Here is a 114,804-nt window from a genome sequence, read left to right as displayed (position 1 = left end):
TTCGCCAACGGCCAGCCGGGCTGGACCGGCGTGCACGAGTGGGAAAAGGAAATGGCCAAGGCCGATGCCCGCTTCGGGCCGATCTTCGCCAAGTTCGCGGCGATGCCCATCGAGGAAGTCGCCAAAGACCCGCAGGCCCTGAAAATGGGCGCACGGCTGTTCGCTTCCAACTGCTCGGTGTGCCACGGCTCCGACGCCAAGGGCGCCTACGGCTTTCCTAACCTGACCGACAACGACTGGCGTTGGGGCGGTGAGCCGGAAACCATCAAGACCACCATCATGGGCGGTCGCCACGGCGTGATGCCGGCCTGGTCCGAGGTGATCGGCGAGCAAGGCGTTGCCGATGTGGCAGCCTTTGTGGTCAGCAAGCTCGATGGCCGCACCCTGCCGGAAGGCGCCAAGGCCGATGCCGAAAACGGGCAGAAGATCTTCGCCGCCAACTGCGTGGCCTGCCACGGGCCAGAGGGCAAGGGTACGCCGGCCATGGGTGCGCCAAACCTGACCCATCCGCAGGCGTTCATCTACGGCTCGAGCTTTGCCCAACTTCAGCAGACCATTCGCTACGGTCGCCAGGGGCAGATGCCGGCGCAGGAGCAGCTGCAGGGTAACGACAAGGTGCACCTGCTGGCAGCTTATGTGTACAGCCTGTCGCATCAGGAGCAGGAGCCTCAAAAGGCTGAGTAAGCAGGTCCGGCCTCTTCGCGGGTAAACCCGCTCCCACAGGTATCTCGCCGAGCCTGAGGGCAGCGGGGTCCCTGTGGGAGCGGGTTTACCCGCGAAGAATCCAGCACAAGCTGACCTGGATCAATTGACACCCGCCATATCACGATTCATACCACGAACCCAACGCGACTAAAGGTCGCAGTGCAACCCCTGGGTGCCATCACAGGCGTATCATGGGTCGCAGAGCGCTAGCAGATTGCGCGAGACTGCGGCCGGCATGCACTGGCCGCGGCATTTCTCCACTGCCGTGGGACTTGATGATGAGCAAGCAAATTCCGGTACATGACGTCACCCCGCCTGCCAACAAAGGGAAGGATTCCGTCGACCTCTACGCCTCCCGCGAGAAAATCTACACCCGCGCCTTCACAGGCGTGTTCCGCCGCCTGCGCATGGTGGGCGGTGCAGTACTGTTCCTGCTCTACTTCGGCACCGTGTGGCTGAACTGGGGCGGTCACCAGGCCGTCTGGTGGAACCTGCCCGAGCGCAAGTTCTACATCTTCGGCGCCACCATCTGGCCCCAGGACTTCATCCTCCTGTCAGGCATCCTCATCGTCGCCGCGTTCGGCCTGTTCTTCGTCACCGTGTATGCCGGCCGGGTGTGGTGCGGCTATACCTGCCCGCAAAGCGTGTGGACGTGGATTTTCATGTGGTGCGAAAAAGTCACCGAGGGTGACCGCAACCAGCGCATGAAGCTCGACCGCGCCCCCATGAGCGGCAACAAGTTCCTGCGCAAATTCGCCAAGCACAGCCTGTGGCTGCTGATCGGTTTCGTCACCGGCATGACCTTTGTCGGTTACTTCTCGCCGATCCGTGAGCTGGCCATCGAATTCTTCACCGGCCAAGCCGATGGCTGGGCCTACTTCTGGGTCGGTTTCTTCACCCTCGCCACCTATGGCAACGCCGGTTGGCTGCGCGAGCAGGTGTGCGTGTACATGTGCCCCTATGCACGCTTCCAGAGCGTGATGTTCGACAAGGACACGCTGATCGTGTCCTACGACCCGCGCCGTGGCGAAACCCGTGGCCCGCGTAAAAAAGACATCGACTACAAGGCCCAAGGCCTGGGCGACTGCATCGACTGCACCATGTGCGTGCAGGTCTGCCCCACCGGCATCGACATCCGCGACGGCCTGCAGATCGAGTGTATCGGCTGCGCCGCGTGCATCGACGCCTGCGACACCATCATGGACAAGATGAACTACCCCAAAGGGCTGATCAGCTACACCACCGAGCACAACTTGTCGGGGCAGAAAACCCACATGCTGCGCCCTCGGCTGATCGGCTATGCGCTGGTGCTGCTGGTCATGATCGGCGCCCTGGCCACCGCCTTCGCCACCCGCTCGCTGGTCGGCTTCGACGTCAGCAAAGACCGCGTGCTGTACCGCGAAAACGCCCAGGGCCGGATCGAGAACGTCTACAGCCTCAAGGTCATGAACAAAGACCAACGCGACCACGTCTACGTGCTCGATGCCGCCGGCCTGCCGGACCTCAAGCTCGAAGGCCAGCGCGAGATCCGCGTGGCGGCCGGTGACATCGTCAGCCTGCCCGTGCAGCTGTCGATAGCGCCCGAGAAACTGCCATCGACCACCAACGAAATCACCTTCATCCTCAAGAGCGCCGATGACAGCGACGCCCAGGTTGAAGCCAAGAGCCGCTTCATCGGCCCACAGATCCGCTGAGAGAGATTATCGACAATGCCTGCCGCCACCGCCGCCAGCCCTTGGTACAAGCACCTCTGGCCCTGGATCATCATCGGCATCCTCACCACCTCGGTGTGCCTGAGCCTGACCATGGTCAGCATTGCCGTGCGCAACCCGGACAACCTGGTCAACGACAACTACTACGAGGCTGGCAAAGGCATCAACCGCTCGCTGGACCGTGAGCTGCTGGCCCAGACCTTGAACCTCAAGGCCAGCGTGCATTTGGATGAGCTGACCGGCGAAGTCGACCTGCGCCTGACGGGCGACAGCGACCCGCAAACGCTGGAACTGAACCTGATCTCGCCCACCCAGCCGGACAAGGACCGCAAGGTGGCGCTAACCCGTGCCGAGGCTGGGCGCTATGTCGGGCAACTGGACGACAAGGTCGAAGGGCGGCGCTTCGTCGAGTTGCTGGGCAGCCAGCAAGGGCAGGTGTGGCGGTTGTTCGAGGAAGAGAAGGTGGAGCATGGTGTGACTCTGCAGCTGGGCGATGAAGCGTTGCTAGGCGCAGAACACAAATAATCGCGACACTTTCTCTACCTGTGGGAGCGGGCTTGCCCCGCGAAAGGGCCAAGCCTGCTTATGATGTCGCCCATGCCGGCCCATTCGCGGGGCAAGCCCGCTCCCACAGGACCCGTCCCTGACAGTCAATGCGTGCTCGCCTTATGACCCAACCCACCCCCTGCTACCACTGCGCCCTGCCCGTCCCCGCCGGCAACCGCTTCACCGCCGTGGTCCTCGGCGAGCCACGGCAGTTCTGCTGCCCAGGCTGCCAGGCAGTGGCCGAGTCCATCGTCGCCGGGGGCCTGGAGCACTATTACCAACACCGCAGTGACACCAGCGCCAACCCCGAAGCCTTGCCCAGGCAACTGCAGGATGAACTGGCGCTCTACGACCGCAGCGACGTGCAACAAACCTTCGTCCGCCACGCCGGCGAACTGGCCGAAGCCACCTTGCTGGTCGAGGGCATCAGTTGCGCCGCCTGCGGCTGGCTGATCGAAAAGCACCTGCGCAACCTGCCCGGGGTCACCGAAGCACGCCTGAACCTGTCCAATCACCGCCTGCTGCTGGCCTGGGACGACCACCAGCTGCCCCTCTCGCGCCTGCTCGCCGAGCTGCGCCAGATCGGCTACGCCGCCCACCCCTACCAACCCGACCAGGCCGCCGAACAGCTGGCCCGGGAGAACCGCAGCGCCTTACGGCGCCTGGGTGTCGCCGGGCTGCTGTGGTTCCAGGCGATGATGGCAACCATGGCCACCTGGCCCGAATTCAACATCGACCTGTCGCCCGAGCTGCACACCATCCTGCGCTGGGTCGCGCTGTTTCTGACCATCCCGATCGTGTTCTACAGCTGCGCGCCATTCTTCAAAGGCGCAGCGCGCGACCTGCGCACCCGTCACCTGACCATGGACGTCTCGGTATCGCTGGCCATCGCCCTGGCGTTCGGCGCCGGGATCTGGACCGCGATCAGCGGCAGCGGCGAGCTGTATTTCGATACCGTCGGCATGTTTGCCCTGTTCCTGCTGACCGGTCGCTACCTTGAGCGACGTGCCCGCGAGCGCACCGCGGCGGCCACCGCGCAACTGGTCAACCTGCTGCCCGCCTCGTGCCTGCGCCTGGACGTTATCGGCCGTGCCGAGCGCATCCTGCTCAGCGAACTGCAGCGCGGCGACACGGTGCAAGTCCTGCCCGGCGCGGTAATCCCCGCCGATGGGCGCATCGTCGAAGGCCGCTCCAGCGTCGACGAGTCACTGCTGACCGGCGAATACCTGCCGCAGCCGCGTCGCGTCGGCGAGCGGGTCACCGGTGGCACCCTGAACGTCGAGAGCACCCTGAACGTGGAAGTCGAAGCCCTCGGCCACGACTCGCGGCTGTCGGCCATCGTCCGCCTGCTGGAACGCGCGCAGACCGAAAAACCGCGCCTGGCCGAGATCGCCGACCGCGCTTCGCAGTGGTTCTTGCTGTTTACCTTGATAGCCGCCGTGGCCATCGGCCTGTGGTGGTGGCACCTGGCCCCGGACCGCGCCTTCTGGATCGTGCTGGCCATGCTGGTGGCGACCTGCCCTTGCGCCTTGTCCCTGGCCACGCCCACGGCCCTTACCGCCGCCACCGGCACCCTGCACAAACTCGGCCTGCTGGTGACCCGCGGCCACGTGCTCGAAGGCCTCAACCAGATCGACACGGTCATCTTCGACAAGACCGGCACGCTCACCGAAGGCCGCCTGACCCTGCGCAGCATTCGCCCGCTGGCCGACCTGGCCGCCGACCGTTGCCTGGCCCTGGCCGCCGCCCTGGAAAACCGCTCCGAACACCCCATCGCACGCGCTTTCGGCCGCACCGCCGCGCCCGCCGACGACGTGCAGACCGTGCCAGGCCTGGGCCTGGAGGGGCTGGTTGACGGCCAACGCCTGCGTATCGGCCAGGCCACGTTCGTGTGCGCCCTGAGTGGCGCAGAAATCCCCGGCGTGCCCGAGCCACGCGGCCAATGGCTGCTGCTGGGTGATCGCCAAGGGCCGCTGGCCTGGTTCGGCCTCGATGACCGCCTGCGCGATGATGCCCCGGCCCTGCTCGCCGCCTGCAAGGCGCGGGGCTGGCGGACGCTGCTGCTGTCGGGTGACAGCTCGCCGATGGTCGCCGAAGTGGCGGCGCAACTGGGCATCGACCAGGCCATCGGCGGCCTGCGCCCGGACGACAAGCTGGACCGGCTCAAGGCGCTGCAAGCCGCTGGCCGCAAGGTGCTGATGCTGGGTGATGGGGTCAACGACGTGCCGGTGCTGGCTGCCGCCGACATCAGCATCGCCATGGGCAGCGCCACTGACCTGGCCAAGACCAGCGCCGATGCGGTGCTGCTGTCCAACCGCCTGCAGGCGCTGGTACAGGCCTTCGACCTGGCCCGCCGCACGCGCCGCAACATCCTCGAGAACCTGCTGTGGGCGACCCTGTATAATGGCCTCATGTTGCCGTTTGCCGCGCTCGGCTGGATCACGCCCGTGTGGGCGGCCATCGGCATGTCGGTGAGCTCGCTGATCGTGGTCCTCAACGCCCTGCGCCTGACCCGGCTGCCAGGCGTGGCGGCCTCCAGCAGCCACCCGCAACCCGCCACCGCCTGATCAGGAGCCGCCCATGCCAGCCCTCTATGTCATGATCCCGGCCGCCCTGCTGCTTGTCGGCGTCGCCGTGTACATCTTCTTCTGGGCGGTGGACAGCGGCCAGTACGACGACCTCGAAGGCCCTGCCCACAGCATCCTGTTCGACGACCAGGACCCGCGCCACCAGGCAGCGGTCAAGCCGGACGACAGCCTGGCCGAAGACGACAAGGAACCCCCACCCCGTGCCTGACCTGCTGCCCCTGCTCGGCTCGGCGCTGATCCTTGGCCTGCTCGGTGGCGGCCACTGCCTGGGCATGTGCGGCGGCCTGATGGGCGCGCTGACCCTGGCCATCCCGCCCGAGCAACGCGGCCGACGCTTGCAGCTGCTGTTGGCGTACAACATCGGGCGCATTCTCAGCTATACCTGCGCCGGCCTGCTGGTGGGCCTGGCTGGCTGGGCCGTGGCCAGCAGCCCGGCCGCCCTGGCGCTGCGGGTGGTAGCCGCGTTGCTGTTGATTGCCATGGGGCTATACCTGGCCGGCTGGTGGAGCGGGTTGACCCGTATCGAGGCCCTGGGTCGAGGGCTGTGGCGGCATATCCAACCAGTCGCCTCGCGCCTGCTGCCGGTGTCGAGCCTGCCGCGCGCCTTGTTGCTGGGGGCCTTGTGGGGCTGGTTGCCGTGCGGGCTGGTGTACAGCACGTTGCTGTGGGCTGCGAGCCAGGGGAATGCGGGGTACAGCGCCGCGTTGATGCTAGCCTTCGGGCTGGGCACCTGGCCGGTATTGCTGGCCACGGGCTTGGCGGCGGAGCGGGTCAGCAGCCTGTTGCGACGGCGCAGCGTGCGCATGGCGGGTGGCTTGCTGGTCATCCTGTTTGGCCTGTGGACGCTGCCTGGGCCACACCAGCATTGGTTGATGGGGCACTGAAGCGGGCTGCTGTGCAGCCCATCGCCGGCAAGCCAGCGCCCACTGCTACAGCACAAGCCTTGAGGCAGTGAGGCCCCTGTGGGAGCTGGCTTGCCGGCGATGGGCCGCTCAGCGGCCCTAAAGGCTCTTGATACAAATCAACACAGATTCCTACAGACGGCCATAGACTCCGGACACTGCTCGCTCTATCCGGGGACCGCCCACATGCTCGACGACCTACGTTGGGACACCGACCTGATCCGCCGCTACGACCTGGCCGGACCACGCTACACCTCCTACCCGACCGCCGTGCAACTGCACAGCGAAGTGGGCTCGTTCGACCTGCTCCACGCGCTGCGCGAGAGCCGCCGGGCGGTGCGCCCGTTGTCGCTGTACGTGCACGTGCCGTTTTGCGCCAACATCTGCTACTACTGCGCCTGCAACAAAGTCATCACCAAGGACCGTGGCCGCGCTGCGCCCTACCTGCAACGCCTGGAGCAGGAAATCCAGCTGATCGCCTGCCACCTGGACCCCAAGCAACGGGTCGAGCAACTGCACTTCGGCGGCGGCACGCCCACCTTCCTCAGCCCCGTGGAATTGCGCCAGCTGATGGCCACCCTGCGTCAGCACTTCAACCTGCTGGACGATGATTCCGGCGACTACGGCATCGAAATCGACCCACGCGAAGCCGACTGGTCGACCATGGGCCTGCTCCGCGAGCTGGGCTTCAACCGTGTCAGCCTGGGCGTGCAGGACCTGGACCCGGCCGTGCAGCGGGCGGTCAACCGCCTGCAGAGCCTGGAGCAGACCCGCACCCTGATCGAGGCGGCGCGTACCTTGCAGTTCCGCTCGATCAACCTGGACTTGATCTACGGCCTGCCCAAACAGACCCCGGAAGGCTTTGCCCGCACCGTCGAAGAGGTGATCCGCCTGCAACCCGACCGCCTGTCGGTGTTCAACTACGCCCACCTGCCCGAGCGTTTCATGCCTCAGCGACGCATCGACAACAATGACCTGCCGAGCCCGTCAGCCAAGCTCGAGATGCTGCATGCCACCATCGACCAGCTGACCGCTGCCGGTTACCGCTACATCGGCATGGACCACTTCGCCCTGCCCGACGATGAGCTGGCCATGGCCCAGGAAGAAGGCACCCTGCAACGCAACTTCCAGGGCTACACCACCCATGGCCATTGCGACCTGATCGGCCTGGGGGTGTCTGCCATCAGCCAGATCGGCGACCTCTATTGCCAGAACAGCAGCGACCTCAACACCTACCAGGACAGCCTCTCCAACGCCCAACTGGCCACCCAGCGCGGCCTGCTGTGCAACCACGACGATCGCCTGCGCCGGGCAGTGATCCAGCAGTTGATCTGCCATTTCGAACTGGACTACGAGCCGATCGAACAGGCCTTCACCATCGATTTTCGCGGTTACTTCAATGACCTTTGGCCAGAACTGCTGACCTTGCAGCGTGATGGCCTGATCAGCCTGGACGACAAGGGCATCCGCATCCTGCCCGCCGGCCGCCTGTTGGCGCGCTCGGTGTGCATGGTGTTCGACGCCTACCTGGCGATGCAAAACCGCCAGCGCTTCTCACGGGTCATCTGAAAAGCGAGACGTTCAACCGCATGGACAAGTGGGCTTGTGCGGCACACTATGGGTACACGAAAGGCCTCGGCGCGCACCCGCCGCGGCTTCGCCAGCACGCTCCACAATAGCGCACGCTGGCCTACAACCTACGCCGTGAGTTACCCTTACGTCTTATGTGTGCTTTCCCACAAGGATCGATTGAAAATGTCCGAGCCAGTTAAACTGCGCCCACATACCCAGGCCCATTGCAAGGATTGCAGCCTGGCCCCCCTGTGCCTGCCTCTTTCGCTGAACCTGGAAGACATGGAAGCACTGGATGAAATCGTCAAACGTGGACGGCCGCTGAAGAAAGGCGAGTTCCTGTTCCGCCAGGGTGACAATTTCGGCTCGGTCTACGCAGTACGTTCCGGCGCCCTCAAAACCTTCAGCCTCAGCGACAGCGGCGAAGAGCAGATCACCGGCTTCCACCTGCCCAGCGAACTGGTCGGCCTGTCCGGCATGGACACCGAAGCCTACCCGGTGTCGGCCCAGGCCCAAGAGACTACGTCGGTGTGCGAAATCCCCTTCGAACGCCTCGACGAACTCTCGGTGCAATTGCCGCAGTTGCGTCGTCAGCTGATGCGTGTGATGAGCCGCGAGATCCGCGACGACCAGCAAATGATGCTGCTGCTGTCAAAGAAAACCGCCGACGAACGCATTGCCACCTTCCTGGTCAACCTGTCCGCACGCTTCCGCGCACGTGGCTACTCGGCTAACCAGTTCCGCCTGAGCATGTCGCGCAACGAAATCGGCAATTACCTGGGCCTGGCGGTGGAAACCGTGTCGCGGGTCTTCACCCGCTTCCAGCAAAACGGCCTGATTCGCGCCGAAGGCAAGGAAGTGCATATCCTCGACCCGATTCAGTTGTGCGCGCTGGCCGGCGGTGCAATGGAGGCCTGAGCCTTTGTTAACGGGTATACTGGCGCCATCGTTTTTCCAGGATACCCGCAACAATGCATAGCGAAGCCTTCGACCTCAAAGCCCTGATCCGCCCGGTAGTGGACTTCCCCAAACCGGGTGTGATCTTTCGCGACATCACCCCGCTGTTCCAATCCCCACGCGGGCTGCGCTATGTCGCCGACCAGTTCATCGAGCGTTATGTCGAGGCTGAGTTCAGCCACATCGGCGCCATGGACGCGCGCGGCTTCCTGATCGGCTCAATCATCGCCCACCAGCTGAACAAGCCGCTGATCCTGTTCCGCAAACAGGGCAAGCTGCCGGCTGACGTGCTGAGCGAGGGTTATCAGACCGAGTACGGCGAGGCCTTCCTCGAAGTGCATGCCGACAGCCTGTGCGAAGGCGACTCGGTGTTGATTTTCGATGACCTGATTGCCACTGGCGGCACCCTGCTGGCGGCAGCCAACCTGGTGCGCCGTACCGGGGCTCAGGTATTTGAAGCGGCAGCGATCATTGACCTGCCGGAGCTGGAGGGTTCGCGCCGGCTGCAGGCTGCGGGTGTGCCGACCTTCTGCCTGACCGAGTTTTCGCTGAACGAATACTGAGTCGTATTCAGGGGCGGCGTTGCCACCCATTCGCGGGACAAGCCCGCTCCTAGAGGTCTTGTGAAGGCCTTTGAGGTACCGCAGTACCTGTGGGAGCGGGCTTGTCCCGCGAATGGGCCGCACAGCGGCCCCACTGTTTCGAATCACAGCGAAATCGGCCTGCGCCCCGCAAAGGCATGCGCCAATGTCCCGCCATCCACCAGCTCCAGCTCGCCACCCAGCGGCACACCGTGGGCAATGCGCGACGCCACCAGGCCTTTCTCGTTCAGCAACTGCGCGATGTAATGCGCCGTCGCCTCCCCTTCCACCGTCGGGTTGGTCGCCAGGATCACCTCGGTAAAGGTGCCCTGCTCCTCGATTCGCGCCATCAGCTGCGGCACGCCGATCGCCTCAGGCCCCAGGCCATCGAGCGGCGACAGATGCCCCTTGAGCACGAAATAGCGGCCGCGGTAACCAGTCTGCTCCACCGCATACACATCCACCGGCCCTTCGACCACACACAACTGCGTGTCGTCACGGCGCGGGTCGGCGCACTGCGGGCAGAGTTCCTGCTCGGTCAGGGTGCGGCACTGACGGCAATGGCCAACCCCCTCCATGGCCTGGGTCAACGCCTGAGCCAACCGCAGGCCGCCGCTGCGGTCACGCTCAAGCAGCTGCAGGGCCATGCGCTGGGCGGTTTTCTGGCCGACACCCGGCAGGGTGCGCAAGGCATCGATCAGTTGGCGGATCAGGGGGCTGAAGCTCATGTAGGCAGGCCTGCAAGTCGGGGGAACAGAATGAACAAGGGAGCAACGGCCCCAAGGCCGTTGCTCCCCATTTGACGCAAAAGGTGTATCAGAACGGCATTTTGAAGCCTGGCGGCAACTGCATGCCAGCGGTCATGCCGCCCATTTTTTCCTGGCTGCTCTGCTCGACCTTACGGACCGCATCGTTCAGTGCAGCAGCGATCAGGTCTTCAAGCACTTCCTTGTCGTCTTCATCGGTCGACATCAGGCTTTGGTCGATGCTGACGCGCTTAACGTCGTGACGACCAGTCATCACCACGCTCACCAGGCCGCCACCGGATTGGCCGGTCACTTCGGCGTTGGCCAGTTCTTCTTGCATCTTGGCCATTTTTTCCTGCATCTGCTGGGCCTGCTTCATCAGGCCGGCCATGCCACCTTTCATCATGGGGGTATACCTCGATTGGGTCATGTGATGCGGCCCGGCACCGGGCCAGCCGCATGGTTATCCGTTACTGGCCCTGATTGGCCAGGGCCTCTACAGGCTCAATAGTATCCTGTCGCACCTTGGCACCGAACTGCTTGATCATCTGCTGGATCAACGGGTCCTGCTCGATCGACACCACGGCGTCCTGCTGGCGCTCGGCACGCTTGCGCGAGGCGGCCTGGGCCGGCGTTTCCTGCTCAGGGCGTATCAGCTCGATACGCAGGTTCAGGGTGCGCCCCAGGTGCTGATTGAGCGCGTCGTTCAAGCGCCGCTGCTGGGTGGCGTTGAACAGTGCGCCCTGGCCTGGGTCCAGGTGCAGCAGCCAGTCGTCGCCGTCGGCGGCAATCAGCGTACAGTTTGCGGCGATGTTGCCTGTCATACCGGAGACGGGCAACTGTGGGAATAATTCCAGCCATTGCAGGGCCAGGCCCGTAGCCGGCTGGGCGGCCGGCAGCGGTTCGGCAGCAGGCTTGCGCTGCTCTTCCTGAACATGCTCGGCCAGTTCATCGAGGTAACTGAAGCCGACGGGGTCGCTGTCACCTACGTAGTAATCTTCGTCCGCTGGCGGTTCGTCGTCGCGGTCCATGCCCGCTGCAGCATAGGCCGACGGGTCGAACGGCGGCTCGTCGTAGGCCGGCTGCTCGCGCTGCGGCTCGGCCATGGCTGGCTGGGGCGCGGGTGTTGGCTCAGGTGTTGGCTCAGCCACAGGCACCGGCGAGGCGGCAACCGGCACGGGGGGCGCTACAGGCTCTTCCCAGGGCAGGTCGATGACGTCCTCGACAGGTGCGGGTGCCGGCGCAGCAGGTTCAACTGGCGCTGGCTGGGTAACGGCAGGCGTCGGCTCTACAGCGAGTGCTACAGGGGTCGGCACCTCCACCGCTTGCGCGACAACCGGCGCCACGGGCGCTGCGGCTGGCTGATGGGCCACTCCCGCAGTTGCCACCGGTGTTGCAGGATCAGCTGTGGCTTGGCTGATCCCCACCGGCTTTAGCACCGGTTTCGGCGCGTCATCGGTGTCGGCCGGGCGGAACGCCAGCATGCGCAACAGGACCATCTCGAAGCCACCCCGCGGGTCTGGCGCCAAGGGCAGGTCGCGGCGGCCAATCAGGCCCATCTGGTAATAGAACTGCACGTCCTCGGCCGGCAATGCCGAGGCCAGCGCCAACACGCGGTCGCGGTCGCCCTGGCCGTTGTCCACCGCCTCCGGCAGAGCCTGGGCAATGGCGACACGGTGCAGCACGTTGAGCATTTCGGCCAGCACGCCGCTCCAGTCCGGCCCTTGCTCGGCAAGGTTGCGCACCGCCTCCAGCAGCGCGCGGGCATCGCCTTCTAGCAGCGCCTGCAGCACGCCATAGACCTGGCCATGGTCGAGGCTACCGAGCATTGCCCGCACATCGGCCGCCAGCACCTTGCCTTCACCAAACGCGATGGCCTGGTCAGTCAAGCTCATGGCATCGCGCATCGAACCGTCGGCGGCGCGGCCCAGCAGCCACAGGGCATCTGGCTCGAACGGCACGTTTTCGGCGGTCAGCACATGGCTGAGGTGCTCGACTACCCGCTCCGGGCTCATGTTCTTCAGCGAGAACTGCAGGCAGCGCGACAGGATGGTCGCTGGCAGCTTCTGCGGGTCGGTGGTGGCGAGGATGAACTTGACGTAGGGCGGCGGCTCTTCCAGCGTCTTGAGCAAGGCGTTGAACGAGTGGGTCGAGAGCATGTGCACTTCGTCGATCAGGTAGACCTTGAAGCGCCCACGGCTCGGGGCATATTGCACGTTATCCAGCAGCTCGCGAGTGTCTTCGACCTTGGTACGGCTGGCGGCGTCGATCTCGATCAGGTCGACGAAGCGGCCCTCGTCGATTTCCCGGCACACTGAACAGGTGCCGCAGGGCGTCGAGGTGATGCCGGTTTCGCAGTTCAGGCATTTGGCGATAATGCGGGCGATGGTAGTCTTGCCCACACCGCGGGTGCCGGTAAACAGGTAGGCATGGTGCAAGCGCTGGTTGTCCAAGGCATTGATCAAGGCCTTGAGCACATGGGCCTGGCCGACCATTTCGCGGAACGAGCGCGGACGCCATTTTCGTGCAAGAACCTGATAACTCATCGAAAAACCATCGTAGCCTGATCGAGCGGAAGATCGCTAATGCTAGCGGAGCGGGGCCGAAATTGCACCCTGCGCGACTGGTCTAAGCTATGAAACTGGCGCGCTATCCAGGGAGGATGTGCCTTGCGAAGACTGTTGCCCCTGCTATTGCTGTGGACCACCCACAGCCTGGCCGACCCACCCGTGCTGCGTTTTTCCGTCGCCGAGAGCTGGAGCATGCCGCTGATGCGTGTCGAAGGCGATCAGCCGGTGGAAGGTTTGCTGTTCGACCTGATGCAGGCCATTGCCCGGGAAGTGGGTGTACGCCCGGAGTATCACGTACTGGCACGCCTGCGCCTGCAGGAGGCCATGGAAAGCGGCGATATCGACGTGCGCTGCTATGTCAGCACCCAATGGTTTCAGGATCGGCCGGGCAATTTTGTCTGGAGCATCCCCGTGATCCACCAGCGCGACGTATTGGTTGGCGGCGCTGATGCAAGCAACCCTACCCGCCCAGAGCAACTGGCGCCGCAAGCCATCGGCACTGTGCTGGGTTATGCCTACGGCACCTTGCAACCCTTGTTCGAACAGGGCCGATTGCACCGCGAAGACAGCCGCAGCCAGCTGCTGGCCCTGCAGAAGCTGCACGCGGGGCGGTATCTGCATGCGGTGAGCAACGAATTGTCGTTGCAGTGGTTCAACCAAGGCTTGCCGGCGGGGCAACAGCTGCAAACGCTGGCAGTGCTGGAAGAGCAGGACTTGGGATGCATGGTGCGCACTGACCCTGGGGTACCGACGCAAGGGGTGCTCAGGGCACTGGTGCGCATGAAGCAGTCCGGGGAGATCGAGCGGATCAGCCAGCGGTATGGGGGTGCGGGGTATGCTGGGAATGCCGCAGCGCGGACGCCCTAAATAGAGACGTTGCGCACAATTTGGGGAGCAGGCGTGTGCTGCGAAGAGGGCGTGCACTGCGCTATTCCGTCAAGCCTCTGCCCCTCATGATCCGCTGCAGGTTGTGGGCGTTGACGAAGATCAAGATGCCCAGCAAGACGAAGCCAATCGCAATCGCTTTGGCAATGCTCATCTGCTCGCCAAAAAACAGGTAGGAAGCAACCAGCCCCGATATAGGCACGAGCAGCGAGAGCGGTGCGACCTGGGCAGCCGGGTATTTCTTCATCAAGTTGTTCCATACCAGGTAGCCTAGGATGGTTGTGATGTAGCTCTGGAACAGCACAGAGAACAAGGCTTCCCACGCTATACCACCGGCAAGCACTGCGAATGAGGCCCAGCCATTGGCTGCGACTGTCAAAACGAATATCGCCGGGACCGAAAAAAGGCTCGACCAGATAATGAACGCGACCATGTCGGCCGGGCGTTTGAGCTTGACCACCAGGTTGCACAGCGACCAGGCCAGGGCAGCGATAAGTACGAGTAGAACACCGGTAACCGTCGACGACTCACCGCCTAATGCCAAGACCATTATCAGACCGCAGGCGGCTGAGGCCATGCCGCACAGATGGATTCCACTGACTCGCTCGCCCAGAAGGAGGCTGCTGAGGAGGATAGTGAAAAAGGCACTGAACTGCAGAAACACCGAAGACATGCCGGGGGACAAGCCTTGGAACATTGCGAAGTTGACCACCCACCACAAGCCGGCGCCGAACATCACACCGTATAGGGCCAGCACCCCATATGAAATGCCTGCCGGGCGCTTGACGAAGAACACCAGAGGCATAGCGCAGAACACGAAACGCAACAGCGTCAGAAGGTAAGGATCCAGGCTTCTCAAGCCTAGTTCGATGACAGAGAAGTTACAGCCCCATAGGACTGTCACCAGAACACCGGCGACCAAATCCCGCTTGCTCATTTTCATGCCTGCTCTCCCTTGTTGCGGCATGCATTACTGTAATGACATTGATTGCGCCTGGATGCAGGAGGCGTCCTACCGACACGTGGGGCTGCTCTGAGAAATTTCGCCTGCATTAAACATCGCTGTTTAAAGCAGCCCGCTGACTGTGGGCAGACCCCGCTACTTCTGGCGTTCGACAGCCAATGTCACGGCATCAGCCTGGCCCCAGGCGATTTGCATGGCGCGCAGGCCATGCTCCAGTAGCTGTCGCGTTTCTTCGTCTTGGATGCGCTCAAGTGCTCGACGGCTGTCGCTGTAGGCGAACATTAGGTAGTGGGAGACATTCATCAGCGCGAACTCTATTGGCACGACGCCTTCGCTGATGGCGCGGGAAAGGGATTTACCGGGGGGAAGGTCGAAGGTATGGGGTGGGTCGGGGACGATTTTTTTCATTACATATCCGTACTGATTAGGCTGCCTCCTTCCGTTTCCACACATTAGGGTGGCAGCTGTAAGCGGGGTGGAAATCCAGGCGTACGGTAAACCCGGTAGGTACGAATACCTCCCGCTACAGCTGCCATAACTGACAGATGTCCCGCACAACTCAGGTTTCCACACCCGATCGCTGAACCGACAGCGACCGCAAAAGCCTATTGGGTGGGGTTTCCAAGGACAATCAGACGGGGGTCGACGGGATGCGTAGGATATTTCTGCAAGCCTTACAAATGCAGCAGGAAACCGCCTATACGAGAGTAGGATCCTTCCTTGTTGGCAATTGGACTACGAAATCTGGTGTATAGAGCGATTCCGACCTCTCGCCTGATGGCGCATAATTTTCAGCACCCCCAAAAAGACACCTCCCGATGCTCCAAGATGATCGAGACAATCTCGAACTCGACAGACTACAGATCGAGAATCGCAAGCTAGCTGCAGAAGCACTCAAATTCATGGCTGAAGAGCGCAAGCTTAGACAAGAGGCGTTCTGGCACCCCTTCGCAACCGGCTCGGTCATACTGACTGCCATTGCGGGTATCATGGCCCTGCTGGTTAAACTCTAAGCACGCTCGTTTATGGCAAGAGGAAAGATCATGCCCCGTTCCACTCAAGATAGGGTTGAACAATCCCATCGCGAAGTTGAGGCCCTGGCCGAAGAAATGCGCAAGGCAAGAGCCTTTTCTCCTTGGTCAGCGCTTTTGCCGTTCAGCCTAGGTGCGGGCTTTGCTTTGGCGTTACTTCTCGCCGGCCTCTTGATCTTGAGACTGCTGTAATCCCGAGCGCTGTCTTCAACCTGACGCAATCAAACCGGCACTCAAGAACATCCCAACCCCAAACACCGTATGGGTCACCAGACTCTTCAGGCAGTTACGCCCAGGTGTCGGCGTCCGCGAGGCAAAGAGCCCCGCCCCCATCACCGGCTGCATGAAGCACAGCGGCGCCACCACCGTCGCCATACCCCAAACCAGCGCAGGCCAAAGCGTCGGGGCACTCAGCCAGCCCTCCCCGACCATCCCCACCAGCATCACGGCAAACAGCACACCGATCACGTAGTGGATAACCCACCCCAAGGCCAGTTCGTTCGCAACCGGTTCGGCCTTGGCGATAGCGTCGTGGCGCACCCGCCCCTTCATCACATGGCCCGCCCAGCGCCCCACCATGGCGAAATTCAAGGTAGGGATACCCAAGCGCCGCAGCAACATCCCCCACAGGTCCATGATCACGGTGGCCCCAACCCCGATCAGCAAAGCGGCTTTTAGCATGGCAAGCGTCATCGATTCAGCCCTCTAAGATTGACGTTCAGCAACATGCCGCGCAGCATAGAAGTTGAAGTCAACTTCAAGTCAAGGCCTAGAATGGACATTGCCGATGTCGCCAAGCGCACAGGCGTACCCGCATCAACGCTGCGCTATTACGAAAAGAAAGGCTTGCTCAAGTCCCTCGCCGGCCGCGGCCAGCGGCGGCAGTTTGCTGCCGACGTGGCAGACCGGCTGGCACTGATTGCCCTAGGCCAGGCTGCAGGCTTTTCCCTGGATGAAGTGGGCGCGATGCTGGTGGACCTGCAGGTCGATCGGCAAATGCTGATAGCTAAAGCGGACGAAATCGATGCACGGGTCAAGCGCTTGCAAGCAATGAGCAAGGGGCTGCGGCATGCAGCGCAGTGCCCGGAGGACGATCACCTGGCCTGTCCGAAATTTCAGCGCTTGATGAAGCTTTCAGCCGCCGGGGTGTTGGGGGAAAAGCACCTACACCAGGGCGGGCCTGGAAAACCGCGAAGCCAGCCACCTCGCCGTACTTAGCCCTACAACCAAAAGCGCAACGCCCTCAATGCTCAACATCATCGCGCTGATGCCTAGCTGCGTGATCAATTGACTGGCTACGAAGGGGAACCCGAACACACCGATGAAATACGACAGGCTGAACAGCAGCAGTGCTTGCGCGGTAAGGCCTGCCGGCGCCTCGTTGGCAGCCAGCCCGTTGATTACCGAGTAGTTCAAGCCATAACCCACGCCCAACAGCATGGCCATCGCCAGATAGCGTTCGGCGCTGTGCACCCATTGATCAAAGCCCACTACAGCAGTGGCCATGATCAAGGTTAAAACCCACGAAGTTGCCAGCGGCGGTTGCTTCACAACCCAGCCGGCCAGCAAGAGCCTGCAGGCGATCGCAGCGCCCATGAAGCCAATGAAGAAGATCGAGTAATCAAGCCCGAGGCGGTCGGCATAGCGGGTCTGGAAACTGCCCATCGTGCCGAAAATCGCCCCACCCAGCCCTACCATCAAAATCGACAAGCCCGAACGTGAACGCATCACGTTGAGCGCGGACACCAAACCGATCTGCACCTTCTCAGCCGGTCGTTGCCTCAGCGAAGTCGAACCAAGCCAAGTAAAGTACAACCCCGCCAAACCTGCAGCACACGCCGCCACCCAAAAAGCGAGTTGGGTAGGCAGCGCCACGAAGGCCGCGAACTTACCCAGTAATGGCCCGGCACCTATGCCAGTCAACATGCTGCCGGAGAGCAATGCAAAACAGTGCGTGCGGCGTGATGGCTCGACCATTTGAGCAACCATGATCGGCCCTACCGTGTAGAAGAGCCCCCAACCAACCCCAAGCATCAAGCCACACGCCAACAACGCGCCGCCCAGGCCGGGCACCACGGCAAAACCCACTGACGCCACGACCAGGCAGAACGCCCCGACAGCGATAGCGCGAGCAGCACCAACGCGCTGCAACAGATGCCCCGAGCCCACCACAGACAGCAGCGTACTGAGCATCGCGACTGCAAATACCCGCCCTGCATCGCTCGCAGTGCCGCCCAACGCCTGCACCAGCATAGAGAGCAGAAACGTCGTGCCATAGCTGATGGACAGTAGGAAACAGGCGATGCAGAACACAGTAAAGTGCTGAAACCGTGGCAGGGGTACAGACGACTTCATGTAAGCAGTCCTTGCTGAAAGGTACTGCTTTCTATCACGGCACGGCACGGCACAGGCAAAGGCATGCATTTGCTGACGTTGAGATCGTCACTTCAGTACCTAAACGACCGCCACCCTTTGACGCCACTGATCGCGGCTCAACTCCCAGATCTCTTTGAGCACGGCACCACAGACGAAATGCCCCGGCTCAGTCCCGACCAGGCGCATGCCTTCGTGCAGGGAAACACTGCGCGACCTGTCATTGCTCGCCGCCTTGGGCACCTGCATGACGCAACGCCCAAGCGTCTCGAACCAATAGTCGTTGATGACAACACAGGCTTCGCGGATGTAGCCGTTTTTTTGCCATGCAGGGGCGAGCCAGAAGCCACGGTTGTTACCCGGCTGGTCATAGAGGCTGATGCTGCCGATGACCTGCGTTGGCGCGGTTTTCAGGCGGATCATCCAGTGCCATTCGCAACCAGCGTTCATGGCAGGCAATGCGATGTCTCGGACGTAGACGAGTGCGCCGTCTTCGGGATAGGGCCATGGCACGCGGCTGTCCAGGTAGCGGACAATGTCCCAGTGCGGGAACAGCTGCTGAATAGCGGGTACGTCGCCAAGCTGCAGCGGCGTGAGTATCAGGCGCGAAGTTTCGAGGGGAGGAAGGCTGTCCATGGCGCAGCGTCCGTTCTGGAGGCGGTATGGCCTTCTGGCATTCTCACAGAGCAGAGGTAGAAACGTCGAGACGTCATGCGCTTTCGCACATTGACTAAGAGGTAGTTTTGAACGAGAGATCCTTGAGAGCTCAAGGATTTAAAGAATGGAGGCAGCCCCACCAGCCACACTCCGGCACTCGATGTTCCCGCTATGGCTGCTCCCTTCCGGGCCTGACCAGGTTAACGGGTAATCAATGCGGGGGGACCGATGGGGCCACCACTGACGCAACTCGCTAAGCAGCGAGCCGCGCCATTGTACCGGTCTGAGGCGAAGTTACAACCTCTGCGGGGAGAAAAAGTCATCATTTCTCAATGACTTGTTTAAAGGTGGGTCAGATTGCAATGCCCTGCTCCGCCAAGAAGGCGATGAACGCGTCTTCGTCCAGCACCTTCACACCCAGCTCACTGGCCTTGGCCAGCTTGGAGCCCGCGCCAGGGCCGGCGACCACGCAGTGGGTCTTGCCGGAAACGGAACCTGCCACCTTGGCGCCTAGGCTTTCCAGTTTGTCTTTGGCAATGTCGCGGCTCATGCGCTCCAGGGTGCCGGTCAACACCCAGGTCTGCCCGGCCAGAGGCAGGCCTTCGGCGACTTTCTTCTCGCTGTTCCAGTGCATGCCGAACGCCAGCAACTGGGCTTCGATGTCCCGCGCCAGCGTCTGGTTCGCTTCGTCCTTGAAGAACTCGCGCACGGCCTCGGCCTGCTTGGCGGCCAGGGCCTGGCGCAGGTCGATACCGTCGGCGGCGATGATCTTGTCCAGGCTGTCGAGCTTGGCCACCAGCTTCTCAGCGCCGGTCGGGCCGACCGAGGCGATGTCGAGCTTGGCAATCATCCCGGCCAGGGTGGTGCTGGCGGCGAACTCGGCGGCCAAGTCGCCTTCGTCCTGCAACTGCATGCCGCAGGCGAGCAGTTGCTCGATGACTTTGCGGTTGTGCTCGTCTTCGAAGAAGTTGTGGATTTCGTATGCCACTTCAAGCCCGATGTCTGGCAGGTAGGTCAGCACCTGTGGCAGCGCCTGCTGCACCCGCGCCAAGCTGCCCAGCGAGCGAGCCAGGACCTTGGCGGTTTCCTCACCCACATCCGGAATGCCCAGGGCGTAGATGAAGCGCGCCAAGCTCGGGCGCTTGCTGGCTTCGATGGCATCCAGCAGCTTCTTGCTGGAAACTTCGGCAAAACCTTCCAACCCGACGACCTGGTCGAACTGAAGCTTGTACAGGTCTGCTGGCGAGCCGATCAGCCCTTCGTCCACCAACTGCTCGACGCTCTTTTCGCCCAGGCCGTCGATATCCATCGCGCGGCGCGAAACGTAATGGATGATCGCCTGTTTGAGTTGGGCGCCACAGGCCAGGCGACCGACGCACCGGTACACCGCGCCTTCACTGGTGGTTTCCTTGCCTTTGCTGCGTTTGACCAGCTGCGTGCGCTCGACCTGCGAGCCACACACCGGGCATGCGCTCGGCACTTCAACCGGGCGGGCATCTTCGGGACGGCGCTCAAGCACCACTTGCATGACTTGCGGGATCACGTCGCCGGCACGGCGGATGATCACCGTGTCGCCAATGCGCAGGCCCAGGCGGGCGATTTCGTCCATGTTGTGCAGGGTGGCGTTGGACACGGTCACGCCGGCCACTTTGACAGGCTTCAGGCGTGCCACAGGCGTCACCGCCCCGGTACGCCCTACCTGAAATTCCACATCCAGCACCTCGGTCAGCTCTTCCATGGCCGGGAACTTGTGGGCAATCGCCCAACGCGGCTCGCGGGCGCGGAAGCCCAGTTCACGCTGAGACGCCAGGCTGTTGACCTTGAATACCACGCCGTCGATCTCATACGGCAGGCTGTTACGGCGCTCGCCGATGTCGCGGTAATACGCCAGGCACTCTTCGATGCCGGCGGCATGCCGTAGCTCACGGCTGATCGGCAGGCCCCAGGCCTTGAGCTGCTCAAGGATGCCAATGTGGCTGTCGCCGATGCTTGCGGACACCTGGCCTACGCCATAGCAGCAGAACTCCAGCGGGCGGCTGGCGGTGATTTTCGAATCCAATTGGCGCAGGCTGCCGGCGGCGGCGTTGCGCGGGTTGGCGAAGGTTTTGCCACCCGCTTCTGCCTGGGCGGCATTGAGCCGATCGAAACCGGCCTTGCTCATGTACACCTCGCCACGCACCTCCAGCACCGCGGGCCAACCTTCGCCCTGCAGCTTGAGCGGGATGTTGCGCACGGTGCGCACGTTGGCACTGATGTCTTCGCCGGTGGTGCCATCGCCACGGGTGGCGCCTTGCACCAATTGACCGTCGCGGTACAACAGGCTTACCGCCAGGCCATCGAGTTTGGGTTCGCAGCTGTAGTCGACCGCACCCGGCTGATCGAGGCCATCTACCACACGGCGGCCGAATTCACGCAGGTCAGCTTCTTCGAAGGCGTTACCCAGGCTGAGCATGGGCACTTCGTGGCGCACCTGGCTGAATGCAGCCAGGGCCTGGCCGCCGACGCGCTGGGTTGGCGAGTCAGGCGTTACCAGGTGCGGGTGTTCGGCTTCCAGCGCCTTGAGCTCATTGAACAGGCGGTCGTATTCAGCATCGGGCACGCTGGGCTCATCGAGCACGTAGTAGCGGTAGTTATGCTGGTCGAGCTCGGCGCGCAGGGCGTGGATTCGGGATTCGGCGGTCATTCGTTTGTCTTCTCTTGCAAAGCAAAAGAGCAGCCTGGGGACGTTGCCTGGGGCTCTGGATCCTTTATCCCTGGTCTGGCCCCTTCGCGGGTAAACCCGCTCCCACAGGTACGCCACTGGGTTCAAAAACAGTGGGGTACCTGTGGGAGCGGGTTTACCCGCGAAGGGGCCAGATCAGACAACCTAGGAGCCCGAACCGGCCAGCACGCCCCGCAGGCTGCTCTTTCGTCTGGATCTATCAGCGCTTCTGGGTCAGCGCGCGGCGCTCGAACTCGACGATGCGCTGGCGGTAGTGCTCGATGGTCTGGGCGGTCAGCACGCTGCGCTGGTCGTCCTTGAGTTCGCCATTGAGCTCATGGGCCAATTTGCGCGCCGCCGCGACCATCACGTCGAAAGCCTGCTTAGGGTGACGCGGGCCTGGCAGCCCCAGGAAGAAGCTCACCGCACGGGTGCTGAAGTGGTCGATGTCGTCCAGGTCGAAAATACCGGGCTTCACGGCGTTGGCCATGGAGAACAGCACCTCGCCGTGGCCGGCCATGCTCTCGTGGCGGTGGAAGATGTCCATCTCGCCAAAACGCAGGCCGCTCTCGAGAATGTTCTGCAGCAGTGCCGGGCCCTTGAAACCACCCTCGTCGCGGGAGATGACGCTGATCACCAGCACCTCTTCAGCGGGAGGCAGTTCCTTGACCGTGTTGTTGCTGGACGATACACCGCTGTTGCGGTTGTTGTCGGCGGCAAAATCATCATCGGCATCGGCGAACAGATCAGGCTCGCGCGCCTCTGCGACCAGGTTCAGGTCACCTTGCGGCACTTCTGCGGCGCGCTTGCCACGCTTGCTGGCCTTGACCGGCTTGGGCTCGCGTTCGCGATCGCGCGACGACGCACTGAGCGAGGGCAGGTCGCTCTCGTCCAGTTCTGGCTCCTTGTGGTTATCCAATACCCGCGATGGGCCGAGCACTTCGGCGCCGCCCTCTTCGTCGGGGACATTGGAATAACTGCGGTCCAGACGGAATTTCAACTTGCCTTTCCCGCCGCGCATGCGGCGCCAGCCATCGAAAAGAATACCGGCAATGACAATGATGCCGATGAGGATCAGCCACTCGCGCAGACCGATTTCCATGTAATCCCGTGCCTCTATAAAAATATGCTTGAAAACAAAGGGTTCAAAGCCCTTTAACACGTGGCGCCAACTCTATGTTCTGACAGGCGTTTTACCCACGCAAAAAACGAGTGACATTAAGCTAGCACGACCAAAGACAACTTTACACCGTCTGTCGCACATGGCGGGGCCATTTCGCTACAGAATGTGCCCTATCTTCGCGCATCAGGCGTCGACCATGGCCATCGCCTCCTCCACGTCCACTGCAACGAGGCGTGAGCAGCCCGGCTCATGCATCGTCACCCCCATCAATTGATCCGCCATCTCCATGGCAATCTTGTTATGGGTGATGTAGATGAACTGCACGCTTTCACTCATTTCCTTCACCAGCCTGGCGTAACGCCCGACGTTGGCATCGTCCAGCGGCGCATCGACTTCGTCGAGCATGCAGAACGGTGCGGGGTTCAACTTGAAAATGGCGAACACCAGCGCCAGGGCGGTCAGTGCCTTCTCGCCACCGGACAGCAGATGGATGGTGCTGTTCTTCTTGCCCGGGGGGCGCGCCATGATCGTTACCCCTGTATCGAGTAGATCTTCGCCCGTCAGTTCCAGATAAGCGCTGCCACCACCGAAAACTTTTGGAAAAAGTGCCTGTAATCCGGCATTTATCTGATCAAAGGTATCTTTGAAGCGGTTGCGCGTTTCCTTGTCGATCTTGCGGATGACGTTTTCCAGCGTCTCCAAGGCCTCGACCAGGTCGGCGTTCTGGGCGTCCAGGTAGCGCTTGCGTTCGGACTGCTGCTCGTACTCTTCGATGGCCGCCAGGTTGATCGCGCCCAGGCGCTGGATACGCGCCTCGGTCTGCTCCAGCGCCTGTTCGGTGCTCTGTTCGGTGGCGTCCGCTTCAAGGGTGGCAAGCACGCCTTGCAGGTCGTAGCCGTCGGCCAGCAGTTGTTCCTGCAGGGTCTTGCGCCGCACATCCAGGCCCTGGCACTCCAGGCGTAGCTGCTCCAACTGGCCACGCAGCAGTTGGGCTTGCTGCTCGGCTTGGGTGCGGCGTTTTTCGGCGTCGCGCAGGGCGCGGTCGGCTTCGTCCATGTGCAGGCGCGCCTGGCGCATTTCTTCGTCGACGCTCATGCGCCGCTCCAGCAGCTCTTCGAGCTTGAGGCGCAGCTCTTCGAGGGGCGCTGCGCCCTCCTCCAGGTTCAGGCTCAGTTGCTCCTGGCGTTCGGTCAGGCGTGCTGCCTGCTGTTCCAGGCGCTCCAGGGCCTGATGGGTGGAGTCGTGCTGGGCACGCAGCGAGCCTAGGCGCACGGCCAACTGATGGGCGTGGTCCTTGTGCTGACGGGCCTCCTGACGGATGCGGTCAAGGCCTTCGCGCAGGGTATCGCGGCGAGCCATCAACTGTTCGCGCTGCTCGGTGTCCTGGGCCATCAGGTCCAGGGCTTCTTGCAGCACCAGCCGCGCCTCACCCAGTTGCTCGTGCTCCAGGGCGCGCTGTTCTTGCAGCTCGGTCAGCTCTTCGTGCAGGCGGCGGCGACGCAATTCGACTTGCTCGGCACGGGCCCGGCTGGCCGACAGGCTGGCCTTGAGCTCGCCGTGCTGGCGGCTTTCTTCCTGGGTGCGGCGGCGCAGTTGCTCGCGCTGTTCTTCCAGGCCCAATTGCTGCTCGCGCAAATCCTGCAGCTGTTGCTCAAGGTGCTCCAGGGCGGCTTCCTGCTCCAGCTGTTGCTGGCTCAGGCGCTCGATCTCCTGGCCACGGGCCAACACCCCGCCTTCGGCCTCGCCGCCTCGGCTGACCCGCAAAAAATGCCGGCCAACCCAATAACCATCGCGGCTAACCAGGCTTTGCCCTTCAGCCAGGGTCGCACGCAGTGCCAGCGCCTGGGCCAGGTCATCGACCGGCTTGACCTGCCCCAGCCAGGGGGTCAGGTCGGTACGCCCTTCGACTTTATCCAGCAGGCTGCCCGCCAGCCGCGCACCCTCGCCACTTGCCAGCAGCAAGCGCAACTCGCCTTGCTCCAGGTCGGCAAAAGCGAGGTTGTTGAAATCATCAACCAGCACGGCCTGCAGATCGGCGCCAAGCACCGTCTCCACGGCCAGCTCCCAGCCCGGCTCGACCCGCAGCCCTTCGGCCAGGCGCGGGCGCTGTGCCAGGCCCTGCTCGCGCAACCAGTCTGAGGCACCCACGCCCGGCTCCAGCGCGGCCTGCTGCAAGGCCTCCAGCGATGCCAACCGCCCGCCCAGGCGCTGCAGGTCACCCTGCGCCTGTTGTTGCGCCTGGGTGGCCTGCTGCAATTGCTCGCGCGTGCCTTCGAGTTGCTCGACCACTTGCTCTTCGGACAGTTGCAACGTTTCGAGCAGCATCTCGCTGCTGGCCAACTGCTCGGACAGCTCGACCAGGGCCGCGTCCTGCGGCTCGGCACCTAACAGGTCGCGCTCTTCCCCCAGCTTGCGCTGGCGCTCCGACAAGCGTTCCAGGCTGGCTTCAAGCTGCTGCAGGCGGGACTGTTGCACCTCTGCCTGACGGCGGGGCTCGGCGGACCGGGTGTTGAAGGTGTCCCATTGTTCTTGCCAGCCGTGCATGCCCAGCTCGGCTTCTTCGAGGGTGGCGGCGGCTTCTTCGGCGGCCGCCAGGGTCATTTCCTGTTCCGGCTCGAGCATGGCCAGTTCTTCGCCGAGGGTGGCCAACAAAGTGCGGTCATGGCCCAGGTGGGACTCGGTCTCCAAGCGCGTGCGCTCAGCTTCCTTGAAGTCGTCCTGCAACTGGCGAAGGCGCTGCTGGCCGTGCTGGATGCTCTGTTCGACCCGGGCAATATCGCCCGCTACTGAATAGAAGCGGCCCTGCACCTGGTTGAAGCGCTCGGACAATTCGTGGTGGCCATCGCGCAGGCGCTCGATACTCGCGTCGGCGTTGCGCTGCTCGGCCACCAAGGCCTCGTGAGACACGTCCTGATCACCGATCACCGCCTCGCGCTGGCGTACGCGTTCGTCCAGGTCGCGCCAGCGCAGGGCCGACAAGCGGGCTTTCAGCTGGCGTTCCTGGGCCTTGTACTCACGGTACTTTTCGGCTGCCTGGGCCTGACGGTGCAAGCGTTCGAGCTGGCGTTCGAGCTCGTCACGCAAGTCGGTCAGGCGCGCCAGGTTTTCCTGGGTGCGGCGGATGCGGTTCTCGGTCTCGCGGCGGCGCTCCTTGTACTTGGAGATGCCCGCCGCTTCTTCAATGAAGTTGCGCAGCTCTTCGGGCTTGGCTTCGATCAGTTTGGAGATCATGCCCTGCTCGATGATCGAGTAGCTGCGCGGCCCAAGGCCGGTGCCAAGGAAAATATCGGTGATGTCCCGGCGACGGCATTTTGCGCCGTTGAGGTAATAGCTGTTCTGCGCGTCGCGGGTCACCTTGCGGCGGATGGAGATTTCAGCGTAAGCCGCGTACTCCCCGACCAAGGTGTTGTCGCTGTTGTCGAACACCAGCTCGATACTGGCCTGGCTGACCGGTTTGCGGCTGGTAGAGCCGTTGAAGATGACGTCGGTCATCGACTCGCCACGCAGGTTCTTCGCCGAACTTTCGCCCATCACCCAGCGCACCGCGTCGATGATGTTGGATTTGCCGCAACCGTTGGGGCCTACCACGGCCGCCATGTTGCTGGGGAAGTTGACCGTGGTGGGGTCGACGAACGACTTGAACCCGGCCAGGCGAATGCACTTGAGGCGCATCGTCAGGCCCGGGCCAACGCCGCCAGCACCAGCTCACAGCTGCGCTGGCAATAGGCGGTGAGCACCTCGCGAATGCGCGGCAGGTCGCGGGCGACCACGGCCTCGAGCAGGCGCGCGAACAGCTCCAGGTAGTCGTCCGTGCTGGCCTGGCGTTGGTCCAGGGCCAGGTAGTAGGCGCGGCTCATGGCCGGCTGCAGGTTTTCGACGGTTTCCTGCAGGTACGGGTTGTCGGCGAACGGGTAGGCAGCCCGCATGACGGCGAAGCTTTCGGCGACGAAGGCCTTGATGTCTTGCTGGTCGCGGGCATGCTGCAAGCGCTGCTGGATCTCCAGAAACGGGCGCAAGTCGGCCTCCAGGCGCCATTTTTGTGCAACGGCGTTGCCCAGCAGGATGTAGAACTCACCCATCAAGTTGCACAGGCTGCGCACGCTGCGCTCGTCCAACTTGGTCACATGCGCACCGCGACGCGGCAAGATCGCTACCAAATGCCGACGCTCGAGGATCAACAGCGCTTCACGCACCGAGCCGCGGCTGACATTCAGCGCCTGGGTAACCTTCTGCTCCTGAATGCGCTCGCCCGGCGCCAGCTCGCCGCGAATAATGCGTTCGGCCAGGTAATCGGCAATCTGCTCGGAGAGGCTGTCCGGGGCCTTGAACGTCATGGTTTTCCTTCAAAATCATTGAACTGGGCACAAGGGGCGGATTGTAGCGTACTTGACCCGCACTCGCGCAGAGGGGCCTTGCGCTTTATTTGACCTGCCAGGCAGCTGCCTGCACGGCGCGATCTATGCTTGTGATATGGGCAATGTGTTCGGCCGGGTGTAGACATACGCATTTTCCTGACCTTTGAGTCAGAAAAATATTGACCAGCTCGTCAGGTCTGCTTATTGTCCGCCCAACAACAATAAAACCATTGCGAGGCCATCCCCGTGATCCAGTTTCTCGTCAACCAGGAGCTGCGTAATGAGCACGCCCTGGACCCGAACATGACGGTGCTGCAATACCTGCGCGAGCACCTGGGCAAACCCGGCACCAAGGAAGGCTGCGCCAGCGGTGACTGCGGTGCGTGTACCGTGGTGGTGGGTGAATTGACCCAGGACGACCAGGGCCAGGATACCCTGCGCTACCGTAGCCTGAATTCGTGCTTGACGTTCGTTTCGTCACTGCACGGCAAGCAGTTGATCAGCGTCGAAGGCCTCAAGCACCAGGGTGAACTGCACAGCGTGCAAAAAGCCATGGCCGACTGCCATGGCTCGCAATGCGGCTTCTGCACCCCAGGCTTTGTCATGTCGCTGTTCGCCCTGCAGAAAAACAGCCAAGGCGCCGACGTGCATCAGGCCCAGGAAGCCTTGGCCGGCAACCTGTGCCGCTGCACCGGCTACCGGCCGATCCTCGATGCCGCCGAGCAAAGCTGCCGCCAGCCTTGCCGCGATCAGTTCGACGCCCAGCAAGCCCAAACCATCAGCCGCCTCAAGGCCATTGCGCCAACCCAGACCGGCGAGCTCAACAGCGGCGACAAACGCTGCCTGGTGCCGCTGACCGTGGCCGACCTGGCCGACCTGTACAGCTCGCACCCCGAAGCACGTCTGCTGGCCGGTGGTACCGACCTGGCGCTGGAAGTGACCCAGTTCCACAAGACCCTGCCGGTGATGATCTATGTCGGCCATGTGGCCGAGCTCAAGCGCATCGACAAAACCGCCAGCCACCTGGAAATCGGCGCGGCTACCCCGCTCACTGACTGCTACGAGGCGCTCAACGCCGAGTACCCTGATTTCGGCGACCTGTTGCACCGCTTCGCCTCGCTGCAGATTCGCAACCAGGGCACCTTGGGCGGCAATATCGGCAACGCGTCGCCGATTGGTGACTCGCCGCCCCTGCTGATCGCCCTGGATGCGCAGGTGGTGCTGCGCCAAGGCGAACGTCAGCGCACCCTGGCGCTGGAGGATTACTTCATCGACTACCGCATCACCGCGCGCCAGGACAGCGAGTTCATCGAGAAGATCATCGTGCCGCGCGCCAGTGAGGATTGGGCCTTCCGCGCCTATAAAGTGTCCAAGCGCCTGGATGACGACATCTCTGCCGTGTGCGCAGCGTTCAACCTGAGCATCGAGAACGGCGTGGTCAGCGGTGTGCGTATCGCCTTCGGTGGCATGGCCGCGATCCCCAAACGCGCCCGCGCCTGCGAAGCAGCCCTGCGCGGCAAGCCATGGAACCAGGCCAGCATCGAGCGCGCCTGCCAGGCCCTGGCCGAAGACTTCACCCCGCTCAGCGACTTCCGCGCCAGCAAGGAATACCGCCTGCTGACAGCACAGAACCTGCTGCGCAAGTACTTCATCGAACAGCAAACGCCGCACATCGAAACCCGGGTGACCGCTTATGTCTAACCATCACGTAGCCAAGAGCCAGGCCGAGATGGCCGAACTGTTCAGCCAGGACCTGACCACCGGGGTCGGCCGCAGCGTCAAGCACGACAGCGCCGACAAGCACGTGGCCGGCGAAGCGGTGTACATCGATGACCGCCTCGAATTTCCCAACCAGTTGCACGTCTATGCGCGCACCGCCGACCGTGCCCATGCGCGCATCCTGCGCATCGACACTACGCCGTGCTATGCCTTCGAAGGCGTGCGCATCGCCATCACCCACGAAGACATCCCGGGCCTCAAGGACATCGGCCCAGTCGTAGCCGGTGACCCGCTGTTGGCCATCGACAAGGTCGAGTTCTTTGGTCAACCGGTGCTCGCCGTGGCCGCCCGTGACCTGGAAACCGCGCGCCGCGCCGCCATGGCGGCCATCGTCGAGTACGAAGACCTGGAGCCGGTACTGGATGTGGTCGAAGCGTTGCGCAAGAAGCACTTCGTGCTCGACAGCCACACCCACCAACGCGGCGACTCGGCCGCGGCCTTGGCCAGTGCTCCGCATCGCCTGCAAGGTACCTTGCACATTGGCGGCCAGGAGCACTTCTACCTGGAGACGCAGATTTCTTCGGTGATGCCCACCGAGGACGGCGGCATGATCGTCTACTGCTCCACGCAAAACCCCACCGAGGTGCAGAAGCTGGTGGCCGAAGTGCTGGACGTGCCGATGAACAAGGTCGTCCTCGACATGCGCCGCATGGGTGGTGGTTTCGGCGGCAAGGAAACCCAGGCCGCCAGCCCGGCCTGCCTGTGCGCGGTCATTGCGCGCCTGACCGGCCTGCCGACCAAGATGCGCCTGCCGCGCGTTGAAGACATGACCATGACCGGCAAGCGTCACCCGTTTTATGTCGAGTACGACGTCGGCTTCGATGACAACGGCCGCCTGCACGGCATCAACTTCGACCTGGCCGGCAACTGCGGCTACTCGCCCGACCTGTCCGGCTCGATCGTCGACCGCGCCATGTTCCACTCCGACAACGCCTATTACCTGGGCGATGCCACCGTGCATGGCCACCGCTGCAAGACCAACACCGCCTCCAACACCGCCTACCGCGGCTTCGGCGGCCCACAGGGCATGGTCGCCATCGAACAGGTGATGGATCACATCGCCCGCCACCTGGGCCGTGACCCGCTGGCCGTGCGCAAAGCCAACTATTACGGCAAGACCGAGCGCAACGTCACCCACTACTACCAGACCGTCGAGCACAACATGCTCGACGAGATGACCGCCGACCTGGAAGCCAGCAGCGATTACGCCGAACGCCGTGAGTCGATCCGCCGGTTCAATGCCAACAGCCCGATCCTCAAGAAGGGCCTGGCGCTGACTCCGGTCAAGTTCGGCATCTCGTTCACCGCCACCTTCCTCAACCAGGCGGGGGCGCTGATCCACATTTACACCGACGGCAGCATCCACCTGAACCACGGCGGCACCGAGATGGGCCAGGGCCTGAATACCAAAGTCGCCCAGGTGGTCGCGCAGATCTTCCAGGTCGATTTCGACCGTATCCAGATCACCGCCACCAACACCGACAAGGTGCCCAACACCTCGCCTACCGCGGCCTCCAGCGGCGCCGACCTGAACGGCAAGGCAGCGCAAAACGCCGCCGAGATCCTCAAGAAGCGCCTGACCGAATTCGCCGCGCGGCACTACCAGGTGACCGAAGAGGACGTCGAGTTCCGCAATGGCCATGTGCGCGTGCGCGACCAGATCGTCAGCTTCGAGCAACTGGTGCAGCAGGCGTACTTCGCCCAGGTGTCGCTGTCGAGCACCGGCTTCTACCGCACGCCGAAAATCTTCTACGACCGCAGCCAGGCCCGCGGCCGGCCGTTCTACTACTTCGCCTTTGGCGCGGCCTGCGTGGAAGTGATCGTCGACACCCTGACCGGCGAGTACAAGATGCTGCGCGCCGACATCCTGCATGACGTGGGCGACTCGCTAAACCCGGCCATCGACATCGGCCAGGTCGAAGGCGGCTTCATCCAGGGCATGGGGTGGCTGACCACCGAGGAACTGGTGTGGAATGCCAAGGGCAAACTGATGACCAACGGCCCGGCCAGCTACAAGATCCCGGCAGTAGCCGACATGCCGCTGGACATGCGCGTGAAACTGGTGGAAAACCGCAAGAACCCGGAGGACACGGTGTTCCATTCCAAGGCCGTGGGCGAGCCGCCGTTCATGCTCGGCATCGCCGCCTGGTGTGCGATCAAGGACGCCGTGGCGAGCCTGGCCGACTACCGCGTGCAGCCGAACATCGACGCACCGGCGACCCCGGAGCGCGTGTTGTGGGGCTGTGAGCAGATGCGCAAGGAAGTGGCTCAGCAACAATCTGCCGAACAAGAACTGGAAACCGTGACTCACTGACATCGCGTAACCCTGTGGGAGCGGGCTTGCCCCGCGAATACGAGGGTGTGGCCACTGCCGCATTCGCGGGGCAAGCCCGCTCCCACAAGGACAATGTCAGCCTTCAAGAGAGGTTGAATCATGCACCAATGGATCAACGCCCTCGCCGACCACCAGTCCCGTGGCGAACCCTGCGTACTGGTCACCATCATCGAGGAACGCGGCTCTACCCCGCGCAACGCCGGCTCGAAAATGGTCGTCAGTGCCACCGCGCTGTTCGACACCATCGGCGGCGGCCACCTGGAATACAAGGCCCTGCACATCGCCCGGCAGATGCTCGAAGCACAACGCACCACCCCGCACCTGGAGCGCTTCAGCCTCGGTGCCAGCCTCGGCCAGTGCTGCGGCGGCGTCACCGTGCTGCTGTTCGAACCGATGGCCGCGGTGCAGGCGCAGATCGCGGTGTTCGGTGCGGGCCATGTCGGCCGTGCTCTGGTACCCTTGCTCGCCGCGCTGCCCTGCCGGGTGCGCTGGATCGATTCGCGCGAACAGGAATTCCCCGAGCTCATCCCCCCTGGGGTGACCAAAGTGGTCAACGAGGAGCCGGTCGATGAAGTGGCCGAGCTGCCAGCCGGTTGCTATTGCATCGTCATGACCCATAACCACCAGCTCGACCTAGAACTGACCGCCGCCATTCTCAAGCGCAACGATTTCACCTGGTTCGGCCTGATCGGCTCGAAGACCAAACGGGCCAAGTTCGAGCACCGCCTGCGCGAGCGCGGCTACGACGCTGCCGTCATGGCCCGCATGCGCTGCCCGATGGGCATTGCCGAGGTCAAGGGCAAGCTGCCGATCGAGATCGCCGTGTCCATCGCCGCGGAAATCATTGCCACCTACAACGCCTGCTTCGGCCAGCATGACGCTGCCGCCAACGCCGGCCCCATTGCCCAGTTGCTGCCGCCCTCCCGGCGCAGCCAAGCCATTTGACGAGCGCTTTATGACCGCAACCCGCAAAGCCTACCGTGCCGCCATCCTGCACAGCATCGCCGACCCGGCCGAGGTCGGCCTGGAGGCCTCCCATGAATACTACGAAGACGGCCTGCTGGTGGTCGACGATGGCCGCATCAGCGCCATCGGCCACGCCAGCGAGCTGCTGCCGACCCTGGATGCCGGTATCGACGTGGTGCATTACCAGGATGCCCTGATCACCCCGGGCTTCATCGATACCCATATTCACTTCCCACAGACCGGCATGATCGGCTCCTACGGCGAACAGCTGCTGGACTGGCTCAACACCTACACCTTCCCGTGCGAAAAACAGTTCGCCGACAAGGGCCACGCCGACCAGGTCGCGAAAATCTTCCTCAAGGAACTGCTGCGCAACGGCACCACCACGGCCCTGGTGTTCGGCAGCGTGCACCCGGAGTCGGTCAACGCCCTGTTCGAAGAAGCCGAACGGCTCGACCTGCGGATGATCGCCGGCAAGGTGATGATGGACCGCAATGCCCCTGATTACCTGACTGACACGGCCGAGTCTGGTTACACCGAAAGCAAGGCACTGATCGAGCGCTGGCACGGCAAGGGCCGCCTGCACTATGCAGTCACCCCGCGTTTCGCACCGACCAGCACCCCAGCGCAACTGACCCTGGCCGGCCAATTGCTCAAGGAGCACCCGGGCGTGTACCTGCACACGCACTTGTCGGAGAACCTCAAGGAGATCGACTGGGTCAAGTCGCTGTTCCCCGAGCAGAAAGGCTACCTGGACGTCTATGACCACTTCGAGCTGCTGGGTGAGCGCTCGGTGTTCGCCCACGGCGTGCACCTGTGCGACGACGAGTGCCAGCGCCTGGCCGAAACCGGCTCGGCCGTGGCCTTCTGCCCGACCTCCAACCTGTTCCTGGGCAGCGGTTTGTTCAACCTGCCCCAGGCCGAGCGCTTCAAGGTCAACGTTGGCCTGGGCACCGACGTGGGCGCCGGCACCAGCTTCTCGCTGCTCAACACACTGAACGAGGCGTACAAGGTCATGCAACTGCAGGGCGCACGCCTGCACCCGTACAAGTCGCTGTACCTGGCCACCCTCGGCGGCGCCCGCGCACTGCGCCTGGACGACCGCATTGGTAGCCTGCGCGCCGGCAACGATGCCGACTTCGTGGTGCTCGACTACAAGGCCACGCCGCTGTTGGACTACCGTATTCAGCAGTCCAACAGCATCGAAGAGACCTTGTTCGTGCTCACCACACTGGGCGATGACCGCACTGTGCGCGAAACCTACGCCGCTGGGCGTTGCGTGCACCAGCGCTAAGGCTCTTTCGCCAGGCCCCGGTACAACGCGCCGCCGATCGCTGCCCCGATCAGCGGCGCCAGCCAGAACAGCCACAGCTGCTGCAGGGCCCAACCACCGACGAACAGTGCCGGCCCCGTGCTACGCGCGGGGTTGACCGAGGTATTGGTCACCGGGATCGAGATCAGGTGGATCAGGGTCAGGGCCAGGCCGATGGCAATCGGCGCAAAGCCTGCCGGGGCGCGGGCATCGGTGGCCCCCATGATCACCACCAGGAACATCGCCGTCATCACCACCTCACTGACAAACCCCGCCCCCAGCGAATAGCCGCCGGGCGAATGATCGGCGTAGCCGTTCGACGCCAACCCCGACGACAGCTCGAAACCGGCCTTGCCACTGGCGATGAAATAGATCACCGCTGCCGCAAGGATGGCGCCGATCACCTGGGCGATAACGTAAGGCAGTAGCTCTTTGGCGGGGAAGCGCCCGCCCACCACCAGCCCGAACGACACGGCGGGGTTGAGATGACAGCCAGAGATGTGACCGATGGCGAACGCCATGGTCAGGACAGTGAGGCCGAACGCGAAGGCGACACCGAGAACGCCGATGCCGAGCGGGGAACTGGCTGCGATTACCGCACTGCCACAGCCACCGAGGACCAGCCAGAAGGTGCCGATCAGTTCGGCCCCCATGCGTGTACCGAGGGACATGCTCATGAACCCTTTCCTCAAGAAGTTGAACGCAACGAATGCGCAAGCCCAACTGCTTGATGAAGGTTTGCTCACAAGAATTTAGCAGACGTTTGGTTTATGGCCAGTAACGACCAGGGGCCGCTTCGCGCCCCATTCGCAGCACAAGGCTGCTCCTACAAAGGATCGCGTAACCCCTGTAGGAGCAGCCTTGTGCTGCGAATGGGGCGCGAAGCGGCCCCCTCGTTCATACAAGCAAACGATCAACCCTTGGCAGCAACCTTAGGCTTTTTCAACAGATGCGAAAACACCGCATGCAGATCGTCCGAGGCACTTTCTTCGTCCAGGTTCAGCTTGCTGTCGATGTGGTCCATGTGATGCATCATCAGGCTCACCGCCTGCTCGGCGTCACGCGCTTCGATGGCATCGATCAGCTGCATGTGCTCGTCGTACGAGCAATGCGAGCGGTTGCCGCTTTCGTACTGGGCAATGATCAGCGAGGTCTGCGACACCAGGCTGCGCTGGAAACTGACCAACGGCGCATTACCCGCCGCCTCGGCCAGCTTCAGGTGGAATTCGCCAGACAGGCGGATGCCCGCGCCGCGGTCACCACGGGAGAAGCTGTCACGCTCCTCACGCACCATCTGACGCAGCTCGTTGAGCTGTTCGAGGGTAGCGTGCTGTACGGCCAGTTCGGTGATGGCGCGTTCGACCATGCGCCGCGAGAAGAACACTTGGCGTGCCTCTTCCACCGTCGGGCTGGCCACCACCGCACCGCGGTTGGGCCGCAGCAGCACCACGCTTTCGTGGGCCAGGCGCGACAGGGCGCGACGGATGATGGTACGGCTGACACCAAAGATCTCGCCCAGCGCTTCCTCGCTCAACTTGGTGCCCGGCGCCAGACGCTGTTCGAGGATCGCCTCGAAAATATGCGCGTAGACGATGTCGTCCTGGGTACCGCTGCGCCCGGCCTTGCCAGCGCGCACAGGTTTTTTCAGAGGTTGCAGCTGTTCGTTCATGGGCTCTCGAGGCACGAAGGAAAGTATGGCGCCATTGTACACAGGCTGAGCCGTTTCTGCAGGTGGCCTTTTACCTATATAGCCGTTGTACTGCGCATTGCGCACACAAAAGATAAAACATTATTTGCTTTCTTTGTACACAAAAGCATAATCCACCGTGCAACTTCCTGACCCATAAGTCAACAAAACGGTCAGACGTCTGCCTTCCCTCGCGGAGCCGCCAAGTGCAAGCGCAGGACAATGGCTCCAAAACAACAAGAAAGACTTGAGGAGTACCCGCTGTGGAAAGCCGCAAATCCGAAGCCCCTACGCTGGATCTCGCCCCACCGCTCGAAACGAGCTGGCTGGAGCGGATTTTCAAACTCAAGCAACATGGCAGCACTGTCAAAACCGAAATGATCGCCGGGGTGACCACCTTTATCACCATGGCGTACATCATCTTCGTCAACCCCAACATCATGGCTGACGCCGGCATCGACCACGGCGCGGCGTTCGTCGCCACCTGCATCGCCGCCGCGCTGGGCTGCCTGCTGATGGGCCTGTACGCCAATTGGCCGGTGGGCCTGGCGCCCGGCATGGGCCTGAATGCGTTCTTCACCTACACCGTGGTCGGCACCATGGGCTACAACTGGGAAACGGCACTGGGCGCGGTGTTCGTCTCGGGTGTGCTGTTCATGTTCCTGACCTTGTCAAAAGTGCGCGAATGGCTGCTCAACAGCATCCCGGTGAGCCTGCGCCATGCAATGGGGGCCGGCGTCGGATTGTTTCTCGGGCTGATCGGCCTCAAGACTGCAGGCATCATCGTCGACAGCCCGGCCACGCTGATCAAGCTCGGTTCGCTGCATGAACCCGGCCCACTGCTGGCGGCGGTGTGCTTCCTGTCGATTGCCATCCTCAGTTACAAGCGGGTGTTCGGCGCGATCCTGATCAGCATCATCGGCGTCACCCTGGCCGGCTGGGGCCTGGGCCTGGTGAAATTTGGCGGGGTGATGTCGATGCCGCCGAGCCTGGCACCGACCTGGATGGCGATGGACGTGGCCGGCGTGTTCAACGTCAGCATGATCAGCGTGGTGCTGGCGTTCCTGTTCGTGCACATGTTCGACACCGCCGGCACCCTGATGGGCGTGGCGCAACGCGCCAACCTGGTGGCAGCGGATGGCCGCATCGAAAACCTGTCGCGGGCGTTGAAGGCCGACAGTGCTTCTAGCGTGTTCGGTGCCGTGGTCGGCGTACCGCCAGTGACCAGCTACGTGGAAAGTGCTGCGGGGGTTGCGGCGGGTGGGCGTACGGGCCTGACTGCCGTCGTGGTCGGCCTTCTGTTCGTCGCCGCGATGTTCTTCGCGCCGCTGGCGGGGATGATTCCTGCCTATGCCACTGCCGGTGCGTTGATCTATGTAGCGATGCTGATGATGGGCAGCATGGCCCACATCCACTGGGACGAAGCCACCGACAGCATTCCAGCGATCGTCACGGTGATCATGATGCCGCTGACCTTCTCGGTCGCGGACGGTATTGCCTTGGGGTTCATTACCTATGTGGCGCTGAAGGCGGGGACTGGCAAGTACAAGGAAATCTCGGCCAGCCTGTGGGTGCTGTGTGCGATTTTCATTGCCAAGTTTGTGTTCCTCTGACCTTCACAACACTGGCAAAGGGCGCCTCGGCGCCCTTCGTCATGTTCTTCAACACACATTAACCGCCCCACCCTGATATTTTTGCCAGGTGCGCGGAAAATTGATATTTGATACAAAGTTACAACTACACCGTTAGCGCAACCGCTGGAGACAGCTCAGTGCACAAACGTATCTATACCCCATTTGGCCAAAGCACGTCTGGTCAAAGCCTATTGGCCTTCAATGGCGAGTTTCAAGATGGGCTTACCGGCCTTTATCCACTGGGTAACGGCCATCGTATGTACAGCCCGATCCTGATGAGATTCTTTAGCCCCGACAAGTTTAGCCCTTTCGACAAAGGTGGGTTGAACAGCTATGCGTACTGCGAATCAGACCCGGTCAATCGTACAGACCCGAGCGGCAGAATCTCCCTACCGCTCAAAACCGCTATTGAACTGCTGGCAGGAGGAGGGATTGTCGGGGGAGCAATAAAGGGCCGTGACTTCATCAGTGAAGTCATCACGACCAGCAAGCGAGCACTCACTCGCGGACCGATACCGCCTGAAAATTTCCCGGAGCACCGATATAACCTCTGGAGAAACGCGAACAAGGCTGACAAACCTTTCAACAACGCGGTGAACCAGGTGAACGAAAATCTGGGATCACACGGTGATGGCGCACTTTCAGCAACACAAGCCGCTTACTACACAGAAGGAACGTGGTCAGAGGACAGCAACACCACCCTGCATTTACATAGCACCGTCGGCTGGGCGCTGCAACTTGCGCAGACCGGAGATCCGGCAGCGGCGACCGGGTTCTTGTTCAATGCCAGCGCTACATTGATTTCAGGAGCTCTGGATCACATAGCCAACAAATCGGGAGCGATTTTCAGGGTTCCAGTCGGCGACGTACGGCAATAAAAAAGCCTGCCAGTTGTGAGAGCAGGCCGAAGGACCATAGAAGATTCTTCTAGTCTCTTTACGAAAAGAGATGTCGCAAACACCGCATGGAACTATCCAGCGGGACCATAGCAGCAAAGATTTCGCGAGTTTGTCGACGCGTATCACGATCCGGCGGTTTTCTTTTAGCCAGCCTTTGCGCTCATCGAGCACAGCGGAATGACCGGTTACATTCGATATTGGTCGAAGTAGCGGCATAGCGCTTCGGCATTGTAGCCCCTGTTATAGCCATGGACCAAAGCGACCCGGCATTTCTCGCCAGGCAGCAACCGAGCATTGCACCCGAGCATGCCATCGAACTTCAACCGGTCATTCAGGCGCCCCCGGCCACGGCTTTCGCTGAAGAGATCAGCAAACACAGCCCAAGCATCATCCGAGAGTTCGTAACGCGTTGCCATCGCAGAATTCCTCTCCGTAGATGGCTGGAAACTCCACAAAAATTCAGCCCCCGAGGGGCACTGATTGGTTTCTCGGGATTACGTGGAGAACCCAGTACGTATGAGTGTTACGTCGACTCCGAGCTTATTCAGATGTTCCTTCACGAGGTTCAGGCTTTCTAAATCAGGCTGAAAGTGGCCAGAATGATTATTAATAGATATATTACCCTCTTTGTCTCTAATGATATAACCGGCGCTGATAGCTTTCTCGCCAAGACCTTTTGTGCCGTAACCCAGCCCTGAATATTCTCCGAGACTGGCATGACTCGGCATAGTTCCGCCTACCGGACCGCTGAAAACCACGACTTTTCGCTCAGTCGTGAATACGAACTTGTGTGCTTTTGACGGATTGAGCTGGGAGAAGCTGGCTTTGCTCTCCATCTCGCGATAGGTGATGTAGCTTGCCTTTACTGCTAGCTTCGCGTACGACATCTCATCGCCAAGAAGCCAGTGCTGAAGATTCGTGAACATCCCGTCCCGAACAGAAAACTTAAGATAGCTGGCTGCCAGAGTCGCTAAACGATCAGCCCCCTGAACTGCGGTCTTAAATAAAGCCGTTTTCCCACTGGGATCCAGCCCATTGACAGGGTCGTTCAGGCAGTAAGTATAAGCGTTGATGCCGCCTTTGAGGAAAGGGCTTAAGGCATCTGGGCTGATAAATCGCATCATGCGAGGGTTGTATATCCGGTGCCCATTTCCCAGTGCATAGCACTCCAGCGCAGCATGAAAAAACTGACCATTGAAGCCTAATGCTCCGGCCGTCGCCGTTTTGTCGCTTCGGTAACCATAGGGCGAATACGCATTTCTTGTGTCCATCAGACCACATCCTCAAGTGCGACGGAAAACCCGATCATCCCTAACGCACCTGCAAGAATCTACTGACAAAAATATCAGTCGCGCGGTTGATTCCACCTGAGAAATTAAATACACCAGACGAAAAAAAGCCCGCCAGTGTGAGAGCGGGCCAAAGGACCTACGAAGATTCTTCTAGCGACCAACTAGCTTCCGCGATAGGTCGAATAGCTGTACGGCGAGATCAGCAGCGGCACGTGGTAATGCTCCTGTTTCTCGTCGATGCCAAAGCGCAGCACGACAACATCCAAAAACGCCTGGGCCGGCAGTTGCACACCGCGAGCGCGGTAGTAATCGCCAGCGCTGAACTGCAACTGGTAAACGCCCGTGCGGTAATCGTCACCCTCCAGCAACGGCGCATCAACACGGCCATCGCTGTTGGTCAGGGCGGTGTTCACCAGCTCCAGCTGTTGGCCTTCGACACGGTACAACTCGACCTTGATCGAGCTGCCCGGGCAGCCATGCGCGGCATCCAGTACGTGTGTGGTCAAACGTCCCATTGCTTGTCGCCTCTTGTTCAATCTGTGGGCAAAAAATACACGGCCATCATCACGCCAACCGGCCTGCGATGTGCGGGAATGACGTTATTAAGACATTCCATCGCCAAATTGTACACAATTTTTTGAACCCATCCGTCGCGGCCCAGGCAAACCCGCCAACAGTCGCAAATACAGGCACCGTGCCGAGGGCAACGTCATTAGCTGACCAATCAGGCAGGTTTATTGCAAGGGATTCTCAGGCGACAAAAGGGAAGAAATGCGGAAAAACAGGCTTACAAAAGATTTCAGAAGTTGTATACAATCAGCCCATCCGGTGGTGCGACATACCGACGCGGCCCGCCCACCCCGCACTAACACACAAGAAGGAAGACTGCAGTGAGCGCTGACTATCCTCGCGACCTGATCGGTTACGGCAACAACCCACCTCACCCGCAATGGCCGGGCAACGCCCGCATTGCCCTGTCTTTCGTCCTCAATTACGAAGAAGGTGGCGAGCGCAACATCCTGCACGGTGACAAAGAGTCCGAAGCCTTCCTGTCCGAGATGGTCGCCGCCCAGCCGTTGCAGGGCCAACGCAACATGAGCATGGAGTCGCTGTACGAGTATGGCAGCCGTGCTGGCGTGTGGCGCCTGCTCAAGCTGTTCAAGGACAGCGGCGTTCCGCTGACCGTGTTCGCCGTGGCCATGGCCGCCCAGCGCCACCCGGATGTGATCCGCGCCATGGTCGAAGCCGGCCACGAGATCTGCAGCCACGGCTACCGCTGGATCGACTACCAGAACATGGACGAGGCCCAAGAGCGCGAGCACATGCTCGAAGCCATCCGCATCCTCACCGAACTGACCGGCGAGCGCCCTGTGGGCTGGTACACCGGCCGCACCGGCCCGAATACCCGCCGCCTGGTGATGGAGGAAGGTGGTTTCCTCTATGACAGCGACACCTACGACGACGACCTGCCCTACTGGGAGCCGAACAACCCCACCGGCAAGCCGCACCTGGTGATCCCCTACACCCTGGACACCAACGACATGCGCTTCACCCAGGTACAAGGCTTCAACTGCGGCGAGCAGTTCTTCCAGTACCTCAAGGACGCCTTCGATGTGCTGTACGCCGAAGGCGCCGAAGCGCCGAAGATGCTCTCCATCGGCCTGCACTGCCGGCTGGTCGGCCGCCCGGCGCGCCTGGCCGCGCTCAAGCGCTTCGTCGACTACGCCAAGAGCCATGACCAGGTCTGGTTCGCCCGTCGCGCGGACATCGCCCGCCACTGGCACACCACCCACCCGTACAAGAAAGAGAACGCCTGATGACCGCTTTCAAGACCCTCACGCCATCGACCCTGGGCCGCGACGCCTTCGTCGCCGCCTTTGCCGACATCTACGAGCACTCGCCGTGGGTCGCTGAAAAAGCCTATGGCCTGGGCAACCTGAGCGAGCTGGACGAGATCGAAGTGCTGCACCAGCGCATGAGCGACATCCTGCTCAGCGCCAACCACGCCGACCAGCTGGCGCTGATCAACGCTCACCCGGACCTGGCCGGCAAAGCCGCCATCCAGGGCGAGCTGACCGAATCGAGCACCAACGAGCAGGCCGGCGCCGGTATCCACCAGTGCACCGCCGAAGAGTTCGCCCGTTTCACCGAACTCAACGACGCCTACAAGGCCAAGTTCCAGTTCCCCTTCATCATGGCCGTGAAGGGCAGCAACCGGCACCAGATTCTCGCCGCTTTCGAGAAACGCATCCACAACGACGCGGATGCCGAATTCAAGGAAGCCCTGGCGCAGATCAACCTGATCGCCCTGTTCCGTCTGCTGCAGCTGTAAGCAACAGCCGAACCTCATTCAGAAAACGAACAATAGAAGAGATAACCGCATGCGCACCCTGATGATCGAGCCCCTGACCAAAGAAGCCTTCGCCCCCTTCGGTGACGTGATCGAAACCGATGGCAGCGACCACTTCATGATCAACAACGGCTCGACCATGCGCTTTCACAAGCTCGCCACGGTCGAAACCGCCGAGCCTGAAGACAAAGCGATCATCAGCATCTTCCGCGCCGACGCGCTGGACATGCCGCTGACCGTACGCATGCTGGAACGCCATCCGCTGGGCAGCCAGGCTTTCATCCCGCTGCTCGGCAACCCCTTTCTGATCGTGGTCGCGCCCGTTGGCGATGCACCTGTATCAGGCTTGGTCCGCGCCTTCCGCAGTAACGGCAGGCAGGGCATCAATTACCATCGCGGCGTTTGGCACCACCCGGTGCTTACGATCGAAAAGCGGGATGATTTCCTGGTGGTTGATCGCAGTGGTTCTGGCAACAACTGCGATGAGCATTACTTCACCGAGGAACAGATGCTGATCCTCAATCCCCACCAATAAGAAAAGGTCGATCATCGTAAGGTGATCGGCAGAGGTACATACTGTGGAAGCACACCTTCACGAATGGCTGAACCTGAGCATTCGCTGGGTTCACATGATCACCGGTGTCGCCTGGATCGGTGCATCGTTCTACTTCGTCTGGCTGGAAAACAACCTGAACCGGAGCAATCCGCGTGACGGGCTGTCGGGTGACCTTTGGGCCATCCACGGCGGTGGTATCTACCACCTTGAAAAGTACAAGCTGGCACCCCCGAAAATGCCCGAGAACCTGCACTGGTTCAAATGGGAAGCCTACTTCACCTGGATGTCCGGTATCGCCTTGCTGTGCGTGGTGTTCTACTGGAACCCGACCCTGTACCTGCTGGCCCCTGGCAGCACCCTGAGCGGTGCCGAGGGCGTGGCCATTGGTATCGGTTCGCTGGTGGCCGGTTGGTTCATCTACGACCTGCTCTGCGACTCGCCGCTGGGCAAGCGCCCGGCATTGCTGGGTGGCGTGCTGTTCGTGCTGATCATCGCTGCGTGCTGGGGCTTCAGCCTGGTATTCAGCGGCCGTGGCGCATACCTGCACACCGGCGCGATCATCGGCACCATCATGGTCGGCAACGTGTTCCGCATCATCATGCCGGCCCAGCGCCAGCTGGTGGCAGCGATCGAGAACAACACCACGCCTGACCCACGCCTGCCGGCCAAAGGCCTGCTGCGTTCGCGTCACAACAACTACTTCACCCTGCCGGTGCTGTTCATCATGATCAGCAACCACTTCCCGAGCACCTACGGTAGCCAGTACAACTGGCTGATCCTGGCCGGCATTGCAGTGGCGGCGGTATTGATCCGTCACTACTTCAACACCCGTCATGACAGCAGCAAGTACGCCTGGACCCTGCCCGTCGGCGCCCTGGCGATGATCTGCCTGGCCTACGTCACCGGCCCCAAGCCGATGGCCGTCAGCCCAGAGCAAGCAGCCGCGAAGATCGAGTACCAGCCGCTGCCCGCCACCGCCGTCGGCGGCAAGACGGCTGCCGAGCTGCGCGCCGAGGAGGCCAGCAAGCCCGCCGAAGCCCCTGCGGCACCGGCGCCAGCCACTGCCCAGGCAAGCGGCGACAGCTTCGACAAGATCCACAATGTCATCCAGGAACGCTGCACCGTGTGCCACTCGTCCAAGCCGACCAGCCCACTGTTCAGCGCCGCCCCTGCCGGCGTGATGTTCGACACCCCGCAGCAGATCCAGGCCCAAGCCGCGCGCATCCAGGCGCAAGCGGTCGCCAGCCAGATCATGCCGCTGGGCAACATCACCCAGATGACCACCGAAGAGCGCAAGCTCGTCGGTGACTGGATCGCCAAAGGCGCCCCGGTCAACTGACCCATCGGGCACACACCGCTCCCGGTGGGAGCGGGTTTACCCGCGAAGAGGCCGGCCTGTCCGGCCTCTGTTTCAAGGCAATACGCAACTAGCAAGCATCGAGCGCCCAGGCCTGCAGCCTGGCGCTTGGATCCGAGAATAAAAACAAAACTCGAGGTGCTGCATGTCCGAGTCACGCAAGGCGTACATTCCCGTTGCGCCGCCGCGTCAGCCTCTGCCCCTGTTCCAACTGATCCTGGTAGGCCTGCAACATGTGCTGTTGATGTACGGAGGCGCGATTGCCGTGCCTTTGATCATTGGCCAAGCCGCCGGATTGTCCCGTGAAGAAGTCGCCTTCCTGATCAACGCCGACCTGCTGGTCGCAGGCGTCGCCACCATCATCCAGTCGTTCGGTATCGGCCCGGTGGGCATCCGCATGCCCGTGATGATGGGCGCCAGCTTCGCTGCCGTCGGCAGCATGGTGGCCATGGCCGGCATGCCCGGCGTCGGCCTGCAGGGGATCTTCGGCGCGACCATCGCCGCCGGGTTCTTCGGCATGCTGATCGCGCCGTTCATGTCCAAGGTCGTACGCTTCTTCCCGCCCCTGGTTACCGGTACCGTCATCACCTCGATCGGCCTGTCGCTGTTCCCGGTCGCGGTCAACTGGGCCGGTGGCGGCCATGAGGCAGAAGCCTTCGGCTCGCCCATCTACCTGATGGTCGCAGGCCTGGTACTGGCCGTGATCCTGCTTATCAATCGCTTCATGCGTGGCTTTTGGGTCAACGTTTCGGTGTTGGTCGGCATGGGCCTGGGTTACATCCTGGCCGGCTCCATCGGCATGGTCGACCTGACCGGCCTGAAAGACGCACCGTGGCTGCAAGTGGTCACCCCACTGCACTTCGGCATGCCGACCTTCAGCCTGGCACCGATCCTGTCGATGTGCCTGGTGGTGGTGATCATCTTCGTCGAGTCCACGGGCATGTTCCTCGCCCTGGGCAAGGTGACCGATCGTGAAGTCACGCCTGGCATGCTGCGTCGCGGCCTGCTGTGCGATGCCGGCGCGTCGTTTGTCGCGGGCTTCTTCAACACCTTCACCCACTCCTCGTTCGCCCAGAACATCGGCCTGGTGCAGATGACCGGGGTACGCTGCCGCTACGTCACCGTGGTGGCCGGCGCGCTGTTGATCCTGCTCAGCCTGCTGCCCAAGGCGGCCTTCCTGATTGCTTCGATCCCGCCTGCGGTACTGGGCGGCGCGTCCATCGCCATGTTCGGCATGGTCACCGCCACCGGGATCAAAATCCTTCAAGAAGCAGACATCGGCGACCGTCGCAACCAGCTGCTGGTTGCGGTGAGTGTCGGTTTCGGGCTGATCCCCGTGGTACGCCCGGAGTTCTTCGCACAGATGCCGCAGTGGATGGAACCGATCACCCACAGTGGCATCGCCATGGCCACGGTCAGCGCCCTGGTGTTGAACGTGCTGTTCAACATCCTCGGGGGTGCCGACCGCGCGGCGCATAACGACGCCTGTCACCAGCACTGAGCCAGAGGGGGCGGCGCAATGGCCGCCCCTGACTCACACCCGCAGTAACCGCTACACCGTCGGCCCGCCGGAATGGGCCGCTCGGGGCGCCCCTGCGCGCTAAAAAAACCGCCAACAAAAACAATAAGTCCGGGAATCACGACATGAAGCGCATCACCACGTCCCTGTTATTGGGCAGCAGCCTGCTGGCCACCCTCCCCTCGCATGCAGGCGAATGGCTGCAATGGCACGGCGAAAGCCTGAGCTACCTGTACGGCAAGGACTTCAAGGTCAACCCTGATATTCAGCAGACCATCACGTTCGAGCACGCCAACAAATGGAAGTACGGCGACACCTTCATGTTCGTCGACAAGATTTTCTACAACGGCAAGGCCGACCGCAGCAAAGGCGTGACCACCTACTACGGTGAGTTCAGCCCACGCCTGTCGCTTGGCAAGATGACCGGCCATAAATTCGAATTCGGCCCGATCAAAGACGTGCTCATCGCCATGACCTACGAGCGTGGCGAAGGCGACAACGAGGCTTACCTGATCGGCCCCGGCTTCGACCTGGCCGTCCCCGGCTTCAACTACTTCACCTTGAACTTCTACGTGCGCAACACCGAGGGCAGCCGCCCCGGCGACAACGTCTGGCAGATCACCCCGGCCTGGTCGTACACCATTCCCGTGGGCAGGTCCGACATCCTCATCGACGGCTACATGGACTGGGTCGTGGACAACGACCAGACCCGCCGTGGCACCTACCACGCCAACTTGCAGTTCAACCCGCAGGTCAAGTACGACCTGGGCAAGGCGCTGAACCTGGGTGCCAAGCAGTTGTACGTGGGCTTTGAATACAGCTACTGGAAGGACAAATACGGCATCGACAGCCGTGGCAATGTGGACAGTAACCAGAGCGTTGCAAGCGCCTTGATCAAAGTCCATTTCTAATAACCTGACCAAACGCACAAGTTTGATTCACACCGCTCCAGGACGGAGCACTTGAGGACCGGCGCGCAAGCCAGTAATCTGCGCGCCCCCTCGATCAGGGCAGAACGGATTCTGCCTGCGTTTACTGACCGCTCAGTCAATGAATACGGGCGGTTGGCCAACGTGTTGCCAGCCTGAAAGACCCTTTTCATCCGTTCAGAACGAAGTCGAGCAGGAAGGTTGTGCCAGCCCGGAAAAGTTGGCTCAGCTCTTGCCAAACAGCTGTGGCCTATCGAAAAAAGCTGACTCAAAAGACAAAAACAGCGCCAACACCGAGCGCTGACAACAGATCAATCAAGGGAGCGACACTCGCAATGCGTACCATCAACAGCCTGATCCTCGCCGGCGGCCTGCTGGCCTGCGGCACCACCTTCGGCGGCGACCTGCTGCAGTGGCAGAACAACAGCCTCACCTACCTGTGGGGCAAGAACTTCAAGGTCAACCCCGAGATCCAGCAAACCGTGACCTTCGAGCACGCCGATGGCTGGAAGTACGGCGACAACTTCATTTTCGTCGACAAGATCTTCTACCAAGGCAAGAAAGACGCGGGTAACGGCCCCAACACCTACTACGGTGAAATCAGCCCACGCCTGTCGTTTGGCAAGATCTTCGACCAGAAGCTGGCGTTCGGCCCGGTCAAGGACGTGCTGCTGGCGATGACCTACGAGTTCGGCGAGGGTGATACCGAGTCCTACCTGATCGGCCCGGGCTTCGACCTGGACATCCCAGGCTTCGACTACTTCCAGCTGAACTTCTACCAGCGCACCACCGACGGCAGCCGCGCGGGCGACAACGTCTGGCAGATTACCCCGGTCTGGTCCTACACCATTCCAGTGGGCTCGTCCGACATCCTCATCGACGGCTTCATGGACTGGGTCGTGGACAACGACGAGAACCGTCGCGGCACCTACCAAGCCAACCTGCACTTCAACCCACAGGTCAAATATGACCTGGGCAAGGCGTTGCACCTGGGTGAGAAGCAACTGTATGTCGGTTTTGAATACGATTACTGGAAGAACAAATACGGCATCAAGGATTCCGATGCCTTTACCACTGACCAAAACACGGCGAGCTTCTTGGTAAAAGTACACTTCTGATCGTGAGGCTGCTCTGCAGCCCATCGCCGACAAGCCGGCTCCTACAGAGATGGCGCCACGCCTGAGTTAGGCGGGGTATCTGTGGGGCCGGCTTGCTGGCGATCCGGGGCTTTGCCCCGGCCACACACATCAGGTAGCTGGCTTTACCGCCCGCCACAACTTGCCCGCCACAGCGACGACGGCAAGCACCACGGCCCCCGCGACAATCCCCACGCCCCCATTGAGCAGCGCCCCGGTCAGCGCCCCACCGCGCCCTTCACTGAACGCCTCGATCGCATGATGCAGGGGCGCGATGCCATGCACCAGAATCCCGCCGCCGACCAAAAACATTGCCGCAGTCCCGATCACCGACAGGCTCTTCATCATGTAAGGCGCGGCGCGCAGGATGCCGTTACCGACCGCCTGGGATAATTTGGATGCTTTCTGGGTCATCCACAGGCCCAGGTCATCGAGTTTGACGATGCCGCCCACCAGCCCGTAAACGCCAACCGTCATGACCACGGCGATGCCCGACAGCACGATGATCTGCTGGGGCAGCGGCGAATCCGCCACGATCCCCAAGGTGATGGCAATGATCTCGGCCGACAGGATGAAGTCGGTGCGCACCGCACCCTTGATCTTGGCCTTCTCGTAGGCGACCAGGTCGACAGTGGCGTCGGCCACGGCCTCCTTGCGGGCCTCATGCTGCGCGCTGTCCTCTTCCTTGCTGTGCAAGAACTTGTGCGCCAGCTTCTCGAACCCCTCGTAGCACAGGTACGCGCCACCGACCATCAGCAACGGCGTCACCGCCCACGGGATGAAGGCGCTGATCAGCAACGCCGCCGGCACAAGGATCGCCTTGTTGACGAACGAGCCCTTGGCCACCGCCCAGACCACGGGGATCTCGCGCTCGGCGCGCACGCCGGTCACCTGCTGGGCATTGAGCGCCAAATCGTCCCCCAGCACGCCGGCCGTCTTTTTCGCCGCGACCTTGGTCATCAACGACACGTCGTCGAGTACCGTGGCGATATCGTCGATCAGTACCAGTAGACTGCTTCCTGCCATGTGCCTGTTTCCCGTGAAATGAATGTGCCGGAGTCTAGCCGAAAGTCGCTGCCTTGAGCGCCCTTCAGCCGCGGTGCTAACATGCCCGATCCCTCTTAGAGGTGGCCAGACACGAGGAAGATCCCTGACAATGAGCACCATTCGCGAGCGCAACAAGGAATTGATCCTGCGCGCGGCCAGCGAGGAATTCGCCGACAAGGGCTTCGCCGCCACCAAGACCAGCGATATCGCGGCCAAGGCCGGCCTGCCCAAGCCGAACGTGTATTACTACTTCAAATCCAAGGACAACCTCTACCGCGAGGTCTTGGAGAGCATCATCGCGCCGATCATGCAGGCCTCGACGCCGTTCAATGCTGACGGTGACCCTAAAGAAGTGCTGAGTGCCTACATTCGCTCGAAAATCCGCATTTCCCGCGATTTGCCGCATGCCTCCAAGGTGTTTGCCAGTGAGATCATGCACGGTGCGCCGCATTTGTCGCCCAACCAGGTGGAGCAGCTCAACGAGCAGGCACGGCACAATATCGAGTGCATCCAGGGCTGGATCGAGCGCGGGCAGATCGCCAATGTGGATGCGCATCACCTGATGTTCAGCATCTGGGCGGCGACCCAGACCTATGCCGATTTCGATTGGCAGATTTCGGCGGTGACGGGCAAGGCCAAGCTGGCCGAGAGTGATTATGACGCGGCGGCCGAGACCATCATTCGGCTGGTGCTCAAGGGCTGTGAGCCTGAGGCGGCCTGACAGGGCCAGTGGGGCTGCCTTGCAGCCCATCGCGACACAAGGCCGCTCCTACAGGGGTTACGCGGTCCCTTGTAGGAGCGGCCTTGCGTCGCGATTGGGCCGTAAAGCGGCCCCAGCAATCTAAAGCCTTACGCAGCCACCCCCGCATCCGCCTTCAACCCAACTTCCTCGATCGCACTGATTGCGCATTGCTCGTCGATATCCGACGTATCCCCGCTGATCCCCACCGCACCCAGCACCTTGCCGTCCTGATCACGAATCAGCACACCCCCCGGTGCCGGCACCACCGGCCGCTCCCCCAGCCCATTCAACGCGGCAAAAAACGCCGGCCGTTGCTGCGCATCCAGCGCCAACAAGCGTGAGCCCTTGCCCAGGGCAATTGCCCCCCAGGCCTTACCGGTGGCCACTTCCGGCCGAATCAGGCTAGCGCCATCCTCGCGCTGCAGCGCCAGCAAGTGCCCGCCCGCATCCAGCACCGCCACAGTCAACGGCGCAGCGTTGATCTGGCGGCCTGCCGCCAGCGCAGCATTGACCAGGCTTACCGCGACTTTCAGGTTCAGAACGTTCATGAAAAGGTCCTCTTCTTGTTGTGAGAAGCCCTAAGGGCAGTTGAAAACCAATAGCGCAAATAGAACACAACAGAAGATATTTTTGTATACAATATTTTAAAACGATCGTACTCGATCCGACAGAACGCCGTTTTCACGGGCGCTCCGACGAAAGCCATTCTCCCCGATGAAAATCCATTGACCTAAGCCCACAGGCGTGAATACACTCTGTCGCACAGCAAGTTGTATACAATTACAAAATCGATGAGGCACAACCCATGAGCAAAATGAGAGCAATCGATGCAGCCGTTCTGGTCATGCGCCGTGAAGGTGTAGATACCGCGTTCGGCATCCCAGGGGCTGCCATCAACCCGCTGTACTCGGCCCTGAAAAAAGTCGGTGGCATCGATCACGTCCTCGCTCGCCACGTTGAAGGTGCCTCGCACATGGCCGAGGGCTACACCCGTGCCAACCCAGGCAACATCGGCGTGTGCATCGGCACTTCCGGCCCTGCCGGCACCGACATGGTCACCGGCCTGTACAGTGCGTCGGCCGACTCCATCCCAATTCTCTGCATCACTGGCCAGGCCCCGCGTGCACGCCTGCACAAAGAAGACTTCCAGGCCGTCGACATCACCAGCATCGTCAAGCCGGTGACCAAGTGGGCGACCACCGTGCTGGAGCCAGGCCAAGTGCCTTACGCGTTCCAGAAGGCCTTCTATGAAATGCGCACCGGCCGCCCAGGCCCTGTGCTGATCGACCTGCCGTTCGACGTGCAGATGGCTGAAATCGAATTCGACATCGACGCCTACGAGCCGCTGGCCGTCAACAAGCCATCCGCCACCCGCGTACAGGCCGAAAAAGCCCTGGCAATGCTTAATGACGCCGAGCGCCCACTGCTGGTTGCAGGCGGCGGCATCATCAACGCCGACGCCAGCGACAAGCTGGTCGAGTTCGCTGAACTGACCGGTGTACCGGTCATCCCGACCCTGATGGGCTGGGGCACCATCCCGGACGACCACGCCCTGATGGTCGGCATGGTCGGCCTGCAGACGTCGCACCGCTACGGCAACGCCACCCTGCTCAAATCCGACCTGGTGTTCGGCATCGGTAACCGTTGGGCCAACCGCCACACCGGCTCCGTCGACGTCTACACCGAAGGCCGCAAGTTCGTGCATGTGGACATCGAACCGACCCAGATCGGCCGCGTATTCACCCCAGACCTGGGTATCGTGTCGGACGCTGGCAAGGCGCTGGATGTGTTCCTCGAAGTGGCCCGCGAGTGGAAAGCCGCTGGCAAGCTCAAGTGCCGCAAGGCCTGGCTGGAAGACTGCCAGGAGCGCAAGGCCACCCTGCAGCGCAAGACCCACTTCGACAACGTGCCGGTCAAGCCGCAGCGCGTGTATGAAGAGATGAACCAGGTGTTCGGCAAGGACACCACCTACGTCAGCACCATCGGCCTGTCGCAGATCGCCGGCGCGCAGTTCCTGCACGTGTACAAGCCACGTCACTGGATCAACTGCGGCCAGGCCGGCCCGCTGGGCTGGACCATCCCTGCCGCACTGGGCGTGGTCAAGGCCGACCCATCGCGCAAAGTGGTCGCCCTGTCGGGTGACTATGACTTCCAGTTCATGATCGAAGAGCTGGCAGTCGGCGCGCAGTTCAACCTGCCGTACGTCCACGTGCTGGTGAACAACGCCTACCTCGGCCTGATCCGTCAGGCGCAGCGTGGCTTCGACATGGATTACTGTGTACAACTGGCGTTCGAGAACATCAACTCCAGCGACGCCGCCAGCTACGGTGTCGATCACGTCGCCGTGGTCGAAGGCCTGGGCTGCAAGGCCATCCGCGTATTCGAGCCAGGCGAGATCGCCCCTGCCCTGCTCAAGGCGCAGAAGATGGCCGAAGAGTTCCGCGTGCCGGTGGTGGTTGAAGTGATTCTCGAGCGTGTGACCAACATTTCCATGGGCACCGAGATCAACGCGGTCAACGAGTTCGAAGACCTGGCCCTGGTCGGTAACGACGCGCCAACCGCCATCTCGATGCTGGACTGATCGCCTGACGCCCCCAGGCATGCCCTGGGGGCCTTCATCGCAAGGAGACAACTCATGCCTCGCTTCGCTGCCAACCTGTCCATGCTGTTCACCGAACAGGACTTCCTGGCCCGCTTCAAGGCCGCCGCCGATGCTGGTTTCAGCGGCGTCGAATACCTCTTCCCGTACGATTTCAGCGCCGCTGAAATCAAGCAGCAGCTCGATGCGCACGGCCTGACCCAGGTGCTGTTCAACCTGCCGGCCGGCGACTGGGCCAAAGGCGAGCGTGGCATCACCTGCCACCCCGACCGCGTTGAAGAGTTCCGCGCCGGTGTCGACAAGGCCATCGAATACGCCAAGGTCCTTGGCAACACCCAGGTCAACGCCCTGGCCGGCATCCGCCCGCAAGGCCTGCAATGCGCCGACGTGCGCAAGACCTTCGTCGACAACCTGAAGTTTGCCGCCGAAAAACTGAAAGCCGCCGGCATCCGCCTGGTCATGGAAATGATCAACACCCGCGACATCCCAGGCTTCTACCTGAATACCACGAAGCAAGCCTTGGAAATCCAGGCCGAAGTCGGCAGCGACAACCTGTTCCTGCAGTACGACATCTACCACATGCAGATCATGGAAGGTGACCTGGCTCGCACGATGGAAGCCAACCTGAAACTGATCAACCACATCCAACTGGCCGACAACCCAGGCCGCAACGAGCCAGGCACCGGCGAGATCAACTACCGCTTCCTGTTCGAGCACCTGGACCGCATCGGCTACCAGGGTTGGGTGGGCGCAGAGTACAAGCCGCTGACCACCACTGAAGCGGGCCTGGGCTGGCTGAAGACCCATGTGGGAGCGGGCTTGTCCCGCGAAAGCGCCCGCAAAGACACCTCCATTGCCTGACCGACCGCATTCGCGGGGCAAGCCCGCTCCCACAGGGTTTTGTGGCAGCCCCGCGATTAGGTATCAACAACTATAAAGAGGCACATTTATCATGGCTAAAATCGGCTTTATCGGCACCGGCATCATGGGCAAGCCCATGGCTCAGAACCTGCAAAAAGCAGGTCACAGCCTGTTCGTTTCCACCCACCACGACGCCGCCCCGGCCGACCTGATCGCCGCTGGCGCGGTGGCCCTGGCCAACCCGAAAGAAGTGGCCCAGGAAGCTGAATTCATCATCGTCATGGTCCCCGACACCCCGCAGGTGGAAGCCGTCCTGTTCGGTGAGAACGGCGTGGCCGAAGGTGTCGGCCCGAACAAGGTCGTGATCGACATGAGCTCGATCTCGCCGACCGCTACCAAAGCCTTCGCCGAGAAGATCAAAGCCACCGGCGCCGCCTACCTGGACGCCCCGGTGTCCGGCGGTGAAGTCGGCGCCAAGGCCGCGACCCTGAGCATCATGGTCGGTGGCTGCCCGAAGGCCTTCGAGCGCGCCCTGCCGCTGTTCGAAGCCATGGGCAAGAACATCACCCGCGTGGGTGGCAACGGCGACGGCCAGACCGCCAAGGTGGCCAACCAGATCATCGTTGCGCTGAACATCCAGGCGGTTGCCGAAGCCCTGCTGTTCGCCGCCAAGAACGGCGCCGACCCAGCCAAGGTTCGTGAAGCACTGATGGGTGGCTTCGCTTCGTCGAAAATCCTCGAAGTGCACGCCGAGCGCATGATCAAAGGCACCTTCGACCCAGGCTTCCGCATCAACCTGCACCAGAAGGACCTGAACCTGGCCCTGCAAGGCGCCAAGGAACTGGGCATCAACCTGCCCAACACCTCCAACGCCCAGCAAGTGTTCAACACCTGCCAGGCCCTGGGTGGCGGCAACTGGGACCACTCGGCGCTGATCAAAGGCCTGGAGCACATGGCCAACTTCTCGATCCGCGACGACAAGTAAGCTGAATTTGGGGGCTGCTTTGCAGCCCTTTCGCGACGCAAGGCCGCTCTACAGGGATCGCGGTCTCAGGTAGGAGCGGCCTTGTGTCGCGAAAGGGGCGCAAAGCGCCCCCAGGGTCTCTGACCCAACACCGAGCAACACCCGCCCCTGGTTCGGCCTGCACGGAGGCAGTTCCAGGGGCGTTTTCGATTCTGCAGAACAACAATAATTTGGGAGCCTGCCATGTCGGTCGATCCGCAAAAAATTCTTCGCGAGCTGTTCGACACAGCCATCGCCGCCGCCCACCCGCGCCAAGTCCTCGAACCCTACCTGCCCGCCGACCGTAGCGGCCGGGTCATCGTCATCGGCGCCGGCAAGGCCGCAGCCGCCATGGCCGAAGTGGTCGAGAAAAGCTGGCAGGGCGAAGTGTCCGGCCTCGTCGTCACCCGTTACGGCCACGGCGCCAACTGCCAGAAAATCGAGGTGGTCGAAGCCGCTCACCCGGTCCCTGATGCCGCCGGCTTGGCCGTGGCCAAGCGCGTGCTGGAGCTGGTCAGCAACCTGAACGAAGACGACCGTGTCATCTTCCTGCTCTCTGGCGGTGGTTCGGCACTGCTGGCACTGCCCGCCGAGGGCCTGACCCTGGCCGACAAGCAACACATCAACAAGGCGCTGCTCAAGTCCGGCGCCACCATCGGCGAGATGAACTGCGTGCGCAAGCACCTCTCGGCGATCAAGGGTGGCCGCCTGGCCAAGGCCTGCTGGCCGGCCACGGTCTACACCTATGCCATTTCCGATGTACCGGGCGACCTGGCCACGGTCATCGCCTCCGGCCCCACCGTCGCCGACCCAAGCACCCGCGCCGACGCCTTGGCCATCCTCAAGCGGTACAACATCGAAGCGCCAAAGGCCGTCATCGACTGGCTCAACAACCCAGCCTCGGAAACCGTCAAGGCCGATGACCCGGCTCTGGCCCGCAGCCATTTCCAACTGATCGCCAAGCCCCAGCAGTCGCTGGAAGCCGCCGCCGTCAAAGCGCGCCAGGCTGGCTTCAGCCCGCTGATTCTGGGCGACCTGGAAGGCGAGTCGCGTGAAGTGGCGAAGGTGCATGCTGGCATTGCCCGGCAGATCGTTCTGCACGGCCAGCCCCTCAAGGCACCGTGCGTGATCCTGTCGGGTGGCGAAACCACCGTCACCGTACGCGGCAACGGCCGCGGCGGGCGCAATGCCGAGTTCCTGCTCAGCCTCACCGAAAACCTCAAGGGCCTGCCGGGCGTGTACGCGCTGGCCGGTGACACCGACGGCATCGATGGCTCCGAAGAAAACGCTGGCGCCTTCATGACCCCTTGCAGTTATGCCCGCGCCGAAGCCTTGGGCCTGTCGGCCAGTGACGAGCTGGACAACAACAACGGCTACGGCTACTTCGCCGCGCTCGATGCGTTGATCGTCACCGAGCCGACACGCACCAACGTCAACGACTTCCGCGCCATTCTGATCCTCGAGACTCCGCAATCATGACGCCTGATAAAAAAGTCAAAATCCTCGCCACCCTCGGCCCTGCGATCAACGGCATCGACGACATCCGCCAACTGGTCGAAGCCGGGGTGAACATCTTCCGCCTCAATTTCAGCCACGGCGAGCACGCCGACCATGCCCTGCGCTACCAGTGGATCCGCGAAGTCGAGCAGCAATTGAACTACCCGCTGGGCATCCTCATGGACCTGCAAGGGCCAAAGCTGCGCGTGGGCCGTTTTGCTGAAGGCAAGGTGCAACTGCAACGTGGCCAGGCACTGCGCCTGGACTTGGACAAGGCACCGGGCGATAGCCGCCGGGTCAACCTGCCGCACCCAGAGATCATCGCTGCGCTGGAACCCGGCATGGACCTGCTGCTCGATGACGGCAAGTTGCGCCTGCGCGTGACCGCCAAGCACGACGACGCCATCGACACGACCGTGCTGAACGGCGGTGAGTTGTCCGACCGCAAGGGCGTCAACGTGCCGCAAGCGGTGCTCGACCTCTCCCCGCTCACCGAGAAGGACCGCCGCGACCTGGCCTTCGGCCTGGAGCTGGGCGTGGACTGGGTGGCCCTGTCGTTCGTGCAGCGCCCTGAAGACATCGTCGAGGCGCGCCAGCTGATTGGCGACCGTGCTTACCTGATGGCCAAGATCGAGAAGCCCTCGGCGGTCGAACAGCTGCAGGCAATCGCCGAACTGGCAGACGCGATCATGGTGGCCCGCGGTGACCTGGGCGTGGAAGTACCCGCCGAAAGCGTGCCGCAGATCCAGAAGCGCATCATCGGCACCTGCCGCCAGCTGGGTAAACCGGTGGTGGTGGCCACGCAGATGCTCGAATCCATGCGCTTCTCGCCTGCGCCCACCCGCGCCGAGGTCACCGACGTGGCTAACGCTGTGGCCGAGGGTGCTGATGCGGTGATGCTGTCGGCCGAGACTGCGTCGGGTGACTACCCGTTGGAAGCCGTGCAGATGATGAGCAAGATCATCCGCCAAGTGGAAAACGGCCCCGACTACCAGGCCCAGCTCGACGTTGGCCGGCCCAAAGCCGAAGCCACCGTATCGGACGCCATCAGCTGCGCGATCCGCCGTATCAGCGGCATTCTGCCGGTGGCGGTGCTGGTCAACTACAGCGAGTCGGGCGCCTCGACGCTGCGTGCCGCGCGCGAGCGACCACGGGCGCCGATCCTCAACCTGACGCCGAACCTGAACACAGCGCGCCGCCTGAGCGTGGCCTGGGGTGTGCATTCGGTGGTCAACGACCGCCTGCGTCAGGTTGACGAAATCTGCTCGACCGCCCTGGAAATTGCCCAGGCGCAAGGCATGGCCAGCCGCGGGGACACGCTGTTGATCACCGCCGGTGTGCCTTTCGGCAAGCCGGGTTCGACTAATACGCTGCGGATCGAGACCTTGGTCTGAAACCGCTGGGGGCGCTTTGCGCCCCTTTCGCCGGCAAGCCGGCTCCCACAGGCCGTACGCGGTCCCTGTAGGAGCTGGCTTGCCGGCGATGGAGGGCAAAGCCCTCCCCTTGCTCAGCGTCAAAAACCCTGCGGAAAACCGAGGCCCAAAGAGGCCCACCGCTTTTCAATCAACCTCACTGACTGCCCATGTACACCAAAAATTTCGTCAACCCGTGCCCCGACTGGGCCACGGCGCTGCTCAACGGCTTCAGCCAGGTGCTGCTGCTGCGCAACCCCCTGTGCGGCCTGTGCTGCCTGCTGGCCATCCTGCTGACCGCCCCCAACCTGGTTGGGGGCGCCCTGCTCGGCGCCCTTGCAGGCCTGCTCACCGCCCAGCGCCGCGGCTACGACCGCGCCGACCGCCAGGCCGGGTTGTACTGTTACAACGGCGTACTGATCGGCATCCTGATCAGTGCGGTACTGCCGTGGTCAGCGATCATGCCGCCGCTGATCCTCGCAGCCGGTGGGCTGTCGAGCATCATCACCCACCAATGGCGCAAGCGCGGTGGCAAGTTGCTGATCGCCTATACGGCACCGTTCGTGCTGTTGGGCTGGGGCGCTTTGCTGATCGCTGAACCCTCGACGGCTGTCTTTGCCGAGCCAAACCCGCTGTACGCCCTGGCGCGCGGTGTCGGCCAGATCTTCCTGCTTGATAATCCATTCGCCGGGCTGCTGATCATCGTCGGCATGTTCATCGCCAGCCCCTACGCGGCTATGTGGGCCGTGATCGGCTCTGCCATCGGGGGCGGCGTCGCGCTGCTCATCGACCAGGCGCAGGTGGCCTGGATGGGACTATACGGCTTCAACGCAGCGCTGGCGGCACTGGCGTTCAGCCGCCAGAGTGAAAAACCCTGTGTGACGTTGTTGGCAATTGCCCTGGCACTGTTGCTACAACCGCTGTTCAACTTGATGCCCATTGCCGGGCTTACAGCGCCGTTCGTACTGGCCTGCTGGCTGATGCATTCGGGCAACCACTTCTGGCAGCTTTTACTGCGTCGGGATATTTGGCGTCTACATAACTGAACGCGGAGCACATCGAATGTGCAGGACGCTGTCAGCCTATTGTGCCCTACCAATGACCAAAGGATGCCAGCACCTGAATATCTATTTCCCGGCGTGCTTCCTGCTCCCTGATAAGCGCCATGCCGTACTCGATATCTGCAATCTGAGTGCCCTGGGCCCGCTGATGATTGGGAATCATCTGGTCCCGAGTCATCGGCTTAGTGCCAGGCCTGTGTTCCCAGTGCCAATAGTTCTGCCAATACTCTCCAAGCTCATCAATAGTTGGCCCTTGTGACTGTACGCCTGCTGCCGCCCCTACGGGACGTACCTTCACAGGCGCACCACTGAAGCCTCCGGTAAAGCCAGGACCGCTATATTCAACGACTTCACGCGAAACAGTGCTCGCAAGTTGATACTTGCCGGGACCTTTTTTGAACTCCGGGGAAATTCGATCATTAGTCGCTTTTACAGGCCTGTGCACCGCCACTCGCTCTGCCCCCCCCGGCGAGCGCTTTGAAACGCCTGCTCCACCAGTCGGGTCTAAGCGATTGACCGGATCACCTTGGCAATAGGAATAAGTATTGACCCCCCCCTTACCGAACGGGCTCAACACATCCGGGCTGAAAAAACGCATAAGTGCAGGGCAATACAACCGATGCCCATTGCCCAGTGCATAGCCTTGCAGCAGCTCGTCCTTCCACTCACCATTGAACCCCAACGCAGCGCCCGACACCTTTCGCAAGTAGCCATAAGCGGTATATGCCAGCGCCCGCCCTGCCAAGCCCCGTAGTTCAGTTGCCCCTTTCATGACCGTCTCACACTCGCCCATGCCTGACGCCATTCTGCGGCCAACACTCACATCCCTGAAACTGGCATTTTTGCCAGTTCAGCCTGTTGCAGCCTCGGACACTGACCTTTTAGGCTTGTTGCTTACGTATCCGGATCACAAGCCATGCAAACCCCGCAATCAATACGCGAGCGGCTCTTCGTCATCGTCTTCCAGACCGACACCGTAGCCGGCCGCCGCTTCGACAAGATCCTGCTGCTGATCATCCTGGCCAGCTTGGTCACCGTCATCCTCGACAGCATCGACGAAATACACCAAGGCTACGCCGGCCTGCTCGCTGCCATCGAGTGGGGCTTCACCGCGATCTTCCTGGCCGAATACCTCACGCGCCTGTACTGCTCGCCCAAGCCCCTGCGCTACGCCTTCAGCTTCTACGGCCTGGTCGACCTGCTGGCGATCGTCCCCGGGGTCATCGCCCTCTATTACAGCGACGCGCAATACCTGCTGATCATCCGGGTCATCCGCATGCTGCGGATCTTCCGCGTGCTCAAGCTTGGCCAGTACCTTAAGCAGGCCAACTACCTGATGGCCGCGCTGCGGGGCAGCAAGCAGAAGATCATCGTGTTCCTGGTCACTGTCTCGACCCTGGTGACCGTGTTCGGCACCTTGATGTACGTGATCGAAGGGCCGGAGCACGGCTTTACCAGCATTCCCAAAGGCATCTATTGGGCCATTGTCACCCTGACCACGGTGGGCTTTGGCGATATCGTGCCGAAGACGCCGCTGGGGCAGGTGCTGTCGTCACTGGTGATGATCACCGGTTATTCGATCATTGCGGTGCCGACCGGGATCTTCACGGCAGAGTTGGCCAATGCGATGCGGGGGGAACAGCTGCAGCATGATTGCCCGACATGCAGTAAGAGATCCCACGAACACAGCGCCGCCTTCTGTTCGCGGTGTGGCAATGCGTTGTTTCCAAAGCAATGAGCTCTAGGTGACGAAGGGCGGCAAGTCACTTCGCTCAAGCGGCCATGACCATTGAGTTCACTTTTTTCGCCGTAATTTGTCTCGGAGGCGCACTAGAAAACTCATCTGCGGCTCACGCGACGAGCCAGAGGCGGGTACCTGCGGATGAATCGGCGCTTGCGACGAGCCAGAGGCGGGTAGCTGCGGATGAATCGGCGCTTGCGACGTTTCAACAGCTCCTCGTTCACTCAAGTAAATGTCGTGGGATTGCACCACAAGACCATGTTCAGTCATAACTGCTTTGCGAGGATTGACCGTCTTGAGCTCAAAACCTTTCTCTAACATATCCCGTTGGTGAGTTTTCACGAGGGGCATCAGGTCGATATCGGAGGAGCCTTGATAACTGAAACGCTCATCAATGAATACTGTCCTATCCGCACTGACATACATTGTTCGATCGCTATAGTCGAAGTCAGTCAAGCGGATTTGCGCCTCACCATTAACCATCTTGACGCGAAAATCTGTCAGTTTTTTTGTGTCCGGGTTGAAGAGTGCGCCCGTGACTCGTCGATTTGGATCCCCCGTCAAGAACTCGGAAATACCTGGAAAGTTTTTCAGTATTACGCCGTTGTGACCGGAGGGATCGTGCTTATTGACAGGATCCCCCCCACAATAGCTGTATCCATTCAACCCACCAGCATGAAACGGGCTCAGCACATCCGATGACAGAAAGCGCATCAAGGCTGGGCTAAAAAATCGCCTCCCGCGCCCCAGTGGGTAACAGCCAGTCATTGGATCCAGGTACTCACCATTGAGTCCTGGAAGCGCTCCCTGCCCGAACGGTGCTCTGAAACCGTAAGAGGTATAGGAAAGATGTTTGTCGCCCTCCCTACCCTGTGTTCCCGTCACAGTCCCTGCGTGATTCGTGCGCAACAACATCGGGGGGGAGCACGTTACCAGCCGAGCGATGAGCAGTGCATTCCCACTCATCAATCGATGATGGTCACCGTCGATCAACACACTGCAAAGTCGATCTCCCTGACCAAAGAAACGTGATCGGTTACGCTCTTTCAACGGCTTCTGACTGGAGGACATAGCGACATGCTCATCTTGTATTTTCACGCAGTTAAACTTACTTCGTGGAGGCCTTGCCACTGTCACATTTGACAGTTGACTCATGTCCTTGGCCCGTCATAAACGAAAACCTATTGAGCATTGGTCAGCTGCCCTAACTTCACAGCATAAACAAAGCGTTTTTTGTTCTTTATCCGTCTGTCAGTCACCCGCTATAGTCGACGGCTAATCGCCAACCTTTGAGTCAGAACAAGGAACGCTCCCAGTGAAAAAACTCTTCACCGCCTCGCTGCTCGTCGCAGGCCTGGCCCTCGGCAACCTCGCCCAAGCCGCCCCGACCCTGCTCAACGTCTCCTACGACGTGATGCGCGACTTCTACAAGGACTACAACCCGGCCTTCCAGAAACACTGGGAAGCCGAGCACAACGAGAAGGTCAATGTGCAGATGTCCTTCGGCGGCTCGAGCAAGCAAGCGCGCGCGGTGATCGACGGCCTGCCGGCCGATGTCATCACCATGAACATGGCCACCGACATCAACGCCCTGGTCGACAACGGCAAGTTGGTGCCAGACAACTGGGTCACCCGCCTGCCGAACAACAGCGCGCCGTTCACCTCGGCCACCGTGTTCATCGTGCGCAAAGGCAACCCCAAGGCACTGAAAGACTGGCCCGACCTGCTCAAGGATGGCGTGCAAGTGATCGTGCCCAACCCGAAAACCTCGGGTAACGGCCGTTACACCTACCTCTCGGCGTGGGGCTATGTGCTCAAGCAAGGCGGTGACGAGACCAAGGCCCGCGACTTCGTCGGCAAGCTGTTCAAACAGGCGCCCGTGCTGGATACCGGTGGCCGCGCCGCAACCACCACCTTCATGACCAACCAGATCGGCGACGTGCTGGTGACCTTCGAAAACGAAGCCGAAATGATCGCCCGCGAATTCGGCCGCGACCAGTTCGAAGTGGTCTACCCAAGTGTGTCCGCCGAAGCTGAGCCACCGGTAAGCGTGGTCGACAAGGTGGTGGCGAAAAAAGGTACCCAGGCCGTGGCCGAGGAATACCTGAAGTACCTGTGGTCGCCAGCGGCACAGGAAATCGCCGCCAACAACTACCTGCGCCCACGTGATCCGGCGGTGTTGGCCAAGTACACCGACCGTTTCCCGAAAGTCGACTTCCTGTCGGTGGAAAAAACCTTTGGTGACTGGCGTACCGTGCAAAAGACCCACTTCAACGACGGTGGTGTGTTCGACCAGATCTACAGCGGGCAGTAACTTACAAACACAGTCCTCGCCGTACGGCTACTGATAGTTCTAGCAGTAGCCGTACTTCAGAAACTTGGCAGCATGGGCCTCATGACTCAATGAGGCACTCACCATGCGTAAATTCCTTTTAATCTCCGCCCTCACCCTTGCAGGCCTCAGCACGGCCAATTCTGCAAACTCCCAAAGCCTTTCGCCGACTGTCGGTCTGCCACTGAACCACCCTGGCATCCTGGTTGACACCGCACTTTTGAATCTCGTCAAAGCCCGATTAGACACGCAGCCTTGGAAGGATGCCTTTGCGCAAGCCAAGCACAGTAAATGGGCCGCTGAGGACTACAAGGCCACCCCCTTCGCCAAGGTTGAATGCGGCTCGGGCTCCACTAACCCACGCGTTGGCTGCTTTGAAGAAATGGATGACGCAGCGGCGACGTACACACAGGCGTTGCTGTGGTCGTATACCGGTAATCCTCAATATGCCGCGAACGTCAGAAGCATTCTGCTGGCGTGGGCAACGACGCTGACGGGCGGACATCAGGCAAGTAATGGCCCATTGCAAGCTGCCTGGACCGCCGCACTCTTTACCCGGGGCCTTGAAATCGTCGATGAAGGCTACACCGGTTGGTTGCCGGATGAACGGGCGAAGGTTAAGAAAATGCTCACAGAGCAGCACCTCCCCACTATCAGGCAGATGTTCATCTCTGGCTCGCTGTGCCATAACAAGAACTGGCATGCCACCGCGATTGAGGCAATGGCCAATATCGGTATCGTCACGGATGACCGCGCGTTATTCGACGAAGCCATCGGGCGTTGGCATCAACTCGTACCTGCTTATATTTATGACGAGCAAAACGATAACAGGCCGCCCAATGCACCGTGGTGCAGGCTCGATGACGATCGCATCAAGGCCCACTGGCACTTTCCCACCCACTACGTGAAGGGCCTTAGCCAAGAAACCTGCCGTGACCTCGCCCACACTTCAATGGGCTTGGCAGCCATCATCAATGTCGCAGAAACCGCCAGGCTGCAGGGCGTCGATTTGTATAGCAAAGAGCAGCAACGCATCGTCGCAGCGCTGGAACTGCATAGCGCGCAGATGAATGGCCACATCCCGCAGCCGCTCTGCGAAGGGCCTATCCGCGAGAACATCAGCGGCACCTTCGAAATTGCCTACAACCATTACGCACTGCGCAAAGGGGTCAACCTGCCCGAGACGCAAACATTTCTGGCAAAAAAACGCCCACAAGTGGGCGCGTTTCACCTGCGCTGGGAAACGCTCACCCATGGGCTGACGGGCTCGCTGCAAGGCAATCGCTGACCCCAGCACACGCACATCGAACTTTCGCACCGCTGAACGGCTCAGTTTCTGGAGTAACCCTGCCCCGCTCATCCCGGCCCAAGGAGTACTCCAGTGCTGCGCTACCTCACCACCCTGCTGCTCGGCTGCCTGCTGAGCACCCACCTGCTGGCGGCCGACCCCGCCCCCACCGACGCACAACCTGCCGAACCGGAGCCGGTACTTCAGGGCGGCCTGCTCGGTGCCTTGGCCGACGGCCTGGACAGTGCCGCCCAGGAGCTTGACCTGGATGCCCACTTGGTCGACGCCTGGCGCCTGCGCACTGACCGTGCAGCCAAGGAAGTGGAACGCCTGGTCGATCGCCATTCGGCCAGTGACTCGCTCACCCTGGCAGGTAACTTCATCCTGCTGACATTCACTTGGGCCGCGGCCTTCGCAGCGCTCACCACCCTTGGCCGCTGGGGCGCCACGCGCAGCGCCCGCACGGCATGGTTGCGCGAACGCCCACGTGCCAGCAGCCTGCTCGGCTACCTGCTGCCCTATACGCTTCCCGCCCTGACCAGCTTGCCGCTGACCTTGTATGTCAGCCGCTTTCTCGACCCATCGATCGCCCGCGCCCTGGGCCTGAGCCTGGCGTACGCCACCAGCAGCGGCCTGTTCTCTACCTCGATCATCCTGTGCCTGGTCACCCTGTTCGACGCGGGCCACAAACGTTCGGCCGTGGCAGTGATCAAACGCCTGGCACCGCGTCCGCTGTTCCTGATCGGCTTCCTGGCCGCCTGGAGCGATGCGCTGACCAGCCCGCAGATCGCCCGCCAGTTAGGCGGCAACATCACCGCCAGCATCGCGGTACTCACCGGCCTCACCGCCACGGTCATCTTTGCCAGCCTGGTGATTCGCCTGCGCCGCCCGGTTGCTCACCTGATCCGCAACCGCGCCTTCAAGGACCGCCTGCAACACCGGGCGGTGCAGGAAACCCTGCGCATCTTCTCGGTAGTGTGGTATTTGCCGATCCTGCTGATGATTCTGGTCTCGGCCATTCACCTGATCGGCGCTGGCGAAGAAAGCCAGAAGGCGCTGCAAAAAGCCTTGCTGACCACGGTGCTGCTGGTGTCCACGGTGTTTCTCAGTACTTTGCTGCAACACCTGTTGGCGCCCCGCGAAGCCGATGCTGGGCAACGGGTACGGCCTTACAAGGAACTGCTGCGCAGCCTGGCCCACGCGCTGCTGCGCATTGCCATGGCGGTGGCCTTCATCGAACTGCTGGGGCGTATCTGGGGCGTCTCGGTCATCGGCTTCGCCCTGAGCAACCGCCTGGGCCAGGCCATCAGCAATTCGCTGTCGAGCATCGGCCTGATCCTGCTGGTCACCTGGCTGCTCTGGGTGGTGCTCGACACCGCTATCCAGGAAGCACTCAAACCAGCGCCCGGGCGCCGTACCGCGCGCCAGCCGAGCACGCGGGTGCGGACCATCCTGCCCATGCTGCGCAATGCCATCAAAGTGGTGCTGATCGTCATCTGCACCATCACCACCATGGCCAACCTGGGCATCAACGTCGCGCCGCTGCTGGCCGGTGCCGGGGTGATCGGCCTGGCCATCGGCTTTGGCTCGCAGCAACTGGTGCAGGACGTGATCACCGGGCTGTTCATCCTGATCGAAGACACCATCTCGATCGGCGACTGGGTGGTGCTCGACTCTGGCCACGCCGGCACTGTCGAAAGCCTGACCATCCGTACCCTGCGCCTGCGCGACGGCAAGGGGTTTGTGCACTCGGTGCCGTTTGGCCAGATCAAGGCGGTCACCAACCAGTCGCGGCAGTTCGCCTATGCGTTTTTCTCGGTGCAATTCACCTACGACAGCGATGTGGACCAGTCGCTGGCGCTGATCCATGAGGTGGGGCAGTCAATCAGCGACGACCCGCTGCTGCGCATCAACCTGCAGGGGCCGTTGCAGGTATTCGGGGTCGACCGCATGGACTTGAACGGGTTTGTGCTGACGGCGCAGTTCCGCACCATTTCCGGTGGGCAGTATGCGGTGAGCCGCGCGTTCAACGAGCGGCTGAAGAAGCGGGTGGACCAGACGGAGCAGGTGAGCTTTGCCCAGGTGTATCCGCTGCCTATGCGTGGAGTTTCAGCGTGATGCAGGCTTCACCGGCCCTTTCGCGGGCTTGCCCGCGAAGGGGCCAGCAAAGCAAGCCTCAAACCTGCCGGAATACCAAGGCTTTAAGGCCCCCAGCCGGATCCGCATCAGGAAACTCCGGCGGGTTCTCCAGTCGCTCGACAAAAGCCAACGCCGGCGCCTGCTCGGCCATGCCTTCGATCAAAAACTCTGGCCCGATCCCCGGGTCGTTCACACAGGCCAGCACGGTCCCGCCCTCACTCAGCAGCTCCGGCAACCGCCGCAGAATCTTCGCGTAATCCTGGGTCAGCACAAAGCTGCCCTTCTGGAAGGTGGGCGGGTCGATGATGATCAAGTCATAGGGCCCGTACTTGCGCACCTTGCCCCAGGACTTGAACAGCTCATGCCCCAAGTACGCCACCCGTGACGCATCGTGGCCATTGAGCCGGTGGTTGTCTCGCCCACGGGACAACGCCGACTTGGCCATGTCCAGGTTCACTACCTGCTCCGCCCCACCCGCAATGGCCGCTACCGAGAAACCGCAGGTATAGGCAAACAGGTTGAGCACCCGCTTGCCTGCTGCCTGTTCGCGTACCCAGCGTCGGCCATAGCGCATGTCCAGGAACAGGCCATTGTTCTGACGTACGCCCAGGTCCAGCAGGTAAGTCAGGCCGTCCTCGACGACCTCCCGCTGCTGGCACGGCTCGCCCCACAGCCATTGGCCGGGGCTGTCCGGCAGGTAGCGATGCTGGATGAGGATGGCCTGGCCATGCCATTGCGGGCGCTGGGCGAGGTTACGCAGCATGGCCTCCAACTCTTCCAATTGGCCTTCAGGCGGCTCACGGAACAGCGCCACCGACAGCACGCCTTGCAGCCAGTCCACCGTCACCTGCTCAAGGCCCGGCCAGCAGCGGCCACGGCCGTGGAACAGGCGACGGGTTTCCTGTGGGGCGGGGTCGAGGGCGGCGAGCAGGTGTTGCTCAAGGGTCTGGATCGGCGAGGTCATGGCGGGTCGCAAGCTGGAAAAAGCGGCATTCTACCCTTGCGGGCCTCTTCGCGGGTAAACCCGCTCCCACCCGTACTGCACCGCTTCGAAGGACAGCACGATACCTGTGGGAGCGGGTTACCCGCGAAGAGGCCCGCAAGGTCACCTCAATGTTTGGCTGCAACCCGCGCAGAACTAAACCACCATCCCTGCTGCATCCCCGCCGCTGCCAGCAGAATCAGTGCCACGCCCAGCCATTGCAACGGTGCCAGCCGGTGCCCAAAGGCCACCCAGTCGACAAGAATTGCCGCAATCGGGTAAACGAACGACAGCGCGCCAGTCAGTGCGGTAGGCAAGCGCTGAATAGCGCTGTACAGCAACACATACATCACACCGGTATGAACGATGCCGAGGGTCACCAGGCTGGCCAGCGCCGAAGTCTCACCCGGCAACCCACCCAGCTTGACCCACGGTGCCAGCAGCAGCACGCCGGTGGCAACCTGGATCAATGCAATCAGGTGCGGTGGCGTACCTTTAAGGCGCTTGATGATCAACGCAGCGATTGCATACAAAAACGCCGCGCCCAGCGCCAGGCCAATACCCAGCAGGTAATCCTCGCCACTGCCCTGCCCCGCACCGTGGGCGCTGACGATAGCCAGCATGCCCAGGAAGGCAACGCTCAACCAGGTGACCTTGGGCAAGGTGATCTTTTCGCCCAGAAACACAGCCGCCAGGCCCACCAGCATGAACGGTTGGACGTTGTAAACGGCGGTGCCGATGGCGATCGAAGCGCGTGAATAAGAGGCAAACAGCAACACCCAGTTGCCGACGATGGCCACACCGCTAGCAATCGCCAGCAGAAACGCCGTGCGGCCGATCACACCCGGTTTGAGAAAGCCCAAGGCCGCGCAGATCACCAGCAACGTGCCCGTACCGAACACGCACCGCCAGAACACCACGTCGAGTACTGGCTGGCCCGACACCAGCACGAACCAGCCGATAGTCCCGGAAATCAGCATGGCAGCGACCATTTCCAGCGAGCCACGGCGCAATGAACTGTCCATCTCACACCTCCGTTGATAATGGCAACAGTATGCAAAGGGTGACGGGGGACCTTCCAGCGGATATCAAAGGCGCATCCGCCAGCTTGCCTTTACTATCAAGGCAAATCACCCGAATAGCCTGATGAGGTTACGCATGACCGATGCTATCGACCAACTGCTGATCAACGCGTTGATGGAAGACTCGCGGCGCTCACTCAAGGCCCTGGCGCAGATCAGTGGCTTGTCTGCCCCCAGCGTCAGCGAGCGCTTGCGCCGCCTGGAAGAACGCGGCGTCTTGCGCGGTTACACCGTGGATGTCGACCCACGCAGTTTTGGTTACCAGTTGCAGGCGATCGTGCGTATCCGCCCGCTGCCGGGGCAGTTGCAGGAAGTGGAGCGGCAGATCATTGCGATCCCTGAATTCACCGAATGCGACAAGGTGACCGGCGAGGACTGCTTCATTGCGCGTTTGCATGTGCGCTCGATGGAACAGCTTGACACCCTGCTCGACCGGATCAATGTGCTGGCCGAAACCAACACCGCGATCATCAAGAAGAGCCCGGTGAAGCGACGCCTGCCGCCGATGGGCTGAACCTACCTCTAAGTGGTCGGCATAGGCAAAAGCTGACTATTTTTTGTACACATAAATGTCACTATAGGTGCCATTTTTGTGTGCACTTTTCTCAACCGTGCCCCAATACGTTACACCCTCCACGCTACTTATTTTGACCAATTGATCAACTAATAAAACGATCAAAAAATAAAAGCTGTTTAATTGGTCAAATTTTATTTCCTTAATTTCATTTAGTTAGCGTTAAAAAAGACGATTTCAAAACAATGGCAACTTGAACGTCGCTTTTCGGCTGGCATGGAACTCGCTTTTGTGTGTTCGTGTTTTGTATACAAGTTAGGCAAAACATAAATACACAAGAACCCGCGACGCCGCCCTACCCGTCGGCCGCCGCGCCCAGAACCCAGTGATGCCGACGCTGCACCGACGAGATGGCGAGCCCGTGCGCATTGCCCGCTCATCGCAGTCCACGTGCATCAGGAGCCTGCCGGAATGCGTACAAGCCTCGACCTTGCCCCTGAACTTTCCGTCGCCAGCAGCAACCCCATCTCCACACTTGCCGGCCCTGCGCCAGCACTTGAACTGAGCCCACGCCTGCATAACCGCGACCTCGCCCCAACACGCGCCGAAGGTCGGCGCTGGGGCGGTTACAGCATCTTTGCGTTATGGACCAACGATGTGCACAACATCGCCAACTACTCGTTCGCCATGGGGCTGTTTGCCCTCGGGCTGGGCGGCTGGCAGATACTGGTGTCGCTGGCCATTGGTGCGGCGCTGGTGTACTTCTTCATGAACCTGTCCGGTTACATGGGGCAAAAGACCGGCGTACCGTTTCCGGTCATCAGCCGCATTGCCTTCGGTATCCATGGCGCGCAAATACCGGCGTTGATCCGCGCGGTCATTGCCATTGCCTGGTTCGGCATCCAAACCTACCTGGCCTCGGTCGTGCTGCGCGTGCTGCTGACCGCCGTATGGCCGCAACTGGCCGTCCACGACCAGGACAGCATCCTTGGCCTGTCGAGCCTGGGCTGGGTCTGCTTCGTGGCGATCTGGCTGGTGCAGTTGGTGATCCTCGCCTACGGCATGGAGATGGTACGCCGCTACGAGGCCTTCGCCGGCCCGGTGATCCTGCTCACCGTCGCCAGCCTGGCGGTGTTCATGTACTTCAAGGCCGACGCGCGTATCGCCTGGTCGGTGGCGGCGCCGCTGACCGGTTACGAGATGTGGCGCAACATCTTCGCGGGCGGTGCCCTGTGGTTGGCGATCTACGGCACCCTGGTGCTCAACTTCTGCGACTTCGCCCGCTCTTCGCCCTGCCGCAAGACCATCCGCGTCGGTAACTTCTGGGGCTTGCCGGTGAATATCCTGGTGTTCGCGATGATCACCGTGGTGCTGTGCGGCGCGCAGTTCCAGATCAACGGCCAGATCATCGACAGCCCGACGCAGATCGTCGCCAGCATCCCCAACACCCCCTTCCTGGTCCTGGGTTGCCTGGCCTTCCTGATCGTCACGGTGGCCGTGAATATCATGGCCAACTTCGTCGCCCCAGCCTTCGTGCTCAGCAACCTGGCGCCACGCCACCTGAACTTCCGTCGCGCGGGGCTGATCAGCGCCACCCTCGCGGTGTTGATCCTGCCCTGGAACCTGTACAACAGCCCGCTGGTGATCGTGTACTTCCTGTCGGGCCTGGGCGCCCTGCTCGGCCCGCTGTACGGGGTGATCATGGCCGACTACTGGTTGCTGCGCAAAGGCTGCATCAACGTGCCGCAGCTGTACAGCGAAGACCCGGCCGGCGCCTATCACTACACCAAGGGCATCAACCTGCGCGCCGTGGCCGCCTTCGTGCCGGCCGCACTGCTGGCCATCGTGCTCGCCCTGGTACCCAACTTCCATAGCGTGGCGCCGTTCTCCTGGCTGATCGGTGCCGGCATCGCCGCGGCCCTTTACCTGCTGATCGCGCCACGCAACCGCCACTACCTGGATGTCAGCGGTGAGTGCATCGCCGTTGACCACAGCAGCCACTGATCAGGGAGAACTGTCCATGCGTATTCTGATTGCCAACGTCAACACCACCGAAGCCATCACCGAGGCCATCGCCGAGCAGGCGCGCGCCGTTGCAGCATCAGGTACCGAAATCATCGGCCTGACCCCGTGGTTTGGCGCCGAGTCGGTGGAGGGCAACTTTGAAAGCTACCTGGCGGCCATCGCGGTGATGGACCGGGTGCTGGCCTACGATGGGCCCTACGATGCAGTGATTCAGGCCGGCTACGGTGAGCACGGCCGCGAAGGCCTGCAAGAGCTGCTGAACGTCCCCGTGGTGGACATCACCGATGCCGCCGCCAGCACGGCCATGTACCTGGGCCACGCCTACTCGGTGGTGACCACCCTGGACCGCACCGTGCCCTTGATCGAAGACCGCTTGCGGCTTTCCGGCTTGTACGACCGCTGCGCGTCGGTGCGCGCCAGTGGCCTGGCCGTGCTCGAACTGGAGGCCGACCCGCAGCGTGCCGTGGAAGCCATCGTCGAGCAGGCCGAGCGCGCTGTGCGCGACGACAAGGCCGAGGTGATCTGCCTGGGTTGCGGAGGCATGGCGGGGCTGGATGAGCAGATCCGTCAACGCACCGGCGTGCCGGTGGTGGACGGTGTAAGTGCGGCGGTGACCATTGCCGAGTCGCTGGTGCGGATGGGGTTGAGTACGTCGAAGGTGCGGACCTACGCCACACCGAGGGTGAAGAAAGTGGTGGGCTGGCCGATGCGCTTCGGGCGTTAACGCTACTTCGTGTTTACCGACCTCTTCGCGGCTAAAGTCGCACAGGTTCAGCGCTGTGTTCAGGCACTGCGCGGCCCCTGTAGGAGCGGGTTCACCCGCGAAGAGGCCGGTACACTCAGCGCAATATCCTGGCCAACCGCTCCCCACTGCCACAGGCCAACGTAAAACCCAGTGCCCCATGCCCCAGGTTCAGCCACAGGTTCCGATACGCCGTCGCCCCAATGATCGGCACCCCGGTAGGCGTCGCTGGCCGCATCCCCGCCCATTCCACCGCCTGCCCGTAGTCGGCGGCGTTGGGCAGCGTATCCAGCGCCAGCCGGCGCATGCTGTCGAGTCGGCGCGCATCCACCGATTCATCGTAACCGACGATATCCACCATCGCCGCAACCCGCAGCTGGCGGTCCAGGCGCGCATAGACGATCTTGCGCTCGTAGTCGGTAACACTGACCTCCGGCGCCCGATGCTCAGGGGCAATCGGCGCAGTCAGGCTGTAGCCCTTCAGCGGATAGACCGGCAACTTCAAACCCGGTAGCGCCAACCCCGCACTGCGATGACCCGCACACAGCACCAGGCGCTGCACATCCACCTGCTCGCTGCCCAATTGCAACGCAACCACCCGATCGTGATGTGCGACCAGCTGAGTCACTGGCTTACCGAGCAAAAACTGGCACTGCCCGGATGCGCGCAAACGCTCGGCCAGGCGTACACAGAAGCGGTGACAGTCGGCGACTTCCTCATCAGGTGTGAGCACGCCCCCCACGAACGGCCCCCCGGCCAAGGCCGGCTCCAGGGCTTTGAGCTCGGCGGCATCGAGCACGCGTTGGTTGATTGGATCGAGCAGGCGCCTGCGCCCTTGGTTGAACGCCCGCTCACTGCGAAAGGCGACCAGCTTGCCGTTACGCCGCCAGGCAAAATCCGTCAGCCCATCCTCCTCGCGCCAGCGCGCCAGGGCGGCTTGGCTTTCCAGCGCCAACGCCAGCAGTTGTGCGCCATTGCGAGCATTGACACGGCTGCGACAGGCCATCATGAACGCCAGTAACCAACGCCACTGCGCCGGGTCGAATCGCAACCGCAAACGCAGCGGCGAATCCCCCTGCAGCATCCAGCCCAGTGCCTGCCACGGCACACCGGCATCGGCCAATGGCGCCACATAGCGGTATGACAACTGCCCGCCATTGGCGAAACTGGTGGCAGACGCCAGGCTGTCACGCGCCTCGATCAGCGCTACCGACAGCCCTTCGCGCACCAGCGCATAGGCCGTCGCCAGGCCAATGACACCCCCTCCAATGACCGTCACCTCGTGCTTCATGCGTGGCCCCTGTTTCGGCTTCCTTGCCCACACAGTAGCAGCGCATCAGCTCGGACAGCTATGGGCACCGTCATTGAGGCCCTGCCGCACATTGCGGCTGAGCAGGCTGGCCTTGCCGTCGTGCCAGGTCAGCGTGAGCACATACAGGGTGTCGAAATCGTCACCGTTCCAGTCCTCGGTGATCACCCGCTCCTCACCCAGCGCCTTGCCGGCCACGGTATTGATGAGTTCTGGCAGGTAGCCGTGGGACCAAGCGGTGTAGACCGTCGCGTTGCGGTATTTGTCGCTTAGCAACTCCTCGGCCAGTGCGTCGGTGTCGTTGGCACCGTAGTCGATGTTCACCGGCAGCCCCTGGCGGATGGCGCTGGGGGTGATGGTCATCAATGGGCGGATATAGCTGTAGCTCTGGTCCTTGCTGCCTTCCTCGACATGCCGCGATGGGTTGGCGGCGAACACGTAGTCGGCATTGCCAAAACGTTCTGGCAGCAACGTGGCCAGGTCCAATGCCCGGTTGAGGCCTTGGCAGTTCAGTTGCCCGAGCCCCTCGCCCGGTTTCTCGGCGTGGCGCAGGAAGACCAGGGTCTGGGTGCCATCGACCGGCTGCGCACGGCTTTCGACAGCATCCAACGCCAGCGGTATGGCCACAGCCGTGAGCGCGAGGCTCAACAGCAAGTGGCGACGATGGCGGAGAAAGGTTGGCAACTTCATCAAGGCAGGCTCTTGTGGCAGAGAAAATCGGGTTGACCCGCCACGTTGCCCTGCGCCGCAGCCGCAGGGCGTCCTTGTAGTGAGTGCCATCCCTGGCAACGAGTGAGGGTCAGAGTGCCGTCAACCCGTTTGGTTCCTCCCTGAGCGTGATTGCCGTTCCCTAGGCAAGGCCAACGTTAGAGGATGTGTGTTGCTGAATTATGTATACCCTGTATGTATGGCGTGAATGATCTGGCGCCTACGAGACCGACCGCCGCCCGCGCGGCGCTTCGCAGCACAAGGCTGCTCCTACATCGGTTTCAGGCCAATTAGTCCTGTGAGATTGGCGCGCGGCCCCTTTGTGCCCGTCTCAATATCGAGTCGGACAAACAAGGCGGTCGCGCGCTAGGGTGCAAGCGTGACTGGCCCGAAACAAATGTAGGAGCAGCCTTGTGCTGCGAAGCGCCGCGCGGGCGGCGCTCGATCTCGTAGGCACTGCAAACCTCAAGGCATACACCCGCAAAAACTCATCAATATCTCAATCATCCCGCGTCAGCACTTCCAGCAGCTCGATCTCAAACGTCAAATCCGAATTCGGCGGTATCGCCCCCACACTGCGCTCGCCATACCCCAGGTGCGCCGGCACCTGCAGTTTGCGTTTGCCGCCGACGCGCATGCCCATCAAGCCTTGGTCCCACCCTTTGATCACGCGCCCCGTGCCGATCACGCACTGGAAGGGTATGCCGCGCGACCAGGATGAATCGAACGTGCTGCCGTCGGCCAGCCAGCCGGTGTACTGGGTGGTGATCAGGGCGCCTTTGACGGCGGCTTTACCGTCGCCTTCGACGAGGTCGATGATCTGCAGTTCGCTGCTCATGGGCATGCTCCAACGCTGAAAAAATCAAAGCCGCCCTTTTCTCAGGTATGCACCGGTTTGGCAAGTTCTCGCGGCGTTCCGTGCTGGCGCATGGACCACAGCACGCCGCCAATCACCAGAATGATCGCTGCCGCCTCTAGCACGCTCGGCCCGGTCTGCCGCCAAAGGAAAGCGTAAAGCAGGGCGAACAAGGTTTCGAAGACGATCAGTTGGCCGCTCAGGGTGAGTGGCAGGCGTTTGGAGGCAGCGTTCCACAGCGCCATGGCCAACCACGAACCCAGCACCGCGCAGCCCAGGCTGGCCGCCCAGAACAACCACCAGCGCGCCATCGGCGCGTCCACCTGCAACTGTTGCGGCTGCCACAGGGCCAGGGCTGCGACCATCACCAGGCTGGCCAGCCCGGTCATTACCCCACACAGCACCGACCACTGATGGCTGTCGAAATGCCCGCATTGTTTGAGGTAACGGCTGTTCTGTACCGCGTACCAAGTCCAGCAGGCCAGGGCGGCCAATGCGTAGAACAGGCCCAGGAGCTTGTCGCCGATGTCGCCGGGGGCGAAGGCGAACGTCTGCAGGTTGATGCACAGCATGCCCGCCAGGATCAGCGCCAATGGGCCGATCAGCCGCGCCAGCGGTACCGCGCCACTGTCGTTGCGACCGTACAGGGTGATGGTCAGCGGCAGTACGCCGACAATCAGCGAAGCCGGCGCCACGCCCAGACGCTGGATGGCGGCCACCAGGAAAACGAAATAGACCAGGTTGCCGATGACGGCCAGGCGTAGCAGCATCCACGCGTCGTGCAGGGTCAGCTGACGCAGCTGCCGGGCCATGGGCAGTGCCAGCAGCAACGAGATGACCCCGACCATGGCATAGCGCACGCTGCTCAGCAGCATCGGGTTGAACTCAGGCAGCAGCTCAGGGACCATCAACACCATGCCCCACAACGCACCGGCCATGCCGGCGTACATCACACCGCGTCTCACGTCTGCGATCCTCGTTTGAATTGGGCGCAGGCTACTGGTTGTGCGGGGGGGAGGCAATGATTTGGGGATGGGGTGGGGTTGCGGGGGCATGTCTTGGGGTTTGCAGCGCCTGGGAGATCGAGCGCCGCCCGCGCGGCGCTTCGCAGCACAAGGCTGCTCCTACATTTGTTTCGGGCCAATTAGTCCTGGGGCATTGGCGCGCGGCCCCTTGGCGCACACCATGATATCGCGTCGGACCAACAAGGCGGTCGCGCGCCGCCCCCACAGGCGTGACTGGCCCGAAACAGATGTGGGAGCAGCCTTGTGCTGCGAAGCGCCGCGCGGGCGGCGCTCGATCTCACAGGCGCTGCAAACCCCAAGGCATGCACCTCAGCCACCAAAAACATCCCTCAGATAAACACCTGCCCCCGCAGATACAACGCCGCCCGCCCGCTGATAATCACCCGCCCATTGCCCAGCACCTCGCACAGCAGCTGCCCCTTGCGCACCCCACCCTGCTCGCAGCTCAGCACATTCTTGCCCAACCGTTCGGCCCACAACGGCGCCAGCGAAGTGTGCGCCGAGCCCGTTACCGGGTCCTCGTTCACGCCCACCCGCGGGCCGAACCACCGGGTGACAAAATCAAACCCGCGCCCCGCCGCAGTCACGGCGACCCCGCGCACTTCAAAGGCCGACAGGGCCACAAAATCGGGTTTCAACGGGTCCAGCAACGACGCGTCATCGATCACCACCACCAAGTCATCGCTGCGGTACACCGCTCGCGCACTGCTCAGGCCCAGCGCCTCCAACAGGCCCGCTGGGGCCTCCACCGCTTCCGGCTGCTTGGCCGGGAAGTCCATCGCTAGCAGCCCGTCGGCGCCACGGCTGACACGCAACTCGCCACTGCGGGTATTGAACCGCAACACGGGCGCCTGCTCGCCCAACTGCTCGAACAACACATAAGCCGAGGCCAAGGTGGCATGGCCGCACAGGTCGACCTCGACCGTCGGGGTGAACCAACGCAGGTCGTATGCCTCACCGTTGCGCACGAAATAGGCGGTTTCGGACAGGTTGTTCTCTTCGGCGATGCGTTGCAGCACATCGTCCGGCAGCCAGCTGTCCAGCGGGATGACTGCTGCCGGGTTGCCACCGAAAGGCTCAGCGGAAAACGCATCGACCTGGAAGATCTCGAGTTGCATGCACACACTCCTTGTTGGCCGGGACGCTGCCGGGCTCATGGGTGAAAAGAGTCAGTTTCGTACCGGGGTCAGCACCGGCTCACCGGCAAAGAACGCCTGCAGATTGCGCACTACCAACGCCACCGTGTCGCGCGCGGCCTCCGGCGACTGGCCCGCCACATGGGGCGTCAGCACCGTGTTGCCGAGCGCCTTGAGGGCATCGGGCACTGCCGGCTCGTCGTCGAACACGTCCAGGGCGGCACCGGCAAGCTGGCCGCCCGCCAGCGCCACCACCATGGCCTGGGTGTCCACCACGCTGGCACGGGCGATGTTGACCAAGTAGCCCTCGGCGCCGAGGGCTTTGAGCACCGGTGCATCGACCAAGTGACGGGTAGCGGCGCCGCCTGGCGTGGCCACGACCAGAATGTCGACGGCATCGGCCAGGTGCAGCGGGCTGTCGTACCAGGTGTACGGCACATCCGGGCGCGGCGTACGGCTGTGGTAGCTGATGCTCATGTCGAAGCCGAGGTTGGCGCGCTTGGCGATCGCCAGCCCCACCGCGCCCAGGCCGAGAATGCCCAGGCGCTTGCCACTCACCGAGGGGCTGATCACACGGTTCCACTCGCCACGGCGGGTACTGGCATCGGCACGGGGAATGTCACGCAGCAGCGCGAGCACCATTGCCAGGGCATGGTCGGCGACCGCGGCGGCATTGGCCCCGGCACCGTTGGTCACCGTGATACCGCGCGCGGCGGCGGCGGCCAGGTCGACCTGCTCGTAGCCGGCGCCGATCACGCAGATGATCTGCAAGTGGGGCAGCGCCTCGATTTCTGCGGCAGTCAGGCCCAATGGGCCCCGGGTGAGCACGGCATCGATTTCGCGGGCATGGCGCTGGATGGCTTCGGTACGCAGTTGCGGCGACGGTGCGCGGATCAGCCGATAACCCGCCTGCTCCAGCAGGGGCAGGTAATCGTCGACGGTTTCCACCAACACCAGGACTGTCTTGCTCATGCCACCTCCGCGTCTGATCGAAGGGGCATTATGCGTATTCAGCGGGCGGTACAGTCAATCGATAAATTAGCAGAAAACTGTACTGTACCGGGCAATTTACTGGGCGAACGCCCGCCCAAGCCCACCGGGTACACCGCTGCTGTCGGTGTCCTGCCATGGGCCATCGGGGCTCAGTGACCAGCTCCAGCCCCCGTCGTAGCGGTAGTAGGTGCGCTGGCGGTAGAAGGTGTTGGGTTTTTTCTCCAGCACGTACACGCCCAGCTTAGGGTCCCAATGGCTGGAACCGCCCGGTGGCGGTGCAAAGCTGGCAGACGTGCGGGGCATCGGCTTGGGTGTCGCTGCGGGTTTGCTCGGTTGGGTCGAAGGCTGCCCGCCTGGCAACGGCTTGACCACTGGCCCCTGGTGCGGCGGTAGCCGCTCGATCGGTGGCGCGGGCTGCTCGTAAGGTTCACGCACCGTACACGCGGACAAACCCAGGGCCAGGGTGATCAGGGTCAGGCGGACGGTGCTGTGCATGGCAATGCTCTCTTACGGGTCTGGGCTGTCGATGGTCAAGTGTTGCGTGGCCTGGGTGGCAGTGGCCAGTGGCGAACCCTGGCCGATCCACTCGCCATGGGTGGGTTGGCCAGAACGCGACACACGGGCAACAAGTTGGACTTCAGTAAAGTCCGACAGTTTCATCTGCGGCATCATCGCGTCGGCATCAGACAACTCCACCTCGATCGGCAACTGCGCCACGGTCACCCGCTTCGCTGCCACCGGCATGGGCGGGCCATTACTGGCACGGGCGAAAATGAACACCGTGTCGTCGGGCTTGACCTTGTCTTTGAGCGCCGCTGCCAGCTCCACACGCACCTTCAGCCGGGCAGCCACGGGTGTGACGGTTTGGCCAGGCTCACCGCCCAGGCGCTCGGCAGCCCGGTCGATACCGCCTTGCAAGGCGGCGCGCGAAGCATCGCCTTCAGGCAGTTGCGCCAGCAGGCGTTTCCAGTAGTCGATGGCTTCCTGGTAACGCTCACCCTCGAATGCAGCAATGCCGCGCAGGCCCAGGCTGGTCACTTCGTTCGGGTCAGCCTTGAGGGCTTCATCGGTCAACGCCTGCAGTTGCGGGTTCCACTGTTTGTCAGCGGCAAAGTACTGCGCTTGGGCCCATTGCCCCAGCAACTCGGGCTGACGGCCCGCCAGGGCCACGGCACGTTCGAAGGTACGCGCCGCATCGCCCGGACGCTGTTCGGCCATGTAGGCACGCCCAAGGAAATACAGGGCTTCGGCGGAATCCGGCTGGGCCTTCACCACACGCTCAAGGCGCGTGGTCATCTCTTCCATGGTCTTGGGCGCCTGGGCAAATTCCTGGGTCAGCTCGACTTTGTCCGCCGCACCAAAGTGCAGGTACAGCCCCAACGCCATCAGCGGCACCAGCACCGCCGCCAACAGCGGCAGCGCTTTGCCCAGATGGCCTTGGCGCGCGGCCTCGCCACCTTCGGTGTCAGCCAGCAGTTCACGGGCTGCTTCGTCACGGCCTTTGGCCAATTGCACGTCATCGAGCACGCCAGCGGCTTGCTGCGCAGCCAGTTCGGCCACGCGCTCCTGGTACAGGGCGACGTTCAGGGCGGTGCGGTCTTCCTCTTGCTGACGGCGACGGCCACGCAGGATCGGGATCAGCAGAAAGCTGAGGGCAGCGAGCAGCAGCAGGCCCGCGCTAAGCCAGAATTCAATCATGGGTCTGTTCTTTTTCCAGCAGTTTGGCGAGACGCTCGCGTTCGTCGACGGACAACTCATGCGCACCTTGGGCCGCTGCACCGCGGCGGCGGCGAACGATCACCAGCAGCACCACGAAACCACCGGCCAGCAGGATCCCCGGGCCGAACCACAGCAGCCAGGTGCGCCCGCTGAGCGCGGGCTTGTAGCGCACGAAGTCACCGTAGCGGTCGACCATGAAGTCGACGATCTGCTCGTTGTTCTTGCCTTCGCCCAGCATGCGGAAGATTTCGCGGCGCAGGTCGGCGGCAATCGGCGCGTTGGAGTCGGCGATGTCCTGGTTCTGGCACTTCGGGCAGCGCAGCTCCTTGGTCAGTTGCTGATACCGCTCACGCTCGGCGTCATCGCGGAACTGGTAGGTATCGATGGCCGCCCTGGCCACGCCCGCCACGCCCAGGCCCAGGGCCAAACCCAGTACGGCTGCTGCCAGCCCGCGCTTCATGGCTTGGCCTCATCGACCAGGCCCTGGTACAGCGGCGCCAGCTGTTCGCGCCAGACGCTGGCATCGACAATGCCCACGTGCTTGTAGCGGATGATGCCCTTGGCGTCGATCAGGAAGGTTTCCGGCGCGCCATACACGCCCAGGTCCAGGCCCAGGGTGCCCTGCTCGTCGCGGATATCCAGCTGGTAGGGGTTGTGGAACTCGGCAAGCCACTTCAGCGCCGCGCCATTGTCATCCTTGTAGTTGACCCCGTGGATCACCACGCCCTGCTCGGCCAGCTGGTTCAGGTACGGGTGCTCGACCTTGCACGAAGGGCACCAGGTCCCCCACACGTTGACCAACGCCGGGCGGCCCAACAGGTCGGCCTGGGTCAGGTTGCGATCACCTTGCACCGAGGCCAGGGAAAATACCGGGAAGGGCTTGCCGATCATCGCCGAAGGCAGTTCGTCGGGTTTGAGGAACAAGCCTTTGTAGAGGAAAACCGCCACCAGCAGAAACACCGCCAGTGGCACCACCATGATCCAACGCTTCATGCAGCTGCTCCAGACACGCCCAGGACATCACGCACCCGGGTCTTGACCTTGACGCGGTAACGCCGGTCGAGGGCCGCCAGCAACCCGCCCAGGCCGGTCAGCAGACCGCCCAGCCAGATCCAGCGGACATAAGGCTTGATATGCACACGCACCGCCCAAGCGCCGTTTTCCAACGGCTCGCCCAGGGCTACGTACAGGTCGCGGGTGAAGCCGGCGTCGATGCCGGCTTCGGTCATCATCGACTGCTGCACGGTGTACAGCCGCTTCTCAGGGTGCAGCGTGGTCACTTCGCGACCGTCGCGAGACACCACCACGGTGCCCTTGTCGGAAATGAAGTTCGGCCCCTCGAAGTGCTTGGCACCCTGGAACAGGAAGTGATAGCCGCCAAGCTCGACGCTTTCGCCCGGCGCCATGCGCAGGTCGCGTTCGGCACTGTTGTTGCTCGACAACACCACGCCCAGTGCGCACACCGCCAGGCCCAGATGCGCCAGCTGCATGCCCCAGTAGCTGCGGGTAAGGCCACCCATGCCTTTGGCCAGGCCCTTGTGGCGGGTCTTGTCGAGCACATCACGCAACCCGCTGAGTACGACCCAGGCCGCCAGGGCAAAGGCCGTCAGCGTTGGCCAGTCGAAGTCGTCGACGATGAAGCCCGCGACCGGGGCGAGCACTGCGCTGCCGATCAGAACCGGGGTCATCATGCTTGCCAGCCATTTGCCGGGCGTGTCCTTCCAGCGCACCACCACGCCCACCCCAAGCACCACCATCAACAGTGCCATCAGCGGCAGGAACAACGCATCGAAGTAAGGCGGGCCGACCGACAGCTTGGCCCCGGTCAGGGCATCAAGTACCAGGGGGTACAGCGTGCCCAGCAGGATCATCGAGGCCGCCACCACCAGCACCAGATTATTGGCCAACAGCAGCGTTTCGCGCGACCACAGGGCAAAGCCGACCTGGCTTTTTACCACCGGCGCACGCAGGGCGAACAGGGTGAGCGAGCCACCCACCACGAACAGCAGGAAGATCAGGATGAACACGCCGCGTGACGGGTCAGCGGCAAAGGCATGCACCGAGGTCAACACCCCGGAACGGACCAGGAAGGTGCCCAACAGGCTCAACGAGAAGGCAGCAATGGCCAGCAGCACGGTCCAGCTCTTGAACACGCCACGCTTCTCGGTCACCGCCAGCGAGTGGATCAATGCCGTGCCCACCAGCCAAGGCATGAACGAGGCGTTTTCCACCGGGTCCCAGAACCACCAGCCGCCCCAACCCAGCTCGTAGTAAGCCCACCACGAGCCCAGGGTGATGCCCACGCCAAGGAAGGCCCAGGCGACGATGGTCCACGGCCGCGACCAGCGTGCCCAGGCGGCATCAAGGCGCCCGCCAAGCAAGGCGGCGATGGCGAAGGCAAAGGCCACCGAGAAGCCCACGTAGCCCATGTACAGCATCGGCGGGTGGACGATCAGGCCGATGTCCTGCAGCAACGGGTTGAGGTCACGGCCATCGGTCGGCACTTGCGGCAGCAGGCGCTGGAACGGGTTGGAGGTGATGATCAAAAAGCTCAGGAAGCCCACGCTGATCATGCCCATCACCGCCAGCACACGGGCCAGCATCACTTGCGGCAGCTGGCGCGAGAACACCGACACGGCGAAGGTCCAGCCGCCCAGGATCAACGCCCACAGCAGCAACGACCCCTCGTGCGCGCCCCACACGGCACTGAACTTGAAGTACCACGGCAAAGCGCTGTTGGAGTTGCTGGCGACGTAGGCGACCGAGAAGTTGTCCGTCATGAAGGCATGGGTGAGGCAAGCAAAAGCAAAGGTCAGGAAGGCGAATTGCCCCCAGGCCGCCGGGCGTGCCAGGCTCATCCACAGGCTGTCGCCGCGCCAGGCGCCGAGCAGCGGCACACTGGCCTGCACGGCGGCGAAGCAGATGGCCAGGATCATCGCCAACTGGCCGAGTTCGGGTATCACCAGTGCCGCGTTCATGGTTTGGCCCCCGCGCCGGCGGCGGCTTGGCCGCTTTCTTTCAGGGCCTTGGTGACCTCGGGCGGCATGTATTTTTCGTCGTGCTTGGCCAGCACTTCATCGGCCACCACCACGCCCTCGGCATTGAGCTTGCCCAGGGCAACGATGCCCTGCCCTTCGCGGAACAGGTCGGGGAGGATGCCGCGGTAGGTGATCGGCACCGACTTGTTGAAGTCGGTGACCACGAAGCGCACGTCGAGCGAGTCGGCCGAACGCTGCACCGAGCCTTTTTCGACCATGCCACCGGCACGGATACGGGTATCCTGCGGCGCCTCGCCGTTGGCGATCTGAGTGGGGGTGTAGAACAGGTTGATGTTCTGCTGCAAGGCGCTCAGGGCAAAGCCGACGGCAACCCCGACACCGACCAACAGGCCGACGATGAGCAACAGGCGTTTCTTGCGCTGCGGATTCACTGGTTGTTCTCCCGGCGCAAACGGCGCGCCTCTTCTTGCAGGTAGCGACGGCGGGCCAGCAGCGGCGCGGCGACATTCAGCGCCAGCACCGCCAGGCAGATGCCATAGGCCGTCCACACGTACAGGCCATGGTGGCCCATGGCGAGAAAATCACCGAACGAGGCAAAACTCATCGTGCGGCCCTCCGCCCCAGGCTGTTCAATACTTCCTCCTTGACCCAACTGGCGCGTGCCTCACGCTTGAGCACTTCAAGGCGCATGCGCATCAACAGCACCACGCCGAAGAAACAGTAGAAACCCAGCGCCGTGCACAGCAGCGGCAACCACATTTCGGCAGGCATCGCGGGTTTTTCGGTCAGGGTGAACGTGGCGCCCTGGTGCAGGGTGTTCCACCACTCCACCGAGTACTTGATGATTGGGATGTTGATCACACCGACAATCGCCAGCACCGCACAGGCCTTGGCCGCGCTGTCACGATTACTGATTGCCTGGCCCAGCGCAATGATGCCGAAGTACAGGAACAGCAGAATCAACATCGACGTAAGGCGGGCATCCCACACCCACCAGCTGCCCCAGGTCGGCTTGCCCCAGATGGCACCGGTGACCAGCGCCACGGCGGTCATCCAGGCGCCGATCGGCGCTGCGCACTGCAGGGCGACGTCGGCCAGTTTCATCTTCCACACCAGCCCCACCACCCCGGCCACCGCCAGCAGCACGTAGCAGGACTGCGCCAGTATCGCCGCCGGCACATGGATGTAGATGATGCGGAAACTGTTGCCCTGCTGGTAGTCCTGGGGCGCGAATGCCAGGCCCCAGGTGATGCCCACCAGCAGCAGCGCAAGGGAGGCAATGGCCAGCCACGGCAACAGACGGCCGCTGATGGCATAGAACCATTTGGGGGAACCGAGCTTGTGGAACCACGTCCAACTCATTTTCATCAGGGTACATCCAGGGTATTAGCCAGGCTTGAGAGCCCAGGACTCGTTATTCGCCGACGCTGATCTTCAGGCCGGCCGCTATCGCAAAGGGTGCCAGTGTCACCGCCAGGGCCGTGAGGCTGGCAAGCCAGAGCAGATGGCCGGTGGCTGGCATATTCTGCAACGCCGCCTGCAACGCACCACTGCCCAGGATCAATACAGGGATATACAACGGCAGAATCAGCAATGCCAGCAGCAGACCACCGCGTTTAAGACCGACCGTCAGCGCCGCCCCCACCGCGCCCAACAGGCTCAGCACGGGCGTACCCAGCAGCAACGAGGCGAGCAGCACAGGCAGGCAATGGCTCGGCAGCCCCAGCATCAGTGCCAACAGTGGCGCCAACAATACCAGCGCCAGGCCGGAAAAGATCCAGTGCGCCAGCACCTTGGCCAATACCAGGAGCGCCAGCGGATGCGGCGACAGCACCCATTGCTCCAAAGAGCCATCCTCGAAATCGCTGCGGAACAGGCCGTCCAGCGACAGCAGCACGGCCAGCAAGGCCGCCACCCACACCAGGCCCGGCGACAAGGTTTGCAACAATTGGCTCTCAGGGCCGACCGCCAGCGGGAACAGGGCCACGACGATGGCGAAGAACACCAGCGGGTTGGCCAGCTCGGCTGGGCGACGGAACAACAGGCGCGCTTCGCGGCGCAACAACAGGATGAATACGCTCATGCCGCCCATTGCCCCAGGTTCAGTTCACGGTAGCCCGACGGTTTGCGTTCGAGGCTGTGGTGGGTGGTCAGCACCACGGTGCCGCCCTGCTCGCAATGCGCCGCCAGGTGCGCTTCGAGCTGCGCCACGCCTTGTTTGTCGAGGGCAGTGAACGGCTCGTCGAGAATCCACAAAGGGGGGCTTTCGAGGTACAACCGGGCCAGGGCCACACGGCGCTGCTGGCCGGCGGACAATGTATGGCAAGGCACGTCTTCGAAACCGCGCAGGCCGACCGCCGCCAACGCCGCCCAGATCGCCTCGGCGCTGGCCGGTTGGTGCAAAGCACAGAGCCAGGTGAGGTTCTCCTCGGCGGTGAGCAGGTCCTTGATCCCCGCAGCATGGCCAATCCACAGCAGGATGCTGGCCAGGGCATGGCGCTGTTCGGCCAACGGCTGGCCGCCGAGCAGAATCTGCCCGGCAGTCGGCTGCATCAACCCGGCCAGCAGGCGCAACAAGCTCGTCTTGCCGCTGCCGTTGGGGCCACTGATCTGCAGCATGTCGCCGGGCCGCAGCTCGAAATCCAGGTGCTCGAACAGCAGGCGCCAGTCGCGCTCGCAGGCCAGGCCCGCGGCTTGGAGGTGAAGGGTCACGGTTTCGCCTTATCTGTGTAGGGTTCAAGACCAGTCGCCGATCTTGAACCCAGTGCCTCAAGTCGCCCCCCTCCCTGCCGTTACAGTGGCAGTGGCGGACGGGCGGCATTATTACATGCACGGCCTCGCTGCCAAGAGGGCGGGTTCGACAGGTTGTATACAATCATGACTGAAATCAATAGTCTCGGCGCACAAACCGCGATCAGCGCCCAGACCATCAAGGCGGGCATGACCGGCGAACTGCTGCGCCTCACGCAAGCACAACCCGGCTTGCTGGCCCCGGGCGAAACGGCACAGGCCGAGGTGTTGTCGATGCGCCAGCTGGGCCGGGAATTCCAGCTCGTGCTGCGGCTGATGCAGGCCAACGGCGCCCAGACCCAACTGCACGCCAGTGCCAGCCAGCCCTTGCCCCCGGGCAGCCAGGTCACGGTCAGTCAAACCGAAGGCAATCGCCTGGCCATCCTGTTGCAACAGGCCAGCACCAGCAACATCGCCACCCTCACCCGCCTGGACACGGCCAAGGTACCGGTCGGCACCCTGCTGCAAGGCAAGGTCCTGACCAACCAGCCCATCCTTCAAGCGCAAGGCCAGGCCGCCGGTTACCGTTCGCTGGTCAGCCTGCTCAACAGTGCCCAGGCCGGCGCCACCCTGACCATCGACAGCCCACGCCCGCTGCCGGTGGGCAGCCTGCTCAGCGCGCGGGTGCAAGGCGACCAGTCGCTGCAATTCGTGCCACTCAGTGGCCGGCAAGACCAGCTGAGCATTGCTCAGCAACTGCTCACCCAGCAAAACCGTCAGGCCTCGTTACCGGGCCTGCTCAGCGCATTGCAACAGCTCGCCCGCGACCCCGGCGCCGACGGCGATTTGCGCGCGACCGCCGACCGCGTGCTCGCCGGCCTGCCGGACGCGCGCCAGCTCGGCGATGCCAAGGCCGTCGCCCAGGCCCTGAACAACAGCGGCGTCTTCCTCGAGGCAAAGCTGCTGGGCGGCCTGCCAGCAAGCGTCGCGACCGACCTCAAGGCGCACCTGCTCAGGTTGGTGACCCAGGCCTCGGTCACCTCACCCGGCGCACCCGCCCTAGCGCCCAGCACCTTGGCCCTGACAATGCCGGCCTTGGCGCGCGGGGCGCTGGGCATGCTCGACCGAGTCAGCCCGAAACCCCAGCCGGGGGCGTTTCCGCTGCCCTCACGGCTGCTCAAGGCCATGGAAGACGAAGGTGACCTGCAACAACTGCTGCGTCTGGCCGCGGCGGCTGTCTCGCGCCTGCAAAGCCACGCCATGAGCAGCCTGCAGCAAACTGGCACCCTTGAAAACGGCAACCTGCAAACCACCTGGCAGACCGAAGTCCCCATTCGCCATGGCCAGGAGTTCATCCCGCTGCAAGTCAAGCTGCAACGCGAGGAAACGCCGCAGCAGCAAGCCGACCGCCAGCAGGCATCGCAAGACCCGCTGCAGGCCCTGTGGCGCATCGAGCTGGCCTTTGACCTCGCGCCGCTTGGCCCGCTGCAAGTCCAGGCCCAGTTGAGCCAGGGCCGCTTGAATGGCCAGCTGTGGGCAGAACGTGAACCCACCGCACGGCTGATCGACAGCCAGCTCGGCACATTGCGCGAGCGCCTGCTGGCCCGCGGCCTGGACGTCGGCGACCTGGAATGCCACCCCGGCATCCCTCCTCAAGGCCCCCGCACGCGGGTCGAACAACGCTGGGTGGACGAAAACGCATGAGCCTCAACCCACCCCGTCAGGCCATTGCCCTGAGCTACGACGGCCAACAGGCGCCCACCCTCAGCGCCAAGGGCGACGATGCCCTAGCCGAAGCCATCCTCGCCCTGGCCCGCCAACACGAGGTGCCGATCTACGAAAACGCCGAGCTGGTGCGCCTGCTGGCACGGCTGGAGCTGGGCGATCAGATACCCGAGGCGCTGTACCTGACCATCGCCGAGATCATTGCCTTTGCCTGGCAACTGCGCGGCAAGGTGCCGCCAGGCTTCGACGATTCCGCCAAACCCGAGCGTGACGTCACCGAGCTGTTGCCGCGCCTGCCCGGCAAGTCGGGCTGAACCGCCCGGCAAGCATTATCTACCGTCGCACCCTGGCCCTGTCGGTCGATCCTGTGGTTTTTCCCGCATCACGGAGACCGACATGCCGACCACCCACATTAACGCGGCTGGCGTGCAGTACGTACGCAATCATCTAGCCACCCTGCCCCGCCCCGACCGCGACGCCAAGCAGGCCATCCAGGACTGGCTGGCGACACAAGGCGTGCACCTGGACCCCGACCAGGTCGAGGTGGTGACGCTGCACATACACCCGGCCGGAGCCACCCAGTACCAGGCACAGGTGGTGCAGCGTGTGAGCCTGACGCAAGCCGTGCTGATGAACTGGCAAGGTGAATCCAACAACGACTTTTTCGGCGGCCTGTTCAAAGCCCCCTGGGCCGGCAGGCTGCCCGAAGACGGCCCAATCACCTGTGTCGAGCAACTCCCGGCACAACCGCACGTCGACAACGGGGCCTGGTATGAGGTGTTCAACGGCCTGTTCAAGCGTACCGAACCTGCCCGCTACGACCACTCGACGCTACTGAACGTGCGCGCCGAAGCCCTGCAGCGTCACATTGAGGCACTGGACTTCCACACCCGCTACAAGGCGTCGCTCGACGCTTACTGGCGCGATCAAATGCCCAGCTACCGCCTGTGCTGCAAACTCAACTTCCTTGCTGCCTGCAACAAGCAGATCGGCGACGGCAGCCTCAGCGACGCCGCGCGCCAACTGGCCTGGCGCGCGGCCGATGTCATCCCACGCGGCAAGGGCCTGCGCCTGAGCACCCTGAGCATTTACGGCTACGCATCCACGGACCTGCTGTACATCAACGACAGCCACAGCGACCTGACGTTGCTCTATGTACCCGGCAACAGCTCGCCCCTGCTGGAATTCGCCAGCGAAGCCCTGTTGAAAGATTGGGTCGGCCAACACTGCAAGGACGCCACCCGGCGCCAGGCGCTCAAGCAACACTTTCGCTTGGCCGATGGCCCCCAGGGTATCGACTTCAGCGGCCTGGACACCGCCCTTGAAGGCTTGGGCGAATATCCACGCAGCCATCGCCTGCCACCGGAACATGGCTTTTTCAACGACGACGGCACCTGGCCCCCGCGCACCTATGTCAACTACCGCCCCGGCAAGTACAACCCGCGGATCACCGGCGACCTGTTCCAGGCCATGGCCCTGCGTCAGCGGCAGCGCTGCTACGACGATGCCGATTTCATCATCACCAGCAACAGCGAGATCAGCAAACGCCAATGGCGCAGTTACCTCAACAGCACGCTCAACCTGCTGGCGCCGCTGACCTTCGTGGTGCCCGGCCTGGCGCCCTTGCTGGCGCTGGGCGGTATCGTGCAACTGGGCCTGGGCCTTGACCAAGCCATCAATGGCAAGACCCTGCACGACAAGCTCGACGGCATCGGCAACATCACCTACGGCCTGCTCAATGCAACGCCACTGGCACTGGAAGCGGTGGCCAAAGGCAAGGGCCTGTTGCGTTTCGAGCAGGACGGCTTCGTCGCCCCGCGCCGGGTGAACGAGCAGTGGGGTTACCCGCTGAGCCCTTCCGACCCACCACATTTACCCCCGGTGGATGTCGCGCCTTACTTCCACCGCCCTGCCCCCATCGCGCCATTGCCGGACGGCGATGCCGCAGTGGCCAACTCTATACGGCGCTACCCGCGGTACAACGGCGACACCGATCGTATGATCAGCTATTACGAGGAGACGCCGGATTACCCGGAAGAGCTTGAATTGGTTTATGACATGCAGGCCGACCTGTTCATCACCGAGGAAGGCACCAATGAGGTAGACCCGACCTACTTCGAAGCCGAACCGCTCACCGGCAACATGCGCCCAGCCAACCCCGAAGGCCGGGCCGTCACCGACCCGATGCGCATGGCATCACTGCGTGGCCTGGGTATCGACCTGCAACTGCCTGTGCAGCTACCCAGCCCATTTCCCGCCGGCGCTCGCCCCATCCCGCAACGGATTACATCGCTGTGGGTAGGCGACAAGACACTTGGCCCCGAGCTGCTTGAGACGTTGGCTGGCAATGCCCGGCGCCTGGAAGAAGGCCCGTACCAGTACCGGCTGTACCTCTCCAAGGCAAACCCGCAGGCCTATGCGCACAACGTCGATGAACTGGCCAGGAACGTGCCGGGGCTGCAAGTACTGCCATTGGAGGACCAGGCGTTTTTCAAAGCCTTCGAGCAGAGTCAGTATTTCAGCCATTACCAGGCAGCGATCGAGGGCAATAATGGCGTGGCCACCAACTTCTCTTCCGCGTCAGACGTGTTGCGCTACCCGATGCTGCACGCCGAAGGTGGGCTGTACATGGACGTCGATGACGAACTATTGGGCCAAAGCGCACAGGCGGCGATCAATGATGTGGAGCTCGCGACCACCGATGACGGGTTGCTCCTGCATCCGCCCATGTCCAACCAGAAACTGGGCATGAACACCCTGTATAACACCAGCATGATCGGCAGCCATGCCGGCAACCCGACGTTGCTGGCGATATCGGAAGAGATGCAGGCGCGTTTTCTTGCCGACCCGGACTTCTACCGGGCGCGGCCGACCCTGGCCAGCGACCCGCGAGGGTTCTATGCGTACGCCAAACGCCTCAGCCATATCACCGGCCCGGCGATGCTCAACGCCGTGACCGACCGCTTGCTGCCCGACCTGTACCTGATTCGTCAGTTGTACAACCTGTACGCGATGCCGCGCATCAACAGCTTTCTGTATGTCGACATGGAGGCCTTGCGCCTGGTCTGGCATGACCGCTTGCCGCTCAATCGCCTGGCCAAGGTAGGTGGGATGCATTCCTGGGCTACCACCTGACCTGTGAGCAATTGGGGCTGCTGCGCAGCCCTTCGCAGCACAAGGCTGCTCCTACAAAATGGCGCTGTACCTGTAGGAGCAGCCTTGCGCTGCGAAGGGCCGCACAGCGGCTCCAGGGGTTCAGCTCACTCGGTGCGGTGCAACTTGCTCATCAACTCCGCCTCGGCCTGGGTCAGGCCGCAGGTCTCGGTCAGCTCGGACACGCTCGCGCCCATGCCGACCAGCTTGGCCGCCTGGCTGAAGGTGACGCTGCTGGGGTCACGCTGCTCCAGCCGCTCCAGCCGATCCGGCAAGGTGGCCAACGTCTCGCGCAGGTCATGGATGGCCTCACCCATGCGCACGGTACCGTTCTGGTAGTCGTCCAGGCGCTTGGCCAGGTCCTTGATACGCTGATCACGCAGCGCATCGCCCGCAGCCTGTTGCGCCGCCAGCTCGCGCTGACGCTTGGTGTGGTTGAGGAACATCCACACACCCAGCGCCCAAAGCAGCGCCAGGAAGATGACAGCAACCTCGAGGATCAACTCAGATGTTCTCAAGCTCGGACCACTCTTCCTCGGTCATCATCTTGTCCAGTTCCACCAGGATCAGCAGTTCGCCGTTCTTGTTGCACACACCCTGGATGAACTTGGCCGATTCTTCGTTACCCACATTTGGCGCCGTCTCGATCTCGGACTGACGCAGGTAGACCACCTCGGCAACGCTGTCGACCAGGATGCCGACCACTTGCTTGTCCGCCTCGATGATGACGATACGGGTGTTGTCGGTCACCTCGGTCGGCATCAGGCCAAAACGCTGGCGAGTGTCGATCACCGTCACCACGTTGCCACGCAGGTTGATGATGCCCAGCACGTAGCTCGGCGCGCCCGGTACCGGGGCGATCTCGGTGTAGCGCAGCACTTCCTGCACCTGCATGACATTGATCCCGTAGGACTCGTTGTCCAGACGGAAGGTTACCCATTGCAGGATCGGATCTTCGGAACCTTGTGCGGACGACTTTTTCATTCCCCTACCCCTCAAAATCCGCGCTAGGCGGTGTGTTCGGTGTCATTTGTGTTTGGCGTGCATCTGCTTGACTGCGCCGCTGGCGATCAGCTCGGCCAGTTCGGCGACGTCAAGCAAGGCACACATGTGTTCGATCACCGTGCCGGCCAACCAGGGGCGCTGGCCCCGCTGGCTGCGCCACTTGATCTCGGACGGGTCCAGGCGCAGGGAACGGCTGACCTGGTGCACGGCCAGCCCCCATTCATAGCCCTGGACCGAAATCACATACTGCAGGCCCTGGCGAAAATCGTCGCGGTAGCGGTCGGGCATTACCCAACGCGCGGTGTCGAGGACCTTCAGGTTGCCGGCCTGGCAGGTCAGGATGCCAAGAAACCAGTCCGGTTGGCCGAACAGCGGCGTCAGCTCCTGGCCGGCCAGGTTGTAGATCGAGCCCAGGCACACCAAGGGCACCGCCAGGGTCAGCCCGGCGACGTCGAACAGCAGGCACTCGAACGGATCCGCTGCCCAGGCCGGGCGGCCATCGATGCTTACCGGCGGCACCGGCAGGTTCGGCGCAGGCAGGTGCACATCCACCACCGGCACCGCCGGTTCTACCGCGGGCGCTTCGATCAGTACCGGGATGCTGGCCTCGGCCACAACTAGCTGCTCGACCACCGCCACCACCGGTTCTTCCACCGGCAGCACGCTGGGCAGCACCTGTAACCGAGGTTCGGCAAAGGGCCGGGGCGCCGCGAGGGTGGCCTGGGCAGGCTGGCGTGCATCACGCACCTGCTCCTCGCGCACCGCGTCGGCGAAGGCCTCCGGTGCTGTCGGCAGTTCGATCAGGTCGTCGGCCTCGGTGGCCTCTTGCAACAAGCCATCGAGGTAGGATTGCAGGGCCATCTGCGGCCGTGTGCTGGTTTGCCGTGTCTGCGTCATCAGGCCACCTGCACTGCGGTTTTGTAGGTCAGTAAATGCTTGAGCAGCGCCCGGTAGGCAATCAGCCCACGGCTCTTGCCATCGAACTGCGAAGGCGTGACGCCCTTGCGGCTGGCATCGCGCAAGCGCGTGTCGACCGGGATGTAACCCTGCCAGACATGCTGCCCATAGGTGTCGCGCAGCAGTTTGAGCGTGCCCAGGGAGGCCTGGGTACGGCGGTCGAACAGGGTCGGCACGATCTGGTAAGGCAGGGCCTGTTTACGCGAACGGTTGACCATGGCCAGGGTGCCGACCATGCGTTCCAGGCCCTTGACCGCGAGGAATTCGGTCTGCACCGGGATCACCAGTTGTTGGCTCGCGGCCAGGGCGTTGACCATCAGCACGCCGAGCAAAGGCGGGCTGTCGATCAAGGCAAAGTCGAAGTCTTGCCACAGCTGCGCCAGACTCTTGGCGATCACCAGCCCCAGGCCGTTCTTGCCCGGCGACTGGCGCTCGAGCACCGCCAGCGCAGTGCTCGATGGCAACAGCGAGATACGCTCGTCGCTCGTCGGCAGCAGCAATTGCCCCGGCAAGCCCTCGGGCACGCTGCCCTGGTGCAGGAACAGGTCATAGCAGCTGTGTTCCAGCGCATCGGGGTTGTGCCCGAAATAACTGGTCATCGACCCATGCGGGTCGAGGTCGACGACGACCACGCGCTTGCCCGCCTCAGCCAGCAGGCCAGCCAGGGCGATGGTCGTGGTGGTCTTGCCGACGCCACCTTTTTGATTGGCTACTGCCCAGACTCTCATAGGACAACTCTTGACTCATAAATTTAGCGCCCACCCTTGTGGGAGCGGGCTTGTCCCGCGAACACGGGCGTAGCCCGTGCCATCCACCACGTCGCCTGCTTCGCGGGGCAAGCCCGCTCCCACAGGTACCGCGCTCAGCAAGCAAGACAACACGCAGTGACGGAGAATTGACGAGTTACTGACTCGCTGTTGCCGGTGCACTTTGTGTGCCAGCACGGCGCAACGCCGCATCCGGCGTGGCATTGGCGCTACCTGTACCGGTCAGGCTGCGGCGCACTTCGAGGTTGCGCGAAATCACCAACACCACGCGGCGGTTGCGCGCACGGCCTTCGGCACTGTCGTTGCTGGCGACCGGCTGATACTCGCCATAGCCGACCGAGGCCATGCGCGCCGGGTTGACCCCTTCCATGGCCAGCAGGCGGACGATGCTGGCCGCCCGCGCCGACGACAGTTCCCAGTTGGTCGGGTACTGCGCGGTGCGAATCGGCAGGTTGTCGGTAAAGCCTTCGACATGCACCGGGTTGGCGAACGGTTTGAGGATGTTCGCCACCTTTTCGATGATGTCGAAGGCCTTGTCGCTGGGCATGGCATCACCGCTGCCGAACAACAGCGAGGAACTGAGCTCGATTTCAATCCACAGCTCATTGCCGCGCACGGTCATCTGGTCGGTCTTGATCAGGTCGCCAAAGGCGTCGCGCACGTCGTCGCTGATGGTCTTCAGCGGGTCGACGTTGGTCTGCGCCAGGCCCGCTTCGGTCTGCTCGCTGTCCCTGACCAAAGGCTCGGCCGGGCGCACGCTCAGCGGCTGCTCATCACCGATAGGGATCGGTTTCATGCTCCGCTCGGGGTCGTTGAACACCCCGAGCAAGGCCTGCGAGATGACCTTGTACTTGCCCTCGTTGATCGAGGAAATCGAGTACATGACCACGAAAAACGCGAACAGCAAGGTGATGAAGTCGGCGTACGACACCAGCCAGCGCTCGTGATTCTCGTGTTCCTCGGTATGACGACGGCGGCGCATGGTTACTCCATGAAGCCTTGCAGCTTCAGCTCAATCGAGCGTGGGTTTTCACCCTCGGCAATCGACAGCAGGCCCTCAAGCAGCATCTCGCGGTAGCGCGACTGGCGCATGACGATAGCCTTGAGCTTGTTAGCGATCGGCAACAGGATCAGGTTGGCGCTGGCCACGCCGTAGATGGTGGCGACGAACGCCACGGCGATGCCGTTACCCAGCTGCGACGGGTCGGCCAGGTTGCCCATCACATGGATCAGGCCCATGACCGCGCCGATGATGCCGATGGTCGGGGCGTAGCCGCCCATGCTCTCGAACACCTTGGCGGCCTGGATGTCACGGCCCTCCTGGGTCAGGAAGTCGACTTCGAGAATGCTGCGGATGGCTTCAGGCTCGGCGCCGTCGACCAGCAACTGCAGGCCCTTGCGCGCATAAGGGTCGGGCTCGGCATCGGCCACCCCTTCCAGGCCCAGCAGGCCCTCCTTGCGCGCCGTCAGGCTCCAATTCACCACACGGTCGATACCGCCTGCCAGGTCGACCCGGGGCGGGAACAGGATCCAGCGCAATATCTGCAAGGCACGCTTGAAGGCCGACAGCGGCGACTGCAACAGCGCCGCCGCCAAGGTGCCGCCCAGCACGATCAAGCCCGCCGGGCCATTGATCAGCGCACCGACATGCCCGCCCTCGAGGAAGTTGCCGCCGACAATCGCGACAAACGCCAGGATCAGGCCGATCAGGCTTAGCACGTCCATCAGACGCAGGCCTCGACCAGGTGCTTGCCGATCTCGTCCAGGCTGTACACCGCGTCGGCCAGGTTGGCCTTGACGATGGCCATGGGCATGCCATAGATCACGCAGCTGGCTTCATCCTGGGCCCACACGGTACTGCCGCCCTGCTTGAGCAGGCGCGCGCCTTCACGACCGTCGGCGCCCATGCCGGTGAGCACCACCGACAGCACCTTGTCGCCGTACGACTTGGCCGCCGAGCCGAAGGTGATGTCCACGCACGGCTTGTAGTTCAGGCGCTCGTCACCCGGCAGGATCTTCACCGTGCCACGGCCGTCGATCATCATCTGCTTGCCACCCGGGGCCAGCAGCGCCAAGCCTGGGCGCAACAGGTCACCGTCCTCGGCTTCCTTCACGCTGATCTTGCACAGCTTGTCCAGGCGTTCGGCAAACGCCTTGGTGAAAGCCGCCGGCATGTGCTGGATCAGCACGATCGGCGCCGGGAAGTTGGCGGGCAGTTGCGTCAGCACCCGCTGCAGCGCCACCGGGCCGCCCGTGGACGTACCAATGGCCACCAGCTTGTAAGGTTTGCGCTTGGGTGCCGGGGCATGTGCCGCGGGCGCCGCGGCCGGGGTGCGTACAGGGGCCGCCGTGCGCGCCGGGGCCGAGGTCGGGCTTGCGAAGCTGCTGGTCGGCGCATGGCTGCTGCTGGTAGTGACCGGCGCAGCAGCAGGTGCTGGGTTGTAACTGCCGAAACGACGGTTGCTGCGCGACAGGGTATGCACCTTCTCGCACAGCATCTGCTTGACCTTCTCGGGGTTGCGCGAGATGTCTTCGAAGTTTTTCGGCAGGTAATCCACTGCACCGGCATCCAGCGCGTCGAGGGTCACCCGGGCGCCTTCATGGGTCAGCGAAGAGAACATCAACACCGGCGTCGGGCAGCGCTGCATGATGTGCCGCACTGCGGTGATGCCGTCCATCATGGGCATTTCGTAGTCCATGGTGATGACATCGGGCTTGAGCGCCAGCGCCTGGTCGATTGCTTCCTTGCCATTGGTCGCGGTACCCACTACCTGGATCGTCGGGTCCGCCGAGAGGATTTCCGAGACACGGCGGCGGAAGAAACCGGAATCATCCACCACCAGGACCTTGACTGCCATAAACACTCCATTAGGCGGCGCAACCCGCCAGGGCGCGCCACCGAAATCAAATACGCCGCGCGGCGTAACGCTTGAGCATGCTCGGAACGTCGAGGATCAACGCGATACGACCGTCGCCGGTGATCGTGGCCCCGGACATGCCCGGCGTGCCCTGCAGCATCTTGCCCAGCGGCTTGATTACCACTTCTTCCTGGCCCACCAGTTGATCGACGACAAAGCCGATGCGTTGGGTGCCGACCGACAGGATCACCACATGGCCCTCGTGCTGCTCTTCGTGCACTTGGCCCTGGACCAGCCAGCGCTTGAGGTAGAACAGCGGCAATGCCTTGTCGCGCACGATCACCACTTCCTGGCCATCGACCACGTTGGTACGCGAGAGGTCGAGGTGGAAGATCTCGTTGACGTTGACCAGCGGGAAGGCGAAGGCCTGGTTGCCCAGCATCACCATCAGGGTCGGCATGATCGCCAGGGTCAGCGGCACCTTGATGACGATCTTCGAACCCTGGCCCTTGGCCGAGTAGATGTTGATCGAGCCATTGAGCTGGGAAATCTTGGTCTTCACCACGTCCATGCCGACACCACGGCCAGACACGTCAGAGATCTCGGTCTTGGTCGAGAAGCCCGGGGCGAAGATCAGGTTGTAGCAGTCCGACTCGCTCAGACGCTCGGCGGCGTCCTTGTCCATCAGGCCCTTTTCCACGGCCTTGGCGCGCAGGATGTTGGGGTCCATGCCCTTGCCGTCATCAGAGATCGACAACAGGATATGGTCGCCTTCCTGTTCAGCCGACAACACCACCCGCCCCGTACGCGCCTTGCCGGTGGCTTCACGCTCGTCGGGCATCTCGACGCCATGGTCGACGGCGTTGCGCACCAAGTGCACCAACGGGTCGGCCAAGGCCTCGACCAAGTTCTTGTCGAGGTCGGTTTCTTCACCGACCAGCTCCAGGTTGATCTCTTTCTTGAGCTGGCGGGCCAGGTCGCGAACCAGGCGCGGGAAGCGGCCGAAGACTTTCTTGATCGGCTGCATGCGGGTCTTCATGACCGCGGTCTGCAGGTCGGCGGTGACCACGTCGAGGTTCGACACGGCCTTGGACATGGCCTCGTCACCGCTGTTCAAGCCCAGGCGCACCAGGCGGTTACGCACCAGCACCAGTTCGCCGACCATGTTCATGATCTCGTCCAGGCGCGCAGTGTCGACGCGCACGGTGGTTTCCGCCTCGCTGACCGCATGTTTTTCTGCCGCTGGGGCCGGCGCGCGAGGCGCAGGTGCGGGCTTGCTGGTAGCTGCTGGGGCGGCGGCTGGAGCAGGTGCCGGTTTGGCCACCGGCTTGCTCTCGACCTTGGCGGCGACAGGCGCTTCGACCGCGACCGCGTCACCCGAGAACTTGCCCTTGCCGTGCAACTCATCGAGCAAGGCTTCGAACTCGTGCTCGCTGATCTCGTCACTCGTTGGGCTGGCCGCGGCAACGCTTTGCGGCGCTGCCGCTGCTGGCGCATTGGCGGCCGGCAAGGCATCGGCCTGGAAGGTGCCCTTGCCGTGCAACTGGTCGAGCAACGACTCGAACTCTTCATCGGTGATTTCATCGCTGACCGGGGCCGCAGCGCTGGCCACAGGCTCAGCGGCGACTTCGGCGCTGAACTGGCCTTTGCCATGCAACTGGTCGAGCAACGATTCGAATTCGGCGTCGGTGATTTCGTCACCGGCGCTGCTGACGGTTTCGCCTTGCATCTGCTCATCGGCAGCGGCCTGGGCCTTGACCGCGTCGAGCGAGTCGAGCAGCTGCTCGAATTCGCTGTCGGTGATGTCTGGCTCTTCGGCAGGCGCCGCGGCGATCGGCTCGGCTGCAGCCGCAGGCGCTGCGACCGCGTCGGCAGCAGCAGGCTCGGCCAGGCGCGACAACGCCGCCAGCAGTTCTGGGGTAGCGGGGATGACCTCGCTGCGCTCGCGGACCTGGCCAAACATGCTGTTGACCGTGTCCAGCGCCTCCAGCACCACGTCCATCAATTCGGCGTCGACCCGGCGCTCACCTTTGCGCAGGATGTCGAACACGTTCTCGGCGATATGGCAGCACTCCACCAGCTCGTTGAGCTGGAGGAAGCCGGCGCCCCCTTTTACAGTGTGGAAACCGCGAAAAATGGCATTGAGCAGGTCGGCATCATCCGGTCGGCTTTCCAGCTCGACCAGTTGCTCGGACAGTTGCTCAAGAATTTCGCCGGCTTCTACCAGGAAATCCTGAAGGATTTCTTCATCGGCGCCGAAGCTCATTAAACGTGCTCCTTAAAAACCCAGACTGGACAGCAGATCATCGACATCGTCCTGACCGGACACGACGTCTTCACGCTTATCGGCATGAATCTGCGGACCTTCACCCCGAGTCGGATGTTTTTCTTGATCTTTTTCAGCACGCAGCTGCTGGTGGTCATGTTCGATACCGGCAAACCGGTCGACTTGACTGGCCATCAGCACGAGCTTGAGCAGGTTGCTTTCCACCTCGGTGACCAGCGCGGTGACCCGCTTGATCACCTGCCCGGTCAGGTCTTGATAGTCCTGAGCCAGCAGAATGTCGTTGAGGTGGCCTGAGACCTTGCGGTTACCTTCAGCGCTGTGCGTCAGGAAACTGTCGACGCGTTTGACCAGATCACGGAATTCCGGCGCGGCCACTTCGCGGCGCATGAAGCGCTGCCAGTCCACGCTCAGGGCCTTGGCCTCACCCGCCAGGTCGTTGAGCACAGGTGTGCTTTCCTCGACCAGGTCCATGGTGCGGTTAGCGGCACCCTCGGTCAGCTTGACCACATAGGACAGGCGCTCGGTGGCGTCGGTGATCTGCGAGACCTCCTCGGCCTGCGGCATGTGCGGGTCGATCTGGAAACTGACGATCGCACTGTGCAGCTCACGGGTCAGCTTGCCGACTTCCTGATACAGGCCGCGGTCGCGGGTCTGGTTCAGCTGATGAATCAGCTGCACCGCCTCGCCGAAGCGCCCGCGCTCCAGGCTCTCGACCAGCTCCTGGGCATGCTTCTTCAGGGTCGATTCGAACTCCCCCAAAGACGTTTGTGATGAATCCATGGCGCGCCCCCTGACGTGACTCAGCCGTTGACGCGTTCGAAGATCTTCTCGATCTTTTCTTTGAGCACCTGAGCGGTGAACGGCTTGACCACGTAACCATTGACGCCGGCCTGGGCCGCTTCGATGATCTGGTCGCGCTTGGCTTCGGCCGTCACCATCAGTACCGGCATGGTTTTAAGCTTTTCGCTGGCGCGGACTTTGCGCAGCAGGTCGATACCGGACATGCCCGGCATGTTCCAGTCGGTCACCAGGAAGTCGTAGTGGCCGTTTTCCAGCATCGGCAACGCAGTGGTGCCGTCGTCAGCTTCGTCGGTGTTGGTGAAGCCCAGATCACGCAGCAGGTTCTTGATGATCCGCCGCATCGTCGAAAAGTCGTCAACGATGAGGATTTTCATGTTCTTGTCCAATTAGACCTCCAAGCAGTCTCAAACGCGCTCGGCCCCCGAGCACGCATTCATTCAATTCGGCACAACGTGAAACGGCTGCAGCGTCTTCAGTGCAACGGCTGGCGCTCAGCGCGCCCGCCACTCACCCAGACGGCTGCGCAAACGTGCGGCGCACTGGCTGTGCAACTGGCTTACCCGCGACTCGCTGACGCCCAGCACCTCACCGATTTCCTTGAGGTTCAGCTCTTCGTCGTAGTACAGCGCCAGCACCAGCCGCTCGCGCTCTGGCAGGTTGGCGATCGCATCGGTCAGGGCAGCCTGGAAGCGCTCGTCTTCAAGGCCCCGCGCCGGTTCCACCTGGCCACTGGCGCCGTCTTCGTGCAGGCCTTCGTGCTCGCCATCCTGCAACAGGTCGTCGAAGCTGAACAGCCGGCTGCCCAGGGTATCGTTCAAAATCCCGTAGTAATCATCGAGACTCAATTGGAGTTCGGCAGCAACCTCGTGATCTTTAGCGTCGCGACCGGTTCTTGCTTCAACAGCGCGCATCGCATCACTGACCATACGGGTATTGCGGTGCACCGACCGCGGTGCCCAATCACCCTTGCGCACCTCGTCGAGCATGGCGCCGCGGATGCGGATGCCGGCGTAGGTCTCGAAGCTGGCGCCTTTGCTGGCGTCATACTTGTTGGCCACTTCCAGCAGGCCGATCATGCCGGCCTGGATCAGGTCTTCGACCTGGACGTTGGCGGGCAGCCGCGCCAACAGGTGATAGGCGATGCGCTTGACCAGCGGGGCGTAGCGTTCGATCAGCTCATACTGGGCGTCTTTCGACGCCCTGCTGTACATCTTGAAGCCGCTCGCATTCATAGTACCGGTCCTGCGCTGGTGGGCTGCACCAGACGCTCGACGAAGAATTCCAGATGCCCGCGCGGGTTGGCCGGCAACGGCCAGCTGTCGACCTTCTGCGCAATGGCCTTGAAGGCCAACGCACACTTGGAACGCGGGAACGCCTCGTACACCGCGCGCTGCTTCTGCACTGCCTTGCGCACGCACTCGTCGTACGGCACGGCGCCCACGTACTGCAGGGCAACGTCAAGGAAGCGATCGGTGACCTTGGTCAACTTGGCGAACAGGTTGCGCCCTTCTTGCGGGCTCTGCGCCATGTTGGCCAGCACCCGGAAGCGGTTCATGCCGTAGTCACGGTTGAGCAGTTTGATCAGTGCGTAGGCGTCGGTGATCGAGGTGGGTTCGTCGCACACCACCAGCAGCACTTCCTGGGCCGCGCGAACGAAGCTGACCACCGAGTCACCGATACCCGCAGCGGTGTCGATCACCAGCACGTCGAGGTTGTCGCCGACGTCGCTGAACGCCTGGATCAGGCCAGCGTGCTGGGCCGGCGCCAGGTGCACCATGCTCTGGGTGCCGGAGGCCGCCGGTACGATGCGCACACCGCCGGGGCCTTGCAGCATCACATCGCGCAGCTCACAGCGCCCTTCAATAACGTCGGCCAGGGTGCGTTTGGGGGTCAGGCCAAGCAATACGTCGACATTGGCCAGGCCCAGGTCGGCGTCCAGCAACATGACCCTGCGGCCAAGCTCGGCCAGCGCCAGAGACAGGTTCACTGAAACGTTAGTCTTGCCGACGCCACCTTTGCCACCGGTCACGGCGATCACCTGTACGGGATGCATGCTACCCATGTCTGTTTTTTACCTTGTCTCGCTGGGACTCAGGCCACACGTGAGGCAATTCTGCGTGCCCCTTGGCATAGCTACGTTGCACACACTTCATCATCAACCCGCTCGCCGTGGGTTGTGATAGAGATCAGCGAACATATCGGCCATGGCCTCTTCGCTGGGCTCGTCCTGCTGCTGCACATTGACCGCACGGGTGACCAGCTGGTGCGCCCGGGGCAAGTGCAAATCGTCGGGAATGCGCGGCCCATCGGTCAGGTAGGCCACCGGCAATTCATGACTGATGGCAAGGCTCAGCACGTCGCCGAGGCTTGCCGTTTCGTCGAGTTTGGTCAGGATGCAGCCGGCCAGGCCACAGCGCTTGTAGCTGTGGTAGGCGGCGGTCAGCACCTGCTTCTGGCTGGTGGTTGCCAGCACCAGGTAATTCTTCGCGGCGATGCCACGGCTGGCCAGGGTTTCCAGCTGCATGCGCAGGGCCGGGTCGCTGGCCTGCAGGCCAGCGGTATCGATCAGCACCACGCGCTTACGCAGCAGCGGTTCCAGCGCCTGGGCCAGGGACTGGCCCGGGTCGACGTAGGTCACCGGCACATTGAGGATGCGCCCCAGGGTCTTGAGCTGCTCCTGGGCACCGATGCGGAAGCTGTCCATGCTCACCAGCGCCAACTGCGGGGCGCCGTACTTGAGCACGTAGCGCGCAGCCAGCTTGGCCAGGGTGGTGGTCTTGCCCATGCCGGCCGGGCCGACCATGGCGATCACACCGCCCTCTTCAATCGGCTCCACCTCGGGGATTTCGATCATCCGCGCCAGGTGCGCCAGCAGCATGCGCCAGGCCTGGCGCGGCTCTTCGATCTCAGTCGTGAGGTCGAGCAGTTCACGGGCAATCGGGCCGGACAGGCCGATGCGCTGCAGGCGGCGCCAGAGGTTGGCCTGCTGCGGCTTGCTGCCTTGCAGCTGGCTCCAGGCCAGCGAGCCGAGCTGCACTTCCAGCAGCTCGCGCAGGCCCGACAGCTCCGAGCGCATAGCATCGAACAGGCGCGGGTCGACTGGCGCCGGGGCTGGCGCAGCGGCAGGTGCCGGGGCGTCCACGTGCGGCTCGACCAGCGGCTCGGAGGCCGTCAGCGACTGCCCGGCGAACAATTGGCGGTTGTTGTCGCTGGTGTCGCTGCGCTGGTCCAGTTCGGCCTGGGCCGTGGCAATGCGCGTGTGGGTCTTGCGCAGCTCTTCTTCAAGCTCGGCGTTGGGTACGCGCGGGGCCAGGGCGGACAATTTGTAGTCCAGCGCGGCCGTCAATTCGACACCACCGGCGATGCGGCGGTTACCGATGATGGCGGCATCGGAGCCAAGCTCATCCCGGACCAGCTTCATGGCCTGACGCATATCGGCGGCGAAAAATCGCTTAACTTGCATTATCCACTACCTCAGCCGTTAGGGCCCACGGTGGCAACGATGGTGACTTGCTTGTTGTCAGGTATTTCCTGATACGCCAGAACATGCAAATTCGGTACAGCCAGGCGACCGAAGCGCGACAGCATGGCGCGGATCGGGCCGGCGACCAGGAGAATGGCCGGCTGGCCTTGCATCTCTTGGCGCTGGGCCGCGTCAATCAGCGAACGCTGCAGCTTTTCGGCCATGCTCGGTTCCAGAAGAACACCGTCTTCCTGACCCTGCCCGGCCCTTTGCAGACTATTGAGCAAAATCTGTTCCAACCTCGGTTCAAGGGTGATCACCGGCAGCTCAGACTCAACGCCGACAATGCTTTGCACGATGGCGCGACACAATCCGACGCGCACCACGGCCACCAGCGCGGCGGTATCTTGACTCTTGCCCGCGTTGTTGGCGATCGCCTCGGCGATGCTGCGGATATCGCGCACCGGCACTTGCTCGGACAGCAATGCCTGCAGGACCTTCAGCAGCCCCGACAAGGAAATGACACCCGGCACCAATTCTTCTGCCAGTTTAGGCGAAGCCTTGGACAACACTTGCAGCAATTGCTGCACTTCCTCATGGCCGATCAGCTCGTGACAGTGCTTTTGCAGGATCTGGTTGAGGTGCGTGGCCACCACCGTACTGGCATCGACCACGGTATAGCCCAGCGACTGCGCCTGGGAGCGCTGGCCGACGTCGATCCACACCGCCTCCAGGCCAAAGGCCGGGTCGCGTGCGGCAATGCCGTTGAGTGTGCCAAATACCTGGCCCGGGTTGATCGCCAGTTCGCGGTCCGGGTAAATCTCCGCTTCAGCCAGGATCACCCCCATCAACGTGAGGCGGTAGGCGCTGGGCTGCAGGTCGAGGTTGTCGCGAATGTGCACAGTGGGCATGAGGAAACCCAGGTCTTGGGACAGCTTCTTGCGCACGCCCTTGATCCGCGCCAGCAACTGGCCGCCCTGGTTGCGGTCGACCAGCGGGATCAAGCGGTAACCGACCTCAAGGCCGATCATGTCGATCGGGGTAACGTCGTCCCAGCCCAGCTCCTTGGTTTCCAGCGCACGCTGTGGCGAGGGCAGCAAGTCCTGCTGGCGCTGCGCCTCTTCCTGGGCCTTTACCTTCACCTGCTGCTGTTTCTTCCACACCAGGTAGGCACCGCCGCCGGCCATCAGGCCAAGGCTGAGGAAGGCCACATGCGGCATGCCCGGCACCAGGCCCATGATGATCATCAGCGCACCGGAGACCGCCAGGGCCTTGGGTGAGTCGAACATCTGCCGGTTGATCAACTTGCCCATGTCTTCCGAGCCCGAAGCCCGGGTGACCATGATGGCCGCAGCGGTGGACAGCAGCAGTGATGGCAATTGCGCCACCAAACCGTCACCGATAGTCAACAAGGCGTACACCTTGCCGGCTTCGCTGAACGGCATGCCGTGCTGGAGCATGCCGATGAGCATGCCGCCGATGAGGTTGATGAACAGGATCAGCAGGCCGGCGATGGCGTCGCCGCGCACGAACTTGCTGGCACCGTCCATCGAGCCATAGAACTCGGCCTCCTGCGCGACCTCGGAGCGGCGGGCCTTGGCCTGGGCCTGGTCGATCAAGCCGGCGTTGAGGTCGGCGTCGATGGCCATCTGTTTGCCGGGCATGGCATCGAGGGTGAAGCGCGCGCTTACCTCGGAAATACGCCCGGCACCCTTGGTCACCACGACGAAGTTGATGATCATGAGGATGGCGAACACCACCGCACCGACCACGTAGTTGCCGCCGATGACCACTTCACCGAAGGCCTGGATCACCTTGCCCGCAGCGCCATGGCCCTCCTGGCCGTGGAGCATGACCACACGGGTGGAGGCGACGTTCAGGGCCAGGCGCAGCAGCGTCGCCACCAGCAGGATGGTGGGGAACGCGGCGAAGTCGAGTGGGCGCAAGGCGTAGACGCAGACCAGCAGCACCACGATCGACAGGGCGATGTTGAAGGTGAAGAACACGTCGAGCAGGAACGGCGGTATCGGCAACATCATCATTGCCAACATCACCAGCAGCAACAGCGGCACACCCAGGTTGCCCCGGCCGAGACCGGCCAGGTTGTGGCGTGCGTTGTTGATTAACTGAGTGCGATCCACCGCGAGTCCTCTTGATGCAAAACTTTGACGCCCAGGGGGCGCCTGGGCGTGGCTCTGCAAGAAGCCTTCCAACTTTGCTGTTTGGGTGTTCGCCTTGGGGTTTTTGGTGGGTTTGAGATCGAGCGCCGCGCGGGCGGCGCTCGATCTCACAGGCGCTAAACGACCATCGCCATGCACCTATCAGCTATCGCGCCGCAAATCCGGCGGAATGGGCAAATCATCCTTCAACGGCTCCGGCCGCTTGCCCTTGCCCGACCGGTACTGACGAATCTGGAACACATACGCCAACACCTGCGCCACCGCCAGGTACAACCCCGCCGGGATCTCGTGCTCAAGCTCGGTGGAGTAATAGATCGCCCGCGCCAGGGCCGGCGATTCAAGGATCTGGATTTTGTGCTCGACACCAATCTCGCGAATCTTCAATGCCATGAAATCAGTACCCTTGGCCAGCAGCAAGGGCGCTGCCCCGCCCTTCTCCGGGTCGTACTGCAGAGCAACGGCATAGTGCGTGGGGTTGGTGATGATCACGTCCGCCTGCGGCACCGCCGCCATCATGCGCCGCTGCGACACTTCGCGCTGCAGCTGGCGAATACGCTGCTTGACCTCAGGCTTGCCCTCCGAGTCCTTGTACTCGTCACGCACTTCCTGCTTGGTCATTTTCATTTTCTTGTGCGTCTGCCACAGCTGGAACGGCACGTCCGCCGCCGCGATCAGCAGCAGCCCCGCCGACATCCACAGCGCACTCCACCCCACCACCTGAACACTGTGAATGATCGCCTGTTCCAGCGGCTCATTGGCAATCGACAGCAACGCCTGGCGGTCGCTGACCAGCACCACCACCGCCACGATCAGGATCGCGAAAAACTTGGCCAACGCCTTCAGCAGCTCAGTCAAGGCATGCATCGAGAACATGCGCTTGATCCCCGACAGCGGGTTCATGCGGCTGAATTTGGGCTGCAGCAGGCTGCCGGAAAACAGGAAACCGCCCAACGCGATCGGAGCAACGAACGAGATCACGAACAGCAGAATCAGTACGGGCTGCACCGCCCAGATCGCCATCTTGCCCGAGGCCAGCAAAAACGCGCCCATGGCGCGCTCGTCGACGATCATGTCGCGGGTCAGGCTGAAGTTCATGCGCATCACGCTCAGCAGCGTCTCGGCCAAGTGGCCGCCGAACATCAGCAGGCCGCCGGCGCCTGCCAGGGTCACCGCCACCGTGTTCAGCTCCTTGGAGCGGGCGATCTCACCTTTTTCGCGCGAATCGCGCTTGCGCTTGTCGGTGGGGTCTTCTGTCTTGTCCTGACCACTCTCGCTTTCAGCCATGCTCAGCGCGCCCTTGCCAGATCACGCAGCCATTGCAGCGCGTCGCTGGCCAATGCCTGGTAGTGGGAAAGCAAATCGGCCAGGCCGATCCAGAAAATCCCCATGCCCATGACCAGTGTCAGCGGGAAGCCAATGGAGAAGATGTTCAGCTGTGGCGCCGCCCGCGTCATCACGCCAAAGGCGATGTTCACCACCAGCAGCGCGGCAATAACCGGCAAGATCAGCAACAACCCGGCGCCGAACACCCAACCCAGGCGCCCGGCCATTTCCCAGAACTGGTTGACCATCAGCGCATTGCCCACCGGCAAGGTGGTGAAGCTTTCGGTCAGCACCTCGAAGACCACCAAGTGCCCGTTCATCAACAGGAACAGCACACTGACCAACATGGTCATGAACTGGCTGATCACCGTGACGTTGACGCCGTTGGCCGGGTCGACCATCGAGGCGAAGGCCATGCCCATCTGTACCGCGACGATCTGGCCAGCGATGACGAAGGCCTGGAACAGCAGCTGCAACGAGAACCCAAACAACGCCCCGACGATGATCTGCTCGCCACACAGCAGCAGGCCCTGCAGGCTCAACGGCTCGAACTCGGGCAACGGCGGCAGCGCCGGGACGATCACCACGGTGATGGCCACCGCCACGTACAGGCGCACCCGCGCCGGCAGCATGCGCGTGCCGAAGATCGGCATGGTCATCAGCACTGCCGTCACCCGGAACAACGGCAGGATGAAGGTGGCGACCCAGGTGCCGATCTGTGCGTTGGTCAGCTCCAGCATGGCCGTGTCAACCGATCAGCTGCGGGATGCTGGTGTAGAGCGTGGTGATGTATTCCATGAACTTCTGCACCAGCCAAGGCCCCGCGACGATCAGCGTGACCAGCATTACCAGCAGACGCGGCAGGAAGCTCAGGGTCTGTTCGTTGATCTGCGTGGCGGCCTGGAACATCGCCACCATCAGGCCCACCAGCAGGCTCGGCACCACCAGGATGGCGACCATCAGCGTGGTCAGCCACAGTGCATCGCGGAACAGGTCGACAGCAACTTCAGGGGTCATGCGTGGCTCTCCTTGACGGCGTCAAACGCCGCCGAAACTACTGGCCAGTGTGCCCATGATCAGCGCCCAGCCATCGACCAGGACGAACAGCATGATCTTGAACGGCAGCGAAATGATCAGCGGCGACAGCATCATCATACCCATGGCCATCAGCACGCTGGCGACCACCATGTCGATGATCAGGAACGGGATGAAGATCATGAAGCCGATCTGGAACGCGGTCTTCAGCTCGGACGTGACGAAGGCCGGCACCAGGATGGTCAGTGGCACCTGGTCAGGGCCTTCGATGTCGGTGCGCTTGGACAGGCGCATGAACAAGTCCAGGTCGCTCTGCCGGGTCTGCGCCAGCATAAAGTCCTTCAGAGGCCCCTGGGCCTTGTCGATGGCCTGTTGGGCAGTCATCTGCTCTTTCAGGTAGGGCTGCAGCGCATCCTGGTTCACCCGGTCGAACACCGGCGCCATGATGAACATGGTCAAAAACAGCGCCATGCCGGTCAGAATCTGGTTCGAAGGCGTCTGCTGCAAGCCCAGGGCCTGGCGCAAAATCGAGAAGACAATGATGATGCGGGTGAAGCTGGTCATCAGGATGACGAACGCCGGGATAAAGCTCAGCGCCGTCATGATCAGCAGGATCTGCAGGCTGACCGAATACTCCTGCTGCCCGTCTGCCCCATTGGACAGGGTGATGGCCGGGATCGACAGCGGGTCGGCAGCCAGGGCCAATGGCGCGGCCAGCAGCAGCGCCAGGGTCAACATCATGCGCAGCACGCCGGTCATCACTTCTTGTCCTTCTGGTCCTTGCCCATCAGCTCCATCAGCCGCTGGGCAAACTCCGGCGCTGCCTGACGGGCAGTTGCGGGCACTTCGACGGGTTCGGCCAGCACATGCAGGGCCTCGATACTGCCTGGGGTGTGGCCGATCAGGATCTGCTCCTTGCCGACCTGCACCAGCAACAGGCGGTCACGCGGGCCAATGGCACGGCTGCCGATGATCTCGATCACCTGGCCACCTTTGACCGCCGCGCCTTGCATGCGGCGCAACATCCAGGCCAGGAAGAAGATCAGGCCCACCACCAACAGCAGGCCAAAGACCATCTGCGCCAGTTGCCCACCCAGGCTGCCAGGCGCGGCAGCGGTGGTTGCCGCAGGGTTGGCCGCCGCGCAGGCCCACTGGCTGGCGAGCAGCCCGGCAAAAGCAGCGCCGGCGCGCATCGTGCCCTTCACTCAGCGCAGCTTCTTGATACGTTCGCTGGGGCTGATCACGTCGGTCAGGCGGATGCCGAACTTCTCGTTGACCACCACCACTTCGCCATGGGCGATCAGCGTGCCATTGACCAGCACGTCGAGCGGCTCGCCGGCCAGGCGGTCGAGCTCGATCACCGACCCCTGGTTGAGCTGCAGCAGGTTGCGGATGTTGATCTCGGTGCTGCCCACTTCCATGGAAATGTTCACCGGAATGTCCAGGATCACGTCCAGGTTAGGGCCTTCGAGACTGACATTCTCGTTCGGCCGCGGCGAGCTGGCGAACTCTTCCATCGGCAGGCGGCCAGCGCCGCTGTTACCGGTGTCGCCGCCCAGCAGCGCGTCGATATCGGCCTGGCCGGCATCACCGGTTTCCTCCAGCGCCGCCGCCCATTCGTCGGCCAGGGCCTGGTCTTCCGCGGACGTGATCTCGTTTTCGTTAGCCATGATTTCCTCGACAGGCATTCAATTCGTAGTGAGCGACCGGCACGCCGTCAGCGGCGTTCGATCGGGTCGATGATCTGCAGGGCCAGGTTGCCCTTGTGCGAACCCAGCCGCGCCTTGAACGAGGGCACGCCGTTGGCGCGCAGCACCAAGTGCTCGGGCAGCTCCACCGGGATCACATCGCCAGGCTGCATGTGCAGGATGTCGCGCAGCTTCAGCTGGCGGCGGGCAACCGTGGCGGTCAGTGGCACGGCCACGTCCAGCACGTCTTCGCGCAGGGCCTTGACCCAGCGCTCGTCCTGGTCGTCCAGGTCGGACTGGAAGCCCGCATCGAGCATCTCGCGCACCGGCTCGATCATCGAGTACGGCATGGTCACGTGCAGGTCGCCGCCACCGCCGTCCAGCTCGATGTGGAAGGTCGACACCACCACCGCCTCGCTGGGGCCGACGATGTTGGCCATGGCCGGGTTGACCTCGGAGTTCATGTACTCGAAGTTGACCGGCATGATGGCTTGCCAGGCTTCCTTGAGGTCGACGAAGCATTGGTCGAGGACCATGCGCACCACGCGCAACTCGGTCGGGGTGAACTCGCGGCCTTCGATCTTGGCGTGACGGCCGTCACCGCCAAAGAAGTTGTCCACCAGCTTGAACACCAGCTTGGCGTCGAGGATGAACAGCGAGGTGCCGCGCAGTGGCTTGATCTTGACCAGGTTGAGGCTGGTCGGCACATACAGCGAATGCACGTACTCGCCGAACTTCATCACCTGCACGCCACCCACCGCCACGTCCGCCGAGCGGCGCAGCAGGTTGAACATGCTGATGCGGGTGTAGCGGGCAAAGCGTTCGTTGATCATTTCCAGGGTCGGCATACGACCGCGGACGATACGATCCTGGCTGGTCAGGTCGTAGCTTTTGATACTGCCTGGCTCGGAAGCGCTCTCGGTCTGCACCAGACCATCGTCGACACCGTGCAACAGCGCATCGATTTCATCCTGGGACAGCAGGTCCTGTACGGCCATTGCGGACTCCTACTGCAATACGAAATTGGTGAACAGCAACTGGTCGATGACCGGCTTGCCGACTTCCTTCTGGGCGACTTCCTGCACCACGGCGGTGGCTTTCTGGCGCAGCATCTCTTGCCCTACCGGGCTGCCGGCCAGGGTGTCGAAGCCCTGCCCGGAGAACATCATCACCAGGTTGTTGCGAATCACCGGCATGTGCACCTTGAGGGCATCCAGGTCAGCCTGGTTGCGCGCTTGCAGGGTGATGCTCAGTTGCATGTAGCGCTGGCGGCCGTTCTGGTTGAAGTTGACCACGAAGGCCGGGGTGAGCGCTTCGTAGATGGCCACAGGCTTGACGTTGGCGGCGGCCGGGTCGGTGGCCGGCGCGGAGTCGCTCTTGTGCATGATGAACCAGGTAGCGCCCACCGAAAGGCCGATCGCCAGCACCAGGCCCAGCACCAACAGCAGGATCAGCTTGAGTTTGCCTTTTGTGGCGGGGTCTTTTACTGCTTCGGTTTTCGCCATGCCAATAATCCGTCGTCCATCGGGGGTTCAAAGGAGGATGACGTGGCTTGAGCAAGTGTTATGCCAGGTTTTGGGTGGGGGATGGAATGAGGTTTGGGTGGGTTTGGCGTTAGGGGGGCAGCGCCTGGGAGATCGAGCGCCGCCCGCGCGGCGCATCGCGAGCAACGCTCGCTCCTACGTTTGTTTCGGGCCAATTATTCCTGGGGCATACGCGCGCGACCGCCTCTGACGCATGGCGCGATATCGCGTCGAACAAACAAGGCAGTCGCGCGCACCTGTCACAGGCGTTATTGGCCGAAAACAAACGTAGGAGCGAGCGTTGCTCGCGATGCGCCGCGCGGGCGGCGCTCGTTCTCAACGGCACCAACAACCTAAAGACAGGCACCCCGCCCTCACGCGTAATAATCAACCGCACTGTCGCCAATCACCACCTGCTGCTCAACCGGCCTGCTGCTATCGACCTGCTCGGAGCCGCCCTGCCCGGCCTGTTGCCGCGCCGCGACGCCCGACAGATTGCTGCCCTGCTCCTGCGCCTGCTGATGCTGTTGCCCGCGTGACTGGTCAGCAACATTGACGTCTGGCTGCGCCAGGCCCTGCTGGGTAAATAGCTCGCGCAAGCGGTGCACCTGGCTGTCGAGGGCATCACGCACACCGGCGTGGCCGCTGATGAAGGTCACCTGGGTCGACTGATCCGCCGCTACATTGACGCGAATGTCCAGCCGCCCCAACTCGGCGGGCTCCAGCTGGATGTCTGCCGACTTGAGGTTCTGGCTGGACAGGTACATGACCCGATTCACCAGGCCTTCGGTCCAGGCGTTCTGGTTCATCGGCAAGGGTTGGTGCAAAGGGCTGGCATTCGCCGGCACGGCATTGGCGGTTTTCGCCGTGGCCGCCTGGGTCAGGCTGGCCAGGCGATCGGCGAAATCGTCGACGCGTGTGTCGCTGCTGGCGCTCTTGGTGTCCTTCAGGCCCTCTTCAAGCAGTGCACCGAAGGCCTTGTCGCCTGGCTCGCCCGCCTCACCCTCAGCGGTATCGACCAGATTCGCCAAGGTATTGACGGCTCCTCGGCCTTCATCACCCTGAGCCTGCGAGGGGTCCACGGCGTGTGCCGAGGTGGTGCCTTTGGCCTGGGCGCTCTGTTCCAGTGCCAGGCGCAAGGTTGGCAGGTTGGCCAAGGGGTCGGCGTCGGGGTCGAACGCCTCTTCGGCGGCAGGCTCCTCCGTCAGCGCTGCGCTGGCTTGCGACTGTGCAGTGGCAGCCTGAAGCACGGGCGCCACGGCCTCAGCCTGGGCTTGAATCAGTTGCGCGCCGGGCTGCGCATCGGTGACCTGGCCGGCCACCAGGCTGGCGTCGCGCAACCCTGTGTCAGCGGGGTCTGAGGCATGGTCGTCGGCTGGCAATTTGTTGCCGTCATCGGCAACCGATGGCTTGTCGGCAGCATCTTTCTTGCCGCCGTGTGCCACTTCTGGCTTGTCCTTGGGCTTGGCCTGGGCGACCTTGTCGTCCTGCCCAAACGTTTTCTGCTTGGCCATGACCTGGTCGAAGCCACCGCCCGCGTCACCCAGCGCCTGCGAGGGCTTGTCCACCATCGAGCTGGTCGCTCGCGACGACTTGCCAACAGCGTTTGCTTGCAACAAAGGATTGGGTGCGACAGGCATTGAGCGGTCTCCGCGCCAGAAACTGAAAAGTCATCCGGGCAAAGACAGGCAAGACTCGCGCCAAGTCGCGCATCAGCCCGCCGAGATACGGTGCTCCTCACCGCGGTAGAAGCGCCGAACCTCTACATATTCCAGGTCGATACGGTTGATCAGGTCCTCGATGCCATACAGCGGCGGCTGGCGCACCCGGTCTTCCAGTTGCTGGCACAGGCCAGCCAGCGCGACAGCCCCCATGTTGCTGCTGCTGCCCTTGAAGCTATGGGCCGCTGAGCCCAGCTCATCGGCGTTTTTGGCAGCGTGCAACTCGCTCAAGCGCCGCTCGGAGTCATCCAGGAATGTCTGCACCAGATGCAGGTAGCCATCCTCCATGACCTCACGCAGGTCGTTGAGCACCTTGTGGTCGATATGAATCTCAGTCACTTGTTCACTCCTTGATCAAGCCAGATTATGCCCGAGCCAGCCCCAGGGTCACAGGCGGGCTCACCATACAAACTCTACCCGGGCGCAGCGGCCGCCTTCGCACCATTGCGCATTACTGCCCAGCCGCGTTACCAGCTGCAGGCCACGGCCACTCAACCCCTGCTCCGAGGGCGGCTGCGACAGCACCCGCTGCACATCAAACCCTGCGCCGCTGTCACGCACCTCGATCATCAGACGCCCGCCATCGGCGAGGGGTTCAACCTTCAAGTCGATGCGCACAAAACCGTCAGCCAATGCCGCCAAGCGCCGGGCACGCTCCCGGTAGTAATCGGCAAAGCCCTGCACATCGCGCTTGAGCCGCGAATCCAGGCCCAACACCCCATGCTCCAAGGCATTGGAGAACAGCTCGCTGAGCACACTGTGCAGGTTGCCAGTGCGCGCGCGCAGCGGGTGGATTTCCTGCAACAGCTGCACCAGGTACGGCACTGGGTTGGACTGCTTCAGGCTTTCGCCGCGCAGTTCGAACCCAAGCGACCAATCCAGCGGGCTGGGGCGACCGCGTTCAGCGTAGATCATCGGCGCCGGCACCCGCTCATCGGCCGCGAACATGCGGATATCGCACAGGCTGATGTCGTCCCGAGGCTGCCCGCCGAAATGTTCCAAGGCCTGCATCACCTCATCAAACAAGTGGGCCGGGTCTCGGTTGCCAGCCAGCACCCCTTGCAGGCGCTCGACGCCAAACAAGCGTTCCTGGTCATCGGCCGTGTCCAGCACGCCGTCTGACAACAGCAACAAGCGCTCCCCCGCCGCCAGCGGCAGCACTTGCGTGCTGTCGTCGAAGCGCTCAGGGGCAAGAATACCCAGCGGCAAATGCCGCGAAGCCAGCGCCGACAGCACCTCGCCGCCTGCAGACAAGCGATAGCCGTCTGGCATGCCGCCGTTCCACACCTCCACCGAGCCACGCTGCACGCTCAGGTTGAGCATCACTGCACAGCAAAACATGTCCACCGGCAGGATGCGTTTGAGCTTGGCGTTCATTTCGCGCAGGGTCTGCGCCAGGCCATACCCCTTGGCTGTCATGCCGTAGAACACTTCTGCCAGGGGCATGGCGCCAACGGCGGCGGGCAGGCCGTGGCCGGTGAAATCCCCCAGCAGCACCTGCATGTCCCCCGAGGGCGTGAACGCGGCCAGTAGCAAGTCACCATTGAACAGTGCGTAGGGCGATTGCAGGTAGCGAATGTTGGGCGCAGCCAGGCAGCCCGCATGGGCCACCTTGTCAAATACCGCCTTGGCCACCCGCTGCTCGTTGAGCAGGTGGTGATGGTGGCGGGTGATTTCGTCGCGCTGGGCGAGCACGGTGGCCTGCAGCCTGCGCAGGCGGCCCATGGCGCGTATCTTGGCGGCGAGAATCACCGGGCTATAGGGCTTGGCCATGAAGTCATCGCCGCCGGCCTCCAGGCAGCGCACCAAGGCATCCTCCTCGTTCAACGAGGTGAGGAATATGATCGGCACCAACGCTTCTCCGGCCAGGGCCTTGATCTGCCGGGCCGCTTCGAAACCATCCATCACCGGCATCAGCGCATCAAGCAGCACCAGGTGCGGGCGCCGTTCGACAAACAGCGCCACCGCCTGCTCGCCGTTTTCTGCGGTGAACACCTGATGCCCCTGGCGCCGGACGATTTGCGCCAGCAACAAGCGGTCGGCGGCCCCGTCTTCGGCGACCAGCACGGTCAACGCCTGTTCGGCAGCCATCACGCGGCTCAACTGATATCGAACAGTTTTTCGAAATTGGAGATGGCGAGGATCTTGCGCACATCGGAGCTGGCGTGCACCACACGCACGTCCGAATCGTCGCCGCCCGCGTGATCGCGCAGCAGCAACAACATGCCGAGCGCGGAGCTATCGAGGTAGGTGGTGTCTTTCAGGTCCACGACCACCGAGTCCGGCCGACCCGGCTGGCGCTCGTAGGCTTCGCGAAACTCCTGGTGCTTGCCGAAATCGAAACGACCCTTGACCGTGATCGTCAGCTTTTTCCCGTCCTGCGAAAAATCAGTCTCGACTGCCATGCTAGCGATTCCTTCGATGATGGCGGATGCAACCTTTTAAGGTTTAGCAGCCTGGGGTGGGAGTGCAAGCGAGACGGCCAACAGATCGCCCTCAGCGGCGCGCGCCGGCGATTAAAAATCAGGGGTGACTTTGTCTGGGCAAGCGCTGCGACAGCTCATCCAGCAAGCGCTGCTCGCGCTTGTCTTCGGCGCGCCGCGCTTCATCCAGGTAACGCTGTACCAACTTGCGCAACCCCTCGACCCGGGCATAGGCCTGCTGCCAGGTGCCGCGAGCGTTGTTCAGGTTGTTCTGGTGCCAGGTCAGGCTCTGACGCTGCTGGGTCATGGCTGTTTCCAGTTGCCCGAGAAAACGCTGGTAATTGACCAGCCAGCTGCCATTGACGCCCTGCCCGCCGCGGTTGATCCACTGCAGCTGGTAGTCCTCGCGAAAACGCTCCAGCTCAGCCAACTTGACCTGCGCCTGGGTCACCAGTTGCTGAAAATGCCCAAGGCGCTGGGCGGCCTTGCGCTCGGCCTCTTCGGCCATGTCCACCACCGGCGCCAGGCGCGCGGCACGTCCGGGCAGTGCCATGGCCTATCAACCGCCCGCCGGAGGCGTGAATATCGCCCCCAGCTGATCGCGGCTCTGCGCCATGCCGACGTTCTCGTCCAGGCCTTGACGCAGAAAATCCACCAAGCGGGACTGCAAGGCGATCGCCAGGTCGGTCTCCGGGTCGCCACCGGCCACATAGGCACCGACGCTGATCAGGTCGCGGCTCTGCGACAGGCGCGACCACAACTGCTTGAATTTTTGCGCCTGGCGCAGATGATCAGCATCGACCACCTGCGGCATTACCCGGCTGATCGACGCTTCGATGTCGATCGCGGGGTAGTGGCCTTCTTCGGCCAAGCGCCGGGACAACACGAAGTGGCCGTCGAGCACCCCCCGCGCCGAGTCGGCGATCGGGTCCTGCTGGTCGTCGCCCTCCGACAATACCGTGTAGAACGCAGTGATCGAGCCGCCACCAGGCTCGCCATTGCCCGCCCGCTCCACCAGCTTCGGCAGCTTGGCGAACACCGACGGCGGGTAACCCCGGGTGGCCGGCGGCTCGCCGATCGCCAAGGCGATCTCACGCTGAGCCTGGGCAAAACGGGTCAGCGAATCCATCAGCAACAGGACATTCTTGCCCTTGTCGCGGAAGTATTCGGCAATGCGCGTGCAATACATGGCCGCGCGCAGGCGCATCAACGGCGCGTCATCGGCGGGCGAGGCGACCACTACCGAGCGCTTGAGGCCCTCTTCACCGAGGATGTGCTCGATGAACTCCTTCACCTCGCGGCCCCGCTCGCCGATCAGCCCAACGACGATGATCTCGGCTTCGGTGAAGCGCGTCATCATGCCCAGCAACACCGACTTACCCACACCGGTACCGGCGAACAGGCCCAGGCGCTGGCCACGGCCGACGGTGAGCAGGCCATTGATGCTGCGGATGCCTACGTCCAGCGGCACGCTGATGGGGTCGCGGTTGAGCGGGTTGATCACCGGGCCATCCATCGGCACCCAGTCTTCGGCCTTCATGCCGCCTTTGCCATCGAGGGCGCGCCCGGCGCCATCCAGCACCCGCCCGAGCATGCTCATGCCCATGGGCAGGCGGCCGCCGTCGTCCAGCGGTACCACCCGCGCACCAGGGGCGATGCCGACGATGCTGCCAACCGGCATGAGGAATACCTTGGACCCGGCAAAGCCCATGACTTCGGCCTCGACCTGCACCGGGTGGTAGCTGTCGTCATTGATCACCAGGCAGCGGCTACCCACTGCGGCACGCAGGCCTTCGGCTTCGAGGGTGAGGCCAACCATGCGCAGCAGGCGGCCTTCGACGATCGGCTGCACCGGCAGCTCGATCGCCTCGGCGTAACTGCCCAGGCGTTTGCCGAAACTGGTGCGGTCAAGGCGCATCGGGGCGGTCCAGGTCGATCGACACATCGGCCGGCGCAGGGTGCAGGGAATGGTCGTGAAGCTGGTCGAACAGCTGCGCCACGGCCTTCTCGATGCGCGTTTCCATGCTGGCGTCGATACGGCTGTGGGCGGTCTCGATGCGGCAGCCACCCGGCAGCAAGGCTTCGTCTTCGAGCAGCCGCCAATTTTCTTCGTGGCGCTCGCGCAGGGACTTGGCGAGTTCGAAGTCCTGGGGGTTGAGGTGAATGCGGATGTTGTCCGCGCCCATTGGCAGCAGCTTGAGGGCTTCGCGCAGCACCTGGGTAATCTGGCTGGAATCGCTGCGCAGCTCGCGGCCGATCACCTGGCGGGTCATGTGCGCGACCAGGTGCACCAGGGTTTTCTCGATCTGTGTGTCTTGCTCGGCGATGGGCGCCATCAGGTTGACCATCAGCCGCTCGAGGCTGCCGACCTTGGCCGCCAGGGCCTGCTCAGCCTCTTGGCGCACCTTCAGCTGGGTGCTGTGAAAGCCCTCGCGCTCGCCGGTGGCAAAGCCTTCGTTGTAAGCGTCCTGGCGAATGGCTTCGAGTTCTTCGAGGGTCAGCGGCTGGACTTCTTCCAGCGGCACTTCCTCGACTTCTTCCTCGATGACTTCGGGTTCCGGTTCAGGCTCGGGTTGCGGCTCGGGTTCCGGGTCGAAGCTGGGCAGCGCCCAGACATCGACGCCCTCGAGGTCG

110 protein-coding genes, 1 other RNA gene and 1 pseudogene (2 of these 112 only partly in view) are annotated in these 114,804 nt (G+C 62.5%); 43 read left to right on the top strand and 69 right to left on the bottom strand.

Annotated elements, in window-relative coordinates; genetic code table 11:
• The 9 genes from ccoP to HU764_RS06375 form a co-directional block, all read left to right on the top strand.
• Window positions 1-684, top strand: the 3' portion of a protein-coding gene (ccoP, locus tag HU764_RS06415) for a cytochrome-c oxidase, cbb3-type subunit III (RefSeq protein ID WP_027592926.1). It extends 297 nt beyond the left edge of the window; the window shows 684 of its 981 coding nt (coding positions 298-981); its start codon lies off the left edge, out of view; the stop codon is at window positions 682-684.
• 299 nt (window positions 685-983) lie between these two features.
• Window positions 984-2,399 (top strand): cytochrome c oxidase accessory protein CcoG, encoded by a 1,416-nt coding sequence (gene ccoG / locus HU764_RS06410; RefSeq protein WP_027592927.1) that lies wholly within the window; start codon window positions 984-986, stop codon window positions 2,397-2,399.
• A gap of 15 nt (window positions 2,400-2,414) precedes the next feature.
• On the top strand, window positions 2,415-2,942 hold the full coding sequence (locus HU764_RS06405; RefSeq protein WP_085272544.1) for a FixH family protein: 528 nt from the start codon (window positions 2,415-2,417) through the stop codon (window positions 2,940-2,942).
• Window positions 2,943-3,085: 143 nt separating this feature from the next.
• Window positions 3,086-5,530 (top strand): heavy metal translocating P-type ATPase, encoded by a 2,445-nt coding sequence (locus HU764_RS06400; RefSeq protein WP_186704056.1) that lies wholly within the window; start codon window positions 3,086-3,088, stop codon window positions 5,528-5,530.
• A 13-nt stretch (window positions 5,531-5,543) separates the two neighbouring features.
• Window positions 5,544-5,759 (top strand): cbb3-type cytochrome oxidase assembly protein CcoS, encoded by a 216-nt coding sequence (gene ccoS / locus HU764_RS06395; protein ID WP_027592930.1) that lies wholly within the window; start codon window positions 5,544-5,546, stop codon window positions 5,757-5,759.
• On the top strand, window positions 5,752-6,435 hold the full coding sequence (locus HU764_RS06390; protein WP_186704055.1) for a sulfite exporter TauE/SafE family protein: 684 nt from the start codon (window positions 5,752-5,754) through the stop codon (window positions 6,433-6,435). The genes ccoS and HU764_RS06390 overlap by 8 nt, the downstream gene beginning before the upstream one ends.
• A 204-nt stretch (window positions 6,436-6,639) precedes the next feature.
• Complete coding sequence (gene hemN / locus HU764_RS06385) at window positions 6,640-8,022, top strand: oxygen-independent coproporphyrinogen III oxidase (protein ID WP_186682711.1); 1,383 nt, start codon at window positions 6,640-6,642, stop codon at window positions 8,020-8,022.
• Between the two features lie 186 nt (window positions 8,023-8,208).
• A complete protein-coding gene (fnrA, locus tag HU764_RS06380; protein WP_099454870.1) occupies window positions 8,209-8,943 on the top strand; it encodes a Crp/Fnr family transcriptional regulator FnrA in 735 nt (244 codons plus the stop codon).
• Window positions 8,944-8,996: 53 nt separating this feature from the next.
• Window positions 8,997-9,545, top strand: a complete 549-nt coding sequence (locus tag HU764_RS06375) for an adenine phosphoribosyltransferase (protein WP_099454871.1) — start codon at window positions 8,997-8,999, stop codon at window positions 9,543-9,545.
• Between the two features lie 143 nt (window positions 9,546-9,688).
• Here the strand turns inward: HU764_RS06375 and recR are convergent, their stop codons facing one another.
• The 3 genes from recR to dnaX all read right to left on the bottom strand — a co-directional run bounded on the left by recR (window position 9,689) and on the right by dnaX (window position 12,855).
• Entirely contained in the window at window positions 9,689-10,291 is a 603-nt protein-coding gene (gene recR, locus HU764_RS06370) for a recombination mediator RecR (RefSeq protein ID WP_027592934.1), read from the bottom strand.
• Window positions 10,292-10,379: 88 nt separating this feature from the next.
• The gene (locus tag HU764_RS06365; RefSeq protein ID WP_008093501.1) at window positions 10,380-10,715 is read right to left on the bottom strand and encodes a YbaB/EbfC family nucleoid-associated protein; all 336 of its coding nucleotides are present in this window, start codon (window positions 10,713-10,715) and stop codon (window positions 10,380-10,382) included.
• 64 nt (window positions 10,716-10,779) lie between these two features.
• A complete protein-coding gene (gene dnaX / locus HU764_RS06360; protein ID WP_186682709.1) occupies window positions 10,780-12,855 on the bottom strand; it encodes a DNA polymerase III subunit gamma/tau in 2,076 nt (691 codons plus the stop codon).
• A gap of 123 nt (window positions 12,856-12,978) precedes the next feature.
• Between dnaX and HU764_RS06355 the strand changes: the two genes are divergently transcribed.
• Entirely contained in the window at window positions 12,979-13,746 is a 768-nt protein-coding gene (locus HU764_RS06355) for a substrate-binding periplasmic protein (protein WP_085272540.1), read from the top strand.
• Between the two features lie 61 nt (window positions 13,747-13,807).
• On the opposite strand, the gene HU764_RS06350 is transcribed toward HU764_RS06355, so the two are convergent.
• Both HU764_RS06350 and HU764_RS06345 read right to left on the bottom strand, forming a co-directional pair.
• A complete protein-coding gene (locus HU764_RS06350) occupies window positions 13,808-14,707 on the bottom strand; it encodes an EamA family transporter (RefSeq protein ID WP_202885429.1) in 900 nt (299 codons plus the stop codon).
• Between the two features lie 156 nt (window positions 14,708-14,863).
• The gene (locus tag HU764_RS06345; RefSeq protein WP_027592939.1) at window positions 14,864-15,136 is read right to left on the bottom strand and encodes a hypothetical protein; all 273 of its coding nucleotides are present in this window, start codon (window positions 15,134-15,136) and stop codon (window positions 14,864-14,866) included.
• A 410-nt stretch (window positions 15,137-15,546) separates the two neighbouring features.
• Here HU764_RS06345 and HU764_RS06340 point away from each other — a divergent pair, with 410 nt between their 5' ends.
• Complete coding sequence (locus HU764_RS06340; protein WP_085272539.1) at window positions 15,547-15,741, top strand: hypothetical protein; 195 nt, start codon at window positions 15,547-15,549, stop codon at window positions 15,739-15,741.
• A gap of 30 nt (window positions 15,742-15,771) precedes the next feature.
• A complete protein-coding gene (locus HU764_RS06335; protein ID WP_085272538.1) occupies window positions 15,772-15,951 on the top strand; it encodes a hypothetical protein in 180 nt (59 codons plus the stop codon).
• A 15-nt stretch (window positions 15,952-15,966) separates the two neighbouring features.
• Here the strand turns inward: HU764_RS06335 and HU764_RS06330 are convergent, their stop codons facing one another.
• The gene (locus tag HU764_RS06330) at window positions 15,967-16,440 is read right to left on the bottom strand and encodes a DUF2938 domain-containing protein (protein WP_420876184.1); all 474 of its coding nucleotides are present in this window, start codon (window positions 16,438-16,440) and stop codon (window positions 15,967-15,969) included.
• 93 nt (window positions 16,441-16,533) lie between these two features.
• Here HU764_RS06330 and HU764_RS06325 point away from each other — a divergent pair, with 93 nt between their 5' ends.
• Window positions 16,534-16,977, top strand: a complete 444-nt coding sequence (locus tag HU764_RS06325; protein ID WP_186704054.1) for a helix-turn-helix domain-containing protein — start codon at window positions 16,534-16,536, stop codon at window positions 16,975-16,977.
• Here HU764_RS06325 and HU764_RS06320 read toward each other — a convergent pair.
• The 7 genes from HU764_RS06320 to HU764_RS06290 form a co-directional block, all read right to left on the bottom strand.
• Window positions 16,924-18,114, bottom strand: a complete 1,191-nt coding sequence (locus HU764_RS06320) for an MFS transporter (protein ID WP_186704053.1) — start codon at window positions 18,112-18,114, stop codon at window positions 16,924-16,926. The genes HU764_RS06325 and HU764_RS06320 overlap by 54 nt on opposite strands.
• Before the next feature lie 99 nt (window positions 18,115-18,213).
• A complete protein-coding gene (locus tag HU764_RS06315) occupies window positions 18,214-18,768 on the bottom strand; it encodes a GNAT family N-acetyltransferase (RefSeq protein WP_186682705.1) in 555 nt (184 codons plus the stop codon).
• 155 nt (window positions 18,769-18,923) lie between these two features.
• An RNA gene (gene ffs, locus HU764_RS06310) (signal recognition particle sRNA small type) lies at window positions 18,924-19,020 on the bottom strand.
• Window positions 19,021-19,141: 121 nt separating this feature from the next.
• On the bottom strand, window positions 19,142-21,472 hold the full coding sequence (ligA, locus tag HU764_RS06305; protein WP_186704052.1) for an NAD-dependent DNA ligase LigA: 2,331 nt from the start codon (window positions 21,470-21,472) through the stop codon (window positions 19,142-19,144).
• 238 nt (window positions 21,473-21,710) lie between these two features.
• The gene (zipA, locus tag HU764_RS06300) at window positions 21,711-22,592 is read right to left on the bottom strand and encodes a cell division protein ZipA (RefSeq protein ID WP_186682701.1); all 882 of its coding nucleotides are present in this window, start codon (window positions 22,590-22,592) and stop codon (window positions 21,711-21,713) included.
• 204 nt (window positions 22,593-22,796) lie between these two features.
• Window positions 22,797-26,285, bottom strand: coding sequence for a chromosome segregation protein SMC (gene smc / locus HU764_RS06295; RefSeq protein WP_186704051.1), 3,489 nt, complete (start codon window positions 26,283-26,285; stop codon window positions 22,797-22,799).
• A gap of 2 nt (window positions 26,286-26,287) precedes the next feature.
• Entirely contained in the window at window positions 26,288-26,947 is a 660-nt protein-coding gene (locus HU764_RS06290) for a GntR family transcriptional regulator (protein ID WP_027592947.1), read from the bottom strand.
• 267 nt (window positions 26,948-27,214) lie between these two features.
• Between HU764_RS06290 and xdhA the strand changes: the two genes are divergently transcribed.
• From xdhA to guaD, 4 genes are all read left to right on the top strand, one after another.
• Entirely contained in the window at window positions 27,215-28,669 is a 1,455-nt protein-coding gene (gene xdhA, locus HU764_RS06285; RefSeq protein WP_186682690.1) for a xanthine dehydrogenase small subunit, read from the top strand.
• The gene (xdhB, locus tag HU764_RS06280; RefSeq protein ID WP_186682688.1) at window positions 28,662-31,061 is read left to right on the top strand and encodes a xanthine dehydrogenase molybdopterin binding subunit; all 2,400 of its coding nucleotides are present in this window, start codon (window positions 28,662-28,664) and stop codon (window positions 31,059-31,061) included. Before xdhA ends, xdhB begins: the two co-directional genes overlap by 8 nt.
• Window positions 31,062-31,181: 120 nt before the next feature.
• Window positions 31,182-32,027 (top strand): xanthine dehydrogenase accessory protein XdhC, encoded by an 846-nt coding sequence (xdhC, locus tag HU764_RS06275; protein WP_085272530.1) that lies wholly within the window; start codon window positions 31,182-31,184, stop codon window positions 32,025-32,027.
• A gap of 10 nt (window positions 32,028-32,037) precedes the next feature.
• Entirely contained in the window at window positions 32,038-33,342 is a 1,305-nt protein-coding gene (gene guaD / locus HU764_RS06270; RefSeq protein ID WP_027592951.1) for a guanine deaminase, read from the top strand.
• On the opposite strand, the gene aqpZ is transcribed toward guaD, so the two are convergent.
• A complete protein-coding gene (aqpZ, locus tag HU764_RS06265) occupies window positions 33,339-34,037 on the bottom strand; it encodes an aquaporin Z (RefSeq protein WP_027592952.1) in 699 nt (232 codons plus the stop codon). The genes guaD and aqpZ overlap by 4 nt on opposite strands.
• A gap of 236 nt (window positions 34,038-34,273) precedes the next feature.
• A complete protein-coding gene (locus tag HU764_RS06260; RefSeq protein ID WP_027592953.1) occupies window positions 34,274-35,029 on the bottom strand; it encodes a GntR family transcriptional regulator in 756 nt (251 codons plus the stop codon).
• A 281-nt stretch (window positions 35,030-35,310) separates the two neighbouring features.
• Here HU764_RS06260 and HU764_RS06255 point away from each other — a divergent pair, with 281 nt between their 5' ends.
• Window positions 35,311-36,660: an NCS2 family permease gene (locus HU764_RS06255; protein WP_186704050.1), complete on the top strand. Its 1,350-nt coding sequence runs from the start codon at window positions 35,311-35,313 to the stop codon at window positions 36,658-36,660.
• A gap of 158 nt (window positions 36,661-36,818) precedes the next feature.
• Window positions 36,819-37,559, top strand: a complete 741-nt coding sequence (locus HU764_RS27925) for an RHS repeat-associated core domain-containing protein (protein ID WP_338109062.1) — start codon at window positions 36,819-36,821, stop codon at window positions 37,557-37,559.
• A 58-nt stretch (window positions 37,560-37,617) separates the two neighbouring features.
• On the opposite strand, the pseudogene HU764_RS27575 reads toward HU764_RS27925, so the two are convergent.
• The 3 genes and pseudogenes from HU764_RS27575 to uraH form a co-directional block, all read right to left on the bottom strand.
• A pseudogene (locus tag HU764_RS27575) lies at window positions 37,618-37,822 on the bottom strand (IS5/IS1182 family transposase); the annotation flags it as partial.
• Window positions 37,823-38,074: 252 nt separating this feature from the next.
• Window positions 38,075-38,851, bottom strand: coding sequence for an RHS repeat-associated core domain-containing protein (locus HU764_RS06240; protein ID WP_186704048.1), 777 nt, complete (start codon window positions 38,849-38,851; stop codon window positions 38,075-38,077).
• Window positions 38,852-39,033: 182 nt separating this feature from the next.
• Window positions 39,034-39,387, bottom strand: coding sequence for a hydroxyisourate hydrolase (uraH, locus tag HU764_RS06235; protein WP_186704047.1), 354 nt, complete (start codon window positions 39,385-39,387; stop codon window positions 39,034-39,036).
• Window positions 39,388-39,762: 375 nt separating this feature from the next.
• Here uraH and puuE point away from each other — a divergent pair, with 375 nt between their 5' ends.
• The 7 genes from puuE (at window position 39,763) to HU764_RS06200 (ending at window position 46,701) form a co-directional block, all read left to right on the top strand.
• Complete coding sequence (puuE, locus tag HU764_RS06230; RefSeq protein ID WP_027592956.1) at window positions 39,763-40,689, top strand: allantoinase PuuE; 927 nt, start codon at window positions 39,763-39,765, stop codon at window positions 40,687-40,689.
• Window positions 40,689-41,204, top strand: a complete 516-nt coding sequence (uraD, locus tag HU764_RS06225) for a 2-oxo-4-hydroxy-4-carboxy-5-ureidoimidazoline decarboxylase (RefSeq protein ID WP_027592957.1) — start codon at window positions 40,689-40,691, stop codon at window positions 41,202-41,204. Before puuE ends, uraD begins: the two co-directional genes overlap by 1 nt.
• Before the next feature lie 49 nt (window positions 41,205-41,253).
• On the top strand, window positions 41,254-41,757 hold the full coding sequence (locus tag HU764_RS06220) for an ureidoglycolate lyase (RefSeq protein ID WP_027592958.1): 504 nt from the start codon (window positions 41,254-41,256) through the stop codon (window positions 41,755-41,757).
• A gap of 43 nt (window positions 41,758-41,800) precedes the next feature.
• Window positions 41,801-43,117: a urate hydroxylase PuuD gene (locus HU764_RS06215; RefSeq protein ID WP_027592959.1), complete on the top strand. Its 1,317-nt coding sequence runs from the start codon at window positions 41,801-41,803 to the stop codon at window positions 43,115-43,117.
• Window positions 43,118-43,280: 163 nt separating this feature from the next.
• The gene (locus HU764_RS06210) at window positions 43,281-44,636 is read left to right on the top strand and encodes a nucleobase:cation symporter-2 family protein (protein ID WP_027592960.1); all 1,356 of its coding nucleotides are present in this window, start codon (window positions 43,281-43,283) and stop codon (window positions 44,634-44,636) included.
• Between the two features lie 143 nt (window positions 44,637-44,779).
• Entirely contained in the window at window positions 44,780-45,565 is a 786-nt protein-coding gene (locus tag HU764_RS06205; protein WP_085272528.1) for an outer membrane protein OmpK, read from the top strand.
• 353 nt (window positions 45,566-45,918) lie between these two features.
• Window positions 45,919-46,701: an outer membrane protein OmpK gene (locus HU764_RS06200; RefSeq protein WP_027592962.1), complete on the top strand. Its 783-nt coding sequence runs from the start codon at window positions 45,919-45,921 to the stop codon at window positions 46,699-46,701.
• Between the two features lie 129 nt (window positions 46,702-46,830).
• On the opposite strand, the gene HU764_RS06195 is transcribed toward HU764_RS06200, so the two are convergent.
• Window positions 46,831-47,745: a DUF808 domain-containing protein gene (locus tag HU764_RS06195; protein ID WP_186704046.1), complete on the bottom strand. Its 915-nt coding sequence runs from the start codon at window positions 47,743-47,745 to the stop codon at window positions 46,831-46,833.
• Window positions 47,746-47,875: 130 nt separating this feature from the next.
• Here HU764_RS06195 and HU764_RS06190 point away from each other — a divergent pair, with 130 nt between their 5' ends.
• Window positions 47,876-48,487: a TetR/AcrR family transcriptional regulator gene (locus HU764_RS06190; protein WP_099428678.1), complete on the top strand. Its 612-nt coding sequence runs from the start codon at window positions 47,876-47,878 to the stop codon at window positions 48,485-48,487.
• Window positions 48,488-48,615: 128 nt separating this feature from the next.
• On the opposite strand, the gene HU764_RS06185 is transcribed toward HU764_RS06190, so the two are convergent.
• Window positions 48,616-49,056, bottom strand: coding sequence for a GlcG/HbpS family heme-binding protein (locus tag HU764_RS06185; protein WP_099428677.1), 441 nt, complete (start codon window positions 49,054-49,056; stop codon window positions 48,616-48,618).
• A 257-nt stretch (window positions 49,057-49,313) separates the two neighbouring features.
• On the opposite strand from HU764_RS06185, the gene gcl reads away from it, so the two are divergent.
• From gcl to HU764_RS06155, 6 genes are all read left to right on the top strand, one after another.
• Window positions 49,314-51,089 (top strand): glyoxylate carboligase, encoded by a 1,776-nt coding sequence (gcl, locus tag HU764_RS06180; protein ID WP_027592968.1) that lies wholly within the window; start codon window positions 49,314-49,316, stop codon window positions 51,087-51,089.
• A 54-nt stretch (window positions 51,090-51,143) separates the two neighbouring features.
• Window positions 51,144-51,968 carry a hydroxypyruvate isomerase gene (hyi, locus tag HU764_RS06175; protein ID WP_186704045.1) on the top strand — a complete coding sequence of 275 codons (825 nt, stop codon included), beginning with the start codon at window positions 51,144-51,146 and terminating at the stop codon, window positions 51,966-51,968.
• 91 nt (window positions 51,969-52,059) lie between these two features.
• Window positions 52,060-52,953: a 2-hydroxy-3-oxopropionate reductase gene (locus HU764_RS06170; protein ID WP_099428674.1), complete on the top strand. Its 894-nt coding sequence runs from the start codon at window positions 52,060-52,062 to the stop codon at window positions 52,951-52,953.
• Between the two features lie 222 nt (window positions 52,954-53,175).
• Window positions 53,176-54,450, top strand: a complete 1,275-nt coding sequence (locus tag HU764_RS06165) for a glycerate kinase type-2 family protein (RefSeq protein ID WP_027592971.1) — start codon at window positions 53,176-53,178, stop codon at window positions 54,448-54,450.
• Complete coding sequence (gene pyk / locus HU764_RS06160) at window positions 54,447-55,862, top strand: pyruvate kinase (protein WP_186704044.1); 1,416 nt, start codon at window positions 54,447-54,449, stop codon at window positions 55,860-55,862. The genes HU764_RS06165 and pyk overlap by 4 nt, the downstream gene beginning before the upstream one ends.
• Before the next feature lie 188 nt (window positions 55,863-56,050).
• On the top strand, window positions 56,051-56,926 hold the full coding sequence (locus HU764_RS06155) for an urea transporter (RefSeq protein WP_186704043.1): 876 nt from the start codon (window positions 56,051-56,053) through the stop codon (window positions 56,924-56,926).
• 46 nt (window positions 56,927-56,972) lie between these two features.
• Here the strand turns inward: HU764_RS06155 and HU764_RS06150 are convergent, their stop codons facing one another.
• On the bottom strand, window positions 56,973-57,734 hold the full coding sequence (locus HU764_RS06150) for an RHS repeat-associated core domain-containing protein (RefSeq protein ID WP_225935617.1): 762 nt from the start codon (window positions 57,732-57,734) through the stop codon (window positions 56,973-56,975).
• A gap of 123 nt (window positions 57,735-57,857) precedes the next feature.
• Between HU764_RS06150 and HU764_RS06145 the strand changes: the two genes are divergently transcribed.
• The gene (locus HU764_RS06145; protein ID WP_186682663.1) at window positions 57,858-58,679 is read left to right on the top strand and encodes an ion transporter; all 822 of its coding nucleotides are present in this window, start codon (window positions 57,858-57,860) and stop codon (window positions 58,677-58,679) included.
• 57 nt (window positions 58,680-58,736) lie between these two features.
• Here HU764_RS06145 and HU764_RS06140 read toward each other — a convergent pair whose 3' ends face one another.
• The gene (locus tag HU764_RS06140; RefSeq protein ID WP_186704042.1) at window positions 58,737-59,780 is read right to left on the bottom strand and encodes an RHS repeat-associated core domain-containing protein; all 1,044 of its coding nucleotides are present in this window, start codon (window positions 59,778-59,780) and stop codon (window positions 58,737-58,739) included.
• A 217-nt stretch (window positions 59,781-59,997) separates the two neighbouring features.
• Here HU764_RS06140 and HU764_RS06135 point away from each other — a divergent pair, with 217 nt between their 5' ends.
• The 3 genes from HU764_RS06135 (at window position 59,998) to HU764_RS06125 (ending at window position 64,420) form a co-directional block, all read left to right on the top strand.
• The gene (locus HU764_RS06135; RefSeq protein ID WP_186704041.1) at window positions 59,998-60,996 is read left to right on the top strand and encodes a sulfate ABC transporter substrate-binding protein; all 999 of its coding nucleotides are present in this window, start codon (window positions 59,998-60,000) and stop codon (window positions 60,994-60,996) included.
• Window positions 60,997-61,099: 103 nt separating this feature from the next.
• On the top strand, window positions 61,100-62,302 hold the full coding sequence (locus tag HU764_RS06130; RefSeq protein ID WP_186704040.1) for an alginate lyase family protein: 1,203 nt from the start codon (window positions 61,100-61,102) through the stop codon (window positions 62,300-62,302).
• Between the two features lie 93 nt (window positions 62,303-62,395).
• Complete coding sequence (locus HU764_RS06125) at window positions 62,396-64,420, top strand: mechanosensitive ion channel domain-containing protein (protein ID WP_186704039.1); 2,025 nt, start codon at window positions 62,396-62,398, stop codon at window positions 64,418-64,420.
• 58 nt (window positions 64,421-64,478) lie between these two features.
• Here HU764_RS06125 and HU764_RS06120 read toward each other — a convergent pair whose 3' ends face one another.
• Window positions 64,479-65,405 (bottom strand): class I SAM-dependent methyltransferase, encoded by a 927-nt coding sequence (locus HU764_RS06120; protein ID WP_186704038.1) that lies wholly within the window; start codon window positions 65,403-65,405, stop codon window positions 64,479-64,481.
• A 146-nt stretch (window positions 65,406-65,551) separates the two neighbouring features.
• Window positions 65,552-66,448, bottom strand: a complete 897-nt coding sequence (locus HU764_RS06115; protein ID WP_186704037.1) for a DMT family transporter — start codon at window positions 66,446-66,448, stop codon at window positions 65,552-65,554.
• 133 nt (window positions 66,449-66,581) lie between these two features.
• On the opposite strand from HU764_RS06115, the gene HU764_RS06110 reads away from it, so the two are divergent.
• From HU764_RS06110 to HU764_RS06100, 3 genes are all read left to right on the top strand, one after another.
• A complete protein-coding gene (locus HU764_RS06110) occupies window positions 66,582-67,019 on the top strand; it encodes an Lrp/AsnC family transcriptional regulator (protein ID WP_027592981.1) in 438 nt (145 codons plus the stop codon).
• A 471-nt stretch (window positions 67,020-67,490) separates the two neighbouring features.
• The gene (locus HU764_RS06105; RefSeq protein ID WP_085272517.1) at window positions 67,491-69,023 is read left to right on the top strand and encodes an NCS1 family nucleobase:cation symporter-1; all 1,533 of its coding nucleotides are present in this window, start codon (window positions 67,491-67,493) and stop codon (window positions 69,021-69,023) included.
• 16 nt (window positions 69,024-69,039) lie between these two features.
• Window positions 69,040-69,768, top strand: coding sequence for an aspartate/glutamate racemase family protein (locus tag HU764_RS06100; protein WP_186704036.1), 729 nt, complete (start codon window positions 69,040-69,042; stop codon window positions 69,766-69,768).
• Between the two features lie 115 nt (window positions 69,769-69,883).
• Here the strand turns inward: HU764_RS06100 and HU764_RS06095 are convergent, their stop codons facing one another.
• The 16 genes from HU764_RS06095 to ccmA form a co-directional block, all read right to left on the bottom strand.
• Entirely contained in the window at window positions 69,884-71,077 is a 1,194-nt protein-coding gene (locus HU764_RS06095) for a D-amino acid dehydrogenase (RefSeq protein WP_186704035.1), read from the bottom strand.
• A 45-nt stretch (window positions 71,078-71,122) separates the two neighbouring features.
• Window positions 71,123-71,785: a histidine phosphatase family protein gene (locus HU764_RS06090; RefSeq protein ID WP_186704034.1), complete on the bottom strand. Its 663-nt coding sequence runs from the start codon at window positions 71,783-71,785 to the stop codon at window positions 71,123-71,125.
• A gap of 517 nt (window positions 71,786-72,302) precedes the next feature.
• A complete protein-coding gene (locus HU764_RS06085; protein ID WP_186704033.1) occupies window positions 72,303-72,641 on the bottom strand; it encodes an FKBP-type peptidyl-prolyl cis-trans isomerase in 339 nt (112 codons plus the stop codon).
• Between the two features lie 41 nt (window positions 72,642-72,682).
• On the bottom strand, window positions 72,683-73,624 hold the full coding sequence (locus HU764_RS06080; RefSeq protein ID WP_186682628.1) for an EamA family transporter: 942 nt from the start codon (window positions 73,622-73,624) through the stop codon (window positions 72,683-72,685).
• 389 nt (window positions 73,625-74,013) lie between these two features.
• Window positions 74,014-74,802 carry a PhzF family phenazine biosynthesis protein gene (locus HU764_RS06075; protein ID WP_186703705.1) on the bottom strand — a complete coding sequence of 263 codons (789 nt, stop codon included), beginning with the start codon at window positions 74,800-74,802 and terminating at the stop codon, window positions 74,014-74,016.
• Between the two features lie 51 nt (window positions 74,803-74,853).
• Complete coding sequence (locus HU764_RS06070) at window positions 74,854-75,792, bottom strand: 2-hydroxyacid dehydrogenase (RefSeq protein WP_186703704.1); 939 nt, start codon at window positions 75,790-75,792, stop codon at window positions 74,854-74,856.
• A 96-nt stretch (window positions 75,793-75,888) separates the two neighbouring features.
• Complete coding sequence (locus HU764_RS06065) at window positions 75,889-76,308, bottom strand: hypothetical protein (protein WP_186703703.1); 420 nt, start codon at window positions 76,306-76,308, stop codon at window positions 75,889-75,891.
• A 12-nt stretch (window positions 76,309-76,320) separates the two neighbouring features.
• Window positions 76,321-77,511: a c-type cytochrome biogenesis protein CcmI gene (gene ccmI, locus HU764_RS06060; RefSeq protein ID WP_186679686.1), complete on the bottom strand. Its 1,191-nt coding sequence runs from the start codon at window positions 77,509-77,511 to the stop codon at window positions 76,321-76,323.
• Window positions 77,504-77,992, bottom strand: a complete 489-nt coding sequence (locus tag HU764_RS06055) for a cytochrome c-type biogenesis protein (RefSeq protein ID WP_027592992.1) — start codon at window positions 77,990-77,992, stop codon at window positions 77,504-77,506. The genes ccmI and HU764_RS06055 overlap by 8 nt, the downstream gene beginning before the upstream one ends.
• A complete protein-coding gene (locus tag HU764_RS06050; RefSeq protein WP_186679682.1) occupies window positions 77,989-78,525 on the bottom strand; it encodes a DsbE family thiol:disulfide interchange protein in 537 nt (178 codons plus the stop codon). Before HU764_RS06050 ends, HU764_RS06055 begins: the two co-directional genes overlap by 4 nt.
• Entirely contained in the window at window positions 78,522-80,495 is a 1,974-nt protein-coding gene (locus HU764_RS06045) for a heme lyase CcmF/NrfE family subunit (RefSeq protein ID WP_177323878.1), read from the bottom strand. Before HU764_RS06045 ends, HU764_RS06050 begins: the two co-directional genes overlap by 4 nt.
• A gap of 11 nt (window positions 80,496-80,506) precedes the next feature.
• A complete protein-coding gene (gene ccmE, locus HU764_RS06040; protein ID WP_027592995.1) occupies window positions 80,507-80,962 on the bottom strand; it encodes a cytochrome c maturation protein CcmE in 456 nt (151 codons plus the stop codon).
• A complete protein-coding gene (gene ccmD / locus HU764_RS06035; protein ID WP_099428656.1) occupies window positions 80,959-81,135 on the bottom strand; it encodes a heme exporter protein CcmD in 177 nt (58 codons plus the stop codon). The genes ccmE and ccmD overlap by 4 nt, the downstream gene beginning before the upstream one ends.
• Window positions 81,132-81,899, bottom strand: a complete 768-nt coding sequence (locus HU764_RS06030; RefSeq protein ID WP_186703702.1) for a heme ABC transporter permease — start codon at window positions 81,897-81,899, stop codon at window positions 81,132-81,134. The genes ccmD and HU764_RS06030 overlap by 4 nt, the downstream gene beginning before the upstream one ends.
• A gap of 46 nt (window positions 81,900-81,945) precedes the next feature.
• Window positions 81,946-82,623 (bottom strand): heme exporter protein CcmB, encoded by a 678-nt coding sequence (ccmB, locus tag HU764_RS06025; protein WP_371097214.1) that lies wholly within the window; start codon window positions 82,621-82,623, stop codon window positions 81,946-81,948.
• Entirely contained in the window at window positions 82,611-83,243 is a 633-nt protein-coding gene (gene ccmA, locus HU764_RS06020; RefSeq protein ID WP_027592999.1) for a cytochrome c biogenesis heme-transporting ATPase CcmA, read from the bottom strand. The genes ccmB and ccmA overlap by 13 nt, the downstream gene beginning before the upstream one ends.
• 165 nt (window positions 83,244-83,408) lie before the next feature.
• Here ccmA and fliK point away from each other — a divergent pair, with 165 nt between their 5' ends.
• The 3 genes from fliK (at window position 83,409) to HU764_RS06005 (ending at window position 88,121) form a co-directional block, all read left to right on the top strand.
• A complete protein-coding gene (gene fliK / locus HU764_RS06015) occupies window positions 83,409-84,965 on the top strand; it encodes a flagellar hook-length control protein FliK (RefSeq protein ID WP_186703701.1) in 1,557 nt (518 codons plus the stop codon).
• Window positions 84,962-85,300 (top strand): EscU/YscU/HrcU family type III secretion system export apparatus switch protein, encoded by a 339-nt coding sequence (locus tag HU764_RS06010; protein WP_027593001.1) that lies wholly within the window; start codon window positions 84,962-84,964, stop codon window positions 85,298-85,300. Before fliK ends, HU764_RS06010 begins: the two co-directional genes overlap by 4 nt.
• A gap of 82 nt (window positions 85,301-85,382) precedes the next feature.
• On the top strand, window positions 85,383-88,121 hold the full coding sequence (locus tag HU764_RS06005; RefSeq protein WP_186703700.1) for a dermonecrotic toxin domain-containing protein: 2,739 nt from the start codon (window positions 85,383-85,385) through the stop codon (window positions 88,119-88,121).
• 125 nt (window positions 88,122-88,246) lie between these two features.
• Here HU764_RS06005 and HU764_RS06000 read toward each other — a convergent pair whose 3' ends face one another.
• From HU764_RS06000 to fliH, 29 genes are all read right to left on the bottom strand, one after another.
• Window positions 88,247-88,642 (bottom strand): DUF2802 domain-containing protein, encoded by a 396-nt coding sequence (locus HU764_RS06000; protein WP_186703707.1) that lies wholly within the window; start codon window positions 88,640-88,642, stop codon window positions 88,247-88,249.
• Between the two features lies 1 nt (window position 88,643).
• Window positions 88,644-89,123, bottom strand: a complete 480-nt coding sequence (locus HU764_RS05995) for a chemotaxis protein CheW (protein WP_003254393.1) — start codon at window positions 89,121-89,123, stop codon at window positions 88,644-88,646.
• Window positions 89,124-89,165: 42 nt separating this feature from the next.
• Window positions 89,166-90,041 (bottom strand): CheW domain-containing protein, encoded by an 876-nt coding sequence (locus HU764_RS05990; RefSeq protein ID WP_186703699.1) that lies wholly within the window; start codon window positions 90,039-90,041, stop codon window positions 89,166-89,168.
• Window positions 90,041-90,829, bottom strand: a complete 789-nt coding sequence (locus tag HU764_RS05985; protein ID WP_027593005.1) for a ParA family protein — start codon at window positions 90,827-90,829, stop codon at window positions 90,041-90,043. The genes HU764_RS05990 and HU764_RS05985 overlap by 1 nt, the downstream gene beginning before the upstream one ends.
• 175 nt (window positions 90,830-91,004) lie before the next feature.
• On the bottom strand, window positions 91,005-91,850 hold the full coding sequence (motD, locus tag HU764_RS05980; RefSeq protein WP_186679668.1) for a flagellar motor protein MotD: 846 nt from the start codon (window positions 91,848-91,850) through the stop codon (window positions 91,005-91,007).
• A gap of 2 nt (window positions 91,851-91,852) precedes the next feature.
• Window positions 91,853-92,593 carry a flagellar motor protein gene (locus HU764_RS05975; RefSeq protein WP_027593007.1) on the bottom strand — a complete coding sequence of 247 codons (741 nt, stop codon included), beginning with the start codon at window positions 92,591-92,593 and terminating at the stop codon, window positions 91,853-91,855.
• Window positions 92,593-93,726: a protein-glutamate methylesterase/protein-glutamine glutaminase gene (locus HU764_RS05970; protein WP_186703698.1), complete on the bottom strand. Its 1,134-nt coding sequence runs from the start codon at window positions 93,724-93,726 to the stop codon at window positions 92,593-92,595. The genes HU764_RS05975 and HU764_RS05970 overlap by 1 nt, the downstream gene beginning before the upstream one ends.
• A gap of 46 nt (window positions 93,727-93,772) precedes the next feature.
• A complete protein-coding gene (locus tag HU764_RS05965; protein WP_186703697.1) occupies window positions 93,773-95,992 on the bottom strand; it encodes a chemotaxis protein CheA in 2,220 nt (739 codons plus the stop codon).
• Window positions 95,993-96,004: 12 nt separating this feature from the next.
• Entirely contained in the window at window positions 96,005-96,793 is a 789-nt protein-coding gene (locus tag HU764_RS05960; protein WP_027593010.1) for a protein phosphatase CheZ, read from the bottom strand.
• A 20-nt stretch (window positions 96,794-96,813) separates the two neighbouring features.
• The gene (locus HU764_RS05955) at window positions 96,814-97,188 is read right to left on the bottom strand and encodes a chemotaxis response regulator CheY (RefSeq protein WP_077068541.1); all 375 of its coding nucleotides are present in this window, start codon (window positions 97,186-97,188) and stop codon (window positions 96,814-96,816) included.
• Window positions 97,189-97,305: 117 nt separating this feature from the next.
• Window positions 97,306-98,046, bottom strand: a complete 741-nt coding sequence (gene fliA / locus HU764_RS05950) for an RNA polymerase sigma factor FliA (protein ID WP_027593012.1) — start codon at window positions 98,044-98,046, stop codon at window positions 97,306-97,308.
• Window positions 98,043-98,876 (bottom strand): flagellar synthesis regulator FleN, encoded by an 834-nt coding sequence (gene fleN / locus HU764_RS05945; RefSeq protein WP_027593013.1) that lies wholly within the window; start codon window positions 98,874-98,876, stop codon window positions 98,043-98,045. The genes fliA and fleN overlap by 4 nt, the downstream gene beginning before the upstream one ends.
• Window positions 98,877-98,969: 93 nt before the next feature.
• Window positions 98,970-100,277, bottom strand: a complete 1,308-nt coding sequence (flhF, locus tag HU764_RS05940) for a flagellar biosynthesis GTPase FlhF (protein ID WP_027593014.1) — start codon at window positions 100,275-100,277, stop codon at window positions 98,970-98,972.
• Between the two features lie 11 nt (window positions 100,278-100,288).
• On the bottom strand, window positions 100,289-102,418 hold the full coding sequence (gene flhA / locus HU764_RS05935) for a flagellar biosynthesis protein FlhA (RefSeq protein ID WP_027593015.1): 2,130 nt from the start codon (window positions 102,416-102,418) through the stop codon (window positions 100,289-100,291).
• Between the two features lie 180 nt (window positions 102,419-102,598).
• Window positions 102,599-103,741, bottom strand: coding sequence for a flagellar biosynthesis protein FlhB (gene flhB / locus HU764_RS05930; RefSeq protein ID WP_027593016.1), 1,143 nt, complete (start codon window positions 103,739-103,741; stop codon window positions 102,599-102,601).
• A gap of 2 nt (window positions 103,742-103,743) precedes the next feature.
• Window positions 103,744-104,520: a flagellar biosynthetic protein FliR gene (gene fliR / locus HU764_RS05925; protein WP_186703696.1), complete on the bottom strand. Its 777-nt coding sequence runs from the start codon at window positions 104,518-104,520 to the stop codon at window positions 103,744-103,746.
• 7 nt (window positions 104,521-104,527) lie between these two features.
• On the bottom strand, window positions 104,528-104,797 hold the full coding sequence (gene fliQ / locus HU764_RS05920; RefSeq protein ID WP_186679660.1) for a flagellar biosynthesis protein FliQ: 270 nt from the start codon (window positions 104,795-104,797) through the stop codon (window positions 104,528-104,530).
• 21 nt (window positions 104,798-104,818) lie between these two features.
• Window positions 104,819-105,574, bottom strand: coding sequence for a flagellar type III secretion system pore protein FliP (gene fliP / locus HU764_RS05915; RefSeq protein WP_027593019.1), 756 nt, complete (start codon window positions 105,572-105,574; stop codon window positions 104,819-104,821).
• Window positions 105,574-106,008: a flagellar biosynthetic protein FliO gene (gene fliO, locus HU764_RS05910; RefSeq protein ID WP_186679659.1), complete on the bottom strand. Its 435-nt coding sequence runs from the start codon at window positions 106,006-106,008 to the stop codon at window positions 105,574-105,576. The genes fliP and fliO overlap by 1 nt, the downstream gene beginning before the upstream one ends.
• 12 nt (window positions 106,009-106,020) lie before the next feature.
• Entirely contained in the window at window positions 106,021-106,485 is a 465-nt protein-coding gene (fliN, locus tag HU764_RS05905; protein ID WP_186679658.1) for a flagellar motor switch protein FliN, read from the bottom strand.
• 47 nt (window positions 106,486-106,532) lie between these two features.
• Window positions 106,533-107,501 (bottom strand): flagellar motor switch protein FliM, encoded by a 969-nt coding sequence (fliM, locus tag HU764_RS05900; RefSeq protein WP_027593022.1) that lies wholly within the window; start codon window positions 107,499-107,501, stop codon window positions 106,533-106,535.
• 9 nt (window positions 107,502-107,510) lie between these two features.
• The gene (gene fliL / locus HU764_RS05895) at window positions 107,511-108,008 is read right to left on the bottom strand and encodes a flagellar basal body-associated protein FliL (RefSeq protein ID WP_099454932.1); all 498 of its coding nucleotides are present in this window, start codon (window positions 108,006-108,008) and stop codon (window positions 107,511-107,513) included.
• Window positions 108,009-108,400: 392 nt separating this feature from the next.
• The gene (locus HU764_RS05890; protein ID WP_186703695.1) at window positions 108,401-109,666 is read right to left on the bottom strand and encodes a flagellar hook-length control protein FliK; all 1,266 of its coding nucleotides are present in this window, start codon (window positions 109,664-109,666) and stop codon (window positions 108,401-108,403) included.
• Window positions 109,667-109,738: 72 nt separating this feature from the next.
• On the bottom strand, window positions 109,739-110,086 hold the full coding sequence (locus tag HU764_RS05885; protein WP_027593025.1) for an Hpt domain-containing protein: 348 nt from the start codon (window positions 110,084-110,086) through the stop codon (window positions 109,739-109,741).
• Window positions 110,087-110,146: 60 nt separating this feature from the next.
• Window positions 110,147-111,838: a fused response regulator/phosphatase gene (locus HU764_RS05880; RefSeq protein ID WP_186679653.1), complete on the bottom strand. Its 1,692-nt coding sequence runs from the start codon at window positions 111,836-111,838 to the stop codon at window positions 110,147-110,149.
• Between the two features lie 8 nt (window positions 111,839-111,846).
• Window positions 111,847-112,152 (bottom strand): STAS domain-containing protein, encoded by a 306-nt coding sequence (locus HU764_RS05875; RefSeq protein ID WP_186679650.1) that lies wholly within the window; start codon window positions 112,150-112,152, stop codon window positions 111,847-111,849.
• 118 nt (window positions 112,153-112,270) lie between these two features.
• Window positions 112,271-112,723 (bottom strand): flagellar export protein FliJ, encoded by a 453-nt coding sequence (fliJ, locus tag HU764_RS05870; RefSeq protein WP_186679647.1) that lies wholly within the window; start codon window positions 112,721-112,723, stop codon window positions 112,271-112,273.
• A 6-nt stretch (window positions 112,724-112,729) separates the two neighbouring features.
• Entirely contained in the window at window positions 112,730-114,088 is a 1,359-nt protein-coding gene (gene fliI / locus HU764_RS05865) for a flagellar protein export ATPase FliI (RefSeq protein ID WP_085272503.1), read from the bottom strand.
• A protein-coding gene (gene fliH / locus HU764_RS05860; protein WP_186679639.1) for a flagellar assembly protein FliH crosses the window boundary here: on the bottom strand, window positions 114,078-114,804 show its 3' portion. The gene runs 44 nt beyond the window's last position; only the last 727 of its 771 coding nucleotides appear in the window; its start codon lies beyond the right edge, outside the window — the gene reads right to left on this strand; its stop codon occupies window positions 114,078-114,080. The genes fliI and fliH overlap by 11 nt, the downstream gene beginning before the upstream one ends.

Source organism: Pseudomonas kermanshahensis, assembly GCF_014269205.2.
In the GTDB taxonomy this organism is placed as follows: domain Bacteria; phylum Pseudomonadota; class Gammaproteobacteria; order Pseudomonadales; family Pseudomonadaceae; genus Aquipseudomonas; species Aquipseudomonas kermanshahensis.
Note: the sequence above shows the minus strand (reverse complement) of the source record. Positions and strands in the feature narration are given on the sequence as shown.

Bases quoted from the DNA above. Each gene is read 5' to 3' on its own strand.
- fliA (WP_027593012.1), bottom strand. From the start codon at position 98,046: ATGAATGCGAGCGGCTTCAAGATGTACAGCAGGGCGTCGAAAGACGCC.
- fliL (WP_099454932.1), bottom strand. From the start codon at position 108,008: ATGGCGAAAACCGAAGCAGTAAAAGACCCCGCCACAAAAGGCAAACTC.
- HU764_RS06320 (WP_186704053.1), bottom strand. From the start codon at position 18,114: ATGAAGTCGTCTGTACCCCTGCCACGGTTTCAGCACTTTACTGTGTTC.
- pyk (WP_186704044.1), top strand. From the start codon at position 54,447: ATGACGCCTGATAAAAAAGTCAAAATCCTCGCCACCCTCGGCCCTGCG.
- gcl (WP_027592968.1), top strand. From the start codon at position 49,314: ATGAGCAAAATGAGAGCAATCGATGCAGCCGTTCTGGTCATGCGCCGT.
- HU764_RS06240 (WP_186704048.1), bottom strand. From the start codon at position 38,851: ATGGACACAAGAAATGCGTATTCGCCCTATGGTTACCGAAGCGACAAA.
- aqpZ (WP_027592952.1), bottom strand. From the start codon at position 34,037: ATGAGCATGTCCCTCGGTACACGCATGGGGGCCGAACTGATCGGCACC.
- HU764_RS05990 (WP_186703699.1), bottom strand. From the start codon at position 90,041: ATGACGCAGACACGGCAAACCAGCACACGGCCGCAGATGGCCCTGCAA.
- fliR (WP_186703696.1), bottom strand. From the start codon at position 104,520: ATGCTGGAGCTGACCAACGCACAGATCGGCACCTGGGTCGCCACCTTC.
- fliK (WP_186703701.1), top strand. From the start codon at position 83,409: ATGACTGAAATCAATAGTCTCGGCGCACAAACCGCGATCAGCGCCCAG.
- fliM (WP_027593022.1), bottom strand. From the start codon at position 107,501: ATGGCCGTACAGGACCTGCTGTCCCAGGATGAAATCGATGCGCTGTTG.
- HU764_RS05955 (WP_077068541.1), bottom strand. From the start codon at position 97,188: ATGAAAATCCTCATCGTTGACGACTTTTCGACGATGCGGCGGATCATC.
- HU764_RS05970 (WP_186703698.1), bottom strand. From the start codon at position 93,726: ATGGCAGTCAAGGTCCTGGTGGTGGATGATTCCGGTTTCTTCCGCCGC.
- guaD (WP_027592951.1), top strand. From the start codon at position 32,038: ATGACCGCAACCCGCAAAGCCTACCGTGCCGCCATCCTGCACAGCATC.
- HU764_RS06155 (WP_186704043.1), top strand. From the start codon at position 56,051: ATGTACACCAAAAATTTCGTCAACCCGTGCCCCGACTGGGCCACGGCG.
- smc (WP_186704051.1), bottom strand. From the start codon at position 26,285: ATGCGCCTCAAGTGCATTCGCCTGGCCGGGTTCAAGTCGTTCGTCGAC.
- fliP (WP_027593019.1), bottom strand. From the start codon at position 105,574: ATGACCGGCGTGCTGCGCATGATGTTGACCCTGGCGCTGCTGCTGGCC.
- HU764_RS06110 (WP_027592981.1), top strand. From the start codon at position 66,582: ATGACCGATGCTATCGACCAACTGCTGATCAACGCGTTGATGGAAGAC.
- HU764_RS06065 (WP_186703703.1), bottom strand. From the start codon at position 76,308: ATGCACAGCACCGTCCGCCTGACCCTGATCACCCTGGCCCTGGGTTTG.
- HU764_RS05995 (WP_003254393.1), bottom strand. From the start codon at position 89,123: ATGAAAAAGTCGTCCGCACAAGGTTCCGAAGATCCGATCCTGCAATGG.
- dnaX (WP_186682709.1), bottom strand. From the start codon at position 12,855: ATGAGTTATCAGGTTCTTGCACGAAAATGGCGTCCGCGCTCGTTCCGC.
- HU764_RS06335 (WP_085272538.1), top strand. From the start codon at position 15,772: ATGCCCCGTTCCACTCAAGATAGGGTTGAACAATCCCATCGCGAAGTT.
- HU764_RS06405 (WP_085272544.1), top strand. From the start codon at position 2,415: ATGCCTGCCGCCACCGCCGCCAGCCCTTGGTACAAGCACCTCTGGCCC.
- HU764_RS05875 (WP_186679650.1), bottom strand. From the start codon at position 112,152: ATGGCAGTCGAGACTGATTTTTCGCAGGACGGGAAAAAGCTGACGATC.
- ccoS (WP_027592930.1), top strand. From the start codon at position 5,544: ATGCCAGCCCTCTATGTCATGATCCCGGCCGCCCTGCTGCTTGTCGGC.
- HU764_RS06260 (WP_027592953.1), bottom strand. From the start codon at position 35,029: ATGAACGAACAGCTGCAACCTCTGAAAAAACCTGTGCGCGCTGGCAAG.
- HU764_RS06220 (WP_027592958.1), top strand. From the start codon at position 41,254: ATGCGCACCCTGATGATCGAGCCCCTGACCAAAGAAGCCTTCGCCCCC.
- ccoG (WP_027592927.1), top strand. From the start codon at position 984: ATGAGCAAGCAAATTCCGGTACATGACGTCACCCCGCCTGCCAACAAA.
- HU764_RS06095 (WP_186704035.1), bottom strand. From the start codon at position 71,077: ATGAAGCACGAGGTGACGGTCATTGGAGGGGGTGTCATTGGCCTGGCG.
- HU764_RS06340 (WP_085272539.1), top strand. From the start codon at position 15,547: ATGCTCCAAGATGATCGAGACAATCTCGAACTCGACAGACTACAGATC.
- HU764_RS06330 (WP_420876184.1), bottom strand. From the start codon at position 16,440: ATGCTAAAAGCCGCTTTGCTGATCGGGGTTGGGGCCACCGTGATCATG.
- flhF (WP_027593014.1), bottom strand. From the start codon at position 100,277: ATGCAAGTTAAGCGATTTTTCGCCGCCGATATGCGTCAGGCCATGAAG.
- HU764_RS06200 (WP_027592962.1), top strand. From the start codon at position 45,919: ATGCGTACCATCAACAGCCTGATCCTCGCCGGCGGCCTGCTGGCCTGC.
- fliJ (WP_186679647.1), bottom strand. From the start codon at position 112,723: ATGGCACTGCCCGGACGTGCCGCGCGCCTGGCGCCGGTGGTGGACATG.
- HU764_RS06005 (WP_186703700.1), top strand. From the start codon at position 85,383: ATGCCGACCACCCACATTAACGCGGCTGGCGTGCAGTACGTACGCAAT.
- HU764_RS06085 (WP_186704033.1), bottom strand. From the start codon at position 72,641: ATGAGCAGCGAACTGCAGATCATCGACCTCGTCGAAGGCGACGGTAAA.
- HU764_RS06170 (WP_099428674.1), top strand. From the start codon at position 52,060: ATGGCTAAAATCGGCTTTATCGGCACCGGCATCATGGGCAAGCCCATG.
- HU764_RS06070 (WP_186703704.1), bottom strand. From the start codon at position 75,792: ATGAGCAAGACAGTCCTGGTGTTGGTGGAAACCGTCGACGATTACCTG.
- HU764_RS06325 (WP_186704054.1), top strand. From the start codon at position 16,534: ATGGACATTGCCGATGTCGCCAAGCGCACAGGCGTACCCGCATCAACG.
- HU764_RS06090 (WP_186704034.1), bottom strand. From the start codon at position 71,785: ATGAAGTTGCCAACCTTTCTCCGCCATCGTCGCCACTTGCTGTTGAGC.
- fnrA (WP_099454870.1), top strand. From the start codon at position 8,209: ATGTCCGAGCCAGTTAAACTGCGCCCACATACCCAGGCCCATTGCAAG.
- xdhB (WP_186682688.1), top strand. From the start codon at position 28,662: ATGTCTAACCATCACGTAGCCAAGAGCCAGGCCGAGATGGCCGAACTG.
- HU764_RS06375 (WP_099454871.1), top strand. From the start codon at position 8,997: ATGCATAGCGAAGCCTTCGACCTCAAAGCCCTGATCCGCCCGGTAGTG.
- HU764_RS06050 (WP_186679682.1), bottom strand. From the start codon at position 78,525: ATGAAGCGTTGGATCATGGTGGTGCCACTGGCGGTGTTTCTGCTGGTG.
- HU764_RS06165 (WP_027592971.1), top strand. From the start codon at position 53,176: ATGTCGGTCGATCCGCAAAAAATTCTTCGCGAGCTGTTCGACACAGCC.
- recR (WP_027592934.1), bottom strand. From the start codon at position 10,291: ATGAGCTTCAGCCCCCTGATCCGCCAACTGATCGATGCCTTGCGCACC.
- HU764_RS06290 (WP_027592947.1), bottom strand. From the start codon at position 26,947: ATGACGTTCAAGGCCCCGGACAGCCTCTCCGAGCAGATTGCCGATTAC.
- motD (WP_186679668.1), bottom strand. From the start codon at position 91,850: ATGCGCCGCCGTCGTCATACCGAGGAACACGAGAATCACGAGCGCTGG.
- HU764_RS06075 (WP_186703705.1), bottom strand. From the start codon at position 74,802: ATGCAACTCGAGATCTTCCAGGTCGATGCGTTTTCCGCTGAGCCTTTC.
- HU764_RS06145 (WP_186682663.1), top strand. From the start codon at position 57,858: ATGCAAACCCCGCAATCAATACGCGAGCGGCTCTTCGTCATCGTCTTC.
- HU764_RS06195 (WP_186704046.1), bottom strand. From the start codon at position 47,745: ATGGCAGGAAGCAGTCTACTGGTACTGATCGACGATATCGCCACGGTA.
- hyi (WP_186704045.1), top strand. From the start codon at position 51,144: ATGCCTCGCTTCGCTGCCAACCTGTCCATGCTGTTCACCGAACAGGAC.
- fliI (WP_085272503.1), bottom strand. From the start codon at position 114,088: ATGCGCCTTGACCGCACCAGTTTCGGCAAACGCCTGGGCAGTTACGCC.
- HU764_RS05975 (WP_027593007.1), bottom strand. From the start codon at position 92,593: ATGGACGTGCTAAGCCTGATCGGCCTGATCCTGGCGTTTGTCGCGATT.
- HU764_RS06120 (WP_186704038.1), bottom strand. From the start codon at position 65,405: ATGACCTCGCCGATCCAGACCCTTGAGCAACACCTGCTCGCCGCCCTC.
- HU764_RS05985 (WP_027593005.1), bottom strand. From the start codon at position 90,829: ATGAGAGTCTGGGCAGTAGCCAATCAAAAAGGTGGCGTCGGCAAGACC.
- uraH (WP_186704047.1), bottom strand. From the start codon at position 39,387: ATGGGACGTTTGACCACACACGTACTGGATGCCGCGCATGGCTGCCCG.
- fliO (WP_186679659.1), bottom strand. From the start codon at position 106,008: ATGCGCGCCGGCGCTGCTTTTGCCGGGCTGCTCGCCAGCCAGTGGGCC.
- xdhC (WP_085272530.1), top strand. From the start codon at position 31,182: ATGCACCAATGGATCAACGCCCTCGCCGACCACCAGTCCCGTGGCGAA.
- HU764_RS06010 (WP_027593001.1), top strand. From the start codon at position 84,962: ATGAGCCTCAACCCACCCCGTCAGGCCATTGCCCTGAGCTACGACGGC.
- HU764_RS06205 (WP_085272528.1), top strand. From the start codon at position 44,780: ATGAAGCGCATCACCACGTCCCTGTTATTGGGCAGCAGCCTGCTGGCC.
- HU764_RS05965 (WP_186703697.1), bottom strand. From the start codon at position 95,992: ATGAGCTTCGGCGCCGATGAAGAAATCCTTCAGGATTTCCTGGTAGAA.
- HU764_RS06365 (WP_008093501.1), bottom strand. From the start codon at position 10,715: ATGATGAAAGGTGGCATGGCCGGCCTGATGAAGCAGGCCCAGCAGATG.
- HU764_RS06105 (WP_085272517.1), top strand. From the start codon at position 67,491: ATGCGTACAAGCCTCGACCTTGCCCCTGAACTTTCCGTCGCCAGCAGC.
- HU764_RS06210 (WP_027592960.1), top strand. From the start codon at position 43,281: ATGTCCGAGTCACGCAAGGCGTACATTCCCGTTGCGCCGCCGCGTCAG.
- zipA (WP_186682701.1), bottom strand. From the start codon at position 22,592: ATGGAAATCGGTCTGCGCGAGTGGCTGATCCTCATCGGCATCATTGTC.
- HU764_RS05880 (WP_186679653.1), bottom strand. From the start codon at position 111,838: ATGGCTGCCGAACAGGCGTTGACCGTGCTGGTCGCCGAAGACGGGGCC.
- HU764_RS06030 (WP_186703702.1), bottom strand. From the start codon at position 81,899: ATGAAAATGAGTTGGACGTGGTTCCACAAGCTCGGTTCCCCCAAATGG.
- HU764_RS06350 (WP_202885429.1), bottom strand. From the start codon at position 14,707: ATGAAAATGAGCAAGCGGGATTTGGTCGCCGGTGTTCTGGTGACAGTC.
- ccmI (WP_186679686.1), bottom strand. From the start codon at position 77,511: ATGATTGAATTCTGGCTTAGCGCGGGCCTGCTGCTGCTCGCTGCCCTC.
- ligA (WP_186704052.1), bottom strand. From the start codon at position 21,472: ATGACCGCCGAATCCCGAATCCACGCCCTGCGCGCCGAGCTCGACCAG.
- HU764_RS05960 (WP_027593010.1), bottom strand. From the start codon at position 96,793: ATGGATTCATCACAAACGTCTTTGGGGGAGTTCGAATCGACCCTGAAG.
- HU764_RS06400 (WP_186704056.1), top strand. From the start codon at position 3,086: ATGACCCAACCCACCCCCTGCTACCACTGCGCCCTGCCCGTCCCCGCC.
- HU764_RS05890 (WP_186703695.1), bottom strand. From the start codon at position 109,666: ATGCCTGTCGCACCCAATCCTTTGTTGCAAGCAAACGCTGTTGGCAAG.
- fliQ (WP_186679660.1), bottom strand. From the start codon at position 104,797: ATGACCCCTGAAGTTGCTGTCGACCTGTTCCGCGATGCACTGTGGCTG.
- fliN (WP_186679658.1), bottom strand. From the start codon at position 106,485: ATGGCTAACGAAAACGAGATCACGTCCGCGGAAGACCAGGCCCTGGCC.
- fleN (WP_027593013.1), bottom strand. From the start codon at position 98,876: ATGGGTAGCATGCATCCCGTACAGGTGATCGCCGTGACCGGTGGCAAA.
- HU764_RS06190 (WP_099428678.1), top strand. From the start codon at position 47,876: ATGAGCACCATTCGCGAGCGCAACAAGGAATTGATCCTGCGCGCGGCC.
- HU764_RS06100 (WP_186704036.1), top strand. From the start codon at position 69,040: ATGCGTATTCTGATTGCCAACGTCAACACCACCGAAGCCATCACCGAG.
- HU764_RS06150 (WP_225935617.1), bottom strand. From the start codon at position 57,734: ATGGGCGAGTGTGAGACGGTCATGAAAGGGGCAACTGAACTACGGGGC.
- HU764_RS06315 (WP_186682705.1), bottom strand. From the start codon at position 18,768: ATGGACAGCCTTCCTCCCCTCGAAACTTCGCGCCTGATACTCACGCCG.
- HU764_RS06055 (WP_027592992.1), bottom strand. From the start codon at position 77,992: ATGAAGCGCGGGCTGGCAGCAGCCGTACTGGGTTTGGCCCTGGGCCTG.
- hemN (WP_186682711.1), top strand. From the start codon at position 6,640: ATGCTCGACGACCTACGTTGGGACACCGACCTGATCCGCCGCTACGAC.
- ccmD (WP_099428656.1), bottom strand. From the start codon at position 81,135: ATGAGTTTTGCCTCGTTCGGTGATTTTCTCGCCATGGGCCACCATGGC.
- uraD (WP_027592957.1), top strand. From the start codon at position 40,689: ATGACCGCTTTCAAGACCCTCACGCCATCGACCCTGGGCCGCGACGCC.
- HU764_RS06130 (WP_186704040.1), top strand. From the start codon at position 61,100: ATGCGTAAATTCCTTTTAATCTCCGCCCTCACCCTTGCAGGCCTCAGC.
- ccmB (WP_371097214.1), bottom strand. From the start codon at position 82,623: ATGGGCGGCATGAGCGTATTCATCCTGTTGTTGCGCCGCGAAGCGCGC.
- HU764_RS06345 (WP_027592939.1), bottom strand. From the start codon at position 15,136: ATGAAAAAAATCGTCCCCGACCCACCCCATACCTTCGACCTTCCCCCC.
- HU764_RS06185 (WP_099428677.1), bottom strand. From the start codon at position 49,056: ATGAACGTTCTGAACCTGAAAGTCGCGGTAAGCCTGGTCAATGCTGCG.
- HU764_RS06115 (WP_186704037.1), bottom strand. From the start codon at position 66,448: ATGGACAGTTCATTGCGCCGTGGCTCGCTGGAAATGGTCGCTGCCATG.
- flhB (WP_027593016.1), bottom strand. From the start codon at position 103,741: ATGGCTGAAAGCGAGAGTGGTCAGGACAAGACAGAAGACCCCACCGAC.